This window comes from Oleidesulfovibrio vietnamensis (assembly GCF_055388115.1).
The window spans coordinates 1,858,765-1,971,353 of the sequence record NZ_AP042419.1 but is presented as its reverse complement, the minus strand read 5'-3'; the positions used below and the strand labels follow the sequence as shown (position 1 = coordinate 1,971,353).

Here is a 112,589-nt window from a genome sequence, read left to right as displayed (position 1 = left end):
ACTTTGCGCAGCATCGGGATCAGCTCCCGGAACACAAAGTTGGAGTCCAACTCATCCTCGGGCTGATCGATGACCAACGGCCCACCTTCCTGCGCCAGCAACAGTGCAAGGGCGGCGGTGTTTCGCTGACCGTCAGAGAGGGAACCTTCGGCGATACTGCCTGCAGTCGATCCATCCGCCCGAAACAGTTTCATGTCGACGGTGTCTTGTACCCGAGAGCAGCGCAGTTTTTCCCAACGTTCAAGATTGTCTTGAATGTGCTGGAACAGATCTTGGCTGTTCGACCCGAAATCCGGCCCTGTCGAACCTTGCTCCACAGACAAACGCTCTTCCAGAACTTGCCAGGGCGACTCAGCATCTTCCTGTCCGGTAAACAGCGTATAGAGCGTCTCCCCACAACTTTCCCAATTTTTACCTAGCCGCGTCCGCCCATCAGAGGGCGCAAAGCTCTGCCAGAGCTCCCGGAAATTTTTATAATCTTGCTGGTATTTTGCTGAGACCTCGATAAAACGCTGCCTGCCTTCGTTTAGTACAGCGAGCTCATTGGCTCGTTCGGCGGCTTCAACGCGCTTCTGGAATTGATCTCGCCAGATCTGATGCAACTGCTGCATGAGCAGACCGGTGTCTCCCGCAGCTTCTTTTAGCCGCTGAATTTCAGCCCCGGTTTCATCAATCTCCCGCTGTTTCTTGGTGCGTGATTGATTGATTTCCTGAAGATGGCCAACATCATCCGTTGTCAGACCTTTAGCCGCGCAGGCTTCACTGAACTTGGCGTCGGCCTGATCCAGTTCCTCCCTGATCGCATTCCATGCCGGATCGTTGGTTTTAAGATCCTCGACAGCGGCTTCGAATTGCTCGACGGCATCGCGGATAGTTCGGGCCAACGAATCCTTGGCGGCCTTTACCTTATCGTCGAATTGCCTAAACCAAGCCGCGTGAGTTGAATCTGTAACCTGAAATGCTACGTGCGATGCGGCGATTGTCTCGGCCAGGGAGGCAACGTCGGTGAACTGCTTGCCTGGTGTTCCTGCAAGCCCTTCGAGGTAACGTGCCTCGGCCTTGAGGAGTTGGTGTTGGCGGGCATCCTCTTGAATCTCGCTTCGGGCCTTCCATTGCCGGTCCAGTTCTTGATGCTCTTGCTGGAGCCGCTTGTAATCCTTTTCGAGTGTCTTGGCCTTGCGGAGATTGGAAAAAGCGTCCTGGATTTGCAGCTTGAGCTTGTGCTCCCGATCTGCCAGCTCATCCAGTTCGTTTTTGGTGAATCCGTCGACCAGCTCCAGCAGCCGTTGAGCCTGCCGAACGCTTCCGTCATCGATTTTCGACTCGGTCAGCCGGTTGAGCTGCTGCTGGCTGTAAAAGCGAAGAGGCAAGCTATTGAAAAAGGTTTCAGGATCGGCCAGGTCGCGACCCTGCACGGTTGGGCTGCCGTTTTGCCAAACGATACGATCTTCGACGCCATCCGCGCTGACCCAGCACACTTCGACTTCTGCGCGGGGTTCGTTCAACGTATCGCGTACTCGTTTGATCCGCTCTTTGGTCCCGTAATCAAGATCCTTCGATTTGTCCTTTCCAAGGATGATTCGCAGGTATTCAAGCAGAGTGGATTTCCCGCTGCCTCGGCCCCCAATGACACAGTTCATGTTGGGGGAAAAATGCACCTGCTGATCGGCCAGGAACGCCACGTTCTTGATCGAGATCGACTTGATGGTCGCCTGACGAACACGCTGTGCGGGGTGCGTATCTGTTGTTACATCTTCCGGCAAAATGATGCGGGATTCATGGTCGAGGAACGCCTGGCGGAGCGATTCGATGGAGGGCTCGGACATTTTGAACCATGAGTACCGGTAGCCAATGCTGTTAGGCGTCGGCTTCTGATGCTCATCGAAGTCGACCAGCTTCTTGTTGTCCGAAGACATGAGTGTGGCAATGGGGCGAATGCGCTTCCAGCCTGGCTGACAATCGTCTCCAGAACGCAGAAGCCGCTGATATCCAGCGCTCATCAAGTGAACAGGCTTTGGCACTTCTACCGCAAGCAGATCAGGATTCGTGAATTGATCCTGTTGCAACCATTCCGCTATCGAATCGCTGTCGAAAATGCCGTCGTTACTGGTTGCATGCGGCATGATGACGATTCCGCCATACTTGTCTTGGGTGATGCGCAAAATCTCTTTCAGATTTTTGTCTGATTTTTCGAGCTGTCCTGCCGCATTCACTCTCGGGTAGCTCACACCGCATTCCGTAAGAATCGAGTCCAGCCGAGTCAGGTCCGTTCCTGGTTCGAAAAGACAAAGAACATGAACGCCCCTGCCAACGCCAGCCGCCTCGAACTCAAATCCTGGAAACAAGGTGATCTTGTGGCTGAACTCCCGATCAATCTCATCGAACGCAGTCTGCAGATGTGGAATAAAGTCCTTGCTCAGAAAGTTGTGGTCGGTAATGCCCACCACATCCAGCCCCTTCTCATAACAGGCCTCCGCAAAAGCCTTCGCTGCGGCAGCCTCTTGTCCGGCTTCGAGGCGGTCTCCGGCCCAATGCCTTGCATCTGCAGGCGTCTGCATCTGCAGGTCGCATTTCAACCAGCGCATTCCTTTGTAGCAGAAGGTCATTCGGCGGCCTCCCTTGCGGCGCGTTTTTCGGCCAGGGTCAGGTGGTGGTCGTTGATGCGGTCGCCGTCAAAGACGTGATACCAGGGGGCGGATTCCACGTCCTTGCCCCGGTCTTTGTTCCAGTTGATGTTGGGTTTGTCGCGCAGGACACCCGCGCCTTTCTTGCCGACATCGGGCACGGTGAGGAAGGGGCGGATGTTGAGGCGCACGCCGTCGTTGAGATCCGGGTCCCAGCCGATGGGCTGTTTTTCTAGTGGTTTCCAGCGCACGAAGATGTCGTAGGGTGCTTCGCCTTCGAGGATCAGCTCCAGTTTTTTCTTGAGGGCCTCGGCGGCGGCCAGGCGCTCCTGGGCTCCGTCCACGTGGCTTGCGATGTCCTGCTTCTGACGGCTGATCCAGTCGCCCAGGTAGGTGTAGATCAGGGTCTCCAGCAGCTTGGCGTCGAGCTTGTGGTAGTTGATCAGAGCAGCGAAGCCGTCGCGCAGGCCATCCCAGATATGCCAGATGAAGGGACGATGCTGGAACAGCTTGCAGTGCTGGGTGAAGAACTTCTCCCGTAGCCAGGTCTCCAGTGTCTTGCCCGCGTGATCGGCGCTTTTGAGCAGCGAGGCCAGGGTGTCGTTGGACCAGGCATCACCATAGGCGGCGGCCAGCAGGTTCAGCAGGCGGTCGGAGGCAGAAGCCTCGCCCCGCACCGGCGGGATGCAGACGATGCCGTCATCATCGGCGTAGCCAGCTAAGGCTTCACAACGCTTGACCCATTCGCGCTGCTCGTCGGCCAGTTCCATGCTGGTATCCAGTTCGGCAGGCCAGCGATAGCCGAGAAGGCGGGCAACGGCAACATGCAGCACGCTGTCATCAGTTCGTAGCGGGCCGTGAGCTGTCCACTTTTTCTCCTCATCCCAGACCACCGAGCCACAGGGGTGACCATGGAAGATCCATTGGGTGGGATCGTCGGTGCAGGGCTTGGGCAGGCCGTTAGGGTACTTTTCTTCGGCGACCTTGGTCCAGTGGTCGAGGTCAAAAGGAAGACTTTCAAATACTGAAGTTGCAACACCAAGCTTTTTGTCTAATTGCCTAACCAATGAATTGAAATCCGGATGAGTGCAAAAAGAATAGATTGTTATTAATTCAGTTTCTTTTTGGGGTGTCAAAACAACAGCACTCTTATCAAATAATTTGCCTAAATACGGGGTACTTCTCATATCCCCAACTCTACCTACGATAATCCCTTGTTTTTTCCACGCATAGTGGCCCTGAATTCTAGCAGCTTTGCTCTGCGCTAATTCGCCTTCACCTTTTTCCCAACGAATGAAGGTAGATAGTCCGTCTAAAGCCATGTTTTGTGACGGAGATGCCTGAAAGTAGTCCCAAAACAAACCCTTATTAGCTATTTCCCAAAAACAACAAATATACTTTGCAGAATCACCAGTTGAAAGACCTTCTGTTGATTTAACAGGTACTTTTCCCCCTGATAAATCTAGGTCAAAAGTAAGTCGAAATTGCGGATTATTAAGCTGCTTTGCTTGTGATACTGAAGAAACTTGTGAACAACAAAGGAGTTTAGATTTTTGAAGATGCTCTACTTCCTCAACTGCAACGCTGTGTATTTTATCTTTAACGCGTAGAGATTTTTTTTCAAAAACACCTAAAACAACAGGAAAATCATACATCTGCGTGCTAAAACTTTTATAACCAAGCCTGGCTGCTAGTTTCCAGCTCATATTTTGCAGCTGCTGTTTTCGAAATGAAGAAAACGAACCAAGAAACATCCAGTTTTGCGATGAAACAAAAGCAACGTTGCCATGGTCAATGAGAAGCTCTTCCATTCTTTCTATTAGTGATGTTGCAAGATCATTTGAGGCACTTGAATAGTTTTTATCTAGATACTTCAGCAAGATTTCGTTCATCTTGCCTTTGCCAAGATATGGGACATTAGTCATGGTAAACGCATACTTTTGTGAGAGCAAAACGGACGCTTTTGCAATGCCCTTCGCAACAGCACCCATCTCACTTTTTTCATCATTTTCCTCGCCAGCCAATGCTTTCGTAAGCAACGGTCCGACTTCTTCCCACTTCAATTCAAACAGCGACCCCTTGCCCAAACTTGCTTCCGGATTGATCAGACTGCCAAGTACTGGTGCGTCCTTGAACTGCTTATAAAGCTCATCGAGGGCAAGCCGCAGATTGGTGTTGTCTCCAGCCAGCGCCAACCATTCCTCTTTCTTGGCGCTGATCGACAAACCAGAACAGGCGACATTCAATTCCGGCAACACCCGGTAGCCGCCAGCGCTCGGGTATTTCCACGCGGTCAGGGCAAGGGCAAAAGCGGCCAGCTCCACGCAGCGCTGATCCAGTTCCAGGCCATGGATGTTTTCCCGCAGCACCGCGTCCACCGCCTCTCTGGCGGAAAGACCGTCGCGCTCCATGCGCATGGGTACAAGCATCAGAAAGGCTGCCACTAGGAAGTGACCGGAGCCGCAGCAGGGGTCGAGGGTCTTCAGGTCGGCAAGCTGCTCCGGCCAGCCGTCAAAGGTTCCGGCCGCCGGTGTCCAGCGCTTGTTCCCCGCATCGTCTTCCTGCTGCACAAAGCGCAGATAGTCCAGCGGCACACCGGGTATGGCCGCCTTCCGGCGCAGTTCCTCTTCGCTCTTGGCGTTTTGGAGATCGGCCTCGGTGAGCCGTTTTGCCGCCCACCAGGCTCCGAGGGAGTTGTCGAGCAGGAAGCTGACCATGTAGGGCTCAGTGAAGAGCTGGGTGACGGCAGGCAGCTCCCGTGCGCCGATCTTGACCTCGGAGGCATTAACCTCGTCCTTCTTCTTGGCCTGCCAGAACTGATAGACCCACCCCAAACTGTCGGAGGCGGTGAAGACCGGAAGCTCCAGGTCGGCCACCAGGCGCTCTAATTTCTGCTGATACTCGGGCGGCAGGACCAGATGAAAAACAGGTGAATCGAGCCGGAAGATCTGCGGCAGCATGCGGGCGGCAAACCGGGCGGCCAGCTCCCAACCGTTGGCCGCGCCTTCATCGGCAGCGAGGTCTTCACACTCTTCGAGGGTGACCGCCACCGGATCGTCCGGGTCCGGATACATCAGCAGATTGTTCTCGGCCAAGAAGCGGGCAAACAGCATGCGGTGCCAGTGCTCGTAGGCGACCTCTTCGATCAGCCGGTCCATGGTCTGGATCTTGCCACCGTTCAGGGAGTCACCTAGTTGACGGCCGTGGACGCGCAGCTTGCGGCGCAACTCCCGGTCCTGTTCGCTCAAGTGAGCAAAGGGCGCGGCTTCACCCACACCTAGTTGTTCCAGCGCGGCACGGGCGGCGTCTTCGGCAATATCACGCGCATCCTTGATGGTGCGTTCGAGTCGGTTTCTTAATGTTTTGTCGAGCGGCTGCATGCGTTATTTCCCCTGAAGGCTGCTTATCGAATCACTATCGGCCCGTTTTGCAGGGCGGCCTTGAGTTGTTGTTTCACGTCGTCGACCCAGGCATCGATTTCCTCGTCGGTTTTCAGCGTGCGGCGCGGCACCTGAATGAATTGAGCCTGGGGTTCACACAGTTCGGCGGCCCCGCTGGCGACGTTGTCGAAGCGGGCGGGCATGGCCGCCACGCGGTCGGCAAACATCGACAGGGCGCAGTTGTCCAGAGTGGCCAGCACATCGCTGGTCGATTGCACCTCCACCTTGGGCCGGGCAGATTCGTGCAGGAACTGGGCGGACATGAGCTGGTAGCGCTGTTCCGGTTCCAGTTGCTGCCAGTTACTGTCATCCGCCAGGCGTTTGAGGCCTTCCGCATGACGGGCGGCATATTCGCCATCGAGCTTGTTGAGCTCATCGCGCAGCAGTTGGGTCAGGTTGGCGATCAGCGGCCCGACCAGGTCGGGTTCTTCCAGAAGCTGGCGCTGCTGCTCGATGGTCTTCACCTGGGCCAGTATCGCCTCGGCGTCCTGAAGCCCGGAGGCGTGAGTCATCAGGCGCTTCAATACGCTCCAGTTGGGCCAGCGTTTGGTGATGCGCTCGGCAAGGTCGGTCCAGCTATCGATGTTGCCGCCCAACTCTTCCCGCCGGTTGTAGAGGGCAAGCAATTGCTCATTGCCCGCAGTAAGGCGGATTTCGTCGAGGGGCGTGGTGTCCGGCCGGGCCGGTTTCGGTGCCTCGCCGCCTGCCTGGTCGGCAAGCTCCACCATTTTCTGCAGGAACTGCGGTATATAGGCCAGCTCCTCGCCCTGTTTGGCCGAGAGGCCGACCTTCTGCAACAGCTTGCGGATCTGGATGCGTTGGGCGGTGGTGACGGTGGCGGATTCCACCTTGAACATCACCTTGCCGATGGTTTTGCGCTCCAGCTCCTTGGGGTCGAGGGTTTGCCCACGCTCGTCCTGCGCCCGGATCAGCCCGGCCACCAACAGCACTTGCAGGCCGCCGTCCACGGCGTCAGCGCGACCATCCGTAGGGTGAAGACTCGAACTGAGTGCGGATGTCCGCGCCTTTTTTGCCACCGGCGATGAAGCCGAGAATGGTTTTGCACACCGGATTTTTCGCAGGTTCGCCTTCATCGCCGACGGCCTTGAGCGCATCGGGAGCGCCTTTCTGGGCTTTTTCATAAACCTTGGACCAGCCCACGTGATCGGCGGTATGGAACTGCGGGTAGAGCCGTTGCAGCGCGTTGCCGGAGGCTTCGAGCACCATCTCCTGCAGATCGTTGCCGAGGATTTCATTACCGCCGCCCTGAAAGACGCGGGCTCCGGAGAAGGCTTCTTCGAGCAGTTCGCGGATTTTGCCTTCGGCGGTCTGCTTGGTGGTCTCCATGGCCGCTCGGGCTTCGGTGCCTTCCGGGGTGTTGGGAACACCGCGTTTATCCAACGTGGCGCTGGCGGCCTTGTAATCGATGAGGTGGTGGCGGAGGTCATCGGCCGAACGCTTGGGAATGAACACAAAAACAGTCGGGGATTGATTGCCCGCTTGCCTTGAATCGGCCCGCACCGAGTTTTCGTCAATGCTCCAGCCGTCGCGAACCCAGACGCAAATGCGCTGATCGGCATCGGTGGGAAGCTGGGCGTCGAACACCGGATAGATGTCGCGGGTGACCTTCGAGCTACCCTGGGTCAGGGAGAGCTTGCGCACCATCTCGCCAAAGCGCTTGCGGATGCGGTCGTCGCGTTCGGCCTCGATGCGGTGCGCCTCGTTGGACAAGGCGGAGCGCTGGCTCAGAAACTCATCACTCCAGGCCGCGCTTTCCTCGGTTTGAATGCGATATTCATCACCGACCTTCATCAGCAGTTCGCATTTATCCAGCAGGCTGGGCAACTTGCTGCGTAAACTGCTGCTGCCGCGAGAAAGGTTTTCGACCAGTAGATCGGCGAGGGTATCAATGGTGGCCCGGATGCCGATTTCGTTGTTCTGGCTACCGAGCTTATTGATGAGGAAGACCAGGCCGCAGGCGCGGGCCATGAGCTGTTCTTCTTCCGATCCCTTGTTCCAGCTCATGGTCTTTTCATGGACCTTGCGCGGCAGAATGCGTGACTGGAGCAATTTGTCGGCAGAGTCGAAGTAGAGATAGTCGGCCGGTACAACATGGCCCAGGGGCTCACTCAGGTTGGTCTGAATGACCTTGTGAACCATGCTGAGCTGGTTGCGGAGCTGACTGTCGGTTCCGGTCTGATCCATCACCCGCAGGGTGTTTTCCCAGAAACGACGGCGCACCGGCAGAATGGGATAGTCCTGGGGGAAATGCGGAATGTCGTCCTGCCTGTGACCGATGGTCGTGCCCGCCAGATGCCGGGAGATCTCGCCCAGGTTGGTTTGCATGATCTGCTCAATGGGCGTCTTGGCTTCCGGCTTCTTGGCCAGAATGACCTGACGGATGACCGCGTCGACGTCGGCATCGGAGAGTTCCACGCGGATGGTGAAACGACCTTCGAGTTTCTTCAGGTTGCTGGTGCCGGTCACGGCGGTCTGACCGGTGCCGATGAAGAGCAGTTTGCCGCCAATGTTCTTGCTGCAGGCTTCCACCGCCTCCTGGACGTCGATGGAGCGCTGGCTGTCTTCACCGATGTACTGCTGCACCTCGTCAAGCACCACCAACGTCAGCGGGAATTTGCCGTCCTTCGTCAGCGCCTGGCGAATGGCCTTGAGCATGTCGTCGCTGGAGACGTCCTGAACGTAGGGGTAGAGATTGTTCAGTGTCTCGACGCAGGATGCGGGTGATGAAAAGAGCTTGGGCTTGGCCTGAACCAGGGCATCGTGAAGGCCCTCGGCCACATAGAAGTTGTCCAGCTCTTCGTCCCAGTCGAAGCCATTCTGTTCAACATGAGCGCGAACCTGGTCATAGATGCCTTCGTGCTTGAGCCACATGACGAATCGGGCAACCGGATACTGCTCAGGCAATCCAGCGGATTTGAAGAGGATGCGCAGGAGTGCCAGCCGGACACTGCCGCTCGCACCCGCTCCCAGCGTGCCGGATGCGGCGTGCAAGCCCCCATGGCGCTTGGCCTGGGTGCTCAGTTCCTTGAAATGATCAGTGATGCCTTGAGGCAGGTTGGCAATGCCGCGAGCCGTGGCTCCATCCTCGAAGACCGTGTCGACCCAAAGCGCACGGAGCATTTTGACGAGGTGCGATTTACCTGATCCGTAAAAACCACTGACCCAGACGGCTGGTTGCTGTGCCTGGTCGATGTTTTTGAGGTAGGTCTCAAGGATGTGTGACATCCCTTTCTCGTATTGGCCGTCACAGACGAAGGTCTCCAGCTCGTAACGGAGTACCGCCAGGGCCTGACTGGTCTTCTCGTCGTTGACGCTTGCCACACCCTCGTTGACCAGTTTTCGGGTGGCCGGATCTTTTTGGTAAATATCGCGATTATTCATCATCAACCCCTCGTTCAATATTCCTTGTCCGCAGTGATCGGTACGGCGAGATAGTTCCACCCGTCATAGCCATCCAGCAGCCTGTAGTTGTTGTTTTCATAGCTGCCCGGGAAAAAGACCAGCAGCCGTCCCTTGACCATCGGGGCCAACTTGTCGACGACCTCTTTCACTTTCAGAAATCCGAAAAGCGAACCGACGCCTTTAATTGCCACGACGGAATCGGGTCCGATCTCGTTCTTTTGGAGGAAGGTCTCGAATTCATCGGTGATGAATGCGAGGTATTTCGGCAGTAGCGTGGAGAGCAGATGCGGCTTCTGAAAGTAGCTCTTGGCGTACCTTTGCGAGGCGAGCCAAATGGCAAAAGTATCCGTCAGGTCGAACATGGCCCACTCGTGGCCTGCCTGTCGCGTGACGATTTCGAATTCATCGACCTTGGCCCGCAGCCAGCGTTCCTCCGTTTCGTTGTAAACACAGAAGATCACGCGCTGTGCAGCAGCGGCATCATCGCGCCACGGAACGGAGATGTATTTGCTGTAGGACTGTATCAGCCGCTTAACTCTGCTCACGAAGCCACTCCATTTCTTCTTGATTGATCAGGTTCGGAAACAGAACCTCGATGACGTCACCCACGCGTTTGAACACGATCCAGCCTTTGCGAGAGGCCGATTCGGCAAGTTCAATGGCTTTGTCGAACGTGCAATCGAGCAACTTGGTGTATTCCGTTTGGAAAAGCGCCTGTCCTCTACTGCCTGCGAGATAGCCAAGGAGCAAAGCGTAAGAGACGCTCCCGGCGGTAGGATTAGCGCGGGAGCGCACTTTCCGGGCGCGTCCATAGAGGTGGCCGGACTTGGTCCACGTTGAATTGATGTTTTGCGCCGTTGACTTCAGCGTCGCCTTGCTGAAGCGGCCAGGCTCTTGGGCGTCAATAAACTCCTCAAGAGACTCACGGGTAATCGTTGCGCCTTCAGGAAATTTCAGAATGAACGGTGCTGTAGACCGGAAAATGGAGTCCCGAGCGAATGTACAGAGCAGCGCCAGCAACGGTTGCCCGTCGATGTCGCGATTCCAAAAGTAGAGAAGAGCCCGGAAGAGGACGTTGGTGCGGTCAAGCGAGTAAAGATCAACGAGATGTCGATAGGTGAGTGTGCGGGTCTTGCCAGAGCGCTTGCCCAGGCAGTTCTCATCATCTATCGCCTGGAGGTAATCGCTCTTCTCAGCCTCGGGCCGGTCGACATAGGTCAATAAGGCCCCCAGCTCCTCAAGCATCATGGTGCGAGAAGTATGAGCGCCTCCGCGTTCGAAGCTGAACCCGAACCGGGATAATTGTTTATTCTTTTCCGTCATGCTCACCGCTGGTCTCACTTGCTCCGCCTTTGCGAACCCACTCGTCGATTTCGTCTTTCTTGAATTTCCAGAGACGACCGATTTTGTGGGCAGGCATGGCTTTTTCGCTGATCCACTTGTAGACCGTATCTCGCTTTATGCCGAGATAGGCCCCAATCTCATCTACGGATAGCCATCTGTCTTCCATCGTCTTAACTCCGGGTGCTCGCCGCCATCTCAAACGGTGACAAAGCCAAATGTTTAAGGTTTGGGTGGTCTATACCCGTTCTCATCCGGTTTGGTCGGACTAAAACAGAATAACACTACGTGGCGGGCGAGAAAATGTCAAGGCAATGTTTGCCTTTTTAACCGAGTTTATCCGAATGAAGTCCCTGTCCAGATCCTTTCGGTTCGATTGCCGGATAGACCTGGACGCATCGGTGAACCGTCGTAAATCCAGGCGGCGCAGGGCTTTCTGTTCACCAGCACCGCCACCATCACCCGCTGGTACATGCTGTGCCCGCCGGGCCGAAAGCCTTCCAGCCGGTCGATAGGTGGCAGGTCGCGTTGCGGGTCGGTGAAGGTCACCAGCTCTCCGTGGATCAGATCCCAGTCGCCGGTCGGGCGGCCGAACCGCGGTATGCCGATCTCCTGCTGTCTGCTGGCGTCGGCCAGTGGATCGGCGGTGCCCCGGGCCAGGATCAGACCTTCCGGCACTTCGAGGGCTGGAAAACCGGCATTGAGATGGTAGAGCCTGCCCCAGACCACGGCCGGTTCGACGCTGCGGGCTTGGGCGCAGAAGCGTTGATGGTTCCAGTAGCCCCGTTTCAGGGTGCCGTAGACGAAGAGCCGGAGGATGGTCTCGGGAGTGTCTTCCAGGTTTGTGTTCAGCTTCGCGGTGTCTCCAATGTTCATGCATTCACTCCTTCGGGCAGTGTCCCTTTGCGCTCCTGGGTGATGAAGCGAAATTCGCTGTTTTCGATAGCCCGCACATCCGCGTGGCGGATGGTGAGCATGGTCATTGGCGGCACCTCCAGCTCGCGCCAGCCCTTCTCGTTGTCCACGGCAAAGTCGATGAAGGCGGCCTCCGAGGCGTAAAGCACCACCCGGTGCTGGCGGTGGATGCGCAGGCAGAGCGGCTTGTTGCCTTTGAGCACGGTGATGGTGCCCGGGTCGAGCCGTGAGGCCAGCACGGCGCTCATCTGGCCGCGACAAAGGGCAAGCGCCTTCTTCAGGCCGTCCTGGTCGATGGGGCCTTCGGGCGCGAAGCGGTCGGCCAGGCGGAAGATCAGCTCGCTGTCCACCTCGGCGTAGCGCGGCAGCCCGAGGCGGCGGAACAGGTAATCGGCGTTGTAAATGGTGCCGTTGTGGGTGCCGATGACGATCCCGGCCCGGATGGGATGGTTGTTGCGATTGTTGAACTCGTTGCCCCGGGTGCGCCAGCGGGTGTGGCCCATGAGAACGGTGGTCTCGTTGTCGACCTGCCCGAGCAGCTCTTGGAACGTCTTCTCGTAGACCAGCTCGTGCGCCCGCATCGGCCGCTTGAAGATGCGGTGGCTGCCGTCGGTCTTGAGCCAGGCGAGACCGGAGGCGTGCGGGCCGCGCTCCTCGCTGTGCAGCAGCATGCGGATGAAGAGCTCGCGCAGATAATCCTGCTCGTCGTGCCGTCTGCGCTTGCGGCCGAAGATGATGCCTACTTGTCCGCACATGGAGCCGGGTCCTCCTTGCCGCCGAAGTTCTTGCCGAGCGGTCTCACCCCCTCAAGGACGAAGGCCGCGTATTCGCGCCGGTGGACCGCCAGCCACTCGGCCACCTCCGGGTAGCCCATCTCGGCGGTCAGCCGGGTCACCTCCGGGTGGTCGAGCATGTTGGTGCGCCCGGAGAGCCGCACCGTCTCCAGGGCTTCGAGGAATCGTTCCGGCCAGGGATCGCTGGCCTTGTCGTCAGGCAGAAACTCGATCAGGCCGTGCCGGGCCAGACGGGTGAGAAACTCGGCGGCCGCAGCGGCGGCGTCTTCCGGCAACGGCTGGGTCGGCCCGCCTTCGATGCCGGAGAGCACTTCGGTCATGTAGTCCCGGGGCGCTCGGCTGGCGGTAAATGGCGTCTGGCCGCGCATCAGCTCGACAACTTCGAGGCAGTCGGCGGCCTGCAGGGTTTCCCCGCTGCCGGGGATCGGTTCGCCGTCCAGCGTGGTGGAGCGGATCAGAATCTTCATGGGTCACCTCCTTAAACAGTGAGGCCGGGAACTTGCCCGGCCTCGTTGGTGAGAGTGGTGGTTTCGGGTTCGTCCGGAAGGACGTCCTCCGGTTTGGGCCGTCCGTTCTTGAAGGCGGCATCGCCGGGCATGTTGGCCATCAGATGCTTGCGGGCGGTCTTGAACTCGTCGCCGATCAGGCCGAGGTGGAGCAGGAAGACCCGGAAGTCGTACTTGGCGCTCTGGGGATCGAAGTCCCGCTTGCGGCTGGAGGCGGCCCGGCCGTTGAGCGCCTTGGCTGCGACGGCGAGGCAGAATTGCAGGTAAGCCTTGATCCGCCCCGCGTGAAGGGTCGCCTCGAACCAGCGGAACTCCACCGTGCCCCGGTACCAGACGTTGTGCAGGTTGACCCCGTGATAGCGGCTGTTGTCGTAGTGCTGGGGCTGGCGGTTGTGGTAGCCGTACCAGATGCGGTTGAGCTGGTCCTTGGTGCGGGGTCGATGCTGTTCGATGCGCTGGATCAGCTCGTCGCTGACCGGCCGGGTGTAGCGGTTGAGCCGGTCGCGGCTGATGCCGAGGGCGTGGAGGATCAGCGGCTCCTGCTTGTAGATGATCTTGGCCAGGTTGCCCAGGTGCCTGCCGTCGAAGGGCGCGGCGTCGATATGGATGTGGATGCCGCACTGGCTGTTGATCTTGCCCCCGGCGCGGCGGATGGCCCGGACCACCTCCTGCAGTTGCGGGATGTCGTCGTAGCCGAGCACCGGGCTGACCACCTCGGCCCGCAGATGGGCCGGGACGCTGGTCAGGGAGGCGTCCCCCACTACCTTCCAGACGCGGCCGCGCAGGTCCTCGACCTCCCAGGGGTCGTAGCTGCTGGGGATGCCGACATGGCGGACCGTGCCGCCCACCACCGAGTGAATGGCCCAGGCGATTTGCTCCCGGGTGCGTTTTACGGTCTCGATCTCGATCCCGTAGTGGATCTCTTTCAGGTTCATGCGTGCCTCCGTCGTTCATGGCGCTTCTAAGTCGTTGTCAGGCAAGGCTTTTTAGCCTCCGCTTACACCATGAATGAATGCTTCTTTCCGGACACAAATCAAGTAGAAGAACAGCCGAAGCCGACATTTAACACCTTTATTTTCAATGACTTGAGAACTTGGCTGGATTGGGCGGCGCACAGGCGGCAGAAACCCCGGAACGGGCTGGCCGTATCCGGGGTTTCTGGGTTGGTGGTGGCAGTGAGCCGGTCAGCCGGAAGCGGTATCAGAGGTGATCAGGCTGGCGTGCAGCTCGAGGTTGCGCGACTCGTCGGCCCGCATCCGCGCCAGCAGCGCCGTGAAGGCCTCCGCTTCGGTGGCCGGGAGCTTTGACGCCCGTTCCAGCCGCGCCAGGCGCTGGTGCAGATTCTCCAGCAGGCCCAGGGCGTGGTCGCGGATCAGGCCATCGCGCTTCTCTTGCGGCGTGGGGATGAACTCGGTCAGGCCGCCTTTGCGTCGAACGATCATGGCTGTGCCTCCTTAGCTCAGGGTCGCGCCCAGCGAATGGATGCGCGGGTAGATCAGCGGCGTGCCGGTCATTTCGGCCTTGTAGCGGACCTTGTTGCCGGTGTTGTCGGTGAAGGTGCGCACCAGGGTGTACTCGGTCCAGCTCTCGTCGATGGGCCGGGTGTCCTGGATGGTCATCGCCTCCCAGGTCAGGCCGCCGTCGTTGCTGGCGAACCATTGCAGGGTGGTGCCGCTGGGGATTTGCATCTGCACATAGGCCTTGGTCGACTCCACGCCCTGGGTCAGCTCGTTCTCGCGGGTCAGGTAGGCCCCGGTGGTCTTGTTGAGGTAGCCCACCAGGTTGACATCGCGGAAGTTGATGGCCGGGGTGTCGTTGGAAAGCGAGCTGCTCAGACGCACGCGGATCTGGACCCGGGTGGCGAGGTTGGGCAGCCGCTCCTCCTCTGCGGGAACCATGGCGTCCCAGGTCACGCCGCCGTCGGTGGAGTATTCCCAGTCGAGGCCGGTGCCCTGGGGGATGGCCGAGTATTCGTCGAGGTTGATATCGGAGAACTGCACGCCGGTGATCGGCTGGAAGCGGATCATGCCCTCGGATTGAAAGTTGTAGCCGTAGATCTTCATCGCCAGGTCGGAGCCGTTGAGCGGCGTCCAGGTCTCGGCGTTGGAGCTCTCCAGCAGCACGCCTTCCATGTAGGTCTGCCGGGTGATGATGCCCCAGCGGCCCATCTTGCCAAGAGTGGCGGTGCGGACCTTGTAATTGGTGCTGTTGGTCAGCAGCACGACGGAATAGCTGGTGTTGGCCTCGGCGTAGAACGGGTCGTCGAAGCGAATGCGGGTCTCGCCGCTCAGGCTGATCTCGTTCGGGGCCAGCACCTTCTCGGCGAACACCACGCCGTTGGGCAGACCGGTGGTGACGCCGCGAATCTGCACCGTGACCGGGATGCTCGGGTCCCTGGCGGTGAACTGCAGTCCGATGCTGGAGATCACCTGGTTTTGGGTGAAGCTGAAAGTCTGGGCCAGCGGATCGCGGGGCACGAAGATGGTCTGGGTGCGCCAGACCACCTGCACCACGGGCACGCGGATGATGCGGTTTTCGATGATGCGCTCGATGCGGGTAATGACCAGCGGATCGTTGATCTGCAGGCTGGCCCGGGCCGAGTAGACGCCATCGGCCATCTCCACGATCCGGTTGCCGTTGCGGGCGTTGGTCGGAATGGTGAAGGAGGCGCTGACCCGACCGGCCTCGTCGCTGATCAGGTTGCTGGCCATCACCTGGCCGTCGCAGCGCAGCACGATGCCGGACTTGCTCGGGGTGAAGTTGATGCCGGTGACGGCGATGCCGGTCTGGCCGCGCCGCCCGAGGTTGGGCGTGATCTGCAGCATGGCCGGGGGCTTGTCGAACACGGCGTAGGGGTTGATGTTGCGCTCCTCGGACCAGTCGTTCTGCTCCACCAGGACGGTCTCGTTGCCCGGCAGCAGCGCCAGACTGCCGAAGAAGCTGGCGTTGCTGCCCGCCTGATCGACCGAGAGCACCGTGGAGTGCGGAATGCGGTCCGGCGCGACGAAACGGGCGATCTCGTTGACCCGGGCGTCCCATTCGGCGTGGTAGATGTCCGACTGGGCGGTGTTCGAGAAGTCGTCCGAGTAGATGCCTTTTTTGGTCTGGGCGTCCCGGTTCTGCAGCTCGTTGTTCATCTGGTACTGGGCATCGTTGTACTTCAGGTCCTCGACGTCCTGAATGATGTCGTGGATCTGGTCCATGGTGATGCGGGTCAGGCCGAAGTTGCGGATCTCCATGTCGGTGGAGTTGGGCGGGCAATCGATACTACACAGCCCCAGGGCGTTTTCCGGGACGATGGGCAGCTTCGGGAAATCCGCAGGAGCCCCTTCCAGCCGCTTGATCTCGGTGGTGGTGGCGTAAACGATGTCGCGGCGGCCGAGGTAATAGTCATAGTCCAGGCTGCAGTTGGAGCCGTTCACCGGCTGATCGCCGAGGCTGCCGCGCCCGAAATTGATCACGTTGAGGTTGCCCAGCTCGAGCTGAACCGGCGACATGGTGAGTCCGGCCGTGTTGGTGGCCGGAGGCGAAGCGGTGCCGATCTCCTCGACGCCGTCGTCGACGTAGGAGAGCGCCTCACTGCCCAGCTCCATCAGACGCTTGTAGTCTGTGCGTGCGCCGTTTGTGGAGGCCCGGTAGACGCGATAGCCGGTCGCGCCGCTGACCGGCAGCCAGGAGAGCTTGTTCATCTCCCCGGCTGCGGTGGCCCGGGCAATGACCGCAGCGGCGTTGAAGGCCGTCTCGCCGGTGGCGTTGTAGGCGGTCACCAGATAGAAGTAGTTTCCGGCCGCCGGATGGTTGGCCTGTCCGAACCAGCCGCTGTCCACGTAGTCGGTGCCCTTGATCATCTGCTTGGTGTAGGTCCAGCGCACCGTGTAGGTGGTGCCGATGGCCGGTTCGTTGCCGGAGCCGAGCCAGTCGACATGGTTGCCCGACTGCTGCCAGTCCACGCCTTCCTGGAAGATGGTCGCCCCCTGGCTGACCTCGAGGATGTCCACCACCGGATTGGGGTCGAGCAGGTCTTCGCCGCCGCCCACCGAGCCCCGAGTGACGTTGCGGGTGATCTCGACGATGGCCTCCACCTGGGTCGTCTCCTTGAGCGGCGTGGAGTTGACCGGATAGCGGCGCTTGTTGATGTCGAAGGTCTTCTGCTCGCCGCGCACCGACTTGGTGGCGATGGATTTGGGCACCAGGGTCGAGGTGGGCAGATCGCGCTGATGGCGGAAGCCCTGGATGTAGGCGCGTCCGGCGTTGGTGATCGCCTCCACGCTGTCGTCGTCGACACCGCCGATGAAGGTGTCGAAGCCACGCACCAGATAGCTTCCGGCCTGGTCGAAGGTGCGCTCGGCCAGATTCTGAATCAGGGAATTGAGCCCCTCGGCGGCGGCGAAGGAGAGCTGGTCCTCGGTGATCGAGGAGACGGTGATCCGGCTGCCCGGCAGAGTGCCCAGCAGATCCCGCAGGTAGAGGTTGGACTTCTCCTGCACCGTGGGCGTGACATCGCCGCTCTCGCGGTCGAACTTGTAGATCGGGATCACCCGGCGTTCGGCCACGTTGTTGGGCAGCGTCTGGCCGCTGGTATCCGTCGCCTTGAGGGAGAGTACCCATTTCTCCCGCTCGGCGGTGGGCTCGCCGGTGGCGGGATTGATCAGGGCCGGGTCCTGGGTGTAGCCGTAGTTGTACTTCAGCAGCTCCACGTAAACGTAATCGGCTCCGCTGGTGGTGGCCGGATCATAGGTCAGGGTCGCGCCGCTCACCTGTTCCAGATGGCCGTCGATGTAGACCACGCCCGGGGCCAGGGTCAGGACGTTGGCGGCCGCGCTGACCTCCAGACCCATGATGATGGAGCCTTCCTTGAACAGGAGGTCGGCGATCTTGCGCCGCTCCAGGTTGATGATGTCCTGCTGCTCGTTGAGTTCGGAATCCAGCAGGTCGCGATCCTGATGGTAGCGGATGCGCTTGTAGTTCTTGGTCGGGTCGAATGTCTCGCGTGAGATGCTCATGTTTGAATCCTCCAGTTAGATCTTGATGATCCCGACCAGCTCCACGCGGGTGTCGGAAATCTTGTTGAAGTCGGGAATGTTTTTCACCTCGTACAGGTAGCCCGGGCGCAGCATCTCGCCGGTCGGGTTGGTGTCCTGATGGAACACGCCGCCCATGGAGAGATCCCCGGTGACGCTTTGCACGTACTGCACGTCGCCGCCGAAGAAGCCGTATTCGCGGATGGTGATGCCGTTGGCCTCTGCCTCGTCGAAGCGGAAGAAGATGCCGATGGTGTTGGTCTCCTCGCCGGTTTCCAGGTAGCGCACGCCGTTGACCAGGAGCGCCCCTTCGGCGTCCTCCTTGAGGAAGGTCCGCTTGTAGTAGCGCTTGCGGGCGCGTTCGTTTCTGAGCCCGGTCTGGCCGATGTCCGGCGCGGGCGGATTCTGCGGGTCGGTAAAGCTGGCATCCCCGTCGCCGATGGCGCAGTGAGTGATGCCGTCCACGGCCTGGCCGAGGAGGAGTTTGGCCGTCAGTATCCGGCCGGTTTTGACGATGAGTCCCAGTGCCATTGCTGTTCTCCTTTAGGTCTGAATTTCGTGGTCTTGATCGATGAGCACCGCGAACAGGATCTGGCGCGTGTCGGCCAGCAGCCCGGCCGGGATCGCAATGCGCTGAACGGTGTCGGATCGGCTGATGTGTGCGCCGGATGTCCGGACGCTGGTGTCGATGCTCCGCAGCCAGGGGCGCGTCACCCGCACCGCCGTGTCGGCATCGACGCCCAGACGGCCATGGACGACGAGCCACAGGTCGGCGCTCCGGTTCAGGCGGTTGTGGACTGCTTGGCCGGTGGCGAGCAACTTGGTGACTTCGGCGAGGACGACCGCCTGTGTCAGCGCCATCACTTCAACCGATTGATGGATTCGGCAGGCCGCATCCAACTCAGCTTCGAAAGCGCGAACAACCCGGCTGGCGGTATCCGTATCCACCAGGATCGAGCCCAGGAGCGCCTGACGGGTGTCCAGGTCCCTTGCCCAAGCCCGGGTCACCTTCGCGGAAATGTCGATGTCAACCGTTATGCCAGCCATCTATGCGCCTTTAGAGAATCGGGTTTTCCGTGCCGGTCAGGCGCAGCTTGATGTCGAGTTTGTTTTGCACCGGCGTGCCCGGGAGCACGGTGCAGCGCCGCCAGAAGGACAGCGTCTGCAGGAATGCCTTGTCGCCGAGATTGAGCGGTGCGCCCTGGGTGGCGGTGTCGAGTCCGGCCTGGGTCAGGGCCAGGCGGTACCAGACCGCTTCGTCGGTGCCGGTTTCGTCGATGGGATCGAGCACCAGCCCGGTGTAGTCGTAGCCGGAATAGACGGTCGTTCCGGCGTCGTGCGCGGCCGGAGCGGTGTTGGCAACGCCCCGCTGTACTGTGAGATTGGCGGTGCCGCCGCCGCTTTCGACGAGCATCTGCTCGCCGTCGATGATGATGAGTTCGCCGTCGGTAAAGCGCGGTTCGGCCAGGACGATGGAGGTCTGCGCCGCGTCAATGGCCGAGGTGAGGCTCGTCTGCTCGTTGGCGACGTAGAGCTGCCGATCCTTGATGTCGCCGTCGGTGCCGTTGTAGCTCTCGGCCTCGGGGCGGCTGAAATCCCCCTCGGAAATCTGCTGGGTCAGCGCTTCGTCAAGGTAGAGATGTATAGCCATGGGTTCTCCTTCAGGTGGGCCACTGGGTGGCGCGATAGTTGTTGATGGCGGCCTCGAACCCGGCCTGCGTGGGCGCGTGCAGATCCTGCTGACGGAACAGCCAGAGGTAGGACGGCCGCGACCAGCGGAATCCGGCCTGGTTGAGGCGCATGCGGCTGACGCGCAGGGGTCGGGTCCGATCCACGGAAAGGCGCAGGCCGGTGGTGTTGAGCGGACTTGCGCCCAGCTTCATGGTCTCGACCCGATGGCGCTGGAGAGAGCCCGTGTCCACGTAGACTTCAAGCGAGGCCCGTTCGCCGGTCAGATTCGCATTGCTCAGATACCGGGTGTTCAGGGTGTTCGCGTTGAGCCGGAACACAGGCCCTCTCCGCCGCCATCGGTCGATCCGGTCGACGGCCAGGGTGACGTCCGCGTCGCAGCCAGCGGTGGAGGCGAGCAGCAGATTGCTGATGCCGCCCTGGTTGGCGGTGAGATCGAGACCGGCGTTGAGCCTGGCGCGGCCGAGCTGGAAGCAGAGACGGTGTCGGGATTCCAAGGGCAGGCGCAGGTCGTACTTGGCCTCCGCCCGTTCGACCGGTTCCGCTTGCGTGTCGAAAAAGAAGTCCTTCTGCCGGAAGCAGTAGCGCAGCGCGGTCTCGCCATGGGTCAGCGGCTTGCGGTTGAGATGGCTCTCGCCCAGCCCGAAGCCACTTTCCAGCACATCCCCTTCGAAGTCGCGGCCGGTGTAGATGGGCGTGCAGAAGGAAACCCGATCCTCGCCGACACGGGTGTACGGCAGCCGCCAGTCGTTGAGGGCCTTGTGGTTCAGGCGCATCCGGTTCTGGCGGCCGTGAAAACGGGAGACCTTCACGGCGGCCCGGTCGATTTCCGGGACCATTTCCGTGGTACTGGTGAGCTGCAGCAGCTCCCAGGCCCTCTGCTTGTTGGTCAGGTGACGGCAGGAACCGAGCGAGGAGCGGCCAAGGACGAAGGTCTCGTCGAGAAACGCCAGCACGATCCGTCGCACGGCGTTCGCATGCCCGAAGTCGAGCATTGCGCCGCCTTCGATCCATTCGAGCAGGAACTGGAGCCAGAAACAGCGCGTACCCGCCGGGTGGTGAAACACCAGGGCGTCGCGCAGCCCCTCGGTCTGGTTGAGACACAGCACGCGAAACACTCCGAGGCTGAACACCAGCCCGGGCAGCTTGGCGCTGCTGAGTCTGGAACGGGCATTGAGACGAAGAGCCGAGCGGAAGGTCTCCTGGAGTTCCCCCTGCCAACCGAGCGCATTGAAGTCGCGTTCGATGGCCGGAATGGTGCCCTTGCGGCGATAGATTTCGACCGCCTCCCGCACACGGCGGCGCTGGCAGTCCGGCGAACAGGTGCCGTCCACCTCGAGACCAACCAGTCTCGCCAGCAGCGGCAGAAAGCGCTCGTCGCAGTGATCGACATCGAAAATGGTCGGGAAGTCGTCGATGGCCTGCTTGAGCTCGTCGAGCGTTCCGGCGGGAAGGCTCAGAAAGGTGCGCAGGTCACCGGCCTCGTCGTTGTGCTCGTAAAGCGGCGGCAGCAGGCCGGGCAGATTGTCCTTGAACCAATCAGACATCAACCGGCCCTCCGCAGATCTAGGTTGACGGTGCCGAGAACCGGGATTTCGCTGTGGCGCAGCTCAATGTCCTGCTGGGGCGCGTAGAGATGCATGTGGCTGACGCCGCGCACGCCATCGATCAGGGCCACCAGGTCGGAGAAGTGAATGGTCTGCCCGAAGGAGACCCGGTCGAAAGAAAAAAAATCGGTGAGCGCGGCTTCGATGCGGCTGCGTACGTTTTCCAGCGGTTCACCGGGCCAGATGTAGACCTCGGCGTCGATGGAAACGGGCCGGTAGATCGGGTCGAACAGGTTGATCTCGACCGTGATGACCTTGCGGCGTTCGAGAAACTCGGCGAGGTCCCGTTTGAGCAGCGCCGAGGGCATTCCGCCGCCGTTGGGGGCGATGGCCAGTTGAACGTTGTAATAGCGGATGTTCTGACAGGCATTGGTGTCGAGCACCTTGGCCTTGGCGACGCCGGGGTAGCCTTCGGCGAGGGCCTGGTAATCCTCCAGGGTGACGGCCTTCCAGAGACTGCGCAGCTCCGCCGGTGCCTGTCGGCGGGCGTGTTCGAGTGCTTCCCGCGAAGCGCCACCGGTGGCGGGCACAGGATTGGTGACGGTCAGGGAGACCTGGCCTCCGTCGAGGTAGACCGGGCTCAGCAGTTGGGTGATCCGATTCGGACCGAGATTGCCCTGGTCTCCGATGGTCTGCAGATAGCTGACGGTGATGGCGCTTCCCTGAGCGGGTACAGCGCCGCTTTGCCCGTCGCCGAAAATCAGGGTGGAGATGTCGAGGGCGTCCAGGTCGGCCATGAAATGGCGGCTGTCGGCCAGGCTGTCCTGGAAGTGATCGACATCGCTCCAGGCGTCGTCCCCCACCGTAACGGTGATGGTGCCCTGGGCGATGACGTCGCCGGTCAGGCGGATGCGCTGGAATGGCAGCCCCGTCGAAGTGAAGGTCTCGGTGCGGCGCACGCCTTGCCGACCCGGGATGTCTACCGAGAGTACGCCTCGCGGGATCAAGCCGTCCTCGACCGTCTCGAAATCCGCCTCGCCGTCACTCAGCAAGGCGCGGCAGGCCGTCCCCGCCGGAATGGTCAGATCCTTGCCAAGCGGGGCGGAGAGCCGGAAGCGAAGCGTGGTGGTGGAGGCCACCGGAGAATCCAGCCGGTAGCCGATGAGTTTGCAGAGGTTGATGACGTTCTGGCGCTGGCGGGCCGTGGGCAGAAAGGCCTCCGCCGCCTGGGCATCCAGGTAGTAGGCCAGCATGTCGCCCACGCCGCAGAACAGATCGAGCAGGACGACGCCGAGATCGGAGTGATTGAAATCGGTCCAGCGGTCGGTGAGCTGCGGGATCTTCGCCAGCAGCTCCTGACGGATCGATTCGTAATCCTTGTTGATGTATCCGATGCTTGCGCGGCCCATGGTCTCTCCGGTTTTCGGCGGTTACGCAAGAGCGCCTGATGCTCTCGCCACGCCGGTTACTTACCGGAAGGGGCCTGGATGTGTCGGAGGCGGGATGCCTCAGAGCGGGCCGCGCAGTTGCCAGACGGGATTGGGCTGCCCGGATGTGTTGTTGAGGTAGTGGGATTCCTTCTTGCCTTCGAAATAGAACAGACCGATGCGGCCCGGCTCCAACGTGGTGATCCGGTGAACGGTGCCAGCGGCGTTGTCTTCCGCCTGACTCTGGGTGTCGAAGCCCAGACCGCTCGCGGCCAGATAGAGGGCGTGCTCGGCCTGGGGGGCGTTTGTTTCGGGCGCTCCCTCGAATGTCAGGTAATGGCCGTGGTTGTCACCCGGATCGCTGACGATCCACTTGCCGTTGCGATCCTGAAAGGCTCCCTCGATGTAGGCGACTTCGTATTCTCCGGCTGGCCAGATGAAGGAATCATCTGGATCGGGGCTCAGCTCGGCCGCGTCGAACCAGAGCAGATTGAACAGCGAGCGCACGTCCGGCGACAGGCGCACGCTGCGCACCGGTGGCGGTTCCGGATCGGGTTCCGGCCCAGGTTCCGGCTGGGGATAGCTGGGCGCGGGATTGTTCGGGTCTTCTCTGTAGAAGGGATAGACCAGGTTGCCGTCCACCTGGCTCTGGATCACCCGGTAGGCGATATGCACCAGCAGCAGGTTGCCGTCGATGTTCAGCGGCCGGTCGTCGAAGCGCACCTCCGTGATGATCACTCGCTTTTCCCAGCGCTTGATGGCGTCGATCACGTAATGGCGCAGCAGGCCCTTGAGCACCTCGTCGTTCTGTTCGAACACCAGATCCTTCAGCCGGGAGCCAAACTCCGGATTCATGAACCGTTCGCCGATCCGGGTGCCGAGGATCTGCAGGATGCTTTCGCGAATATGCTCGTGCTCCCGCGAGGTGGCGGTCGAGACCTGGGTGCCGCCGGATAGCGACTGAAACCGGAACGGGTAGCGCAACCCCTTGCCGAGAAAGTCGTAGCTCATCAGGTACGCTCCTCGCAGTCGATGCCGCACTGTCCCGAGCAGCCATTTTCCGAAGTGCCGTCGTCGATAGGTTCTCCCTGGAACCGGACCACCAGATCCAGACCATTTTTCAGACCCAGGTGGATGGTGCCGTCCGCCTCGATCAGCCCGCCGTGGCCGGACTGGCCGCACTGGAATCCCTTGGCTCCGCCGGAGAGCAGACGGACAGCGATGGTTTCGCCGATGCCCTCGATGCGGCCGATGCCGATAATGTCGATAGGTCCGGCCGGGTTGATCAGGGTGATGAACCGCTCTCGGTGATCGACGTCGAGACGGATGCCCTCGGGCAGAACCACCGCGAAGCGTCCCGCGCCCATGGCGGTCGGCTCGATCCCGGCAGGCAGTCCGCTGACACCGGCTGCCTCCTGGGTCGAACGCAGATAGGACTCGATCAGGGTGTAAAGGCGTCCCGGGGAAACCTCGATGGTTGTGCCGGGTCCGGGGGTGACGACCTGCTGTTCTCCTCCGTCGATGACGCAGATTCGCTGGTCGTCAGTGGTCCGAAGAATCATGCCGTCGGGCAAGGTAAAGAGCCGGTTGCCGTCCGGCAGATCCCGGGGCTCGGTGCCCGCTGGCAGTTCGACGAAGGGATAGAAATCGGGCTCCGGCCCGATCTGTACCTGATCCAGGTACTCCTGGGTCCTGGCCTGCTGGGCCTCCAGATAGGCCTGGGCCTGGCCGCGCATCGCCTCCGAGGCGACGTGACCGGCCTCCAGCAGCGTGCGGATGCCGGAAAGCTCCTCACGGATGCCGGACAGGTGATCGCAGAGCGCCCGCAGCACATACTGCTGCTCGCCGGAATCGGTCTGTTCGATGGTGGCCTGCAAGTCGGCGGGTTCTTCGGAAATCATCGACAACCTCCATTACATGCCGACATTGGCGGGTTGGGATTGATAGCTCATGGCGTTGACCGCCGTCACTGTTCCGGTCGCGCCGTCGATTTCGAACACGGTCCAGACCGTGCCGGGGGCGTTGGGAACGTTGAAGGTCTGCTCACGGCCATCGCTCAAGAACACCTTCACCGATGCTCCCGACTGCGCCAGGCCGGTGCTCGGATTGGCGTTGCGGTTGGTGTAGTCGTGGACCGCGTAGCGGTAGACGCCGGGGATGAGCCGATGGATGGTGATGGTCTCCGGCCCGTAGGAACTGGTGTCGTCCACGTCCAATTCCGCCGCCTCGTTTTCGATGGTGTGGGAATAGAACACATGGAACCTGCCGCCGGATGGCGTCGGTCCGGTGAGATGGGAATCGAGGTCCCGGGGATTCAGGCCCCACTGCAACACGATGCGGGCGACCTGGCCGTCGAGCTCGGGCGAGAGAACGATCTGGATGTCGCCGGAGGTGTTGGGGGCGGCATTCACCCAGCCATGCCAGGCGATGTATCCCGGCGCGGTGACCTCCACGTAATAGAACCCCTCGGGTACGGACAGCTCGAACCCGCCATAGGCGTTGGCGAAGGTCTGGTACGCCGCCGGGCCGGTTTCCGAGCGGCGGAATTCGATCAACGCGTTGCCGACGCCGCTGGTGTTGAGGGCGTTGACTACCGTGCCGCTGAGGAAGACCGATGCTCCGCTGGCAAAGTCCGGGTGGTCGGCGAACCAGGACGGATCGCGGACCTCCACCAGAACATGGCGGAGACTGTCCCGGGCCGAGGATCGCCAGACCATGAGCACGGCGTTGCCGATGGTCCAGCCGCAGCGAATGACACCGTCCGGCCCGATCTCCGCGACCTCCGGATTGCTGGAGGAAAAGACCGGGGCGTCCACGTCGCCGCGCAGGGAGAGCGGAATCCGTTGCTCGAACTCGCCAGCGGAGAGGCGGATGGAGCGAGGCTGAACCTCCCAGTGGCTGTAGTCTGGCACGGTATCGGTCATGAAGGAACCTCCACCGGTGCGGAGACGCCGCCGCCATAGACCTCGACTTGGACGTGACGCAGGCTGAGCCGCTCGGGCGAATCCCAGACCAGGATCATGGCCGCTCCGGGAACGAAGCCGCATTCGACATTGCCGTCCTCATCGACACTGGCCACGTCGGGATTGGACGATTCGAACACCGGCGCTTCGGGTAGACCACGGATCGAGAGCGGAATGCGCTGGACGAATGGGGATCGCGAGACCCGGATCAACTTCGGGAAGACATCCCAGTAGTGCGGTTCCTGCGGCTGTTCGAGATTGTTCATCGCGTCCCCCTCAGTTGTCGATGGTGTCGGGACTGCCGGTGACGATGATGGCTCCGCAGGCGGTGATGTCGCCGATGCGGGCGTTGGGCAATCCTTCGGTGATGGTGTCGAAGCTGCCGGTCACAATGGGCGTCACGCCATGCCCAGGGATGGGACAGACGTGCAGATCACCCATGCGGGCCACCGGCATGCCGTTGTCCAGCGTTCGGCTCGCCCCGGTGATGATGACGCCGCCGTGACTGCTGATGTCGCCGAGTCGCGCCTGGGAGCTCATGGGTTCACCTTCAGCAGCAGATGGATCAGAAAGCCGACGAGTCCGCCGATGGTGCTGCCGATGGTCAATACTAGGCCGACGATCTTCCACATGGTCTCGGTCCCCATCTTGGAGCCGACCCGGGCATGTAGCCGGTCGATCTCCTCGGCGTGCCGGTGCAGATCGGAATAGATCGAGCGGACCAGCACCTCGACGTTTTCCTTGTCCGATTTCTTCTCGATTTCACGCTCGATCTTCTCGAGGCGGTCCTGGATTTCCCGGCGGTGGTTTTCGAGGATGCTGCGGAATTCTTCCCGCCAATGATCGAAGGTCCGGGCCAGCAATTCCTCGCTGCCCGAAAGCCCGGAGGGCGTTGTTGTTCTTTCTCCCATGAAATGCTTCCTTCAGGTGTTGATCAAGACGGTGTTCGTCGAGCGAATGAGGATGTTTCCGGACACCCCATCCATGAACACAAGGCTGCCGGACTTGTCGGTGGCGCTGATGCTCTCCTGGCCGGGCGCGGCGTTCATGCGCACCACCTGACCGGCCTTGTCGGTGAGCCGGATCTGTTCGGCGGCGGTGGTGGAATCGACGAGGATTTCCTGAGTGCCGTTGAGCCCCCAGATGTGAACCTTCTCCCGACCCTTGGTGGTATCGATGAGGATCTTCTGCCAGCGGGAGCGGCCCTTGTCGCACGAGAGGATGTGAACCTTCTCCTTGTCCTGCCAGGCTTCGAGGATCACCTGCTGGCGGCAGAGGTCGGTGAGCTGGATGCGGGCGCGGGAGCCGACGATCTGCGAGGCGATGTCGAGCTGGTCGCCTTTCTCGGCGTCCTTCGTGCCGCGCCGCAGGGCGTTGCCGCTCTGCATCTCGGGCTTCACCTTCCCTTCCATGGTGAGGATCTGTCCGGCGCGGTCGATGATGCGCAGCAGCTCGTCGCCGTCGCGGTCATCGGCCAGGATGGTGTGGCCGGTTTCGGTCTTGAGCAGGACCTTCAGGCGCGGGCAGTAATACGGCGGATGGCCGTGGTACTTCTTGTGTTCGAGATCGTCGTGCCGGTTGGCCTGATGCTCGATCTTGTCCTCGCAGTCATGACAGAAGGCATTCGCGCAGGTGCGCTTCGATTCCTCGGGCTGCTCGCCGGGATTGCTCTTGGCCAACCAGACCCCGGTCCAGATCGGATACTGGACAACGCCGCCCTCGAACTCGGCCCAGACCGAGGCACCTTCCTCGGGGACCAGGAACATGCCGGTGTCGTCGTTGCCGCCGTAGGGGAAACAGGGAACGGCCCATTCGGACCAGTTCTCCCGCCCGCAGCCGAGCACGGCTGGGATCTCCAGGCGGACCCGGCCAAGGCGTTCGGGATCGTTGTTGTCGCGCACGAAGGCCCGGTACTTGCCGTACCAGCGGTTGCGGTAGCGCTCCTCGGATTGACGGTCGCGAGTTTCAAGCATGCTCCGTCTCCCGCTTTCGACTGGCATCCCAGGCCAGCCAGCCGCCCAGGCGAACCGCCCAATACATGACCTGGCGTTTCCACAGAGGCACGCCAAGGGCCGCCATCAGTTCGAGAAAGACGCGGTCGGCAGCAAGCCGCGAGACCTTGCCGGTGTGGTAGAGGTAGTCGTGAACGACGGCCGCCGGGGAATATCGTCCCCAAGGCGGCACCACGCGCCAGAACAGGCGCGGCACCGAGGCGAAGTCGGTCTCGAACCCGGCGGGCACTTCGATGATGCGGCCAGCGCCGGTGCGGACACGGAACGGCTGGGTCAGCCTCGCGGTCATTCCATTGGGCAGGATCTCCACCCGAAGCGGTCCGGAGAGACCCAGCGCGGTACCCGAAAACAGGGTCTTGATTTCGGCGCTCATGACCGCCACCTCGCCTTGCCCGACTGGCGCACATCGAGATGGACCCAGGAGGCATAGACGCCGATGCCGCCCTCGCGGAAGAGCGGAATTTCCTCGGCGATGACCGCCAGTTCCTCGGGCGAAACGCCTGCGGGACAGCTCACGTCGGCCGCCATGCCCAGCGTGTGGAAACTCTGCTCCGCGCCACCCACCGCCTTGTTGTGCCGATTGCAACGGAAGCCGCTGGTGATGGACAGCGGCTTGCCGATGTGGTCACGCAACGCCTGCAGGGCGTCGACCAGGTCGGGATGGACCGCAGCCGAATGGCCGCAGCAGTTCTTGCCCTTGCAGGCGAATTCCGAACGGTTGAAATTCTTGCTGAGATCACCCATTGCCGCCTCCTTGTGTGACCGCGCCGGAATCCGCGTTGATGGTCACCATAGCTGGCGGCTCGTTTTGCGGCGTGGGCGGGGCCTCCTTGTCGTTGGGTTTGCCCTGGGACTCGGCGGACTTGTCGCCCGCGCCCTTGCCGAGGGCGTTCTTCTTGAGTTTGAGTTCGCAGAGATAGCCAGCGCCGCTGATGCTGTGGCGGACCGAGTGGCAGTAGTAGATGCCGGAAAACTTCCGTCCCACGCCCTTGATCTCGACGTTCTTCTTGGCACGTAGCTGGGGAATGCCGATGGTGGCCGCATCCGCCTCGACCTGGCGCAGCTCGGCCTCGCGAAATTTGCCTTCGGCGCTGTCCTGGGCGGGCTCCTGGCGCGGCTCTTCGTGAAAGCCTTCGGAACGGTCGAAGCTGGGCACGATCTGCCCCGTCTCCTGTTCCTTGAAGTTGCCTTCGCCGGTGTTGCCGTCGACCAGATAGGTCTGCTTGCCCAGGGCCGTCCGCTCGGGCGTGGTGGCGTTGTTGGCCTTGTGCTCGACCACGTCCTTCTTGCGCGGGTCGACGCCGACCGTCTTGGTCTCGACACCCGCGCCCTTGGCTCCCTGGGATTGGGTGCTGGGACGGAACGAGCGCAGCAGGCCCTTGGTGTCGGTGAAATATTCGAGGGTCAGCAGCGGCGTTTGGTCGAGTTCGCGAGGATGGAAATGGAGTTCGTCATCCTGGATATAGAAGACATAGCCGCTCACGCCGTCGCCATCGCGGTCGCGGGCCTTTTCCGCCAGCTCCTTGAGGAACTGGGCATCCGAGATGTTGCTCTGGGTGACGCGAAGATGTGTTCCCTTGGTGGCCGTGACCACCGGGGTGAGGCCGTTGGCGGCGGCGATCTGTTCGGCGATTTCCGAGTAAAGGATGCCGGGAGCGGGTTTCTGCCAGACCTTCTGGTTCTCCTTGCCCGCGAGCTTGAATCCCTTGTCGTAGGCCTTGATGCGGATGGTCGGATCGCCGTTTTCCGGGAAGTCGTAATCGATGTCCTTGATGACCGCCTTCTTGCGCGGAGAGAGGTTCCCCACATAGCCGAAGCGGGCCACGATCTCGTTGCCTTCCTGGAACAGCGGATCATCGACGAACTGCAGGTTGCGGTCGGTCACCGACAGCTCGAGAACATCCAGCTCCTCCTCGTTGTCGGTGAAGACGAACGAGGTGATCTCCTGGGTGATGTCCTTCGAGAGGTCCTGCCCCTCGATCTGAATCAGAAATGTCGGCTTGAAGGTATCCAGATCCATGCGTCTCTCCGGCGGTTCGCAGTTCCCTGCTTACTTACCGGAAGGCATGGCGAGGTGTCGGACGCTTCAGTCGAGCAGGCGCATCTGGACGTGTTCGCGAGAAGGAATGCGCAGGGCCAGGCCGGGCTCGAGCGCCAACGGGAAAAAGAGGTCGTTGTAATCACAGATGATCCACCAGAGTCTGGCGTCACCCAGATAGCGGTACGCCAGCAGATCCAGACGGTCGCCCTCGACCACGGTGTGCAGGCGGTCGTCGTGTCTGGGGGTGGTGTCGATGCGCTGGCGCATGCCGAGGGAGGTGCCGTCGCTGTCCCGGTAGAGAATGCTGCGGGCGTAGCGGGAATCACGGCCGATCATGAACGTACCTCCGACCAGTTGATGGAACGGTCCACATATTCCTCGAGGACGATGTCCACCTCGGCCCGTTGCGGCAGCAGGCTGTCCCGGTCGAACAGGCCGAAGAACCGCGCCTTCACCTGCCGGACGATGCAGGTCACGCCGGGGTAGAGATCGCCGAAAATGAGCAGTACGCGGTGCGGCGCGTTCTTGAGCATGGTACCGGCGTGTTCCGGATATTGCAGCGAGCGGAGCCAGTCGACCTTCTGTTTGACCGGCCCCTTGAACAGCTCGACCTTGAAGGCGATCCGGCGCGGTTCCCCGGCGACGTACTGGTAGCGCGGGTGGCTCATGCCGGGGATCTTGATCGTCGCGTAGTCGGTCGACTTCTCGTCGCTGATGGAGTTGGGGTTGTACTGGAATTCGAGCCGCTCCCCCGTGTCGGCGTCCACCAGATATCCCTTGATGGGCTGTTGATCCCAGGCCATTGCTTACACCTCGGCGATCTCGATGATTGGCTTGCCCAGTTGTCTGGCCCGGTCGAGTTCCCGCCGCATGCCGCTGGAAATGCCGTTGCCGGTGAACGCCCACACCTCGTCGCAACATTCCATGTAGGCCAGGCCGCAGGCGATGCCAGTCTCCCGCTGATCGGGAACGCTGTCATCGGTAAAGGTTGGATACAACAGGTGCGGCGCGAACGGCGCGTGACCACTTCGCATGATCCGGCGGCAAAGCGCCTCGGCGACCCTGACGTTTCGGGCTATGTCGCCCGCGAACGGGCTGCAGACAAAGATACGTTTCATCGGTCCTCTCAAAGGGTTTCGTAGTTTCTGATCTTCCGCTCCCGAAGATCCTTGTAGACGGCCTCGGCCACCTTCCGGCCATCGATGTTGGTGGTCACGCTCAGTTCCACCGGTCGGTCGGCCAGGCCATCGAGGCGCGAGAGCAGCGATTCCAGCAGCTCACGCAGACCCGGACCGGCTTCCTCTCCGCGCATGGGTGTCGATGGAGCGGTGCGAGCCGGAGCGATCAACCGTTCGGAAGGCACCGTCTCGGCGAGTCCCGATTGCAGGGGCTTCGCTATCGGAGTCGGAGCGGCCGTTATGGGCCGCTCTATCCCGGCCGGAGCCAGAGAGGCGTCTCCCTTTTCCAGTGCCGGTTCCACCGCGAACGGGTGGATATAGCTCTTACTTACCGGCTCGACGGCCGCCGCGACGGTCTGCACGGTGCCGTTCATCGGTTGCGGAGGCGGCGCGGCCGTGGCCATGACCGGCTGGAGCATCAGCATGGCGCTCAGAGCCTTGGGAACCAGGCGTTCGTCCAGACGCGGTACGAGACTCAGCACGCTTTCGATGATGCGTTGCCCAATCGATTCGGCGGGCGGCGCGGCCTTGAGCGGTTCCTTCTGCTCGGCCACCTGCGGAATCGGGGTCCGGGCTCCCAGCATGGCGCGAGCGGAGGAGAGCAAACCGTTGGCGATCCCGGCACTGCGATCCTTGATCGCCTGAATGCCCGCGCTCGCGCCACTGGAAAGCCTCTGCCAGAGGGTTTGCCCCTCGGCACCGGCGTTGGTAAAGATTCGACCGACAGCGCCGGGCACGGCCGACAGCGTGGCAACGATCCGGTCGCGGAGATTGACGGCTCCCGTGGCCAGCGCATCCCAGGCATTGACCTGGGGTGGTTTGAGCGCCAGTACGGGCGTGTCGTCAAACAGGGATTGCTTGAGACCGCCGAAGATGGCACCGGCCTTGGCCGCGACGGTTTGAGCCCCGGAGGTCAACCCATCCCAGAGTTTTCCAGCCATCCGGAAGGGAGCCGAGGCGGCGTCCATGAGGTTGCCGCCCGCCGTTTTGATCTGCTGCCAGGCTCCCGCAGCGGCCGAGAGAATCCCGCGAGCGGCGAAGCCGAACACTTTCGCGGGCAGCGACTGGGTAAGGCTCATGCCGTCGGCGAGGGTCTTTAGCAGCGCGGAACCGGAGGCGGTCAGGCTGGCGAGTGGTCCCTCGCGGGCATCGGAGAACGGCAGCAGATTGCGCAGCTTGCCCAGGGCGTTCTTGAGCATGGTGACGGGATAGGTCACCGCCGACCAGATCCCTTCGCCCAGGGTGATCAGCAGCTTTTTGCCCGCCTCGAAGAAGGTGGTGTCCCCGGCGAAGAAAGAGCGCACGGTGGCAAACAGCTCACGCAGTGTGCTGATGATCGGCAGATTCAGAATCGCCTGGCCGATCTGTCCGGCGGCGTCGGCCACCAGGCGTCCGATGGAGGTAAAGATGCCGGAAATGAAATCCCAGACACCGACCATCACATCCCGCGCCCAGCGGAACGGGGTGGCAAGAAAATCGTAGACCGCACCGCCGATGGCCTTGAGACCATCCAGCAGGGAGATGTCACCGGTCAGCACCTGCCAGACGGAATAGACGATCTTCCCGGCGGCCATGAAGGCCTCGCCGATCATGCGCACGGGCAACAGGAACTTGTAGATGAACTTGGTCGCTCCGATCAGGGACCCGACGATGATCTTGCCGACCCAGACCACGCTGCGCACCACCACCGCCAGGGCTCTGACAATGAGCGACAGGTTCCAGGCCACGATCTTCAGCGCGAATGCCAGCCCCTGCAGAAGCACACCGGCGACGGTGCCGATAACCGTGCCGAAGGTGCGCCAGGACGACCCATCGGTGGCGCTGGCGGCCACGTCGAAGATCTCCACCACCGAAAAAACCGCGCTGGCCAGCGCCGCATAGGCACTCATCAGGGTGCGGACGGTCGGTTCGAGGATGGCGCGGATGCGGCCAAAGGCATGGGAGAACGCGCCCCACAATCCGGCCATGGCCTCACGAACCCGGTAATAGGCCTTGAAGACGGTGACCACGAAGCCCAAAAGCCCGGCGGATTCGAGCTTTTGGGCCAGTTCGGCCGACATCTGCCCGACGCCGCCGCTGAGCGAACCCACCAGCTCCCTGATCCCCTGGAAGACCAGCGAGACCTTGTTCCAGGCCCCGGTGATGACATCCTGGATGCCGCCGAAGTTGGTTTCCCAGGCACGTTTGAGCAGATACACCGAGAGGATCACGCCCGCGATGATCGCGGTGACGGGCAGAAAATAGGTCGCGACCGCCGAACCCACCCCGGCGAGCGCGGCGCTGATGGCCACGAACCCGGCCTTGATGGCGGGAAGCATGAGTCCCACCATGCCTACGGCGGCGGTGACGGCTCCGGCCGTGACCAGAATGGTGCCGAGGGCCATGGACAGCCCCAGGACCACCCGGGTCACGCCCGGCATCGATTTGGCCATGCGCTGCAGGAACAGAATGAAGCGGGAGACCCCGTTGATCACCGGCGTGACCACCGGCAGCAGAGTGCGGCCCAGGATTTCGCTGAGGTTGGTCATCTGCTGGCGCAGAAGCAGGAACTGGGCTCCGATGTCCTGGTTCATGGCTTCGGCCATCTGCTCGGTGACTGCCGTGCCGGTCTTCATGGCCCGGCTCACCGACTGTATATTGCCTTCGAGGCTCTCCATGCCCGCCGACATCTGCAGCAGGAACTTGACCGCCTCGTCGGAGCCGAAGGCCTTCTTCAGCTTCACCTGGGCGGCGGCGTTGGAGAGGTCGGGGAACTGGCGCTTGATCTCCTGCAGGATGGGAACCACGCCCTTGAGGCGGCCGCTGGTGTCGGTGAAGGACAGGCCAAGCTCGTCTCCGGCCTCGGCCGCCTTCATGATGAACGCCTTGTACAGCGTGCCCGCCTCGGAGCCAGGCATGGTCGTCTGAAGTTGGCCAAGCACGGCGAGCTGCTCGTTCAGGGGAATGTTGCTCGCCGCCGCCACCGCGCCGATGTTTTTGATGGCGTCGGCCATCTGGGTGCCGTTGGTCTTGAACGAGGCCACGGTCTGCGCCATGGCTCCGGAAAAGGCGGTCGCCCATTCCATGTCGTTCATGTCGGCCATGATGGGCTTGAAGATCCCGTAGGCCGTGGTGAATGTGCCGACCATCTCCTGGATGGTGGCCTTGGTCGCCTTGGCGGTCATGGCGGCCATGGAAGTGAAGACGCCCACCGCCTCGTCGCTGAGGTTGGACAGGGCCGATTTCACGTCATAGGTGGCGGTGATGAAGGCGGCCTTGTCGGCACCGGACCATTGGTTGGTGAAGGATTCAGCGGCGTCCTCGATGGCGCGGAGATCCTGCACGCCCAAGGACGCCAGCTCTCCCAGGGCCTTCTGGGTCGCGGCGGTGGATGCGACCAAGGCGGCGGGCACTGCCATCAGGGCCAGTCCCGCCCCCAGCATCATGGTGCCTTGCTGGATACGGTCCAGGTTGCTGGTCATCCGCTCGCTGGCATCCGCCACGGTGGAATCGAGGTCCATCATGGAGCCACGGATGCGCTGCGCGTTCTGCGAGAACGCATCCTTCATCGATACCACTATGCCCAGTCCGAGATCGCCGTTCATCTATCGCCGTTCCGTTTGCTCACGTTCAAAATCAAGCTGCCGCTCGAGGGCCTCGACGAACTGACGCCGGACCCTGAGCGGCAGCGAGCGGGTTTCCGACCAGCCCCAGTGCAGTCCGCCGTAAGCGAGAAAGAATGCGTCGCTTACAAGCGAACTCCGGGGAACAAAAAAGCCGGTTCGGCCTCCAGTCGGGTGCGGATCTTGGTGCCGCAGCCATCGCATTCGGTTTCGACCGAGGTATCGATTCCCGCGTCGACCCGCGACATCTCCTGCCGCAGGGCGTTGCGGTCGCGCATCGACATTTCCGCCAGGCTCTTCTTGGAGGGAGCCTTGCCGTCGATGTCGAGGATGCGGATGAGCATGGCCGAGGTGATGTTGGGCTCGCGCAGGCTGGCCAGACGCTTTTCCTTGTGGCCGTCGAGATATCCGAAGCGGACGGTTTTCTTCGAGCCGGGCAGCTTGAAGGCGAACTCCCGCTCCTCGCCGTAGGGAGTGACCTTGAGATCCTCGAGATTGACGGTCACGAAGTTGGTCATGCGGCAGGCGCTGTTCGGGCAGCTCAGCTCCAGCTCCACCTCGTCGCCGAGGGAAATCTGGCGCAGGCGGACCAGGGCGAACAGCCGGTCACCCGAGAGCAGATTCATCACCTCGGAAAGATCGGGGTCGGTCTTCTCGCCCAGCCGGACGAAACAATTGCGGAGCACCTGGTTGATCGCCTCTCCGGAGCGGATCAGGCGCTGGTTGGTGAGCAGTTCTTCCTCGGCCCCGGTCATTTCCCGAAGCTCGAGTTCAGTGCCGCTTGGCAGTTCAAAGCTGTACATGGTCGATCCTCCGGTTTAGGTCCAGTATTGGAAGCAGATGGTGAGCTTCTCGATGGTGTTCTCGGTGTTGCCGCCTTCGAGCTCGTCGTATTCGAGCGCCTTCACCCAGGCCCCGTGCAGGGTCCAGCGGCGGGTCTCGTTGCCGGTGCGGTCGTAGCGGACAACGTCGATGTCGCGCATGTAGTCGGCCGGAAGGCCGCCGGTGACGGCGTTCACGTCCACCTGTTTCTTGATCCATTCGCGGGCCGCCTCGTCGGAGCCGTCCTGAAGGTTTCCCTTTTCGAGGGTGATGTCCTCGAACTTGACCCGCCCCGCCACCTTTTGGTCGAACATCGAACCGGCCGGGGCAAAGGCCACTTCCTCGAATTCTGTTTTGGGCTCCTGTCCCTTGTGGAACAGGGCCACGTCGAAGCCGTTTACCTCGATGGCGAACTGCCAGTTCTGGTAAAGGCTCTTGGGCATGTTTCCGCTTCTCATAGCCGTGTTCTCCCGTTAGATGATTTCTTTGAAGTCCGCGCCGGTGCTGGTCAGGATGAAGTTCAGCTCGATGAACTCCGCCGTCTTGGTCGGCTTGACGAACACGCGGGCCACCATTTCGTTGCGGTCGATGACCGCCGGGGTGTTGGTCTCCTCGTCGCACTGGAAGGCGAAGTCGTAGAGGCCACCCTTGTCCTTGATGTCCTGAAGGAAGGGATTGATCAGGCGGCCGAGGGCACGCCAGGTCTGGGGATGGTTCGGTTCGAACACCACGAAGCGGGAGGATTCCGAGATGGCTTCCTCCATGTACATCATCAGACGGCGCACGTTGATGCGGTCCACGGCCGAGGGCTGGCTTTGCAGCGTCTTCTGGCCCCAGATGTTGATGCCGGTGTCGGGGAACACGGCGATGACGTTGACCCCTTCCGGATAGAGCACATCGCGCTCGCCACGGCTGGTCTTGTAGGCCAGGGAGAGCGTGTTGAAGATGCGGCCACGGTCGATACCGGCGGGCGCGTTCCAGACGTTGGTCTTCTGGTCGCTGCGGGCGATGCAGCCCGCCACCGCGCCGCAGGGCGGCACCAGCTTCTTGCGCGAGTTGACCGGATCGCTGATCTCCAGCCAGGGGTAGTAGAGCGCCGCGTAGGAGGAGTTGAAGGCCGCGTGGCTGTACATCCCTTGTCCCTTGCGGAAGTCGACCGCTTCGAGCGGCTCCAGGTGCATGGGCGTGTCGGCGATGAACAGCAGATCCTTGCGCCCCTCGGCATAGGCGATTCCGGCGTTGATCACCGGCACTGTGGTGACGCCGGGGACCATCAGCAGGTTCAGGGCGTCGATCTCGTCAAAGCCATAGAGGCCGGTATGCTGCGAGGGATCGCCGATGAAGTCCGCATCGGCCAGATCGGTCAGCCCGTTGTCGCCGCCGCTGAGCGTGAACACGCCCAATGCCGGACGGTCGCTGGGCGTTCCCATTGCTGCGGCCAGATCCTGGACCAAGATGAAATCCGAGCGGTCGTTGATCGCCAGCTCCACATGGTTCGGCAGCGTCTCGTCCATGCTCAGATCCTTGAACACCTCGACCACATCGCCTTTGTGCCGGACCACCAGATTGAAATGGTTGGCCGGATCGAGAGAGCCGTCCTCGATGGAGATGGAGAGTCGGTCACCCCAGACGCCTTCGTTCACTGCTTCTATCCGCAGGGTGTCGGCGGGCGTCGCTTCCCGGTTCTGCAGCACGACGGATGACTTCAGCGCCGTCAGGGTGTCCCGGTCGGTGGGGTCGGTGAGATGGGCGATGCGGGTGACATAGAGGACCGATCCGCCGTTGTCGAAAAATGCCCGGGCGGCGTAGGCCAGATAGCTCTCATTGATGTAGGAGTCGAAACGGTTGATGAACTGCTCCCAGCTCGTCACCAGTATGGGCTTGTTGATGGGGCCTTTCTCGGCCACTCCGACCATGGCGGCCGACGAGGTCGAGATCTGCTTCACATAGAAACTGAAGTCCGTTTCTCGGGTGTAAATCCCGGGCGATAGATAGGTCGGCATGGTTATTTCCTCCGCTTGCTGGTGGTCTTGGCCTCATCGTTTCCGGCGTCCTCGGTCGCCGTGGGCTTTTCCGGCTCCGGTTCCGCGCCGCCGGTCAGGTCGGTGATGCGCACCAGGCCGCGTTTTCCGGCGGTCTTGATCTCGGCGGAGAGGTCCTTGCGGGCGATGCTCTTGCGTTCTCGCGGCCCGAGGTGAAGGGTTCCCTGGCCGGAGAGGTTGAACGTCAGGGGTTGGAACTGCAGGTTTCTGATCTCGATCACGATTGTTCTCCTTTACGGTTGAATGGTTCGTTGCTCTGTCACGTCGCCGTGAAACTGGAAGGTCCGGTCCCGGATCAGCCGACCGTCGCGCAGGTCGCCGTCGTACACCGGGCAGGATTCGATGCGGATGCGTCCGGAGCTCTGCCGGAGATTGGAGAGGTTCACCCGGGCCAGGCCGCCCAGAGGAACCAGTTCGGTAAGGTTCAGGCTGCCCTGGTCGGCGATGGCGATCTCCGGGTAAAGCTGGAGGAACCGCGACACCGATTCGTGAAAACCAAGCAGTTCGGCCTCCCGGTCCACGGTCACCACCAGGTCGAAATCGAGGTGATAGAGACGGGGAAACCGGCACTCCTCGAAACTCAGCTCCGCGACATTCTTCTCGAACAGGCGGCTCTGGCTGCGGCGGAAACGGTCTTCCGCCAGCTTCGGCCCCTGGAGGATGACGCTGGGGGTACGCTGGACCTCGAACAGGTCATCCGGGAACACCAGCACGGTGTCCGGGTGGATGGCCTGTTTGGCCAGGCGGATCAGGATTTCTGTGACGGTCTGTATCGTGCTCAAGGGACGCCTCCGTTTTCTGCCTGGTTACTTACCGGAAGCGCTGGCGATGTGTCGGAGGCTCAAAGCGCGGAGCGGATCGCCTCGCGATAGTTCTGGAGGATCTGCTCGCGGTACTTCTCCATCACCGGATGCAGAAAGGGTCTGGCGGGGATGATGATGGTCGCGCCGTTCGGATGTTTGATGGTGGCCCCGTACTCCATGACGGCACCGATGTTCACCATGTCTTCCCCGTCCTTGTTGACGGTGCCGCGCAGCAGGCCGACGAACGCCTTGTCGGCCATGATCTTCTGGGTGATGGCGTTGACGAGAAAGCCGGTGTCGATGAGCGCCTTGCTGGAGCCTTTGCGCTCGATGGTGCTCTCGGCGAGTTTGACAAAGGCCTGTCCGCCCGGGGCCTGGGAGCGAATCCCCCGCTGAATCTCGCGTACCAGAAAAAGGGCGTTGCGGATCGTGGCCTGACGCAGTGCCGTGGCCAGGCGCGGCCCCATGCCGGAGGTCAGTTTGGCGCGGGCCTTGTCCCAGTCACCGGTTCGCCTAACGCCCATTGAGTTTCACCAGTTGCAGGTTCTTGTGGGTGATGGTGCCGAAGAAGTGTTCCTCTTCCACGCTCTGTATGCGGTAGGTTTCCCTGCCGGTGGCCAGGCGGTCTTCACCCTGGACGTCGGCATCCGGAAGGACACAGGCAAGCGCGTCGATCTTGCCGCTCAGCTCCTCCGGCGGGGTTTCGTTCAGTTCGAGGGGGATGACGGAGATCTCCGCGTATTCGGCATCGTCGGTGCCGTAGAGCCGTTCGCCGGGAACCACGCGCAGAACCCGTGCGGTCTGACCCGAGGAGAGGATCAGCCGGGCGACGTCGGCCACGGCTTCGGCGCGTTCCCGGTCATTCAACAACATCGAGATCGATCCCTTGTTCGTAGATGACCGGCGTAAGGCCGCTCGGGGTCAGGATGTAGGCTTCCTGATCGAGCTGGGTGGCCGGACGCAGCTCGGTGAGCCGCTGCCGGTAGTCGGCGAGCAGATCGGCCTCGAGCTTGGCCCAGTGGCCGGGCTGGCCGGTTTTGTCCACCCGCTTGTCACCGCTGGAAAAGGAGAAGGCGTTGGCGGTGGCCGAACGCATGACCTGGCAGGCGTGGATCTGCGCCATGATCACCAGGAGCTCGCGGACCTCGCCGGTGGGATCGGGGGTGATCTCTCCGGCCGTGATCGTCAGCGATTGGTCGAGGTCGCGGCCGACCCGGAAAACGGCTTTCCGGACGCATCTCTCCAGAGTCTGGTCCTCGAAGAGAGATGCGCCCGGATCGGACAGGTCGAGCCGCAGGTCGGCGATCAGGTCACTCAGCAGCACCTTGCAGGCCCTCCAGACGGCTCTTGAGCGCGTCGATCACCGTGCGGCGTTTTTCGGTTTCCATGTAGCCTTTGAGGGTCTCCGGATTGGCCTCCTCGTTGACCCTGGAGATGGCGTCGGTGGCGGAGAGCTTGCTCAGGTCCACCGGTTCCGCGTCCTGGTCGGGCTCTGGAGGGGCGAGCGGTTCCTGCTTCGGTTTGTCGGCCATGGCCAGGCGGCCATTCTTGAGCGCCGCCTGGATCTGCTTGGTGAGGCGTTCCACCTCGACCACCTGGCCGGGCTTGAGTTTCAGCCCGGCGTCGGGGATCACCAGAACGCCGGGACGGATGTTCTTGATTCGATTCATCTCACGTCACCTCCTAAGATTACGGAACCAGTTTGACCTTGGCCATGATGTCAGGGCGGGTAATGCCCTGGCCGATTTCGGACCACACCAGCCAGCCGGTCTTGAAGCGGGTCTTCTGATCGATGGACTCCGTCTTCAGGTTTTCGCGCACCGGCATCTTTCCGACCTCTTCATCCGGGACGATGATGATCTCGTCCAGCGGCATGGAGGCGGTCAGCAGAATGCCGCCGGTTCCGTAGTTCTTGATGACACCCTTCTGGCGCAGCTCGAGCTTGGTCTGGGGATCGAGGTTCCAGCCGCGCATGTCGTTGAACCGGCGGCCGCGCATGACGATGTACTTCACCGACAGCTCCAGGTCCTCGATGATCGAGATGGCTTCGTTCAGCGCCTCTTCGGTGAGCAGGTCGCCGGTGACCTCGATGGTGTTGGTCGCCGGGATGGCCGAGGAGAGCACCGAGATGGTGCGGCGGTCCATCTCCTTGCGGATGGCGTCGGCGGCGCTGGTCTGGATGTCCATCAGCGTGCCGATGTTGCCGTTCTTGAGGACGGAAACGTCCACCATCGGATTGGAGTGGATGCGGTTGGTGGGGAACTCGACCTCGTCCTTGCCCACCTCCTGCTCCTGTGCGTCGCCGTCCTTGCTGATCCAGTGAGCCTTGACGGTCGGTTTCTTCTGGTAGACCGGACGTTCGCCCTTGGGCAGCGTGTGCTTGGTGAGCAGCAGCGAGGAAATCTCCTTGCGCTTGATCTCCTGTTCGATGGGCGCGGCAATGGCGGCGGCAAGTGCCCGCATGCCTTCGGGCGACTCGAGAGCCTCGCTCATGAGCCGCGCCATGGTTTCCATGTACTCCTGGGAGTGGATCTTCAACTGATTGGTTTTCATGTGCGTTGGCTCCTTGGGTTAGACGAGCAGGCGGAATTTGAGGACGCCGCTCTGTACGGAAATGGCGTGGGCGACGACATGCTCTCCGGCCGCGACGCCGTTGGTCAGGCGACCGCCCGCCGAAACTTTCAGGTCGTCTCCGGCGACGACGGTCCCTTCGAAGGAGTCGGTCTCGTAGACGCCGCCGTCGCAGTAGATGCCGGGCATTTCGCCACCGGCGTAGTCCTTGATCAGGATGCCGAAGGAGCGCTTGGTGGGATCGGTGTTGACGGCGAACAGGTCGTTGCCGACTACGCGGACCATCTGACCGAGCTGCCCGTCGCCCTGGATGTGGCCATCGCCGTAGGCGAGGCTGCGGTGACACGGATTAATGAATGACATGGTGTTTCCTCCTTATGCGTTGTGTTCCGAGTGTTCGGGAGAGTCCTCGCCGACACGGTTGCGGTAAGCGGCCATGAACCCGTCGCGCAGGCGGTCCTCGAGCGACACCTTGCGGTCGTCCACATCGTGGGGCCGGACACCGGCGTCGCTGCGCAGCGGGGTTTCCGTCGATGCCTTGACGGCGGGCTTGCCGCCCTGATCGCTGTCGGCGGGTTTCTCTTCCTTGTCCTTGTCCGCTTTGGCCGACTTGGGCAGGCGTTCGTAAGCAGCCTCGGTGGCGGCGAAGGCTTCGTCGGACAGTTCGGCCAGGCGTTTCAGTTCGGCTTCCCGGTCCTCCTCGGAAGCGAAGGAGAGTCCCTGCTTCTCCAGACGGGTGAGCAGCTTCTTGGCCCGGGAGCGGCAGGCGGCCGCCTTTTGTTCGGCTTCCAGTTCCTGGACGCGTTTCTGCAGCTCGGCGACCTGGGCCTTGAGCTGCCGGTTTTCCTTTTCCAGGTCGGTAACGCGGGCAGGATCGGCTTCCTGCTGGGCCGGTTTCTTCTTGGCCGCGTCTGATTCGGTCTTGGCGGCCTGGTCATCGGTGGGTTTGGTTTTGTCTTCCATCGTGGAATCTCCTTCGGGTTGGGATTGGTCGGGCTGGCTCTGAAGGGACGCCACCTGCAGAATCCTGGCGTTCTCGTCCGCGCCTTTGCGGTCGAGCAGTCCCAGTCCGGTGAAAGTGACGCCGTGCAGAATCTCGAAAACGGGTTGGCCGCCCACATCACGGCCCTTGAATTTGCGCAGGTGTGTGCAGTAGTCGGCCTTGTTCTGGAAGCGCTTGTGGCAGACCGAGCATTCGCCTTCCTGGTAGTCGCACTCCATGGAGACCTGGGAGATGATCCCGCGTTTCATCAGCTTGTAGGCCAGCCGGGCAGCCGGGGTGTCGTGGACGTACAGCTCGCCGACGCATTCCACGCGGCCGCCGTTGTCGTCCTCCAGGTAGTCGGCGGCGACGATGCCACCGACGATGTCGTTGAACTCCTGCGAATGCTGCAGATCGACCTTCTTGTTCACGGCCGTCATGTGCCGACCGGACAACTCCTCGGCGGTGAAGTGGTCGCCGTTCTTGTTGGTCCCTGTGCGGCAGAGAACGAAGCTGAACTGGGGGTCGCCCGCCGAACCGACATCCATGGCCTCGGTCGCGAGGCGTTCACCATCGCCCAGCCGGATGTCCACGGGGATGCTGGTGTGGAAGTTCGCGGCGGCGGCCATCGGAACGGGTTTCTCCTCCCGTTCGGCGCTGGCCTTGGCCCCGGGAGCGCAGACGAACAGACGTTCTTTGGCGTTGGAAGCCTCGCCGTGCTTGGAGGTGATGGCGTAGTGGTGATCCTTGGACTTCATCCGGCTCTGCTTGCCGAAGGAGCCGATGATCCGCTTCATCTCCTGCTCGTTGGGATAGGCGTGATCGCGGTAGGAAATCAGCCAGTGCGGAATGTGTTTGGCATTGCCGAGAAAGGTCTGGAAGAATTCGCTGGCGTTGGCCTTGGTGACGGTCTTGTGGTCGGTCTCGTAATACTTGACCTTGGTGTCGGACTTGATTTCGAGCCCTTCCCAATAGGTCATGAGCCCCTCCACGAAGTGGTAGGCCCGCTCGTAGTTGGTGGTCGAGAACTCGGTGGCGTAGGGCGGATCGAAGTAGGCCAGATCCGCCTTGGCTTTCGGCAGCAGGTCGTTGATGTCCTGCCGGTATGCCTTGTTCTCCTTGTCGTTGTCGAAGACCAGGGCGTTGATACGCTGCAGGTTCTTGCGCAAACGATCCTTGAACTCGTCTGGAGTGTCCTGGCGGCGGCCATAGTCGGTGGAGGACGAGAAGTGGCCGAAACCGCCCTTGCCGCTCATGCAGGTTTTGCCGAGGCCGAACAGGGCGATGTCTTTCTTGAAGCCGGAGAGCTTGTCGCAGTTGGCGCGGATGGTGTCGATCAGCGCATGGACGCCCTTGGCGAAGAAGATGCCCTTGAAGTTGTCCTGAACGAAGCTGCCCGCCTTGGCGTTGTCGGCCAGGAGTGCTTCGATCTCGTCCTCGCTCAGGCGAACCGAGTTGTTCTCGATGATCGCCTTGGCGGCGTGGTGGCAGTAGCGGAGCCGGTCGTTGGCGATGACCTGGAGGCCCTTGGTCTTGTACATGTAGGCCACGACCGCAGACCCCGAAAAGGCGTCGAGCACGGTGCCAACGCCTTCCGGGGTATGCTTCCAGATCCAGTCGACGAGCTTCTGCTTACTGCCGATGTAGTTGGTGATGTACTTGGGGCGTTTCTCGGGAGGGAGCTCTTCAGGAGCGGACTGTTCGGCGGCCTCGGTCCCGAGCGTGTCGGGATCGAGAGTCAGCGCCGCATCGGCCTCCAGTAGAAACGCCAGCCTTTCCAGGTCTGTGGCGAACAGTTCCATCAACGTCTCCGGTCAGTTTGCTGTGCTCTCCGCGACCTGCGGGGAGCGTTCAGCGGTTACTTACCGGAAGCGTCGGCGATGTGTCGGAGGGTGACGGCGAATTTCAGCGGGCAGGGTTCAGCCGGGAATTTCCTCGAAGTTTCCGAGATTTGGCTTGAAAATATGCCTGTCATTCGTTATTTTATGTTATTATTTGTTGCTAAGAATTTAGATGAGCGGTGACTAACATGGAATCACAAGACAAATGGCTGACCATCGAGGAGCTTTCCGGCTATCTGAAAATGAGCCGCAGCAAGCTCTATCAGATGGCCCAAAAAGGCGAGCTGCCCGGTTCCAAGATCGGAACCCAGTGGAGGTTTGACCGGGACGAGATTGACGTCTGGGTTAAAAGTAAGAAATTTAAGGAATTTCAATGACTAAAATAACTGACGACACCTCACAGGTTGAGAATTCGGGATTTTATATCCAATGGCATTTTCTGGAATCATGCAACTTGAGGTGTCGGCATTGCTACCAAGAAGATTATAAGGCTCAACCTGTGCCTGTTGCCCAGCTTGATGTAATATATGCTGAATTATCGAAGGCCATTTCAACATGGAAAAAAAATGGAAGGATTTCACTTACAGGAGGTGAGCCCTTTCTTGAATTTGAAAAGCTATTGCATCTCCTTAATAAGATCGAGAAGGATAAGGCTTTCTACTGGGCTGGGATCTTATCTAATGGAACTCTCATAGATGACAAGAAAATTGCCAAGCTCACAAAATTTAAGAAGCTGAAAGAGGTGCAGATCTCCATTGATGGTGGAACTGAACAGGTTCACGACCTTATGAGGGGGAAAGGGAGTTTCAGCAAAGCAATTAATGGTCTAGAAAAACTTATCTCGGTCGGCATTCCCACTGCCGTAATGTTCACTCTGAATCAAGAAAATGCAGGATCTGTAGCGGACATCATTGATCTGGCAGACAGAATGGGGATAGATGCGTTAACAATTGAGCGCTACACTCCCTTAGGGAATTCTGATTCTGATCAATTGAAGCTGTCCGCAGACAGATTAAAAGAAATTTATGAGCAGATTAAACAGAAGAAAAAACAGATCGAGAGCAGCGGGAGAAAACTTAAGATCAGAACATCTCGACCGTTGTGGCATCTGATTGATGAATCTCTCGGAGGATTCTGCCCAGTCGGTTATTCAAGTTTATGCATTATGCATGATGGAACGGCATATCCTTGCAGGCGGCTACCTATCCCCATAGGCAACGTACTTAACGATGGTATTTTTAAGATTTGGTACAAGTCAGATATTCTGTGGAATATAAGACGAAAAAATCGAATGACATCCTCATGTGGCACATGTGAAGACTTGGGCCGCTGCGGAGGTTGCAGGGCTGCTGCTTATGCAGAGAACGGGGATTATTTAGCGCAAGATCCATTATGCTGGAAATATAAAACAGGAGAATCACAATGAACCTTGATGACATAATGCACAAATTCTTTATTCTCTCCGATGACTATATGTTGCACCGGGGTAATGATGGAGAAAAGGACTTTTTCCTTTTTAATGTTTCAACAGGGAAAATATTCAAGCTCAACGAAACGTCCTTTACCATTCTGGAAAGTTTCTCCGAGAACGTATCCTTCTCTGCCGTCGTAGACAACCTGACAAAAAAGTTCTCGGTTGAGAAAGGCATCTTAATCAATGATCTTTCTGGTCTTATGGAAAAATGGACAGAGAGTGGCGTTCTTGTTGAAAATGAGTAAGCAGCAGTTTACAGGGTTGGTAGAGCCTAATGGTTAGGTTCGCCTTTGTAAAACATCCTAATGCAAGGAGGTTATAATGGTCACTTATGAAGCACCCGTGTTTGAAGAGCTCGATGGCATGACTTTTCCCGAAGAGATTTGGGCTGAGTTCTGTCAGGGTAAGTGGTGTTTTGGTTGCACTAACTGTAACTGCAACTAAAACCAACAACAACCAGCCTCATTGCACAAGGAGGCTGGTTGTTAACATTTAAGGATATGCAATGCTTTTATTTGATTCCCATGTTCATATAGGCGTAGCGAAAATTAAAAATATTGAAGAAGGGCACAGCTCGCTTCCGGCCTACAATAATGCTACAGCCAATACTTTTAGCAACTACCTTAGGGTCAGTAGTGCGAAGGGAGTTACAAAGTGCCTTGCATTCCCATTCCCTTTTAACGAAGTAAAAAGGGCATCAGCCAATAAGTATATACTCGAATGTACACAAAAGGAACCGACATTAATTTTACCATTGTTGTTGCCTGATGACATAAGAAGTATAGAGGCCAACATTACCGACATATATGGGATAAAGGAACACTTCTACCTCGAAAACTCCAATGACGTAATGTTTCCCATTTATGATCTCCTTCAGAAAACAGGAAAAGTTTTACTTATTCATGCCCATAGGAACGAATGGCGAAAAAAGATATCTGAAATTTCATCTAACTTTCCAGAGCTTAAGGTGATCATAGCCCATTGTGCACGGAAACAACCATTCTCAGATGAAGGCTTAGTTGACAATGTTAAAGATATTCTCGCAGCAAGCAATAATCGGAGCAATCTCTACTTTGAGACGTCTACAATCAGAACGAACGGAGCAAGTCTTGCGGAGTTAATAAATCTCGTGGGAGATGAGCATGTTCTTTGGGGATCGGATTTCCCGTTTTACAAAGACAAGGATGAAGATGTTTACAAACTCGAGTGTGAATTCATCTCATCTTCCAAACTCTCAGACGACTCAAGAAAGAAGATCCTTAGTGAAAATTTTCGGCATCTTTTTCAGGCAGATAATATTTGGATACGACGCGCATGTGACCATGACTCCGACACTCTCATTAACATGCTCGAAGGCATATCAGAGCCTGAAAGGAAATTGCTTGCCATAAGTGCGAAGTCATCGTTCTTAAAGCAGATGCTCCGCAAGCCAAAACACGTTTTTGTAGCAGAGAACAGCAAAGGACAGATCCTTGGATTCCTGAGAAAAAGTGACAGGCCAGAGAATGGTGCTCTCATTGAAGAAGTCTACGTGCCAGCCAATTCCCGTGGCAGTGGAATCGGACGACTACTGATTGAGTCGGTCACAAAGGCCTTGAGTTATGCTGAAATGAAAACGTACTCGTCCAATGACCCGATGGTCAATATTGCAAAAAAGTTAGGCTTCACGCCAACGTTCACTCCTAAAAAGACGATGATAAACTGGAGATTGGGGTGAAAAACGAATCATTCATATCCGGCATGGTCACAGACATTAAATGTTTGGGGAAGATAACTTTTATAACAGTTTCTCATGGGGCCGAAACATTCAATATTGTCGCGACACACGACCAAGCAGTTGGCTACGATAAGCTTAAAAACTTAAAAATAAACGACTACATAACAATAAATACAAATCAGCAAAATGGTGAGATTCATGCCAAAGAATTAGTTGGCTCAGTGAAAAGCAACAAGGGCGTTATTCCTGAATCAGCAAATGTAAAAAACTATGCGATATTGCTGAATCAAATAAGAAACTATTTTTATGACAACAACTTTTTTGAAGTCAGGTTGCCCAGCATTCATCCCGGCAATAATAAAGGTGATATTTTTGAGATTGACTTCTTTGGAAAGAAAGCCCGGTTGTCATCCAGCAATGCTTTATATTCTACGGTAATGGCTGCCAATATGGGAAAAGTTTATTCTATACAGAGATGTTACAGGGCAGAACCATCAAAAACCTCCAAGCACCTTTCTGAATTTGACATGCTGGAAGTGTCATTTGTAGGCCATTGCTTTGAAGATCTGATTTGTGAATTATCGAAATTTATCTCAGACATTTTTAATAGAGTAAGTAAACTAATTCCTGATCAAATAAAGGCGTTGCCATTTGAAGAAATACCTATCGTTTCATATGCCGATTTGAATTGCAAGTACGGCCTTCTAAATAAAGGACTTGGAAAGCATGAACGTGAAATTTCAAAAAACGGCCCTACTACGGTTATCCATTTTCCTTCGAAAATTTCTACTTGGTCTGCATTACCAATTGACGACAACTACACTTATTCATTGAATTTTTTGGCACCTGGTGTGGGTGAAGTTGCAGAAGGATGCCTACGAGATACAAGAGAATCTTTTTTGCGCTGCAAGTTTGAAAAACTTGATTTGTGCGACCAACTAAATTGGTATGTAGACCTCAATCCATTGCCAAACATAAAGATCTTATCATTTGGACTCGGAATTGAGCGATTAGCAATGTGGCTTTTTGGCATAACAAATATCCGAGTCATTAATTGTTTTTATAGAGACAAAAACATTAGCGAGACCATGAAATATGGGAAATAAACTACCAAATTTATCCGTGTTAAAGGCTACTACTTCTTTGCGAGCTATGCTCAAGGAAATGTTGGCCAAAGAGTTAGAGTTACGACGAATTACCAAGACCGCCAGCCTGTTATTAATGTCTGGACTTTCACCCAGTAGTATACCCAAGAGGATTATTGATCGTTGCAAGAATGAACAGAATGAAGATGGTGGTTGGGTTGCTATCACAGACACTACCTGGAACGTCGTTTTCCTATCTCTTTATGATAAAAATACACATCAAGAGATTATTGATAATGGAATAAATTATCTGGAAGCAAACACGAACAAAAGTGGTTTATGGGGACGGTCTTCCAGGGATATGTCAAGGATTCCGGTATCGGGGCTTTTATTGGATATGATCCCCCAACTTCAAAAACAATGTTATTTGCAAAAATTAGAAGAGTTATGGAAATCAGAAATAAACTCGCTTACATACAAAGCTGCTTACACTTTAATGGCTTTCTCTTCCAGTGAATATGTTCCGCAGGACAGCAAAATAATAAGCGATACAGTCTCATGGCTTTCCATGAATCAAAGACAAGATGGAAGCTTTGCTCCTTGGAAAGAACACCCAGTCGCAAGCGATGTTTTTTGTACGTCGATCGCCATCTTGGGATTGTTGCGACATAAAGACATGGTCCCAGTTGATCTATTCAAAAACACACTTAAATGGCTGGAAGACAATCAATTGAAGAATGGGATATGGGCATTTCATGAAATTGAGGACGGTGCTTCTTGGGGCTTATATGCATTAAAAAGGCTCAATGAATACCTTGGAACTGTAAATGAATAAATCAATCCTTCTTGTTTATCCCGAACCCGATTTTGATAAAGACCATCGGTTTGGCTACTCACTGCAGCTTTTATACCTATCCTCTTCACTTAAGGAGCTGGATTTTAAGGTAAAATTTGTTGACTATTCTGTTGAGAAATTTGACGAGCAAAAATTTCATGAAAGTATCGACAATATTGATTGTGTAATTGTTGAGCTTGATGCTTTTCCTTTAAAAAGATCCGCAAATGTATCCAACGGCTTCCAGATTGCTCAATTAACAAAAGAGTACAGAGATGAGGTTTTAACCGTTGCAATAGGAAAACATTGTACTCTTGTTAATGAATCTATTCCGGGTTTTGATCTCACGGTTTCCGGTGAGCCAGAAGTTGAACTTCCAAGAATCATCAATGGATTTCTCGCAGGAGGTGAAATAAAGAATAATTTTATCAGCCTGGGAACAATAGCTGATTTATCAAGAGTACCTTTTGCAGACAGGCAACTATTGGATGAGGAACAAATAAAGGGTAAGCGATTAAACAAAAAAGCACACTTAGCCCCTTCTGCATTACTGGAAACAAGTAGAGGCTGCCCTGGAAGCTGTTCTTTTTGCCAACGTAAAGGGTGGGACAAAAAGCTTAGGTTTTTTAGTGAAGAAAAGATTTACACTGATTTTCAGGAATTAATTTCCTCTGGGATAAATAATATCTGGATCACTGATGAAAACTTCACTGCGAACCTTGGACGAGCAAAAAGAATCTTGAACAAATTTGCCGAATTGAAGGGAACTCATCGCTTGAAAATTGCGATTAGTTCTTGGGCAAAAATCGACAAGGAGTTCATATCTGTAGCACAAAAAGCCGGGGTCTCAGTCATCAGCTTTGGCGTAGAATCCAAGAATAGAAGCATCTTAGACTATTATAAAAAAAGTATTGATTTTAAATTGTTGGATGAAATTTTAGAAGAAGCCGACCGAGTGGGTGTATTTACAATCGGTAATTTCATTGTAGGTGCACCTGATGACGATGAAGAGACGATTCAAGAATCACTTAATTATGCAATCCATAGTCGTTTTGATGATGTAAATGTTAAGTTACTGGATTACATGATAGGCTCGGAACTATATGAAGGATTGCCGGACAAAGTGAAAGAAGGGAAAATTCACCTATTTTCTTGCTCTGAAAACGGGTTATCCAAGTATTCAAAAAGTGAACTCACGGCATTTAAGAGTGATTTCGTTTCAAAATTTCAAAAATTAAAAAGAATTAAAATGCTGCGTAAAATTAAGGATAACGGAACTCCTTATTTCCTGAGCAGTCAAATCCCCCAATAATCATGGCTTGTATATTTGCAGGGAATTATTCCGTGCAAGGTATGGAACACCATTAATACAAAACATCTAATGGCGACTTTCATGTTTGCAATCAAGTGGTTTTTGTAATTCATAGCCTTTCCTCATTATGGTTTCAGCGATTACTTACCGGAAGGCTTTGAAATGTGTCGGAATGGCGTCTCAAATATTTTTCAGTTTGATATAACTCAACACAGGAAGGTTGATGCACCTGCAGAATGGGTGTGCCGGTTGCCCCGGGAATTTATCAATTGGAAAGGTTTTACCATTGAGCGGACCACATACCGGACAGGTTCGCTCGTCCCCCATGGTCATCCACTCCAGCTTCTCAATTCCGACATGCTGGTGGAACTTTATTCGCCCCATGTTGTGTGCCCGCAACACCTCAGTCCGGGCGATCATTTCCATTCGGTACTGCGCTTTGCTGAAGACTTTTGTTCCGGCCTGTTTGAAAGAGTCTTTGTAAATGACAACCCGTCCGAGGTCCCGGACAATATCATCCGTTCCTTTTCCTTCTATTATTCCCTGCATGATGACGCGCTTTATTCCGTCGGCCAGTTCCCGGTTTACGTCACCGGCGAGTGTGAGGTTGTATTGCGCTGTAAAGCCCCTGAATTGTTGGACGCTGTTTTGCACAAAATTCACGCCGCCTCCGCCAGGGGCATGTATCCGGCACGAACCTTGGCCGGAGTGGCATAGCCATGTCGCTGAAGCAGCCAATGCTGGTTGAACCGTTCTTTGAACTCAAGCAGCGCTTGGCGGAGCTCCTCGACGGTATCGAAGGTTCGCACCCACAGCAGCTGCTCCTTCAAGGTTCGGATAAACCGCTCAGCCACGCCGTTGCCCTCTGGTGCCCGAACGAAGCTGGGACTCGATTCAATGCCGAGAAACCGAAGCTCCTGCTGGAAGGCATGACTCATGTACTGCGCACCATGGTCGTGACGCAGCACCAAGCCCTTGGCAATGCCTCCTGCCAAAGGACCATAGAGATCCCGAACGCCTTGGTGGATCGGCTCCAAGGCCTCGAAACGTGTGCCAGGACGCGCGGCATGGATGCCGACCACATCACCCACAAAGTGATCTACAGCCACAAAAACTGTCGCCGTTCCCTCTCGACGGGTATGGATCTGAGTGGCATCGGTGCCCCACATCCGGTTAGGGCCATCGGGGATGATTGAACCGTCGTGCGCTCTGGGACCTCGGTCGGAACCCATCCTGTGTGGCGCCTGCAGGCCGTGCTGACGCATCAGGCGCCGAACCCGCTCCTTTGAAACCGGGATGCCATGGTGCCTCAGCCGTGCCCATACCTTGCGATAGCCCTCGCCCCGAAACCCCAAGGACTCAGCATCGGCCAGCATCTCGCGAACCTTCTCTAGCAGGACATCGTCAGCAACCATGGGCCGGCGTCCCCGACGGTGGAACTTGGCTGGCTGCTGCGCGCGTACCCGGCGCGCATAGTCGGTGGAGCGGGGTACTCCCCACAACCGGCACACCCGGGCCCTGCCATACGTACGCCGTGCGGAGACCGAGCAGGCCCTGCTCACAGATTCGATCTCCGCTTGGGAAAAGGGAGCTCGCCCTCATGCCGGGCAATCCGCATCTCCAGCAGCTCCTTGTCCATCATCAGCTCTCCCACCAGGCGCTTGGCTCGCCTGAGCTCTTTCTCCAGCGCATTGACTTTCGGGTCATCCGTACGTCGCTTCAAAGCCGCCATACCGCCTTCAAGGAACTCCTCTCGCCACCGGGACAACACCGATGCCGGCTGCCCTGTCTCCCGGCTCAGCGTATCCAGGCCTTCACCTCGCAGAAGCCTCAAAACCACTTCCTGCTTACGCTTTGCCGACCAACGTTTCACCGACTTCTCACTCATGGACACCTCCTGTCACTCTCTCTGCAACCAAATGTGTGTCCAATTTATTCGAGGGGCAACCCAGCGCCATGAAGTCGAGGGCATTGGTGTCGACGATGGTGAACACCTTGGTGGCCAACTTGTCGATGCCATCTGGCTTCAGGTCCGCGTAGAACGGCAGCGCCGCGTCGGCGAGCTCTCCGATTCCCTGCTGGATGCCGTGCTTGAAGGAGTCCTTGGTCGTCTTGCGAAAGACCAGGGTCTGCTCCCGCTTGAGCCGTTTCATGGTGTCGTCGAGTTCGAGCTGGAGCTTTTCCAGCCCCTTGAGCGCGGCGAGCTTGTTGTCCGGCAGGGAACCGAGGGAGCGGTACTGGAGAATGGCGCGGGCGACCTCGTCTTCGGCCTGTTTTAGCGCCTGGGTGAGTTGGGCCGTGACCTGGTCGTTGTAGCGGTTGCGGGCCGTCAGGCTTTTCAGGGTGGCCGCCTGGATGCGCTGCTTGAGGTCCGAAGGCATCAGCGGGGCTCCCGGCGGTCGATGAAACGACAGGCCGGGGCGTCGAAGGTGCGCTCGCTGTTGTGGACCCGGCAGTGGTTGGTGTCAGCAATGAAGTGGCTGCACTCGTCGCACACGGCAGCAATGCCAGTGGACTCCAGGTCGCCCGACCAGACCAATGCCGCCTCCGCCGTGGGCTCATCGTCCTCGGCCGGAATCCCGAGCATCTTCCGGGCGCGAGGCACGCTGAGAATACCGGAGACGACCATATCCACCACCGGCTTCACCTGTTTCTCGTCCATCAGGTCGATCTGTTTGCGTTCGGTCTCGCGGTTGGCGGCCTCGATGTCCGGGTCCAGGTCCATCTTGAGCTGGAGGCTGGAGCGGCTGATGAGTTTGCGGTCGTAGAGTTCGATGAGTAGCTTCTTGAAATCGACCGCGTCGCTGGGGTCGAGGTCGTTGAAGATGAACTGGATGCTCTTGTCGCCGTGGCCATTCAGCTCCATCCAGTCGTCGAACACCCAGTCGAGGAGCTTGCGAGCGGCCTGTTTGATCTCGCGGATCATGACCATCATCTTCTGCATGCTCACCGAGGCGGTGGCGAAGTTCGGACCGTCGCCGGTCACCAGCGAGCGTGACAGACCCAGGGCCACCACGATGTCTTCCTTCACCTCCTTGACCTTGTCCTCGACGTTGAGGACCTGGCCGTCGGTGCCGTGGGTTTCGACATTGACGTAGAACGGGACCACCAAGCCGCTTTTCATGTCCATCTTGTTGACCATGTCGCGGACCTGTTCGAGCATCCGCTGGTCCGGCATCACCATCTTCTGGCCGAACGCGCCGCCCACCTTGAGCAGGCGAAAGGGCGTGGCCCAGCGCTTGGCGATGGCCTGTTCGGCCCGGCGGTAGTCGCGCAGCAGTTCGATGGCTTGAAAAGCGGGAAGCACGAGGGAGTTGCCCCGGGGCGAGAAGGCCGGTGCGTCCCATTTGAGGTGGACCACCTGCTCGACGGGCAGTGGAATGGATTCCCCGCCGCCGGGTGTGTCCTCGGGAAATTGCCGGGCCTCGATCAGTTCACCCTGGGCGTATTTGACCTTGACCGAAACCGGGTTGACGCAGACCAGCTCCTCGATGTCCTGGCCGGACTTGGTGAAGCGCTTGAAGCCGATGGCGTCGCCTTTCACCAGGAGCTGAAGAACCATGTCCTTGATGAACTGCGAGATGTTCAGCCGCCAGGCGGCTTCCAGGGCCTGCTCCTTGAGGTTCTCGTCGTCGCTGGTGATCTTGATCTCGTCGCCCACGGCGAAGGTGCGCCAGGAGTTGACGCAGTTCTTCACCAACGGCTCCTCGACGTAGTATTCCCAGGCCTTGCGGGCGCGTTCTTCCCAGGTGGCCGGAATCGCTTCGGTGGCGTTGACCTTGCTGAAGGCGGCCGAGTCGAGCGCTGCCGCTGCGGCCAGCGGCGCGATGACAAAGCCGGTGGTGTCCAGGCTTTCGGGTTGGTCGTCCTGATGGGCAGTGCTTTCCACGTGATCCTCTCGGTAGTTTCGGCCATGACAGCCGCACATCCGGCCCGTGTGGGCCGAACCCGGCTCGATGCCGGTTACTTACCGGAGCGGGGTGAAAAGCGTCGGAGGATGCGATCAGATGAAGACCGGATTGGTGAGTACGGGCTTGAGCGAGACCACTTCTTCGCCGACCGGGTCGAGGTTGCCTTCCTCCCGGATCAGCATGGCGCAGCGCACTGCGTCGATGATGTGGTCGTTGCCCTTGGAATAGATGATCTTGCCGTCCCGCAGTGTGTAGGTGTGGGTGGTGAACTGGTCTTCCACCTCCAGGTCGTCCGAGGGGAAAATGACCTGCTTGCGCTGCAGTGCTCCGTTGATGAGGCTGGTCATCAGCTCCTTGGTCCGCTTCTTGATTTCCTTTCCGTCCCGCACCGCCAGCCGGGTCATGCCGCCGAAGTCGTATCCCTTGAGTCTGCCTTCCAGTTCCAGCCCCTTGTACTTGTCCAGGGTGAGCAGTTCCTGAACCACGGCCAGGCCGTTGCCGCCGTTGTCCACGCCGATGCCCGCCGGGGTGTAGTAACGCTCCAGCAACGCGATGATCTGGGCGATGTGCGGATAGGAAACGTGTTCAAGATGCACGCGCAGGATCATCTTCAGCAGCGTCCGCTCGCCGATCTCCATCTCCTGGAATACGACAATCTCGGTGGGGTCGTTGGTGTAGCCCAGGTCGCCGCCAACCCAGAACTGTCCGCTGCGGGGCGTGAGGTTGAGCAGCATCTCCAGCCGGTCATGGGCCGCTTCCTCGGTGTCGCAGTCGCGCAGCTCGGAATCGGTGATGACGATTTTCTGGTACTCCAGCAGATCCTGCCGACAGAGGTTGAACTGTTCGACATTGAAAGCCCCATAGGAGGGCTTGCCGTGTTCACCGGCCACCTCGTGCTGCCAGCCGGAGCTGTCGCGGCCGCCGTAGAACTCCAGCAGTTCGGCTTCGCGATCTTCGGTCCACAGGGGATTGAGCCAGGACGGCCAGCGGAACACATGGAACTGATCCGACGAGGTGAGCCGGTAATAGGTGGTGTCGCGCAGGCCGTTGGGCGTGGAGTAGATGCGCAAGGTTCCCCCGGCCTTGAGGCACTGGCGCAGCGCTTTCCAGGCACGCTCGGTCAGCCAGGCTCCTTCATCGACCCAGACGCGGCCCACGTGCAGGGAGCGGAAGGCGTCGCCATAGGCTCCGGCCGGGCGGAAATAGAGCACCGAACCGTTGGTGAACTCCAGCCGGAAGTAGGGTTTGCGGTGGATCTTGGGCTTGCCGTACTTGGTCAGAGCGATGCTGTTCATCAGATCCGGGTTGCTGTCGAGCTGGAACTCGATCTCCTCGATGATGGTGTCGAGGTGCCCCTGGTGCGGAGCCGCGACGAGGCCCTGGCCACCTCGGGTGGTGAAGGCGTAATGGAGCGCGTCGGTCGAGAGCACGATGGACTTGCCCACGTCCCGGCCGTCGAGGTGGATGATGTTCTTGGCCGGGCAGCGCAGGTCCTCCACCTGGTGCGGCCAGTAGTCGCGGCCTGAGCCATCCCGGTTGTAGAGGTAGGCTTGCCCCCACAACACGGGATCGCTCAGGGTCGCCGCGAGTTTGCGCTCCTTGTCGGTTACCGCCATCAGTGCATTCCTGTCCTCAAGGCGTTGCCGAGGATGGTGCCCACCAGTTCCGTCAGGATCTGCTGCACGGCCAGGGTGTTCTTCCGGTCGTGGACAGCTTCCTGAATGTCGATGATGGCCTGGTCCAACTCCGCCCAGGCCTGGTACTGCTGCTGGGCCGCTTCCAGACGACCGAGGGCGTTCTCGATCCGTCCCGCCGCCAGTTCGGTGCCGATTTCGACAAGGGCCTCACCGGCCTGGCGAACGGCATCGCTGTTTTCCTGAAGGATTTCTTTCATTGGCCTTCCTCCCGGTTCGAGCCGTTGGCCCACTGGTCAAGGGCGTCCACGGCGGTCTGCAGGCGCAGACCGACTCCGGTCAGGCGCTCGGCGTCCGGGTGGCCGATCTCGCGCAGGGCCTTATTGGCCTCGGTCACGTACTCGGGCGTGTGGCGGTTGACGGTGGCCACCGCCGACTGGATCTGGGCCGGAGGCCGGTAGGTGGCGCAGCCGGTCATGATCCCGGCCAGGGCCAGCGGGATGGTCCATTCGATGGTCTTCTTCAACATGTTGATCTCCTTTGGTTATGGGTTTGGGGTACATGCAGAAACATCTCTACAAACACTTGATTTCCAACGAAATAGAAGCGTCATTGGATGTGACGCGGGATGGTCCCGCATCCACGAAAACCGGAACCGGAGGCAGGCCATGACCTACGACAGAAACCGCCAGCAGGCACTCAAGGCGTACCGAGAAAAGCAAGAGAACATCACCCGGCTGATCGAGAGCATTCGCGGCAAGCTCGAAGCGGACGCGAAGCAGCCGGACATCACCTGGGCGAGCGTCGGCTCCCTCGGCCACGTCGAGGAACTGCTGCGGGAGCTGGACGAGTTCCTGTCCTGAACACACCGGGCCACCGACAAAGGAGACATCGACATGACCGAATGCACCGTGCATAAAGCCGCCGAGGCTTTCATCGGCCACCTGCGGGAATCCGGAAAGAAAGAGCGGACCCTCTACACCTACCGGAAGGACCTCGACGTGGTTGAGTCCTTCTTCGGCGCGGATCGCCAGCTCGTCGAGATCCGGCTTCCCCAGGTCGGCAAGTTCTACAAATCCGATCTGCTGCTCAAACTCCCCGACGGCAGGGAGCGGGCCGAGCGCACCGTCGCCAAGACCGTCCGGGTGTTCCGCATGATGATGGTCTGGGCCAGGGAGTCGGGGCGCATCGAGGAGCTGCCTCTGCCCAAGAGCACACCCATGGGCCACAGCCGGGTGAAGGAGTCCAGCGATGAGCAACCGAACGGCTGACCTCGATCTGACGGGCGCGACAGAGGCGTTCTGTGCCCGCCTGTCGGCCGAAGGACGCTCCCCGGCGACCATAGCCGCATACCGCCGGGACCTCGCCCTGGTGGCCCGCGTGGCCGGGGAGCTGACGCCGGGTATCGTCTGCCGGGCGGTCACGGCCGGGCTCCTCGACCAGGTGTTCTCCGCCGGGGCGGTTATCGAGAGTGAGCGAGGCCCTCGCTCGGCAGCTTCGCTCCATCGGATGAAGGCTGCGGTGCGGGCCTTTTTCGCCTGGGCTGTCGAGGCGGGCGTGGTCAATGACAATCCGGCCCGGTCAATCCGCATGCATCGGCTGCCGAGAAAGCTGCCGGTGTTCCTGACCGCCGCTGAAAAGAAACGGCTCCTCAAAGAGCTCAAGGGACGGACCGATTTCTCCACGCTGCGCGACCGCGCCATGATCGAGGTGCTGCTGGGCACCGGGATCAGGCTTGGCGAGCTGGCCGCGCTCGACATGGATGACATCGACCTCGACGCCAAGCATCTGCGGGTGCGGGCCAAGGGGAATGTGCCGCAGGTCAAGTTCATCAAGACCGACCTCCGCACATTGCTTCGCCGTTACCTGGCCGAGCGACGTCGACATGGCCGCCCGGAAATGGAAGCCCTGTTCCTGTCGAACCGGGACGGCAGACTCTGCCAGCGGCAGATTGCCAACCGGCTCGCCCATTGGCTGCGGAAAGCCGGGATCGAAAAGGATCTGACGCCGCACGGGCTGCGGCACACCTTCGCCACCCACCTCTACGGCGCGACCAATGACTTGCTCGTGGTGCAGCGGGCCTTGGGGCATCGCGACGTGTCCACCACCCAGATCTATACCCACCTCGTGGACGGTCAGCTCGAGGAAGCCCTCGAACGCCTCTGATCCTTCCGGACCCGACGATGGGAGCGGCCTCGGCTGCTCCTGTTTTCGTTGGCCGAGACAGTGTCGAAGACAGTGAATGACAGTGCCCGCAGAAGAACACATCCGCCGATGATGAATGATCATGACGGAGGGTCTCTTCCTCCCGGGCGGAGCGGGAAATATCGATTGACCGTAATTTCTCCTTCGCTGTCTGTCGGCCGCACATGGCTATAACTGCTTGGCTTGTGCGCTCCAGGCGCGGAACACACATGGCAATATCTGCTTGGCTTATGTGAGGGCCGCTGCCGAAGGAATGGCTGTTTGCGGGGCCTGGCCGGTTCTGCCTGGGGCTCGACATGCCAATATTTACTTGGGTTGTGTGAGAGAACTCCGGCGCGAACATGCCAATATCTACTTGGGTTATGCGGCTCGGCTTATGCGCACACATGCCAAGCGGATATCGAGAGCTGCAGGAAGAAATCGAGGAGTGGAAATGATGATCGGCAGCCGGAGAATGCCGATTCCGAAAGTGCAAGGAACACGTCTTATCCGCAATTCCTGGTGAAGCTGTCTGCCGCAAGTCGCCGTGTGCCGGGGTCATCGGAAAAGCCCTCCATGGTGTTATCCGCAATTCTTTCCGCGTTTTTTGCGGCCGGAGGGTTTCGTGGCCGGGGCGTTGGCGGCCTCGGCCACCTTCTCGAGCAGCGCCGCCGCCCATTCCGCCGGAGAGGTCTGCGGGCCTTTCGGCTCCTCACCCTCGCGGGCGATCTTGGTGGTCTTGAGATCCTTCATGTGGCAGCGGATCATCCGGTCGAGCTTTTCGGCGGCGTCCGTGTTCCCTTCGATCTGGGCGCGGACCAGCTTCACCGAGTAGACGCCCACCAGCTCCACCTGCAGGAAGTCGCTGGACTTGTTGAACTCGAAGTCCTGGTTGAGGCGGTCGATGATGGCGTCGAACATGACCTTCTCTTCCGGCGTCAGACAGCGGTCGGCGAAGATGCCGTGGCGCAGCCGGTTCTGGTTACCCTCGGGCGCACCAGGACCGCGCCGGGGCGGTTCGGTCTTGCCCTCGTTGCGGTGCCAGCGGTCCAGCGTCTCTTTGTCCGGTTTGTTCAGTGCCACGTGGAAATCCTGCCGAATATTGTTTTCCCAAGCCGGGATGCGGGGCGGGAGGCCGATTTAGCCTCCAAACGCGCTCCCGCCGGTTCAGGGGTTACTTACCGGAAGCGACGGCCAACTGTCGGTCCCGATCCTGATTTCGTTCGGCGGCGATGATCTGATTGACCCGGCGGGTGGTCACTCCGGCGAGGTTGGAGATCTCCTGGCTGCTGATCCCCTGCAGATGAAGGGCAAGCACCAGGTCACGGCGTTCCTGGTAGAAGCGGCTTGGTGCAGGGACCCAGAGAATTCCGGTGTAGTGCTTCTGAACCTGCTCGAAGAGTTCCTCGGGCAGGACATCCTTGGCGTTGGCGTAGCGTTTCTTTTTCTTCACGTCTCAATCCTCCACTTTCTTCATCCACGGCTGCGGTACGTCCGGGTTGTAGAACCGCAGCGTGCAGGGACGCCCGGACTTCGGCCCATGGACAATTTCGATAGAACGCTCGGTGACCTCGCCAATCTCCTGATCGCCATCGACGAAACAGACCAGGCCGTAGTCCTCGCCGCAGGGAAACCGAAACCGGCCCTGGTTCTGATAGAGGCGTGCCTCGGACCAGCCCTTGGCCATGGCCTCCTCACGGATGGCGTCGACCTTGGCGACTGCCTGGGAAGTCACCGGCTGCTTACATTTCCAAGCTTGGTTCCCGGGATAAATCCAGTCCTTACTGGGAACTTCGACGGGTTTCTCCTGGGGCTCGGGACGAAGCGCGGGTGGTTGATAGTTCTTCGGGGAAAAAGAGTGCAGGACCTCCTGCAGGCTTTCCTTGCCGAACTCCCGGATGGCCAGCTCCTGCAGGGCGTTGAATCGCTGCCGCAGCGTGTTCCAGGCATCCTCGGGGAGTTTTCCGGCCTTGTGCGCGGCTTGGGCGGTGACCATGCGGGAACGTAGCCAGGCGAAGTATTCAGGCGACAGACGGCGACACAGCGTGCCGTCGATCTCCCGGTCTTCAGGCCAGTCGCGGGCGTCCTCGACCTCGTGAACGTCGATTCCGGTGGAGACATAGATGGCAGGCTGCGGTGGTTGCGGTGGTAATGATGGGACTTCACATCCGGCCGAGGCTTCCTGCCCTCCGGCGGTGTGCTTGATCATGGTTTTTAGAAGGCTCATGGCTTCGGGCTCCAGAAATACGGGTTAATCGCTTTTCCCGTTACTTACCGGAGCTGCCCTGAAACCGTCGGTGACCACCCGCTGCGGTGGATATTTGCGGTGGTTGCGGTGGTCGTGCGGTGGAAGGTTTTCTTGTCCCACCGCAGGGGATGGCGCTTTGTTTGTTATTTGTTTTTAGATAGTTATGAAGAAAGAGAAGATAGAGTGCGGTGGTTGCGGTGGTATTTGGGGAATGTCTCTCACGCTGGGCCGGAATTTGCCTGGCGTGGGATGTCGGGTTGGTAGGTAGAAAAAATATTTCAACCCATAGGGGGTGAGACCTCTGGATTTACCACCGCAACCACCGCAAAAGGCATGAAAGCCTTATCTGGCAAGGGTTTGGCGTGCGGTGGTTATCCACCGCAAAGGCTTCAGCCATCCACCGCACCACCGCAAAAATAAAGGACGCCCGAGAGCGTCCTGAATGATTTTCCGGTTCCCAACTGGGACTGCCCGTGGCGTTTCAGATTGACAGTTGACCTGTTTTAGGACTATATTTGGTCATGAAAGGAGGATGGTTATGAAACTATCGAGTCAGATCAAACCGATCAGTTACCTGAAGGCCCATGCCGCAGAAATCGTGCGCAACATGTCGGGGCAAGGTGAACCCCTGGTCATCACCCAGAATGGCGAAGCCAAGGTCGTGATGCAGGACATCGAAAGCTATGAGCAAACCCAGGAGACCATGGCCCTTCTGAAGATCCTCGCGCTCGGCTCGCGCCAGATCGAGGAAGGCAAGGTCCAGCCCGCCGGTGATGTCATTCAGCGGCTTCGCGACCGGAGCAAGAGTCGCTGATGGCCTTTCAGATATTTCTGACCGACGATGCGTCACGGGATTTGGAGGAGCTGTACGACTACATTGCATCCCACGACGCGCCGGGAAAAGCGGATTACGTTCTCGATCAAATAGAGAAGGCCTTTTCGAGCCTCTCCGAGAACCCGGAGCGAGGAGCCTATCCGAAGGAACTGCTGGCCGTCGGGCTTCGCGAGTACCGAGAGATATTTTTCAAACCCTACCGCATCATCTATCGAGTCATGGCCGAAAATGTTTATGTCATGGTGATTGCCGACGGCCGCCGTGATATGCAGACCTTGCTGCAACGTCGTCTCTTACAGGCATAGCCCTCCAGTTCTCCATCATTTCCCCCTGTTCGCTCTGATCCGATACTCGAAGTTCTTAGTGTGGGCGTTGCGCTGCCGGTCGATGTCGAACCCGGCGTCCCGGATGACGTCCAGGTCGTTGCTGATGCGCCGACCGAGCTGGGCGGGCTTCTTGTATTCGAACTCGAGGTTGAATTCCCGGCCGACCCTGCGTAGCGCCGCGAGCAGCCGTCCCGCCGATACCGGCTCCATGGTGTTCTCGTTCTCGAACCTCACCTGGTAGCGTTCGATGAACCCCACTACATGGTTTGCCCGGTCGTCCTCGCCGTAGCGGGCCTTCTCGTCCAGCTCCACCGCGTTCCGGTAGGCATGGAAGAGCGACGCCAGCGCCGTTGCGATGGGGTTCGACTCCCGCGCCATCTCCTGGCTGGTGTCGTTGATGGAATGGATCTGCTCGATGAACAGCGGGCTCAAATCCTCGAGTCCGGTGGTCACCTCGTGTTCCTCGGACCCGGCCAGCATCATCAGGTACATCAGGCTCAGATAGTCGTTGCACCGGCGCTTGCCATGGGTCGGCATGGTTCGGTGCAGCAGGCGCATGACCTGTTTCTGGGCTCCGTCCCGGATCATCGCCAACACATGGCTGGTCCGCTTCATAATGGCCGAGATGATCAGGTCCCGGTTCTGCTGGATGGCGGAGATGACCTCCGATTCCAGAAAGCAGTCGCTGGCCTGGTTGGCCAGGTCGAAGTTGATGACGAAGGACCTCGACAGGATCTCCGAAAGCTCTCCGCACAGCGGCTCGATGCCGGTGGTGTTCAGCAGGCACTTTGTCCGCTCGGTGATAGTCTCGCTGTCGGTGCCGCTCTTGCGTTTCTCCTTGGCGATCCCGGTGATGCTGGTCAGCATGAAGGTGGTCAGATCCTCGGTCATCTGCTTGACCTCGATGTTGTCGAGGACGATGAGCGGGTTCTGCGAGCCGTCTGTGTAGTTCGCCGCGTCGGTGGCCTTCTTGTGCTGGGGCTCGCCGTAAAGCAGCGTCGACGTGATCTTGCTGGCAGTGGTCTTGCCCGATCCGGCCGAGCCCTCGAAGCGGGTCATGGGCCGCGTCCCGGCGAAGTCGATCAGCAAGAAACAGGAGAGCCAGGAAAGGATGAGAAAGCGATCTCCCTGCGGACAGGTCATGTTGCCCACCAGCAGATCGACCAGGAGCCGGTCCGCCTCTTCGAGGTCGGCGTCGGGCAGGAATTTCAGCGGCTTCATCTTCCGCGAGCCGTCCAGGATGATGCCATCCTCGTTGCCGCCGTTTTTCATGATCTGAATCTCGTCCGGGGTGATCTTGGCGATCTCGTGCTCCGGATTGTTCAGGTTGAAATAGACGGTGTAGGAAGCCACGTCCGTGTGCAGCCAGGAAAAATGGTCGCGCACCTGGCCACGGATCATCGCCAGGCTGGGCAGTACCTCGAAAAATGTCCGTCCGCCGCCCGTGGTCGGCACCATGCCCGTGTGCTTGTAGAGCATGGCCGCGTAATGGCGCTTGCGGCCCCGGTCCGGTGAATCCATCCAGTAGATGGCGTTGTCGAAATACATGAACGGCTCGCCCTGCAGGGTGTGAAAGAACTGGGCACCGTTGGCGTTGAACCAGTCGTAGGCAGCCTCGGCGGCCAGGGTGTAGTCGGGAGCGCCGTTCTCCAGTTCCGTGTCGATCAGCACCTCGTCGACCCTGGCGCGGCACGATCCGGGCATCGCGCCGGACATCCGCTTGGCCTTTTTCTTTTCGTTACGGAACTCGACCTTGCGGTCCTTCTGAATGGCGCGGATCTGCTCTTTGAGGGTGGCCATCGATACGCCACCGCCGATGCGCTCCTGCACCAGCTTCAGCAGGCGGGCCTGTTCCAGGGGAGACTGCTCGGAGATCTCCCCCAGGATCGGTTCGAGCAGGCGGTTGCGTTCCTCCTCTTCAGCGCCCTCGGGCAGCGAGCGCACGCCGAACTCGATGGGCGTGCTGGCTTCAGCGAGCAGACGTTCGAAATCCTCCCGGGTATGCCCGGCGGCAATGTAATCGTTGACGTCGATCTTGGCGGTGGCGAGAAGCGCCTCGGCCGCCTGGATTTCCTCGGCTGGACGTCCCGCCAGCAGCTTGGCCAGCTCCTTCGGCCCCACGCTCGCCGTCAGGCCGAAGCGTTCGGTCAGCTCCTGCCGGGCCGAGATCTGTGTTTCCGACAAGGGCAGCGTCACCAGGCGGGTGTCGATCTTGTGTTCGGCCAGGGTGCGGGCGGTTTGCAGCGCCCCCTTGAGACCGGCCTGGGAGAGTTCGTTGTCCTGGCAGATATAGACGGTTTCGACGCCGCGCAGCTTGGGGATCAGGCGCTCCCAATCGGCGGCCCGGATGCGGACGGTGACCGGCGACACGGTGGGCAGGCCCAGTTGCATCAGAGCCAGGCAATCGGTCACCCCCTCGGTGATGATTACCTTGCCGGGTCTGGCCAGCAGGCAGTCCTCGTTGAACAGCAGCGCGTTGTTGATGAAATCGGCGACGTAAGGCCGCTGGTGCTCGTCGTGAACCGGCAGCTTCTTGTATTTCCCTTGCTCCCAGCCCACGTCCGGGGTCCACGGCGTCTTGCGGCCGATCATGAACACCACCCGGCCACGGCTCCAGTACGGAAAGACGATCCGGCGCTCGAAGAATGGCGTCAGGCCGTCCTGGCTGGTGGGACGGAAAGCACCGGTGGCGGCGAGCTCCCGCTTGGAGAAGCCGTCTTCACCCCCGGTCAGTTGGGCGACCGCGCCGGACGCGTTGTCCGCGTAGCCGATCAGGAGATCGTCGATGGTCTCCTCGCTCAGGGCGTATTTGGATTTCAGCCAGTCGAGGACCTCCGGCGACTCCTTGAGTCTGGCGTGGTAAAGCTTGGCCAGCGCGGTCAGCGCATCCTTGACCCGCAGTTCGAAGGCACGGTCGGCCTCCGTCTGGGCCAGACGCTCCTGGCTCAGACCATAGCGCGACAGCGGCGGCAAGCCCGCCTTCTTGGCGAGATAGTCCCGGGCCTGGCGGTGGCTGTCCGGCATCGGGCCGGATTGCCCGGCGGTGACCGAGCCCGTCTGAATGAACTCCACGAGCTGCAGCACGTCACCGCCGACTCCGCAACCGAAGCAGTACCAGCCCTGTTTGTCGAGCATCACGTGCAGCGACAGGCGCGACTGGCTCTGATGGTTGGGGCAGTCGCACATCAAGCGCTGGCCGGTCTCCTGGGTGATCCGCCCCGGCAGGAGTTCCCGGGCCACGTCACCGATGTCCATCTCGGTGACGAGCCGGTAATACTCCCTGACGTTATCCGTTCCGCCCATGCTCATTCGGCCTCCGCGACACGGGCGGAATCGGCATCCGCGTGCTGGGCGGCGTCCAGAAACAGGGGCAGGAAGGTCCGGCGGTCATCCACCTGGCACCGCTTGGCGCAGTTCTGGATGCCCCAGTGATCACCCAGGACAATGGCGGTGCGCCGGGCGCGGGTCACCCCGGTGTAGAGCAGATTGCGGTGGTGCATGAAGGAATGTGCCTTGTGGACCACCACCACGGCGCAGGGGAACTCGGAACCCTGGGTTTTGTGAATGGTGAGCGCATAGGCGAGCTGCAGGTCTTGAAGGTCGGGCGACCCTTTCTCCAGCTCCACCGGCATGCCGTCGAAGTCGATGACCAGGGTGCCGTTCGCGAGGACATCGACCACATAGCCGATGGCACCGTTCATCACATTCAGGTCGTAATTGTTCCGGGTCTGGATGACCTTGTCGTGCTTGAGAAACGGAGCGCGGCGGCCCATAGCGACCGGCGGTACCTCGGCGTTCCAGAGCTTGCGCTGGATGAGCCGCTGCAGTTCCTCGTTCAGTTCCTTGGTGCCGAGCGGCCCCTTGTGGGTCGGCGTCAGCACCTGCACGTCCTTGATGATGTCGAAACCCAGGGCGTCGAGCCGCTCCTGAAACAGCTCCAGCAGGAACGAGCGTGCCGCCATCGGGTCGGTGAACTGATCCACCAGATACCAATCCCGGCATCCGCCCACCGACGCCTCGCTGGTCTTGCGCACCTCGCCCTTGAGAACGGCGGTGCAGTTCTCCTTGAGGACGCCAGCCTGACGCACGACCTTGTCGAGGATGACTGAGGGGATGGCGCGTGTCTGGATCAGATCGCGTAGGATGTTTCCGGGTCCCACCGGCGGAAGTTGGTTGTGATCGCCGACCAGCAGCACCGTGGTCCGCGACAGGTCGACCGCCTCGAACAGGTGCCAGGCCAGCGGCACGTCCACCATCGAAAACTCGTCGACCACCAAGACGTCGGCATCGATGGGGTTCTCCTTGCTGCGCGAGAAACCCTTGCCGTCATAGCCGAGCAGGCGGTGAATGGTGGTGCCGCTGCGACCACTGACTTCCTCCAGACGCTTTGCCGCCTTGCCGGTCGGCGCGGCAAGCACGACCTCCAGATCGCTCTCCTCACAAATCGTGTTGATGACCGAGATGGTGTAGCTCTTGCCAGAACCGGCTCCACCCGAGATCAGGCTGATGCTGTGCTTTAGGGCTGAGCGGACCGCGTCGAGCTGCTTCTCGTTCAGCGTGGCGGCGCAGCGCCAAATCAGGGCATCGAGTTTCTTGACGGACTGGAAATGCGGGTTGGGTGCTTCGGCCTGGCCGAACAGCGCGGCCAGCTCCCGCTCCATGCGGACGATCTCCGGCAGAGCGACCACGAAGCGTCCGCCGTGTGAATCGCAGGCAAGCGCCTGTTCTTCGATGAGCGCATCGAGGGCGCTTTCGATACGAACCCGGCTGTCCAGAGCATCCATGACCAGCAGCAGATTGGCCTGGTCCACCAGATCCTCGTATTCGATCCAGCAGTGGCCATTGTCCAGGGCTTCACGGACGCAGAAATTCAATCCGGCCCGGATACGAGGGGTATGGTCCTTGGGGGTTCCCAGCTTGCGGGCAATCTTGTCGACCTTCTTGAAGCCGAATCCCCGGATCTCCCGAATGAGGATGTACGGGTCTTCCTTCAGAATATCGAGGCAGTTGCCGCCAAGCCTTTCGACCAGGGTGGTGACCTGATGATGGGTCAGGCCGAATGCCGACAGCCAGGCCATGACGGTGTTGACGCTGCGGTTCTTCAACCACTCGTCACGCAGCCGCCGGGCCGCGTCCAGCGGCAGCCGAGCCTTGAGCGCGATGCGTTCGGGATCATTCAGAAGGGTTTCTTCAAAGGCGTCGCCGAAGCTCTCGACGATCAATCTGGCCTTGGCCGGACCAATGCCCTTGATCTCCGGATGGTTGGCCAGATAGTGGATCAGCCCCTCCGGATCGAGTTCGAGGTCGTGCTCCATCCCGTCGACCTTGAACTGACGGCCGTATTTGGGATGGGTGGACCACGACCCGAGCAGGACCACAGGCTGATTTTCCCGGGCGAACAAATTGCCCGCGAACTGGACTTCCTCACCGGTCGGGGTAAGCAGTCGCCCTGCGGAGAACTTGGGTCCGGCATAGTAAACGCGCTCTATTCTTCCCCGGAGTCGCGCCGGGTTACTCTCATTTCTTTTTGGCATCTCGCGATCCTCCGGTGAAAACGTGTCAGGTACTCCTCGACAAAACGGCAGGCGGCCTGCCGGTCCGAGCAGAAGTAGACGGGGACACCGAAGTCGACGACGATGGAGGCGACCGTTCCGATCAGCGCGTGCGGGTGGGCATCGCTTCGGTAGCGGCCATCGACCAGATCGCGAAAGTTGCATTCGACAACCACACAGGCGGATTCGTAGGCGGATAGCTTTTCCAGCTCGCGGTGGAACCGCTTTCGCCCCCGGATGACGGTGGAGACGAAATCCGTCAGGGATTTGCGCTCCACCGCCACCCGTTCCTCGAGGCCGACCAGTGAGTAATCACCGGCGGGCAGCGCCTTGCGAACCGTCGAAACCTTGTCTGTATCGAAGCTGTAGGGCTCCTGTTCGCGTGTATCGACGACAACGGTGATCCGGTCCATCATCAGAACGGGATCATGTCGTCCATCGCCGCGCCGGGAGCTCCGGCATCGTCGGCCATGACAATGCGACGGTTGAAGTAGATATTCTCGTTTTCACCGCGAGTGCGTTTGGTCACCTCCAGCTTGATGTTGAGAAGCTGCTCGAGGTGGCCCGGCAGGTCGGAGAGCTTCTGAAGCTGTAGCCCGCAGGTGTAGAGGTCCTGCTTGAGCCACTTGATGTTCTCGTTGCTGGCCATGACGTTGTTGCGCCAGAGCAGACGGCCCTTGTGGGTCGGCGCGAGAATGCGCAGGGTCCACTTGAGCATGGGGTTGCCCGAGGTCTGGGCGCGGGTCAGTTCGACCCGGTCGACGTTGACCTGGTACTTGCCGTCGGGGACGGCCTCGAACTCGCGTTCCTCGACTTCGGCGGTTTCAAAGGCGTCGTCGAACTGCGCCAGGTCGAGGTTGCTGCTGGATTGGTTTTCGTAGTGTTCCATGGTCGGATCTCCTTACTGTTGGGGTTTCGCCGCCGCACTCGCGGTCGGCTCCGGCTTCGGCCGGGCGGCACTCGCCGCAGCTCCGGCTGCCGTGTTGTTGAACGCTTTCATGAAGCTCGAAAAATCGAGGGGGATGACTTCGGGGAGTCGGCCGGTGCGGTCACCGGCGTCGTAGTTGGGACTGGGCTTGGTGCGCATCACGCGCTGCCAGACCGGCTTGCCGTCCTCGCCGGTTTTCATGTCCAGGTCGCAGAACAGGATCAGGTCCACCAGCCCGGTAACCAGCTTCCGCGCCTTTTCCGGCAGCGTCGGCACGATGCGGGTGTGTTTGCCGGCCCGGGTCTCGATGTCCCGTTCCTGGGAGTGGGAGATCAGGATCAACCCATAGGGCAGGAAGGCGAGTTTGTTGATGACGCGCTGGAACTCGTTGTTGATCAGCGCGTAGCCCTTGCCGTAGCCCAGGTCGGACTCGTGCTCGATCTTGAATTTCTTGCAGACGTAGTCCGAGCACATCTTGTAGGCGTTATCCACCGTGTCGACGACGATGGTCTTGAACTCGTGCTTGCCCTCGGCGATTTCCGCGCAGGCCTGCAGAAGATCGTCCCAGCAGGTGATCGGGGTCTGAAACACCTCCAGGGCGTTCAGGCCCGGCTCGGTCGCCAGGAACAGTGCATCATCGGCCTTGGAGCACCAGGTGCTCTTGCCGATCTTGCTCGGGCCGTACACCAGAACGGTGAGGTCCGAGAGCGTGTGTTTGGGTTTGCTTTTGGTCTTGGGAAGCATGGCTTCGTCTCCTTATGGTTGGGATTTCAAAACACCGGAGCGGCGTCTTCACCGGCTCCGTCCCGCAGCTCTTCGTGCGGGGCGATCCGTTGGAAATGGTTTTCGATGACGTTGGGGTTGCCGCCCGAGCGGCAGAGCTGGAAGTAGGCGCAGGGCCTTCCGTACTGGAAGCAGTAGCTGGTGTTGCGGTAGAAGGTGTCGCGCCGACGGGCGTCGAGCATGGCCTTGGAGAGTTCCCACAGCTCCGCCCGCAGTTCCTCGAACTGGTCGCGGGAGATGTAGAGCACCTCGCGATGGAACATTCCCGGCTCGAGGTACTTCTCCTGGAGCCGTTGCTGGAAGGTGTCGTCGTCCTCCGGCAGCTTGCGCTTGGCGCTGCTCTTGCCGGTTTTCGACTTGGCGATCAGCTCCGCCCGGCGGGCCTCGAACTCGGCTTCGGTCTCACCCTTGCCCTGGCGCAACTTGGCCTTGACCAGGACGTTGTAGATGATGCCGCTGACCGTGATGCCGAGGGTCTGCTCCAGGTACCAGGCGTAGAGGATGATCTGGAAATCGGTCCACAGCCGCTCCAGGTAGCTGGCGTCGATCTGCGAGGCGGTTTTGTGTTCCAGCAGGAAATACTGGCCATCCTGGCGGACGATGCCGTCCACCTTCCCGGCGAGGATGAAACTGCGCGAGGTCGCCCCGGTCGCCGGGTTGACGATGGGGCCTTCGAAGGTCTTCTCGAGTGCGACGACCTCGAACTCTTCGGCCGGGTAGTGTTCCGCATAGGCGCTCATCATGGCCCTGGCGAGATGCCAGTCGGCCTGTTGATGATCGTCCTGCGCCCGGTTCGGATAGGTCCGGTCGATGTGGTCGAGGACCTTGGCCAGATCCCGCTCACCGTGCCAGCACTCCAGGCAGTCGTGAATGACCGAGCCGAAGGCCAGATTGGGGTCGCGCTCGAGCGGCACCAGCTCGTTGATGTAGCGCCACTTGCAGGCCATGCGGCAGTTGCGGAACAGCCGCCACATGGAATAGGTGGTGGTCATCAGCTCGCTCATACCGCCACCCCCGCTGTAGCAGCGGCGGGCGCTGCGCGATGCTTGGAGGCGCAGGCACAGCCCGACGGCTGGGTTCGTTCGATCAGGACCGAGCGTTCGCCGTACTCCTTGGTGGCGAAGCCGGTAAAGATGCGGGCGAGATCACTGCCGACATCGGTGGAGGCGTCGATCACGCAGGTACGGCGGGCCTTGTCCAGATTGAACCGGCTCTCCATCCGCACACGGGAACGGCCATGCAGGCTTTCGACGGCCAGCATCGCCAGCATGAAAGTGTCTTCCAGTTCCTGGGCCGGGACCGACTCGTCAAAACGGTACTTGTAGGTGTCGTGAGTCATGGTTGAACTCCTCTTTGTTGATGCTCGCCGTCCTGGCTCGCCCCCTACGGGCGGCCTGACGGCCGTCCAAACCGGCTGTCCTGCCGGTTTGTCAGGTTCTGATTTCCGAGGCCCCGGATAGCCGCACCATGCGGCACGGTGCTTACTTACCGGAGGCGGAGCCGATGCGTCGGAGATCACAGGTAGTCCTCGAGCCCGGCCTCGCGGAACGCCTCCCGCAGCTTGCTCAGCCGGTCGTAGAGGGTGGTTCTGGGAATGCCCATCTCCCGGGCGACTTCGGCCATGGTGCTGTCGTGCAGGCGCAAGCACAGATCCCGGAGCTCTTCCGGCAGCGAGGCGATGGCCCGGTCGAGATCCATGCGGATCTCATGGGCGAGGCGCTCTCTTGTTTCGCGGGTGCCGCCCCCCAGAGAGCCTTCGCTATCCAGGAAGTTGATCCGCTCGGTGGTGTCGCCTTCGCCGTTGTCGAGGGGTTCGTTGAGTGAGGTCTGGCAGAGCCGCCAGTCCCGGCATTGGGCGAACCGGGCCTCCAGAATGGTGGAGATGTGACGTTCGACGATCCGGGCCATGAAGGTGGTCTTCTTGGCCTTTGCGGGATTGAAATGCCGCATCCGCTGCAGCAGATCGATCATCAGTTCCTGTTCGAGGTCGGGTCTGTCGTCCTCGGTGAATCCGGCCTTGCCTACGAGTTGACGTGCTTTGTGCCGAATGAGGTCGGCGGCATACTTGTCGATGCCGTCGTAAGAATTCTGAGAAACCATCGGGGCCTCCTCGGAGCGAGGAGGAGGTCCGCGTGGGTGTCGGCACGGGCCAGATCACAGGACAAAGCTGTCGCGTGGGCGAAGGGGTCGCAGGTACGCCGCCAATTGCCGTATTCGGCTCGGCGACACCCACAACAGCCTCCGCCATGCGTCCAGCTTGTTGTCCAGTGTCTAAGGGTTCAGGTCGTTACGTGTTCAGGCTGCCCGTTCCTCGATGCGAATCAGGAACGGGAGACCGTGCTTGATTTCGAGCAGGCAGACTTTTCCACTGCCCATCTGCGCGAGGTGCTCCAGCAGCGCCACGACCTCTTGCTTGAGGATGAAGTCATCCTGGTCGCGCTCGGGCCGGGGACCGCTCTGTCCGCCCAGTTTGATCTCGCGCTCGATGACCGTGTCAGGAGTGAGTTCCGGCTCGCCGTCGCGGACCGGAATGTTGGTGATGCGGCCGAAGTTGATGTCCTGCATCAACTCGATGAGTCGCCGCTTCGGTGGGGTGAGGTGTGCTTTGTTGATTTGTGCCACTGCCAGTCTCCTTGTTCGGAAGTTCTGGCACGCCCGGTGGTCACCCTGTGCTGACCAATAAAAAACGCCGGATCGCGCCTTCATTGGGGAAGGCGCTACATCCGGCGTCGCAATGGCTACATTTGGCGTAGCGGAAATTTTTTTTAGTTTTTTCTTCCTGGGTGGTCCCGGGTCACTCGTTGACTATCGGGCGGACCTCCCAAACGATCTCCTCTTCGGTCCGGTAGACCGGTTCGTTGCCGCACTTGATGGACTCCTTCAGGTGGGCGGCCAGCGGCTTGTCATACTTTTCCAGATACGTGATGGCCCGGTTCACGGCACTCCGGAAGGCGTCGCGGATGTTCTTCCGCTTGTCGTTGGATTTCCGGAGTTTGCCACCCAGACCAACCGCCTCGTTGATTGCGGCGGTGATCTGGGTCATTTCGTTCTCAAGCCGCTGGATTTCGGCATCGTTGTTTTCTGCCCGGGCTTCTTCAATTTCCCGAAGAAGCTCGTGAGCCGTCTCCCGGTATTGCTCGACGGCCTTGCGGTCGGCAACGAAGCCGGTATCACCCAACGGAACCCCCTGGGTGACCTGAAAACCTTCGTCGGTCTCATTGGAGTTCAGGACCGCGTTGCAGCTATCGATGGCAAACCCGCAGACGATCTCGTAGACCGAGGTTTCCTTGTTGGGCCTCGCTAGGAGGAAGTTGATGTACTCGGCTCCTTTGTCGACACCCGTCACGAGCACCTCGGCGTTGCCGTTAAAGCGTGCGGCCCAGACACCCCCACGCTTCCTGAAGTAGTTGTCTGGCTGCTTCTGCTCGACCGGAATAGCTGGGACAGAGATCACCGATCCCGATTCATAGACCGTCCTGAGCAGGCAGTCTCCCGGCAAGGTGCGCTGACGGATGGCCGTGATGTTGCGGGCGACCATGGTGTCCATCGCTTCGCAGACCTCCTTGGCGTGGCGTTTGTAAAGGTCATAGACCTTTTGGGCCACGCTTCCTGGGTTCCCATTCAAGTAGCGGAAGACCCGACTCACCTCGCTGAATCGAGCGATAAACTGGGTGATGTCATCCTGATCACGGACCTGGTTGGCACGCTCCAGGTACGCGGCAGCCATAATCTTGTCCTCGTCCTTGCTTCGGCTTTGGGTGAAGATGTCGGCCTTGTAGGCTTCAACCGGGTCATACTGATCGGCCTTTGCCGCAAGCATGGCAAAACGCCTGTCGATGCACTGCGAACACGTCCCACAGTGGGTATGGTGATTGGTCATCTCCCAGGTGTGCGTGCAGGTAGTCGACGCCGCGATCATGTCCTGGCATCCAGCCTTGGTGATCACCTGGATGACATCGGCCTTGGTTTTCCAGATGTAGGGATTCTCAATCGTGAACGGTTCGCCAGCCACCAGGCTGATGATTTCCTGAAAACCTCGAATCACCCTGGGATGGGTGGTGCGTGTTGCCCGGCCGCCGACTACCTGAGCGCAGACCGGCAGATTCAAACTGATGACCCCGTTTTCGTAAAAACGGACGCTTTTCAGATTGAGCATTTTTGCGATGGTCGCCCCGATAGACACATAGAGGAAGGATCGGCTGCGCTGGGTGTACTCGTAGTTCAGCCCCTTGTTCTTGTTGACCCGGACGCCGATGTGTAGCGGGGCGTTTTCCCCAGCCTTGTCGGCAATCATCTTTTCCAGTCGCCGGTGGCGCGTGTTGAGCTTCGGTGTCGACTTGTGGGTAACAAGGACGACCTTGTGTTTTTCATTCAGAACTTCATCGATGGCTCCCGCCAGCGAGTCCAGCCCACCTGAAAACATCACTACCTGTTCCGGATAGCCGAAGAGCCGTCCGTCATCATCAAATTTCAGATATCCCTGGAATGCCTGAGCCTCTTTCAGTTTGACGAACTCGAAGTGATAGTTGTCGTCAGACAAGAAACCAAGCGTGGAGCGCAGCGCCTGGTGGATATCGTCTCCGTTCCAAAAATCTGGCTTCCGCACCGGGATGATGAAGTGCAGATCCCTGCGCCAGCCATGGCCAAAAGAATCGACGTCGTCGGCCCCTCGTGGGATGGCCTGATCGGCACTGTAAACGTAGGTGGCGATTTCGAGCAGGTCCTGGAAAGAATCAGGCACGTCCTTGCTCATCTTTTTGTGGATGTCTTCAATGCGTAGGGTGATCTTGTCCGGCCCATCCTTGCCCCACAGGCGCAGGCGCAGATCACGGTCAGGATTTTCTTCAATCCCATCGGTCGGTGCGTTCCCACAGATGATATATCGTTTATCTTGCATCGGCTCGCGCTCCTTCTTTTAGCTCGTCCTTCATCTTTTTCAGCGCGTAAGAGGCGAAGCCATTGGAAGACTCCCTGGAGATGTCACCACCTTCTTCGTACCTGTGCTTCGAAAACCAATCTGCTGAAAACTGCTCGACGATCAGGGACGCCTCTTTACAGTGCGTGTTCAGAGCCTTCTCGAATTGTCCCATTTCATTCATGGTGGCAAAGCGCTGGCCCTCGCCCAGATGGGTAGCCAGCGTTTTTGAGAGGAAGTAGTTCATGCTCTCGTTGGTCAGCTTGGCGAAGAAAGTCCGCGACAGCTCTCCGAACTCCCGCTTTTTCCCGAGCGCTGCCAGTGCGGCCCGAACATCATCTGGCCCGGGGGCGAAGAGAGACGGCAGTTTTGGTGAGATGTGCTCTACCAGGGCTCCGACCAATGCACGCTGAGACATTTCACCGAGGTCAGATCGGCCACCGTTGGACTCCAATTTGTTATCCAGGGCCTCGGAGACTGCGGCTGCAAGATCGGGAAGAGATGTATCCTGCGGCAGGTTGACACCGAGGGATTGGAGATGCTCGCCGAGGTTCTCCTTTTTTGCGGCAATGGCGAGTTGCGTCATCAACCAGACCGCCTCGGTGAACCCCTTATCGTTGAGCACGAAGGTGAATGCTTTATCGGCTGCCCGGATTGTTGCGTTTGCGATTTGGGACACGTCGGCACCGGCCGTGATCAGGCCGACCACCTCTTTCCATGCCCTCGACCTCGGAAGGCTTCCAAGTCTGACGTGCCCCATGTCGATCTCCTTATTTTTCGCGACCCAGCATCGTTATTCGGGCCTCCTGATGACGACGATGCTTCGGGCCTTACGAGCTTCTTTCTTCAGATAGCCTTTCCGTACCAGTTGAGCGATTTGCTCGTGGGCGCTCGCGTGGCTGATACCAAGGACTTCCGACAATTCTTTCACCGTTGGCGGCAACCCCTTTTCATCGATGATTTGGCAAATGACCCTCAGCGTGTTTGCTTGTGGGTCGGTTATTTCCGATACCTTTTTCTTTCCCATGGCGATTGCTCCGTGTCGTAGCCACTGAGCGGATTAAGCCCAATTTATGACCACAAAATATACGACCTGATGAACATCAGGTCAATCAAAAAAACAGGACTTCTCGTCTGATTCCGTCATCTTGCACGTCCCTCCGGTAGGTAACGAACGCAAGTCCGGTTCAAGCCGGATGTAACCAGATAACCGACCAGAGGCGGAGCTGAGGCGGTTGTGGGTGCCATAGAACGCGCATCCCGACCGCCGCCGTTTTCTGGCATCCACGCCATCCAGCCCCCCGGTCCAACCGGAGGTGTTCGATGTTGGATGTCCAGGAAATGAATGATGGGCCGGGGACGGATGACCTTGGCAAAAACGGCAAACCCGGCCGCTTGTCGGGTGAGGCGAGGCTCCAGTCAGCCGCCTCCATTCTGGCCACGGCGGTCCTGCGCCGAAAGGCAAAAAACGCATGTGTGGGCAATGAGTTAGAGGTTTTTGAAGATTCTTCCCCTGTGCTCGGAGAAGGACTTGATTCATTGCCGGAACAGAGCATTCATTCATGACAACTCGTCCGGAAACCAAAATAAGGAGTTGAAAATGAATGAGTTACAGAACGCCGCCACCGGCGGCAAGAATCAGGACCGAACCCGAAACTCAGTCCTTCGGCAGATGGCCCTGCTGCAATCCATGTCCCTGGAACAGCTCCGGGAAAAATGGCTCGACCTCTACGGAGAAGAGCCGCCCCAGTACAAAAAGCAATTCCTCATCAAGCGGCTGGCTTATCGCATCCAGGAGCTTTTCTACGGCGGGCTGTCCGAGCTGGCCAAGGTCCATCTTCAGCAGGCCGCCAAGGAGGACCCGGTAGCCACTGTCAATCGACGAATCCCAGAAGAGCGGAAATCGAACGAGGCGATCCTGCCCGGGACCAGACTGGTGCGGATCTGGAACGACCGGCGCTATGAGGTGATCGTCCTTGCCGATGGCTACGAGTTCGAAGGTCGCACCTTCCGGTCGCTCAGCGCGGTGGCCAGGGAGATCACCGGGACGCGCTGGAACGGCAAAGTCTTTTTCGGGCTGAAGAAGGTTTACGGCAGAAAAGCCGAGGGAGGTTCGGATGCTTGATAACAGCAATGTCGCACCGGGCAAGAACAAGACCCTGCGCTGCGCTATTTACACACGCAAGAGTCATGAAGAAGGACTCGAACAGGAGTTCAACTCGTTGGATGCGCAACGGGAATCGGCGGAACACTATATCGAGAGCCAGCGGATGCGGGGCTGGACGGCTCTGCCGGATCGCTATGACGATGGTGGTTTCTCGGGCGGGAACATGGAGCGTCCGGGGCTACGCCGCTTGCTGGCGGATATCGACGCTGGGAAGATTGACGTGATCGTGGTCTACAAGGTCGACCGCCTGTCCCGCTCGTTGCTGGACTTCATGAAGATGATCGACCTCTTCAACGAGAAGGGTGTCAGCTTCGTCTCGGTCACCCAGCACTTCAGCACCACCGACCCCACCGGCCGGATGTTTCTCGGTATTCTGATCACCTTCGCCCAGTACGAGCGGGAGGTCATCGCCGAACGTATCCGGGACAAGGTGGCGGCAGCCAAGCGCCGGGGGAAATACTGCGGTGGCGTGCCCATCCTCGGATACGACGTCGACCGGGACAACAAGAAGCTGCTGGTCAACCCGGATGAAGCCAGGACGGTGCAATACATTTTCCGCCGCTTCATCCAGATCGGCTCGGCCAAGAAGCTGGGCCAGGAATTGAACGAACAGGGATACCGCACCAAGGCCTGGACCACCAAGAAAGGCAAGGTGCGTGAGGGCTCCGAATGGAACACCGCCCACATCTACCGGCTGCTCAATAACCGGATCTATATCGGCGAGATCGCCCACAAGGACCGCAGCTACCCCGGTGAGCACGAAGGGATCATCGACCGGGCGACCTGGGACAAGGTTCAGGCCATCCTGGAGGACAACAAACCGGTCAAGGTTTCCATGGCCAGAACCAAAATGGTCGCCCCACTGAAAGGCGTCATTCGCTGCGGCCACTGCGGATGCGCGATGGGACCGACCTACGCCCGCAAGAACGGCCGCCACTACACCTATTACATCTGCCAGAAGGACAGCAAGCGGACCTTGAGCCGGTGTCCGCTCAAACGGATTCCCGCCGGGGACATCGAGCAGGCGGTGATCGAGCAGTTGAGCGCGGTGTTCCGCACACCGACGCTGGTGGCCAAAACCTACTTCGCGGCCCGGGACATCGAGCAGGTGGAGCGGGAGCGGCTGTTCAAGCAGAAAGCCCAACTCGAGATGGAGCTGTCGCAGGCGCGGGAGCAGGCACTCGAACTGATGAAGCCCGGCAGCGATCAGCCGGGCAAGGCAGAGATGCTGACGACCGTCAACCGCCAGGCGGTCGAGCTCTCGAAACAACTGACGCACGTGAGCGAGCGATGCAGAGCCTACCGGGGGAACAGCATCACGGAACAGGATGTATCGGAGGCCTTCCAGAATGTCGAAGGCTTCTGGGAAGACCTTTTCCCGGTGGAGCGAAACCGGCTCATCCGCCTCCTGGTGGATAAGGTCGAGATCCGCGAGACCGGGATCGACATGGAGCTGCGCACCAACGGGCTGACAACGCTCATCGCCGAGCTGGCCGGTCTGGCATGCGAAGTCACCGAACGGAGGGCAAGCCGATGAAAATGAAGCCGACCATTACCGTTGCGGACAACGGCAACCTGCAGATCCACATCCCGATGCTGATCCGGCGCATGCGTGGCCGCAAGACGGTCATCGCTCCCCAGGCCCTGGATGGAGAAATCACCGGAGCGCAGGAACCGGTGCAGTCCGCCGTCCTCCAGGCGCTGGGCAGGGCCTTTTCCTGGGCCGACATCCTCGAATCCGGCCAGATCAGGTCCATCAGCGAGCTTGCCCGTACCCTCGACGTCGATGGCTCGTATGTGGCCCGCATTCTCAAGCTGACGACCCTGGCCCCCGACATCGTCGAAGCCCTGATCAACGGCGAGGAACCCAACGGGCTCTCGCTGGCCAAACTGACCCAGACCTTCCCGGAGGACTGGGCCGAGCAGCGCCGCCAGTTCGGCTTTGCCACCGACTGACGACCGGACCGGAGACCGCCCCAGAGAGCCGACCATCAGCGTCGGCTTTTCTTCTTTAGGGGGCAGGAAGCCGGAGTTGACCGCGCTTCTTTTCATGGCCGAGGCGGGCGATTTCGAAAAAAACGTCCGGTTGCGGCATCGAACGATGACATAAGACAACCGCCCAAAATGGCAATCAGCCGCAAACCCATATCAATCAAGGATGTAGCTTTCCGGACGCGCTTCGGACTTCGTCCGGAGAAAACAGAGAATCAGGGGCCAAACAGAGAAAGAAAGGCTGGAAGATGGGGAGAATCGATGGTGCGGAGAGGTGCTTTGGAAAGATGTGAAACGGGCGCAAACCCTTTAGAAACAAGGGGAAAAAGAAAACCCGTCACCCCGGAGAATGACCCCAGAGAGACGGGTTTGTCTTTTCTAAATGGTGGAGGCGGCGGGAATCGAACCCGCGTCCGAGAACAGTCCACTCGAAGCTTCTACAGGTTTAGATCAGGTATTCAAGCTCGCCATCCGGTGATGCCCCTGATCGGGCTACCGGCGGCAAGTCTGTCTTAAAAAATCTTACACCCGCTGCGACAGACGGCTTTGGGTGCCAGTCGGATAAGTTTGTCACTGGTCGGCGTATCTGACGTCAGCCAATCAGTGCGGCAAGCCTAATTAGGCTGCCATTGCGTATTCGTAATCGTTGTTGGCAATTACATTTGTGCCGCTTTTAACGAGGCCAGCGGCGCCTCGACCTGCCACTCCGGCTTCTTTATCCCCGTCGAAACCAGTGCGCCCCCTTCATAAACAAAATATTACCGGCCACAGAAGGGATTCTGTCCGGCTGCACACACCATGTAGCCATTAACAGAGCGGCTGGCAAGGGGGAAAACGTTAACCGGCAAAATAGAAGTGAGACATGGATCCCCTGAGGCTCACCCGGAAGTCTCTTCCGCCCAAAGATGACTGAGCAAGATACCTCTCGTGTCTGCCGCTGGCGTTGACAGCAGCCTGTATGCTGTTCAAATCCCGCACCAGTTCGGCCTGCGCCTTGATTTCAGTAAAAGACTCTTTAAGTTCCGGAACGGCGGCAACAGCCATGTCCAGCTTGTGCTTGTCCGGATGGCCGCCCAGCACGGCAAGCTCTCCGTCCTGCAGCTGCAAAGTTACCTTTTCATCAACGCTCAGACCTGCACTGGTCAAAGCACTGCGCAACCCATCAATAAAGGCATCCTGCAGCTGAGATATGTTGTTTTCCAGCACCGGAGCAAGACTCCCCCCCTGTTCTGCTATGGCCTCCAGTTGCCGGCGCACTGCAGGGTCCACAGCCGAAAGACTGATTCTGTCCGTCAGACGGGCCAGACTTTCGGCCGGACGGGCAGGAGGCGCATTATCGTCTGCACCGGCAGAATGCGCCCTTTCGCTGTGCGAAATGTGCATCATTCTGGCTAACGGGTTAAAAGCGCCATCTATAGGCACGGAAGCTACCTCCTGACCGACACTGCATGTATTTCCCCCTCAGGGCATTCCGCAGGGAAGTAGCAAAATGGATGCCAGAACAGGCATTCAGCAGGGAAGCAAAAAGGGAAGAACCACGCTGAAGGTGCTGCCCACACCTTCTTTGCTGACAAAGCTGATTTCCCCGCCATCACGCTCTGCCAGCTGTCTGGCCACAGCCAGCCCCAGACCGGCCCCGCCCAAACGCTTTGTAAGAAAATGCTCCGCTATGGAAAAAGGAGCAAAGATATCACCCCCTTTGGCTTCCGGAATACCGCTGCCTGTATCACGCACATCAAAACGCAACCAGACAGCTTTCCGGTTGTCGGCTGTGCAGATATTTTCGCACGTCCAGAGAGCAACATGCAGATCCACAGTCCCGACAGAGGTGTAGTTGCATGCGTTATCAAGCAGATTGTGCAGAATCTGGATCAAAGCCCCGCGGTCTCCGGCAAGCGTGCGGGGAACACCATCCTGCACTGTGTGCGTGAACAGAATATTTTTTTTATCCGCCACAGCACCAAAGTGCCTTATCAGCGGAGCCAGAGCTTCCTTCAGAACAAAATTATCTTGGGAAGGACGAAGCATTCCTGCTTCAAGGCTCGAGTGTTCAAGGATGTCGGAAACCAGCGACCCCAGCCTGCCCGCCGACTGCTTCAGGCTGGCAAGAAGGTACCGCTGTTCACCGCTCATGGAAGTGGAGGAGAGCAGTTGTGCCATCCCCAGCACTCCGTTAAGCGGAGTGCGCAGTTCATGGCTGACGTTAGCCAGAAAAACGGTTTTGGCTCTGTTGGCTTCTTCAGCTTTTTCTTTTGCACGTTCCAGAGCTCTTGTCCGCTCTCTGACTGTCTTTTCAAGAATGCGCTGAGTGCGGTATATCACCAGATGCGCTCTTACCCGTGCACGGATGACAAGCTGAGAAAAAGGCTTCTGGACGTAATCCACAGCCCCCAGGCTGAACCCTTTTTCCTCATTGCCCTCATCATCCAGTGATGTCACGAATATAACCGGAATGGCCGCAGTAGCCGGTATTTTTTTTAACGTCCGGCAAACCTGATACCCGTCCATACCAGGCATCACCACATCCAGCAGGATAAGATCCGGCGGAGAGTCTCCCGTTGCGATTTCCAGTGCATCGTGCCCGTTGGTAGCCGTAAGCACAATGTATTCGTCGCGCAGGATACCATCAAGAACGGCAAGATTGGCCGGCATATCATCCACACAAAGCACGGAAAAGCGTTCTGCGGTATGTATCATATGGCACCGCCCTGAACGGTCATCTCCTCAATGCCTCACGCTCTTCTTCCAGATCTGCGTCTGCGATGGCTATGGCGCGGATTTCTTCCTGATGTCGTTCAAACAGTTCACACAACACAGGATCAAAATGATTGCCGCTGCCCTCCAGCACTATCTGCACGGCAGTGGAATGGGGAAGGGGATCTTTATACACTCTTTTGCTGATAAGTGCGTCATACACATCGGCAACAGCCATAATCCTGCCCGAAACGGGAATAGCATCGCCGGCAAGTCCTTCAGGGTAGCCACGGCCGTCCCACCGCTCGTGATGCGAATAAGCTATTTCTTTGGCAACGCTCAGAAAAGACTTGTACTGCAGCAACGACTCCGCTCGCTCCAGAGAGTCCCTGCCATACACCGTATGCAGCTTCATGATGGCAAATTCTTCTTCTGTAAGCTTGCCCGGCTTCAGCAGAATATTGTCGGGTACGCCAACCTTGCCCACGTCATGCAGGGGGGCAGACTTGTGCAACATACTTACAGAAATCTGACGCCAATATTCCTTATAGGCACCTTTGGCCTTGGCGGCGGAAGCAAGCAGGCGGACATAGTTCTGCGTCCGCTTAAAATGCCCACCAAGTTCGTTGTCACGCATTTCGGCAAGGCAGGCCAATGAAAAAATAGTCACATCCTGAGTCAGCTGCAGCTCACGGGTTCTGTCCCGCACCAGATCTTCCAGCTGATCCTGATGCGTCTTCAGTTGCAGATGATTCCTTACCCGCGCAAGCACTATGGAAGGGCGTACCGGCTTGACTATGTAATCCACAGCCCCCAGAGCAAGACCGGCAGCCTCATCCTCTTCTTCTCCCTGTGTAGTTACAAAAAGAACAGGAATATCGCGCGTCTCGTCATTTTCCTTTAATCTGCGGCACACTTCGTACCCGTCCATTTCAGGCATCAGCACATCCAGCAGAATAATGTCGGGCTTCATCGGCCCCGAGGCCAGTTCAAGAGCCTCGTATCCGTTTACAGCAGCAAACACCTGATGCTCCTGTTCCAGAATCTGCTTAAGGATAAGAATATTCACATGGTTGTCATCAACTATGAGAATCCGGTTGGTTCTTTTCATCATTGCACCATCCCGTTCTCTTCGGTTTGCAGATGTATACGGTCAAGAAGCTTCAGCGCAGCCTTAAAGTCGAACTTATTCAGCGCGCGGACAAGATCATCGTATATATCCGGCTGACTGCCCTGCAGAACGCTTTTCAAGCCTTCAACAGATTCAAGTGCACGCGTATCATGCACTTTAAGAAGTGCACGCAGCTTTTCAACCTGTTCCGCAAGCCCTTCTGAAGATACATGACCGGATTCAGGGGCATGTTCCGCTTCAAGTGTTTCCAGATAATGCTCTATCTCGCGGAGCGTCATAAGCATGCTGCTGCCCAGTTCCGTCACCAGAGGCGCGCACTCAAGCAGCTGTTCCTTAAGGCAGTCACTGATTTCAATTGAGATATTGTACAGGCGCTTGGCGCCGATATTACCGGCAACACCGCGCAGGGCATGATTAACCCGTCTTGCCTCATCTGGCATATCCTGCCCGATATACTGCCTTATGGTTTGCGGATAAGTTGCAAACTCATCCGCAAACTCTCGCAACAGCCCGTTGTACAGTTTTCTGTTCCCTTTGATCCGCTTCAGCCCCGATTCAAAATCGAGCAGGGGAGCATCTGCATACCTTGAAGAATACGGCTGATCCGCATCATCACCAGCGTCATCAGGCTGCGGCAGTTCCATCTCGGCAGAAGACGCAATGCCGTCCGCACCTTCTGGGGCATGGTTCCGTTTTATCCAGTTTGCCAGCGCAGCATACAGCTCATCAGGGTCTATCGGCTTGGTTATATGATCATTCATACCTGCACGCAGGCTGGTCTCTCTGTCGCCGGCCAGAGCATGCGCCGTCATGGCTACGACCGGGGGCTGCTTTTTGTGCTGCAACTGCCTGATACGCCGGCAGGCTTCAAGCCCGTCCATTCTGGGCATCTGGATATCCATAAAAATCAGGTCAAAGTCATAGTTTTCCACAAGAGCCAAAGCCTCAAGCCCATCACCCGCCAATGTGACGCGCACACCGACACCTTCCAGCAGTTCCTTGGCGATCTGTCTGTTGATTTTATTGTCCTCAACAACCAGCACGCTGGTATCTGCCAGCTCCTGCCGTAACTGAGCCGTATCTATCTGGATAATGCGGCTTTCCTGCTCGGGGCGGCTGCTGTATTCCGGAAGGGCATCAAGGATGGTATTCAACAGCAGAGATCTGGCAACAGGCTTGAGCAACACCCCGTCAATAATCTCTGAAGGAATTTCACCCAGAACCTCTTCACGTCCGTAAGCGGTAATAATAAGAATGGTGGGGCGCACCGGCAGATCAAGCTGCCTGATATGCCGTGCACACGCCAGACCGTCCAGACCGGGCATCCGCCAGTCAAGCAGCACTACCTTGAAGGGTTCGGCTGTTTTCTGAACAAGATCGACCGCCTCTTCACCTGATTCTGCAAGAGTCACATCAAAGCGGAGGGACTCCAGAACCTCTTTAAGAATGGCGCGCGATGTAAAGTTGTCGTCGGCCACAAGCACCCGAGTGCCTTCAAGACCGGTAAATGAAAGGTGCTCTGCGGCGGAATCTGTTCTGTGCCGTTCAAACTCCAGCTCAAAAGAAAAAATGCTGCCGCGGCCGGGCTCACTTTCAACATGCATCTCGCCGCCCATCAGCTGGACAAGCTTGTTACTGATACTCAGCCCGAGCCCCGTTCCGCCGTACTTTCGGGTAATCGAGCCATCGGCCTGAGAAAACGGGTTGAACAGCTTTGCCAGATCAGAGCTGCTGATGCCTATGCCGCTGTCTTTGACGGCAAAACGGATGCGGGACTTTTCACCAGAGCCTTTAACAAGCTTGACAGAAACAATGACCTCTCCACTGGATGTAAATTTGATGGCATTGCTTACCAGATTAGTCAGTACCTGCCCCAGCCTCAGCGGGTCTCCCACAAGATCAAGGGGGACGTCTTTGCCCATATCAAGCAGAAACTCCAGACCTTTATCTGATGCCGCAATGGAATTGACACTGGCCACATTTGTCAAAGTGGTTTCCAGGTTAAACCGCACGCGCTCCATATCCAGTTTGCCGGCCTCGATTTTTGAAAAATCAAGGACATCATTAATGACCCCGAGCAACGAATTGGCGGAAGACTGTATTTTTGTAAGATAATCAAATTGCTTAGGCGTAAGTGCTGTTTTCAGCGCCAGATGGCACATGCCGATGACGGCATTCATGGGGGTGCGGATTTCATGACTCATACGGGCCAGAAACTCTCCTTTGGCCCGGCTGGCATTTTCAGCCTCTTTACGCGCCGTTTCCAGCTGGGAAAGAACAATCTTCTTTTCCGTAACGTCCCGAGCAATGCCCCTGAAGCCCAGCAGTTCTCCGGAATCACCTTCCATGGGCACCATGTTCGATTCCAGCACCACCCGCAGGCCGGCCTTGTGCTGAAAAGCGTTTTCGTGGTGTTCAACGGCGGCGGCGTTTTCCACTGCTTTCATAAAATGCCCCCATGCGGTGCGGGCATCATTGTAGGACATAAGGTCAAAAATACGCTTTCCGTATGCCTCTTCCACACTGTATCCCAGTATTTCCCGTATGCGCGGGCTTGAATAGGTAATCCACCCGCTCAGATCCATCTCCCATATCCAGTCGTGCGAAGTTTCGACAATCCCTCTGAAACGTTCTTCGCTTTTCCGCAAAGCAAGCACCGCCTCTTTGCGCTCCTGCAGAAAACCGGCCCGCATGAATGTCCCGACCATGCTCAGCAGACATACAAGAAAAAAAGCCATGGAGTAGGGCAGTCCTTCTGCCCACAGAAACTCCGTCATGGACGGAAAAGGCATGTAGGAAACAATGAACCAGTCGCGCAGATACTTATCCGGCACATGTATCTGCTTGTAGGAATAGATGGTGTGGCCCGCCGGAGAGGCCGCGACGGCTGCATACGTAAACACCCCGTCAGAGGTGGCGATCTGCCCGGAGCCCGTCTGCAGCATCTGCTGCCAGACCCCCGGATGCCGCTGGGCAAAATTAATACCCAGCGTATCACCGAACATGAACCCCCAGTGCTGCGAAGGGGTATCCGACTGCAACCAGTATCCCTCATGATCCAGCAGCATCAGCACACCCTGATCGGAGCTGCGCAACATCCAGGCGCCGTTCAGCATATTATCCGCAAGGTAATTAAAAACCATGATACCCAGAAGTTTGCCGCTTCTGTCCAGCAGCTTTGTCCCGATACGGATGATAGGCTTGTAGGGGACTTCAACCACACCGTTTTCAATATTAAGGTCCAAGCGTGATATGTAGATATTGTCAGGAGCCAGCTCCATAATATCTTTATAATAATAGCGCCTTGATTTATCAGCCAGATTCTCTTCGGGGACCAGAACCGGCCCGCTGTCACTCCGGTTGATGCGCAGCAGTTCCATGCCTGCGGGATCAAGCATACGAATCTGGTCAAACTGATTGTTATCCAGTGCAAAGGAGTACATGTCAGAGACCAGACGTGCAAAATTTTCAGAGGAGGGAACCGCGGCGTATTCCTTCAAAGACCCTCTGTTAAGCGCATTCAGTATACTCTGAAAAACGATATTCAGTTCCATGGAAATACCGTCATATGCGCTGCTCACGCTGGCGGATTCCTGCCTTTTTTCCAGATCGATCCGGTGCTGCATATCCGCATAGAGAAAAAGCGCGATGGCCAGAGCAGACAGAAACACCGCAGGAATGAACAGCGTGAGAAAGGCTGTGAACACGCCTGAGGAATTTCTGCTTTTCTTTAAAAAAAACGGCTTGAAATCAGGAGCAATCATGCCATCAATATAGATAGCTGACAGCAGGGCGGAAATGATATTCCGGCATAAAACAACTGAGGGTAAATAACGTAAGGACAAGACGGCGCGGAAGCGGACGGCAGCTGAGAACGGACAAAAAGAAAAAAGCCCCGTGAAAGGGGCTTTGATAAACATGGTAGCGAGGGAGGGAATTGAACCCCCGACACTGCGGATATGAGCCGCATGCTCTAACCAACTGAGCTACCTCGCCATGTGTGCAGGACTGTTCCTGCGGGAGTTGGTTTGTGGCCTTTTTTATGTCGAATGTCAATGCCTGTTGCAGACAAATTCGCCCTTTAAAGCCTGATCGCCGCTAACCCGCTGTATTACGGACTCTACCGGCTGATACGTGGTAGCGAGGGAGGGAATTGAACCCCCGACACTGCGGATATGAGCCGCATGCTCTTACCAACTGAGCTACCTCGCCACGTATGTATTGCTGCGACGGAGGCAGTGTTTATACAAGAACACCAAGCTTTGCAAGCAGTTTTTCGACGTCAGCTCCAAAAAAGAAGCACGACGGGGGCAAGCGCAAGCCGGTACCAGGCAAAAGGACGGAATGTGACCCGCCCCACAAGATGGATAAAGCCTTTGACCGCCGCCCATGCCGAAGCAAAAGACACCAGCAGCCCCACAGCCCAGAAAGGAATGTCCGCAGGAGAGAAGAGAGAATAAGATTTGTACATATCGTACCCTGTGGCGGCAAACATGATGGGTACAGCGGCGACAAACGAATACTCCGCAGCAAGCCGGCGCCGGCTGCCCAGCAGCAGAGCCCCCATGATGGTTGCCGCCGACCGTGAGAACCCCGGCCACAAAGCAAGGCACTGGAACATGCCTATTCCCAGAGCCAGCGCGGGAGAAACATCATCCAGCGTTTCGTAACGGGTTCCTTCACCTTTGTGCTCAACAGCCAGAATGTACAGCGCCCCTGCAGCCAGCGCCCATGCTACAGTGACCGGCCCGAAAAGATGCTCCTTGATAAAGCTGTGTGTCAAAAGGCCCAGCACACTGGCCGGGGCAGAGGTAAGAGCAAGCAGGTACCACCCCCGCAATCCGGAAAACCGCCCGTGACCGGTACCGAAGCGAAACAGGGCGGCAAAGCGTTCTTTATAAAGAAACACGACGGCCAGAATGGCTCCAAGCTGTATGGCGACCTGAAACGATTCCGCCTTGGGGCCGGTATATTCGAGCAGGTAGCCCGTAATGATCAGGTGCCCCGTTGAAGATACTGGCAAAAATTCTGTCAGACCCTCCACAAGTCCCAGCACGGCAGCCGTAAGCAGATCAGTCATTAAACAACATCCGGTCGGAAGAGGTGAATAAAGAAGAAAACATCATCAGAGCACGCGAATAGCCTATGCCATGACCGGTTGCAAGCAGCATGGTGATGATGTAGAAAGCGGCATTCACCTGACGGGCGCAATGTGTGCCTGCCGCCAGCCTGCTTTTTCGGAGAGTTATCATGACTACCATTATGCCGAACAGCGAACTTGTGCGCAAAGCCGTCGAATACATTTTTCAGTCGGACAAGCAGAATTCTTCTGTGGAAGAACAGGTCGAGCAGGCGGGTATGCGCTTTAACCTGAGCCCGCGGGAATGTGAAATGCTGGAGCATTTCCTGAAGAAAAACATTGTGGGCGACACCCCGCAGGAATAGTGGAGGGGACTCTGTTCCGTTTTCATATAACGCTGTTGCAGAAGCAGCTGTTCAAAGAGCTTGTCTCTCTTTTCGGCCTCTGCCTCGGCTCACTTCTTTCTCTGATTCTTATCGGCAGAATGCTGCAGTTGCGCGAGCTGTTTCTGGGTCTCGACCTGAATGCGCTCGATATGGCGACACTTTTCGTATACCTGAGTCCGCTTTTTCTCACCCTGATAATACCCATTGCCTGCATGCTCAGCGTGTTTCTGGCTTTTCTGCGTATGAGTACCGACAGAGAGCTTGTGGCGCTCAAGGCCGGCGGGCTGAGCCTGTTTCAACTGCTTCCGGCGCCGCTGCTTTTCTGTCTGCTGTGCGGCCTGCTCAACCTGTATATTTCTCTCAGCGGTGTCGCCTGGGGAATGGGCAATTTTCGCCACACCATAATGGAAATAGCCAACACCCGTGCGAAGATAGTTCTCCAGCCGGGCGTGTTCAATCAGACTGTTCCCGGGCTTACGGTTTTTGCCCGCACGGTGGACAACAGTTCGGGCAAACTTGGGCATGTACTGGTTGAAGATAACAGCAGAGACGAAACAAGTATTCTCATTCTGGCACCCCGGGGACAGCTGCGCTCGGATGAACAGCGGGGCGAACTGGTTTTTATACTCCACAACGGAAAAATATACCGCCAGCAGGAAGACAGCGTAAGCGTGCTCGACTTTAATGACTACACTGTCCGCCTTGACCTCGGCCAGATTTTCAAAGGGGTGAGTCTGGGAAAAGTAAAACCCAAAGAGCTTTCATGGAGCGAGCTGCGCAGCATCGGTCCGGACCACCCGGAAGCCCGAAGGGACAGTAATTTTCTGCGCAAAGTTCATGTAGAGCTTCAAAAACGCTGGGTACTGCCCATGGCATGCCTTGTTCTGGGGCTTTTCGCCATGCCGCTTGCATGCGCTTTTCAGGGACTGGACAAACAATTCGGCATTCTGCTGGCTCTGGGGATGTTTCTGATTTACTACACGCTGCTTTCAGTAGGCCTTTCCACCGGAGAATCCGGCACCGTTCCTCCTGCCGTGGGATTATGGATGCCTAACCTCATATTCCTTGCCGTAGGGCTTTTCTGGCTGGACAGGGCGGAAAGAGAGCGCTCGCTCAATATCATGAGTTTTATTCTGCATGCGAACCTGTTCCGCAAAAAGAGGGCACAGTGAGCATCCTCTCCCGCTATCTGCTCAGAACAAACCTGTTTCTGACCATGCTGACACTGACCATCGGCACCGGTATCTATCTGCTTTCCGACCTGTTTGACAGGCTGGATGATTTTCTGGGAGCCGGGCTGGGCCTCAAAGTTATCCTGACGTACTTTGCGGTCAAAATACCGCTGATCATTTCTCAGATCCTGCCCGCCGTATTTCTGCTGTCGGCAGTCATCCAGCTGTGTGTCATGGCGCGGGACAGAGAGCTGGTAGCCCTTCAGGCGGGCGGCATCTCCTTCCTGCGCCTCGCGCGTTTCTTTATAATTTATGCACTCATCTGGTCAGCTGTTCAGCTGGGTTTTTCGCAGGTGCTGGGCATATACGGAGAACGGGAAGCCAGCAGAATCTGGAAGGAACAAGTCCGTAACCGGGAAATAGACGACGTGCAGCTTACCAACCTGTGGTTCACCGAGCATGGTCGCATCATCCATCTGGAAACGCTGCACCCTGCGGCCCAGAAAGGCTCCGGCATAACGGTCTACGAGCTCACGCCCGACGAGCTTTCCGTGCAGCGGGTGATCCGGGGCAAAAGTTTTCGTGCCGACTCTTCCGGCTGGACTCTTGACGGCTGCGACATTCTTATTCCGGGCAGTTACGAGGTGGCCACCTCCGAATCGATTGTCCTGCCCATTGAACAGGACGTCAAAGCGTTTTCCATTGTCGATCCGAGAGGCGACCCTTCGCGTCTGCCCCTGTGGCAGCTGCAGGACGCCATAGCCCGCCTTACCGAAAGCGGCTCCAATGTTGAAGCCTTACGCACGGCATGGCACATGAAGCTCTCCTATGCATTTTCGCTGGTAACCATGGCTCTGCTGGCACTGGCACTTATAACATGGCGAGACAGCATATACATAAACGTGGGAACATCACTGCTGCTGGTATTTGTCTTTTACACGCTATTCACCGTAGGGGGTTCTCTGGGCGAGAACGGCATAGTCCCCCCATTGTTTGCCGCATGGACAGCCAACGCGTTTTTCAGCCTTTCAGCCATCGCCAGACTGATTTATGTATCCAGAGCCCGCGCCGCCTGACAAAAAGCCCCGCAGACATCGTCTGCGGGGCTTTTTGTGATCACTCAGCGCGTTCGCTTGCCGCTTCCGGCTCATCAGCCGGTTCCGGCGCCCCGTCTGACGGTGTGTCAAAAGCCATATCCGGAAAAGCCAGCCGGTGCAGTTCCTGCCACAATTTATCTTTCCCCATACCCGTCTTGCTGGAAAAGAGCAGGGGCACCTCACCACCCAGAATGGTCCGCCATTCCCGCTGACGCAGCGACCGTTCCTGCTGTTTGCATTTGTCGGCTTTGGTCAGCACTGGCAGCAGCGGCAGCCCGGCCTGCCGTGCAAATGCAGCCAGTTCCACATCAAGCTTCTGAGGTGAAAGACGGCAGTCGAGCAGAATGGCTATGGCACACACGGCAGGCGTTTCCACAAGGTAGCGACGGATGAGCTTTGCCCACTTTTCGCGTTCTGCCTTGCTGCAGCGTGCGTACCCGTAACCGGGCAGGTCGACAACATAATAGCCGTCGGGATCAACCTTGTAAAAATTGATACTTCTGGTCTTGCCCGGCGTGGAGCTGGTTCTTGCCAGCCCTTTACGTCCGGCAAGAGTATTCACAAGCGACGATTTACCGACATTGGAACGGCCCGCAAGAGCTATCTGGGGGGCGTTGAATGATACGAGCTGTTCCAGTGTGTAGATGGTATTTTCAAGTACTAGCTTTGGTTGCATAATATATGGTTCGTTAAAGGTGGTCGGAAAATGGCGGATAACGTGGTGCTTGACAAGATAATGACCTTGGGAAAAAATACTCCGCTTTTCGCAGGGCACCTTCTGTCAATGAATGCTAGCAGAACCGGCTTGCAAAAACAAAGAGGTTTTTTGCCGTGAACCGTTTCAGAATTCTCGTGATGAATGGGCCGAACCTCGGCCATCTGGGTCAGAGACAGCCGGAAATCTATGGCAGCACGGGCATGGACGCTCTTCCCGGTATGTTAAAGCGCCTGATGGGCGAGCAGGCAGAAGCGCTGGAACTGGAATATTTTCACAGTAACAGCGAAGGGGCTCTTATAGACAGGCTCGAACGGGCACGGCAGGACGGAACAGCCGGAGTTGTTCTGAACGCAGGAGCTTATACACACACAAGCCTTGCGCTGGCAGACTGTCTGGCATGGATAAACCTGCCGTGCGTGGAAGTGCACATAAGCAATGTTCTGGCACGGGCAGAGCAGCTGCGTCACCGCAGCCTCATCGGCCGTCATGTCATCGGCGTTGTGGCCGGTTTTGGCATGGCAAGCTATGCCCTGGGCGTGCAGGCGCTTGTAACGCACCTGCAGGACACTCAACAGTAAACTGGCATCACAGGCCTGCGGGCTTTATATCAACTTTTTCGGAGGCATCCCATGTATTCCACTACCGATTTCAGACGCGGCCTGCGTATCGAAATTGACGGCACCCCTTTTGAAATTGTCGACTTCCAGCACTTCAAGCCCGGCAAAGGCGGGGCCATTGTGCGTACCAAAATGCGCAACCTGCTCACCGGCCGCATTATGGACAACAACTTCCGTTCCGGCGAAAAAGTAGGCCGTCCCGACATGGAAAACCGCGACATGCAGTTTCTGTATCGTGAAGACGCCAATCTTGTTTTCATGGACATGACGACCTATGAGCAGATTTACATGCCGGAAGAAACCACGGAAGGCAAAGCAGGATTCCTCAAGGAAGGGCAAACCATCCGCGTACTGCTGTTCAACGGCACGCCGCTGGCCATCGAACTGCCTGCAGCGCTGGTGCTCGAAGTGACCGAAACAGAACCCGGTGCAAAAGGCGACACCGTCTCCAACGTGACCAAGCCGGCAACCCTTGAAACCGGTATCGTCATTCAGGTTCCTATTTTTGTGAACCAGGGAGACAAGGTTAAAGTAAACACGGACACCCGTGAATACATGGGACGGGAATAGCCCCCGGCGTCCTGTCCCGCCGGCGTTATTGCCCGCGGCTATGGACGCAGCATTTTGATTACGGTAAGGGATATGGCTGAAGAGGCTGTATCCCTTCTTTCTTTAACCTTTGATCTCTTTTTTCCGGAGGCCGACCATTTCAAAAGGCAACAGACTGGCGCGTGAAATTTTCGCGCTGTTTCTCGTCTTTTGCGGGGCAGTCCTGCTACTGAGTCTCATCTCATACAGTCAGGCAGACCCAAGCTTCAACCATGCCGTCAGCGGACGTTCCGGCTTTGACAACTGGGCAGGGCTCGCAGGTGCATATCTTTCCGGCCTGCTGGTCGACATTTTCGGCCTGTCCGCCTTTCTCTTTCCTGTCGCGGTATTCGTTTCCGCGGCACGCCATTATCTGAAAGCCGGCGACATTCTATGGTGGCGATGGGTGGGGCTTACCCTGCTGGGTATGTGCATAGCCTCCTTCACGTCGGCCATCCATATCGGCATAGGCGATATCACCGGCGGCGGGCTTATCGGACACGAGCTTTCGCGGCTGGGTCAGCGGTATCTTGGGACAGCCGGCGCTGTTATTCTGTGGATTTTCGCCTTTCTTGTGTCTATACAGCTTGCCGTGGGATTCACATGGGTTGCACTCTTCGCAGTGCTGACAGAAGCCGCAGGCTCATTTTCCCTTCCTGAAGGCTTAAAAAAGCGCAGTTTCCGTTCTGCACGCAGCAAGGCTCTGCCGCAAGCCGACCTGATTGTCATGGCGCAAAAAGAGCCCGAAGAGCGCCCCCGAGGCGTTGCAATCGCGCGCACCCGGCGTGCTGCGGCGGCCTTACGAAACTTCTGGCATATATTCTTTCCTGTCGAAAAACAGAGCCGGCCAGAAGCCCGGACGGCTTTTGCGCGGCTCGAATCTGACACGGAAGATGATTCGCCGTCGGAAAGCTCAGCCTCTGCCTCTCCGCTGCCGGCGGAAAACAGCGGGGCAGAAATATCAGCCGACGGCAATTCCGCGCAGTTCTACATCGGCCCTGAAAAAGACGAACCCGCCCCTCTGGCCGAGTTGCAACCGGAAACCGCACCTTCACAAGGCACGGCGGGCCGGACATCCTGCGGTGCAGGGCAGCGGCCCAGACGCAAGGTCAAACTGCCGTCCGCATCCATGCTGGAAACACCTAAAGGTATTGATAAAAAAACGCCCAAGGCAGTACTGGAAAGTAAAGGTCAGACACTTGTCTCTTGCCTTGCGGACTTCGGTATACAGGGAGAACTTGTCCGCATCACCCCCGGCCCCGTGGTCACCATGTTTGAAATCAGACCCGCTGCCGGTGTCAAAGTAAGCCGTATAGCCAACCTGAGCGACGATCTGGCTCTGGCACTCAAGGCCATTGCGGTCCGTATACAGGCCCCGATCCCCGGCAAAGACACCGTCGGTGTGGAAATTCCCAACGAGGATCGCGAAACAGTAAGCCTTAAAGAACTGCTGGGGTCAGAGCCTTTCGGCAAAGCGGAATCCTATCTGACCATGGCCATCGGCAAGGACATTTCCGGCATTCCCACTGTGGCAGACCTTGCCAAAATGCCCCATCTTCTGGTGGCCGGTGCCACTGGTGCCGGTAAAAGTGTATGCATCAACTCCATACTTATGAGCTTTCTGTTCAAAGCGCGACCGGAAGAAGTACAGCTGCTGCTGGTGGACCCCAAGCGCATCGAACTGGCGGTTTATGCAGACCTGCCGCATCTTGTCCATCCTGTGGTCACCGACATGGCGCACGCTAAAAATGCTCTGGACTGGGCTGTGCATGAAATGGACAAACGATACGAAGCCATGGCCCGGCTGGGAGTTCGCAACGTCACCGGATACAATCAGAAAATCGAAAGCTTCGGCGATGCCGTACCTGCTGAATTCTGCGACCTTGAAAAGCTTCCTTATCTGGTCATCATCATTGACGAGCTTGCAGACCTGATGCTCACCGCGGCCAAGGAGGTCGAAACAAGCATCGTCAGGCTGGCACAGCTTGCCCGTGCAGCCGGAATCCACATGATTCTGGCCACACAGCGCCCCAGCGTGGACGTTGTAACAGGGCTTATCAAAGCGAACTTCCCCTGCCGCATATCTTTTCAGGTCACCTCCAAACACGATTCGCGGACCATTCTCGATACCGTGGGAGCAGAACATCTGCTGGGACGGGGCGACATGCTATTTAAACCGGGAGGAGGGCGTCTGCAGCGCATGCACGGTGCCTTTGTCTCCGACGAGGATGTGGCAGCCGTGGTTGAATACTGGAAAGAGCGTCAGGCCCCCAGCTACAGGGTAGACTTTTCGGAATGGGGCAGTCCGTCTGCCGACGATTCCGGCATAAACGGGGGCGCCGGGGACAGTCTGGGCGACGACCCGGTGTACGCCGAGGCAGTGCAGTTTGTCATGAGTCAGGGCAAGGCCTCGATATCTCTCATCCAGCGGCGGTTCCGGATTGGCTTCAACAGAGCCGCCCGCTATGTGGAGCAGATGGAGCAGGACGGTATCATAGGCCCGGCTGATGGCAGCAAGCCCAGAACAGTCATCGGGGCCAGAGAGAATTAATTACCGGAGAATTCCATGCACAAACAACATATTTTGACAATTGTCTTTTTTATCGCAGCGCTGGCTCTCACCGGTCAGGCCGCAGCAGCCCCTGACGCGGTAGCAGCGCTGGAAAAAAAAGTACGCAGCTATACTTCTTTTAAAGCAGATTTTGTACAAACACTCACCCACAGACAAAGCGGCACCACAGAAACAAGGCAGGGAAGCATCATCTTCCGCAAGCCGGATTCGCTGCGCTGGGAAACCGTACATCCTTCGCGCGAACTTATTGTTGTTACAGACTCGGCGGTGTGGAATTACATTCCCGACGAAGAGGTCGCCTACAAATATCCTCTTGATATTCTGAAAGATTCTGACACCATCATGCGCTTTATCACAGGCAGAACGAATCTTGATTCAGACTTTGAAATAGAAGTCGAAGAAGAGCAGGGCAGTACCAGAATCCATCTGTATCCTTATCATCCGCAGCAGACTCTCACGGAGGCTGTTCTCTGGGTGGACACACAAAGCGGTGAATTGAAAAAAGTGGCCGTTACAGACTTTTACGGCAATGAAAACATGCTTGAATTTTCGGACATGCAGTTTGACATCGAGTCTGGAACAGACAGTTTCCGTTTTTCGCCGCCCGCCGGAACAGATATTGAAGACAGGACCTCGGACAAGGTGATGGAAAAAAAACTTTTTCAGTAAAAAATGCTGACAGGTTATTCAGTAAAAAGGCCCTCTGGTGGACGCTGTCCACCAGAGGGCCTTTTTTATGCACAGCTAGGTTGCTGGCCACGCTGCAAGAGATATAAGAGGAATAAGCCAGAAGGGTACAGGCAGCCCTCCCGACTGACAAGAAAATCCACGCCAATCTCTTACAAATCCACAGAAGCCTTCAGCGCCGCAATTTCACTGTCAGTCAATTCCCGTACTTCACCCGTACGCAGTTCTCCCAGCGACAGCGGTCCCTGCCTGACTCTGTGCAAAGAAAGCACTGTCAGACCGGCATCCCTGCACATCCTGCGAATCTGCCGGTTGATACCCTGAAAAAGAGTCATCTCCAACAGCAGCCAGTCATGATGCCGGCTCAGCACCTCTACCTCCACGGGGGCAAGCTTTTCCCCCTCGGCAAGCGTCATCCCTTTTCGCATAGCCTGCAGATCGTTGTCCTGCACCACGCCTCTGACCTTTACCAGGTATGTCTTGGGCAGATGCCAGGAAGGGTGAGTAAGTCTGTGGGTTAGCACGCCGTCATCTGTCAGCAAAAGCAGGCCCTCTGAAAAAAAATCCAGTCTTCCTACAGGAAAAAGTCTTTTTTTACGATGTAATGGGGGCAGAATATCAATGACAGTCCTGCGCCCTTCAGGATCACTGACGGTAGTGACCACTTCCACAGGCTTGTGCATCATCAAATAGGTATGGCTACGAGAGGAAGAAGACTTCAAGAAAATCTTTTTACCACGAACGCAGAGCTCATCCCTGTCCGGAACAACTTTCACGCCGGGGGTATCCACCACAACCCCGTTAACCGTTACAACCCCCTGAGCCACAAGTTCATCGGCTGCACGGCGCGAACAGACTCCGGCATCGGCCAGTGCCTTGTTAATCCGCACAGACTGTTCCGCCTCATGTCCGGCAGGAGCATTGCGTTGTGCCAGTGCACCGGAACGGGCCGTACGCGGGGCGGAAAGGCCGCTGCGTGCAGGCTTTTGTCGTGCCCGCGCTTTATTTACGAGATCATTTTTTTTAGTCATATATTCTTCAAGTTAAACTTTAAGGCACAATTATATGCCCGCCCAGAACCGACCGGAAGCCGTCAGGGACGGATAACTTTTGTAGCCAATTGCAGACTTGTCACAACATCCAGCATGTTGGTCGTCTGTCCGGCCGCTTTGCGTTCCAGCAGACCGAAAAAGTCAAGGCACGTTCCGCAGACCAGAATGTCCACCCCGGCAGACTCAAGCTTCTGCAGTTCAGGAAGTGCTTCGTGGCCGTCCGAAGCGAGCTTTACTCCGCCGTTAAGCAAAACAACCCGCCACAAGGTACTGCCCAGCTCGGGCAGCGTTGCCAGAAAGTTTTTCATCAGCCTTGTTCCGAGTGTATCATCTCCGCTCCCCAGCACTTCAGTGGTAATCAGAACAACCGTTTTTTCATCCAGAGCACGCAGTTCTTCAGACGAAAGCACTTCGCACTGTTCGCAACCGCTCTGAGCCCCGACAGAAGATTCAAGTACAGCTTGAAGTTTCCATGCCCCCTGCGGAGTTTCCGTTGCCGTCACCGCATACCCGCGGGTACCCAGAAAACGCGTTACATTCTCTTTTGCCGCAGCGTTATCCACAATGACAGCCATCTGTGCGGGAGACCGGGTATCAATACAATCCTTGCACTTCAGCACAGGCTGGGGGCAGGGAAGGTTCTGGCAGTTCAGTTCAATTTCTGGCATTATGCGACTCCTGTTTTGGACGGGTACAAAAATAAGTCCGGCGCACAACGTCCGGCAGAGCCTGATATTGACGGCATTAACCGCAAAAAGCAACGGCCGCACGCCGTAACGGATATCGATGTCTACAGCACAGCGAGAGCAGCACACAAAAAAATCGGAAGGGCGCATACTCTTCCGCCGGATACTCGGTTACTTCAGTTCCTACAAGCTTCATATAACCATTGCCACGCTGGGCATGCTTTCAGTGGCTGCGTGCACCGGTGCTGCCGCGTATCTGGTCAAACCGGCGCTGGACGACATATTCATCAGCAAAAACGAAACCATGCTGCTGCTTGTGCCCTTCGCCTATATTGTCATCATAACCATCAAGGGCCTGGGGCGCTATGTTCAGAACTATTTCATGCGCTACTGCGGGCTCATGGTGCTTGAACGCCTGCGTAACGAACTGTACCGGAAAATAATCTGCCTTCCGACCCGCTTTTACGAAGAAAATCAGGTCGGCATGCTGATGTCCAGAATAATAAACGATGTCATGCTGATACGGGCAAGCCTGCCGTCTGTCGTCATGATTGTACGACAGGTGATCACCATGTGCTGCCTCATCGGGGTGGTGTTCTATCAGGACTGGTTTCTTGCCATATGGGCTGTGCTGGTACTGCCGCTTGCGGCCTTTCCGTTCATCTACTTCGGCCGTAAACTGCGTAAGCTGAGCCGGCGCAACCAGAACAAACTTTCCGACATCTCTATCTTTCTGCAGGAAATTTTCAGCGGCATCCGGGTAGTCAAAGCCTTTGCCACCGAAGACAAGGAAGCTGCGCGCTTCAAGCAGGAAAACAACCGCCTTGTCAAAATAGCCATTAAAGAAACCGTCTTCAGCGAACTGTCTTCGCCTGTGATGGAACTGATAGGTGCGGTGGGGATAGGACTTGTCATCTGGTACGGCGGCAAACAAGTGATAGACGGCGTTTCCACACCGGGAACGTTTTTCTCGTTCGTTGCCGGACTGGTCATGTTATACGACCCTGTAAAAAGCCTGAACTCGGCAAACATGGACATCCAGCGGGCTCTGGCCGGTGCTGAAAGGGTATTTGAAATCCTTGATTCCAAAGATATTGTTGTAGAAAAAGACGGCACCGTACCTTTTTCCGGCAGCTTTGAAGAAATTCGGTTTGAAAACCTGACGTTTCACTACGAAGGCTGTCCCGCCCCCGTGCTAGACAACATAAACCTGACCGTCAGACAAGGAGAACGGGTTGCCATTGTTGGCCCCAGCGGGGCCGGAAAAACGACCTTTGTCAACCTGATACCGCGTTTTTATGAACAGACAGAGGGCCGGATTCTGCTGAACGGAACAGATATCAGAGAATACACCCTGGCCACACTGCGTCGTAACGTGGCCATGGTGTCGCAGGATTCTTTCCTTTTTAATATTCCTGTAATGGAAAACATTGCCTACGGCATGGAAAGCACCTCGGAAGAAGCAGTTTACGAAGCAGCCCGTGCGGCATACGCACACGATTTCATCCTGCAGCTTAAAGACGGGTACCAGACCGTCATCGGCGAAAGAGGCGTAAAGCTTTCCGGCGGGCAGAAACAGCGGCTTACCATCGCACGGGCGATTCTTAAGGACGCTCCGCTGCTGATTCTGGATGAAGCAACCAGCGCACTTGATTCCGAGTCGGAACGCATTGTCCAGAAAGCACTGGAAAATCTGATGGCACACCGGACGAGCATAGTCATTGCGCATCGTCTTTCCACCATTCTCGGAGCAGACAGAATTCTGGTGATGGAGAAGGGCAGGATAGTGTCGCAGGGACGTCATGAAGACCTGCTGGGATCGTGCCCGCTGTACACACGTCTGTACAATATGCAGTTTCAGACAGAGCACACAACCGAAGACAACGGTTGTGCACTGCCGCAGGCATAAAAAGGCGCAGTATGAAAATAAGTCCTTCTCTGGTCTGTCCGCCCTTGTACACGCTATACAAGTTATGGTGTTCCACACTCCGGTATTCCGAAACCGGCCGGGAAGCAGTGGACGCGCTGTGGAATCAGCGGACTCCCATGGTCTTTGCTCTGTGGCATGACGAGCTGTTTCCGCTCATGCACATCAAACGCCAGCTGGACATTGTAACGGTTGTCAGCCAGAGCAGAGACGGCGAGTATCTGGCCGGAGTACTGCGCAGACTGGGGCTGCGCACCGCGCGGGGCTCAAGCTCGCGAGGAGGAGTTAAAGCTCTGCTTCAGGCATCACGCATGATGCGCAATGAAGGCATCTGCGGCTGTGTGACCGTAGACGGCCCGCGCGGACCACGCCATGTGGTGAAAGAAGGGGCGCTGTTTCTTGCGGCCAGAACGCCCGCGCAGGTGGTTCCTGTGCGCATATTCATGCAACGGCGCAAGGTATTTGAAAAAGCGTGGGACCAGTTTCAGCTGCCTGTACCGTTCAGCAGCGTCCATATTGTCTTTGGTGAGCCGTATGCACCGCAGGCAACGGCTACAGACCAGAACATGCTGGCAAGTGCAGCGGCGCAACTGCAGACAAAACTCAATTCCCTGAAGAACCCGTACCATGTTTGATTTCGCCTCAGAAAGTGCACTCTTTATCGGTAACAGAATAGGCTTTTCCACGGTTCGCAGATGCGGAAGGGGGCTGGGAACGCTGCTGTGGCACATTCTTCCGGACAGACGAAAGCTGGCCGTAGAATCTATACAAAAACGTCTGGGAGCCGGCAGACGGCAAGCAGAAGCAATCGCCAGAGAAAGCTTTAAAAGCAATTGTCAGTCGTTTGCCGAAATCCTGCTCAACCCCCGCCTGAAAGATTCTCTGCCCCCGCTGACCGACATTGACGATGCAGAGCAGCTGGCGGGCGTTCTGGCGCTGCCGCGCCCCATAGTGGGCATTACCGCACATCTGGGCGCATGGGAAATGCTGACCGGCTGCCTGTCCCAACACGCACACTGCGGCAAAGAGCAGCTTGTGGTCACGCGCAGGCAAAAAAACATGTTTTTTCAAAAGGCTATTGTCGCTCTCCGCAGCGCAAACAATCTGCGTATAGTAGATCATAGAAATGCTGCGAGGCCCGTGCTCAAGGCGCTGAAAAACAACGCCATTGCCTGCTTTCTGGCAGACCACAACTGCAGCGAAGCCGAGGCATTGTTCCTGCCCTTTCTCGGCAAAACCGCAGCAGTCAACAGAGGCCCTGCCATTCTTGCTGTAAGAGCAAAAGCCCTTGTGCTACCAGCATTTATGATAAGAGCTCCAAACGGCAGATTCCGTTTTCATCACTTGCCGCCACTGGACACCACGGAGCTTGAGGGTACAGCCGACGAGCGTGTCGAGGCCGTAACGCGTTACTATAACAGTGCCATAGAGTCGATGGTCAAAAAATACCCAGAACAGTGGTTCTGGATGCACAAACGCTGGAAAACCCAGCCATCCGGGTCCCGCCGAGTCCAGACGGAGAAGAATCAGGGGACAGAATAAATGAATGCCGTAAAGGGATCTGCGGAGCTCTGCAGTCCCGGGCATCCATACCTCAAACAATCTGAAAATCCGGCGACGGAGCTGCCATTCCACAATTATAACAGGGTCCTGCGATGCGGAACGCTTATGATTACAGCATGTCCCGCTTGAAAGACTCCCGTTGAGCGATACAAAAAAAGTGCTGCAACCACGCCATGATCCCCAAAGCCTGACATCAAACTCCGGCATGTTCTGACACAGAACCATGCCATACACCTGAAAAAAGCCACTGGACCCCATCTTTTAAAACACAAAAGAGATGGGGTCGTTTAATTGTCTCCTCGAAAAGTGAATGCAGGGCAGTTGTGTAAATTGCCCGGCTACGCTGCCCCACAGAATGCCCCCCAAAGCGGATAACAGCTGGTAAATCTTTAAAAATAATCACATTAAGCCTGCAGTCCGCAAACAGCAGCCGAAGCAGAGTCCCGACCGTAATAGCGCGGCTACAAGGCTTTATTTCAGGAAAAAATTAAAGAAATTGCCGGCAGAGAAACCTTCCAGATTTTTAGGGCAATTTACTCAAGAACGCCATCCCTCCCGTAACTCAGCAGTCTCGTATCCATACGGTGGCTCAGAAGCTTGCAACCGCGACGGGGGCAAATCAACAGGAGCAACAGGGGGGCATGGCAGGGCAGACCCGGAAGCAGATCCGCGATAGACAGACCTCGAAGGGTACGGACACATGGATTGTGAGCCGTATCCGGCCATTGCAGGCGCCAAAAACACGCAGACGCAAGATTATACACAATGACAAAAAAAAGGCCTTAGAAAGACATTTAAGCAGCCTTTTTCAAACACGACCAAATCCTTCAAGCGGGCACTTTAAATACATCACTTACCGATTGTTTCACAAAAAGCATTAAAAACATACTTGCTCTAAATAATTCAACATCTCATTACTTAAAGTTAACATAATTTACATTATGAGACATTAATAAAGGGAAAGTTCAAGTCATTATCCCGCTTTTCTGTCAGCCTCCGCCGGTGTTTTTCCCTGCCCATCTTCAGACCTCATCTGAAAATCTCTTCGGCAGCCAGCCCAAGACCAAGGCACTTGCCTACGGGTTCCCCCCAAACCGGAAGACGCCGGAAGACGACAAATCCGGCAGCCAGCTAAGCCCCCCTATGAGCGCCGTCCGGCTCCGGCGGCATGAGCAATCGGGCTACCTCCGCCTGTCAGGGCTCTCGGCCACTATCTTGAAGAATTCACACGTATCCCGCACAATGCGCTTCCTGCAGTTCCCTGATGTCAGCGATCTTCTTTTGCCATATGCCTCACTCAGTCTTCACTATCTATCTGTTTCTTCACTCTAATCTTCCAAACCACAGTTATTGGGCCTACTAGCGGTACTTGGCGGTATATGGATGCCAATGGCCTGCACTTGCCAGGACAAACGCTGCCAGAGCGCGCGGTCTCCGCATGATTCTGCTTAATACTCCAAACTGCCGTTTCCGAGCCCACCATATACAAAAAAGCCCGCGACAGTTACTGCCGCGGGCTGGAAAGGCCTTCTCTGCATCTGCAGATTGCCAAATGTGCCGGTTTTTATTCCGGTTCTTTTTCTGTCTGAGCTGTGGCCGGAATCTCTCTTCCGCCCCCTTTCAACTGCTCAAGAAATTTGTCACGGCATTCATAGCTGCAAAAGCGGTGAACAGTTTCGCCGTCGCGGACACTTATGCCCCCGTCACTTTCAACATATGCCCCACAAACCGGATCTTTCACCATTTCTCCGGCTGCGTACATACGTTCTTTTTCCTTGTCACCATCCTGCGATTTACGCTTCTGGTCATTGGTCAGCATACGGAAAAGCAGGTAGCCGGCGACAGCGATAATCAACCACTTGAGCATGAACGATCCCTCTCCTTGTGCAGTTTATTGCCAGATACAGTCTCTTTCTACGCGGAACTGCAGCTGAGCAAGACGGCTGCGGATAGCTCCGGCAGAAAACAGGCTGTTTTGCCTGTCTGCCGAGACCGATGTAACATCTTCCGGTTCCTCATAAACCTCAAGAAGCGGAACCAGAACAAACGCTCTCTGCCACATACGCGGATGGGGAAGCGTCACCAGAGAAGAAGAGCTTTCCACATCTGCAAACAGCAGCAGATCAATATCTATCACCCGCGGACCAAATCTGTCAGCCGGGTCCGCCACATCACGCACCCGGCCCAAAGCCGTCTCGCAGTCCAGCAAAGACTGCATAAGTGCTGCCGGAGTCCATCCGGAACAACGGCACCTCAGCACCTGATTGGCAAACCACGGCTGATTCTTTTTTTCCTGCGGCTCTGTGCGGTAAACAGAAGACCTTTTTTCCACCGTAAGGCCGGACAGGGCTGCAATGGCAGCCACTGCCCTTTCCAGATTTGCATCTGTATCGCCTTGATTGGAGCCAAGGCAGATATAAACGGTTACAGGCTGGCGATTCGGGATACGGCCTCCTCAAGTCGCTCGTCATTGACTGTAAGAGAAATACGGAAATACCCTTCGCCTGCCGCACCAAAACCGTTGCCGGGTGTCATCACCACGCCGGTCTCCTGCAACACGCGGGTCACAAAGTCCGAAGAGGTATAACCTTCGGGCACTCTGGCCCAAACATAAAGTGAGGCTTCGGGCACACGGCAGGTAATGCCGATTTTATTCAATGCGGCAATAACGGTATCGCGACGCTTGCGGTAAATGTCACGGATTTCTGCAAGAAAAGCGTCACCGTCGCGCAAGGCCACGATGGCGGCCTCCTGAACGGCCTGAAAAGCGCCCGAGTCCATGTTTTCCTTGACTTTGCCCAGACCGGCCACCAGAGAGGCATTACCCACTGCCATGGCGATGCGCCAGCCCGTCATGTTGTAGGGCTTGGAAAGCGAGTTGAACTCTATGGCCACATCCATGGCACCGGGAATTTCCATAATGGAAAGAGGCCGGTTGTTCTCGTTGTAATACATCTCGGTGTAAGCGGCATCGTGCACCACAATAACATTATGCTTTCTGGCAATGCCGATCAGCTTTTCAAAAAAGCTGCGCGGTGCCATAGCTGCAGTGGGGTTATTGGGATAGTTCACAAAAATGCAGCGGGCTTTTTCCCATGTGGCTTCATCAACGGCATCGAGATCGGGCAGGAAATCATTTTCTTCCAACAGCGGAAGTTCCTGCACCACCCCACCCATAAAGCGGGAAGCAATGGCGTACACGGGGTAGCAAGGCGGGCACACCAGTACCAGATCCCCCGGATTGACAAAGGCTGTGGGAAAATGCGCAATGCCTTCCTTGGAACCGATAAGCGTCAGCACTTCGGTTTTCGGGTCAAGTTCCACCGCATACCGCCGCTTGTACCAGTTGGCCACTTCCTGACGGAAAGCCAGCATACCGGTATACGAGGGGTACTGATGATTTGCCGGTTTTTCAGCCGCCTTCTTCAGGGCTTCGATGACGAAGTCCGGTGTGGGCATATCGGGATCGCCTATGCCAAGGCTGATGATATCCACGCCCCGGGCGGCAACTTCCGCTTTAACCTTGTCTATCTGTGCGAAAAGATAGGGAGGAAGCGTCGCAAGCCGGTCAGCGAGTGTAAACTGGGTCATTCGTGTTGTCTCCTTGGGATTTTCATCCCCGCCGGTATCTCAAGGCTCTGCCATAAGCCCTGTTTTCTGTTCATGCCGTAACTGTCCGGGCGTTCCGGCTGAGTCTGACAAAGTAACTGTTGTCGTAACCGGAGTCAATTTTTAGCTCTTGTTCCGAATTACAGCCCTGTGTAGTATCCTGAAAACATACCCTGATCAATAGACCCAGATATAGAATACCATGCTGAAAAACTCTCAGAAAAATGAAGCTGCCGCCCCGCCCCACCCCATTGTTGACAGCTTTCTGCAGCATCTGCTTATTTCACGCGGACTTTCTGAAAACACGCTGTCGTCATACGGCACGGACCTTCAGAGCTTTCTCGATTTTCTGCACCATAAAAAAAGCCGGCTTGAGGATGTGACGGACCAGAGCCTGCTTTTATATATCATGCACCTGCGGCGCAGAGGGCTATCAAGCAAGTCGCTTGCCCGCCAGCTTGCCGCGCTTCGCGGACTGTTCCGCTACGGCACAGAACAGAATCTGCTGAGTGAAAATCCTTGCAGATTTCTTGAAAATCCGAAAATTCCCAAGTCATTGCCCGAGTACCTCTCGCAGCAGGAAATTGCCGAAGTCCTCGCACAGCCCGACCTTAAAGAAAAGCTGGGCTTCCGCGACAGAACCATGCTGGAGCTTCTGTACGCTGCGGGACTGCGGGTATCAGAACTTATCACTCTCAAGCCCCTCGATTTCGATCCGCTTACAGGGCTTGTCCGTGTTTTCGGAAAAGGGGCCAAAGAGCGCACGGTGCCGGTCCATGCAACCGCGGCCCGTTTTCTTGGCGCATACCTGCGCGACTGGCGCCCGGCTTTCAAACCCGTGGAAGATATTCTTTTCCTCAACCGCTCCGGCAAGGGGCTGACCAGACAGGCAGTCTGGAAGATTGTCAGGCGGCATGTGGCAGATGCAGGCATACACAGGCAGATATCACCGCACACTTTCCGGCACTCATTTGCCACCCATCTGCTGGAAGGCGGCGCCGATCTGCGTACGGTCCAGCTGCTGCTGGGCCATGCCGATATCGCCGCCACCGAAATTTACACCCACGTAGAAACAGAACGCCTGCGCAGGATACACAAACAGTTCCATCCGCGCTCCAAAATCAAAATCTAGCGACGGTCAGAAACGTATGACGACTTCACCCCCTCTTATAGCCGCCCCCGTGGTTGTGACCGCCCATGCCAATGCCGATTTTGACGCGCTGGCTTCCATTGTCGCCGCAGGCAGACTATACCCCGGTGCCACACTGCTTTTCCCCGGCAGCCAGGAACGCACCCTGAGACACTTCTTCATCAAAAGCGCCACCTATCTTTTCAACTTCCGGCAGGCAAAGGACATTGATGTAACCAGCGTTGAAAAGCTGGTCATAGTCGACACCCGCCAGCACTCAAGGGTGCCTCATGTTCATGCTATACTTGAACGTCCGGAAGTTGAAGTACACCTTTATGACCACCACCCCGACACGGACGAGGACATACAGGGAAGCCTTGTGACGGTCCGCCAGTGGGGAGCCACAGCCACCATCCTGACCACCGAAATACAACAGGCCGGACTCGCGCTTACTCCGGATGAAGCCACCATCATCGGGCTGGGTATTTTTGAGGATACCGGCTCCTTCACCTTCGCCTCAACCACCGAACATGACTTTGCCGCCGCAGGCTGGCTGAAAACGCAGGGAATGGACCTGAACACCATTTCTGAACTGCTTACCCGTGATCTGACCAGCGAACAGATATCCGCCCTTAATGAACTGCTTGAAACAGCGCACACGCACGACATCAACGGTGTTCCCGTTGTGATAGCCGAAGCCAGCATGGATGAATACATGGGCGACTTTGCCCTGCTGGCCCACAAGCTGATGGATATGGAAAACATCAGCGTGCTCTTTGCTTTGGGACGCATGGAAGACAGGGTACAGATAGTGGCCCGCGCACGCTCTTCAGACGTTGATGTGGGAGCCATATGCTCCGGTTTCGGCGGTGGCGGACACACATACGCAGCTTCAGCATCCGTCAAATTCAAAACACTTTCTCAAGTAAAGGATGAACTTTTTACGCTTCTCTATTCCGCGGTCAACAAACAGCTGACTGTCGCCTCCATCATGTCTGCGCCGGTCATTGCCGAACCGGAAACGGCAACCATTGCCAAAGCGGCGGAAACCATGCAGCGCTTCGGCCTGAAGGCCGTGCCGGTGGTGATGCCGGGTACCGCACGCTGTACGGGCTACATAGAATACCAGACCGCCACCCGCGCAGTCGCTCACGGGCTGGGCGCAGCCCCCGTGACCGACTACATGAACCGCCATGTGCATACTGCATCGCCCGAAGACGACCTGCACACCATGATGGAAATAATAGTAGGTCAGCGTCAGCGTCTGGTGCCCGTGGTGGACGAAAACGGCAACGCCATCGGAGTGATCACCCGGACGGATCTCATCAATACAATAATTGAAGAGCCCGCCCGGATTCCAGAAACGCTTCAGCCCGACAGAAAGCGTGACCGGAACATCCGTTCGCTGATACGTGAACGGCTGCCCCGCATGCACTGCGGCTGGCTGGAAGCCGCAGGAAAGCTGGGGGATGTTTCAGGGGTCGCGGTATACGCTGTTGGCGGCTTTATACGCGACCTGCTGCTGGGCAGGCCCAATCTGGACCTTGATCTGGTTGTTGAAGGAGACGGGATAACATTTGCCCGCAGACTGGCAAAACAACTGAACGGACGCATACGCGAGCACCAGAAGTTCAAAACCGCAGTTGTAATCTTTGATGACGAAAACGGTGTAGAAAGCCGGATAGATGTGGCTACGGCCAGACTGGAATATTATGAATACCCTGCGGCCCTGCCCACTGTAGAGCTATCTTCCATCAAGATGGATCTCTTCCGGCGGGATTTCACCATTAACGCTCTGGCAGTTCAGCTCAATGAAAGCAGTTTCGGCAGACTGGTGGACTTTTTCGGCTCGCAGCAGGATATCAAAGACAAGCGTATCCGGGTACTCCATTCGCTGAGCTTCGTGGAAGACCCCACCAGGATTCTTAGAGCCATCCGCTTTGAAAAACGATACAATTTTGCTATAGGCCCGCAGACTTCACGGCTCATCAAAAACGCTCTCGGTCTCGGACTCATGGAAAAGTTGTCCGGTTCACGCCTGTTCCACGAACTGCGCCTTATCACTGAAGAGGCCTCCCCGCTCGCCTGCTTTAAAAGGATGGAAGAGTTCGACCTGTTGCGCAGTGTGCACCCGGTGCTGGCACTGAGCTATGGCAAAGAACAAATTATCGCCGACGTGGAAAAGGTGCTCGGCTGGCACAGGCTGCTGTATCAGGACCCTGCGGCGGAAGCATGGACTGTGCATCTGCTTGCCTTGTGCCACAATGCCAAATATGCCGACGTGCGCGATCTGCTTAAAAGACTGTATCTGCCGCGTAAGCAGAGCCGTGATTTTATGCTGCTGCGTGAAAACACCCGCGAAGCGGCGGCCCTGCTTTCCACATGGCTGAAAAAAGACCGTTCCATGAGCGGACTTTACAACATCCTGCATTCTTTGCCGCCCGAAGGCCTTCTTTACATCATGGCAAGAACACGTGTGGATGAAATCCGCAAATTCGTCTCGCATTACCTTACCAAGCTGCGGGATATCCGGACAGACATCAGCGGCGAAGACCTGCAGGCCATGGGCGGGCACCCCGGCCCTTGCTTCGGCAAGGTGCTGAACCATGTGCTGGCAGCCAAACTGGACGGAGCAGCCCACAGCCGTAAAGAACAGCTGGAGCTGGCCCACAGCATGCTGCGACGCTATAATTACGGCCGCGACGAACAGCAATAGCAGCGCGGCACCGGGCACTAATCACTGCAAGGATTTGATTGCGTTCAACGTATTGACTGTGTAGGTAGTTTCAACACCGGTATCATACGGCACAGGCGGCGTTTGCCGCGCTTGCCGCCCGTTTCAGGCGCTTATCATGCAGACGGCCTTGCGGGAAATCAGACGGAGAAAATATGAAAACACTATGGGCACCATGGCGCCTTGAGTACATCCTCGGCCCCAAACCGGACACCTGCGTTTTCTGTCTTCCCGAACACACGCAGGAAGATGAGGAAAGGCTTATTCTGTATCGGGGCAAGTTCAACTTTGTCATCATGAATAAATTTCCGTATAATAATGGTCACCTCATGGTAACCCCTTATCGCCATGTGATGAATCTGGCGGAACTTTCAGTGGATGAGGCGCATGAGAACATGGATCTGATTCAGGCATGCGTCCGCATCCTCAATGAGCGTTTTTCTCCGCAGGGCATCAACGTGGGGCTGAATCTGGGAGAAGCTGCCGGGGCCGGAATCCGTGAGCATCTGCATTTCCATCTTGTGCCCCGCTGGAACGGAGACTCTTCGTTCATGGCGGTGATGGACGAAACGCGCGTCATACCCGAGCATCTTAATGCCACCTATGCCGCACTGAAACCGTATTTTGAAAGGCTGCCCGCGGGCGAACAACTTTAGGAGGAGATATATGCGTTTCATTAAAGTATTAGGACTGGTGCTGCTGTTTTTTGTATCCATGCTGTTCTTTGTTCAGAACACGCAGGTGCTTTCACAGCCCATCACGCTCCGGTTCGATCTTTTCATGGGGGCCTGGCAAACCATTCCCCTGCCCTTCTATTTCCTGCTGCTGCTCGGCTTTCTGGCCGGTTCGCTTGCAACGCTGGTGTATTTCATCGCCGAGCGTATCCGTCTGGGTGCGGCCCTGCGCCGTGCACGCAAGCAGATAGGCCGTCTGGAAAAAGAAGTTAACTCGCTGCGCACCCTTCCGCTTGAAGAGTCCGCTCAGCTGCCTGCCGCCGAAGAAATGCCTGCACAGCCCGCAGCAGAAAAAACGTCCGCCAACGCTTAACCACAGCGGAGAATGATGTGTCATTTCTGTCACGCTTCAAACTGCCCCGCATAAAGCTTCCGGATTTTCTGTCTTCCCCCGGCGACAGAAACATCCTGACGCCGCCTCAGGGAGAAGACCCCGGAGAGCGTGACAGACGCGCGGCCATCAGTGCGCTCAGCCGGGCAGTCCGCAACGACCCCGATTCCGTTGAGATTTATCTCGCCCTGGGCAACCTTTACCGTGCCCAGGGCGACATAGAGCGCGCAGTCCAGTTGCGCAGCACGCTGATTGCGCGCCCCAGCCTTGAAGACCGCCTGAAGGCCAGAGTGTACTTTGAGCTGGGACACGACTACAAGCGCGGCGGATTCATCGACCGGGCGCTGCAGGCTTTTGAGCAGGCCAGAAGGTTGAGCGGTGAATCTGACGAAATAACCCGTGATACGGCAAGGCTCCACGCGGAAAGCGGAAACTTTCTGCAGGCGGCCACACTGTTCGGCAGGCTGGGAATGCGTATCCCGCAGGCACACTATCTGGTGCGTCACGCGCAGGAGGTCATGCAGTCTCATGGCGAAGCCGAAGCCCGAAAATTTTTGTCTAAAGCCCTGAAAGCCAATCAGAGCAGCATTGAAGCCCGTCAGGAATTGATAGGCCTGGCCGCGCGCAATGAGGACTGGCGGGCAACACGCAAGCGGCTGGATGAGGCGCTGAAAACTGTTCCTGCCGACCTGCGCTTTCTTCTGCTGGAAAATCTGCTGCAGCTTTCGCCTTCCGGCAGCAGCACCGCCACGCGGACCGAAGATTTCCGCGTTCAGCTGTGCAAAGCAGTACTGCCCGTGCTTGAGGCACAGTCGCCGGATCTTTTGCTGCAATATTACGGCGCGCTGTACCTGCTGCGCTGCAACGATACAGAAACGGCCAATGCGTGGCTGGCCAAAACCATGGTGCTCAGCCCGGACTTTTGGGCGGCCCGCCTTGCGCTGCTTGATATTGCCATGAAAGAGCAGCAGCTTTCGCCTGTCTTCAAAAGCCAGCTTGAATTTTTCATTGAGCAGGCACACCATGTGAAAAAGTTTGTGTGCCGTGCGTGCGGCCTGCACCGCAAAACCACATTCTACCGGTGCCCGCGCTGCCGCAGCTGGCACTCCATTGCGTTCAGGACCTCGCTGCAGGACTGATTTCCCGCATGCGCAAAGCATTGTTCATCAACAATATATTTTAAATTAAATAAAATACATACGATTGTTCATCTGAATAAATGACTAGCCATTCTCCAAAGCTGACCCCGATGTTCGAACAATACATGAACATCAAGGCCGAATATCCTGACGCCCTGCTCTTTTACCGTATGGGCGACTTTTACGAGCTGTTCTTTGAGGACGCGGAAGTCGCTGCCCGCGAGCTGCAGATAGCCCTGACATGCCGCAACCCCAATGCCGAAAACAAAGTGCCCATGTGCGGTGTGCCCCATCACTCCGCACGCAGCTACATCAGCCAGCTGGTGGATAAAGGCTACAAAGTCGCCATCTGCGAACAGATGGAAGACCCGCGAGAAGCCAAGGGGCTGGTGAAGCGGGGAGTCATAAGAGTTTTGACCTCCGGCACTGCGCTGGAGGACGAAAACCTTTCCCCCAAGGCTCACACCTATCTCGGGGCATTGTGCTGGGACAAGTCGGAAGGAGCCGGCGGATTTGCATGGGTGGACTTTTCCACAGGCGAGTGGTCCGGTCTGCAAAGCCGGAAAGAACAGGAACTCTGGCAATGGGTTCAGAAAATGGCGCCCCGCGAATTGCTGCTGGCCGACACGCTGACACCGCCTGCATCGCTGGAACTGACCGAAACCCAGTTCAGCAAAGTGCCGGAACGCGCTTATTTTGATTACAAACGCTCGGCGGAAAAGATCATGTCTGCCCAGCAGGTTGCCGAACTCGGCGCACTGGGGCTGGAAAACCGCAAAGAACTCGTCCGGGCCTGCGGGGCGCTGCTCACATATCTTTCCCAGACACAGAAGCAGGACCTTAACCACCTTTGCCAGTTCAAGCCGCTGAACCTGAACCGACATCTGCTGCTTGACGAAATAACCGAGAGGAATCTCGAGCTTTTCAGACGGCTGGACGGTCGCAAGGGCAAAGGCACCCTGTGGCATGTTCTGGACCATACGGTCACCCCCATGGGCGGAAGACTGCTGCAGGAACGCCTGAAACACCCGTGGCGCGAACAGGCCCCCATTGACGAAACGCAGGAAGCCGTTTCGCACTTTTTTGCCCACAACACACTGCGCAGACAGCTCAGAGAAGCACTTGATACGGTTTATGACATCGAGCGGCTGAGCACCCGGATTTTTCTGAACCGGGCAACCCCAAGGGATTACGTGGCGCTGCGGCAGAGCCTGAAAGCACTGCCGGCAGTAAGAGAACTGCTGGAGGCCCCGCAGACAGGAGACGGCAGATACGCCACTCCGGAAGAACAGCTGGGGGCCGCCCTGCCGCCCTTTCTGCACAGAATGCTCAAAAGCTGGGATGACCTTGCCGACTACCACGATCTTCTGGAAAAAGCGCTGGTAGACAACCCGCCCCACGTCATCACGGAAGGCGGACTGTTCCGTCAGGGATTCCACCCTGCTCTGGACGAGCTGATGGATCTCTCCGAACACGGAGCCTCGAAATTGCATGACCTGCTTGCAGAGGTACAGCAGACCACAGGCATCAGCAAAATAAAACTCGGCAATAACAGAGTGTTCGGTTATTATTTTGAAGTACCGAAGTCTGTTTCGGAAGAACTGCCCGACACCTTTGTTCGCCGTCAGACGCTGGCCAACGCAGAACGGTATACATCAGAGCGCCTCAAGGAGCTGGAAGAAAAGCTGTTTTCAGCAGCCGACAAGCGCAAGACCATGGAACTGAAGCTGTTTCAGCAACTGCGCGAGCATGTGGCCCAGGCCCGACCGAGAGTGCTTTTCATGGCGGATCTGCTGGCCACCCTTGACCACTGGCAGGGACTGGCGGAAGCCGCCCGGCACTGGAACTGGGTGCGCCCGGTTCTGCATGACGGGCAGGATATTGTCATCCGCGAAGGACGCCATCCTGTGGTGGAAGCCGTACAGGGACCTGCGGGATTCATCCCCAACGATCTGCGCATAGATGACCAGCGCCGCCTGCTGCTGATTACCGGCCCCAACATGGCCGGCAAGTCCACAGTCCTGAGACAGGCTGCGATTATCTGCATTCTTGCCCAGATAGGTTCTTTTGTTCCTGCACGGGAGGCGCGCATAGGGCTGTGCGACCGTATTTTTTCGCGTGTGGGGGCTTCGGACAATCTGGCGCAGGGGCAGTCCACATTCATGGTTGAAATGATGGAGACAGCCCGTATTCTGCGGCAGGCCACCAGGCGCAGTCTGGTCATACTTGATGAAATCGGCCGCGGCACATCAACCTTTGACGGACTGGCTCTGGCGTGGGCTGTAGTTGAAGAACTTATGAAAAAACAGCAGGCCGGCATACGCACGCTGTTTGCCACCCATTACCACGAGCTGACGTCGCTGGAGGGAACCATTCCCGGCGTGCACAACATGAACATCGCCATAAAGGAATGGGGAGGCGAGATTGTCTTTCTGCGCCGGCTGGTGCCCGGTCCTTCCGACCGCAGCTATGGTGTAGAGGTGGCAAAGCTGGCCGGAGTACCGCAAAACGTGGTGCAACGTGCCCGACAGATTCTGGAGTTGCTGGAGCAGAAAAGCAAAGCTGACGGAACCAGACGCCCGGCATCATACCACGAAGCCCAGCCGCTGCTGCCGGGTATGCCCGAACCGCCATCAACAGCAAGTGCAGAACCACCTCAGACCGTCACGCCGCCTGAGCCTCCCGTGCTTACCGCCCTGCGTGACCTTGACACGGACAACCTGACACCACTGGAAGCCCTTACCGTCCTGACGGAATGGAAAACTTTATGGGGAGCCGGAAAAAATGAATGCTGAACGCAGAACCACACACGCACGGACTGTGTGCAGAAGGCTGCTCTGCCTTTGCGCCCTGCTGACCCTTGCCTTTTCGGCCACCGGTTGCGGCAAAAAAGGGCCGCCGCTGCCTATGGACAAGCCCGGCACATTCACATGGGTTACCGCACAGGCTGTTCCCGCAGGGGACGGTTGCATAGGTTTTTCCGGCTCACTGCAGGGTGACATGCTGCAGCTTGATTCCGTGGTTATAGAACTGGAAGCTGTTGCGGAAGATGCAAACTGCCCCAGTTGTCCTTTCAAGCCCACCATGCGCCGGACATACTCTGCCGGTATGCTGGGCCTGCAGGGCGAATCCACAGAGTTCATGCAGACTATCTGCGTTGAAGATGACGCGGCAAGCTACCGCTGGAGATTTGTGGCCAGAAGCACCCACCGCAACGCCCCGTACGGGCTGAGCACCATCAAGATGATGACTTTGCGCTAGCCGCAGATCAAAAGGAGTTTCCATGCATCATTTCACATACCGCGACAATGAACTCTTTGTGGAAAATGTAGCTGTTCAGGAACTTGTGGCCACATACGGAACTCCTTTGTACATATACTCCAAAGCGACTTTTCAGCGCCATTTCACAGCGTTTGATTCAGCATTCGGTGCGCTGCCCCACCTCACCTGCTATTCGGTG

The 112,589-nt window shown here is 57.7% G+C and carries 110 protein-coding genes, 2 tRNA genes, 1 other RNA gene and 2 pseudogenes (2 of these 115 only partly in view); 34 read left to right on the top strand and 81 right to left on the bottom strand.

The genetic code is table 11. From position 1 onward, the window contains the following. The 44 genes and pseudogenes from ACZ5D1_RS08900 to ACZ5D1_RS08685 all read right to left on the bottom strand — a co-directional run. Positions 1-2,606: the 5' portion of a TrlF family AAA-like ATPase gene (locus ACZ5D1_RS08900; protein ID WP_320361787.1), read on the bottom strand. The gene continues 217 nt to the left of window position 1, outside the view; the window shows 2,606 of its 2,823 coding nt (coding positions 1-2,606); it begins with the start codon at positions 2,604-2,606; its stop codon lies beyond the left edge, outside the window. Next, on the bottom strand, positions 2,603-6,004 hold the full coding sequence (locus ACZ5D1_RS08895) for an Eco57I restriction-modification methylase domain-containing protein (RefSeq protein ID WP_464554643.1): 3,402 nt from the start codon (positions 6,002-6,004) through the stop codon (positions 2,603-2,605). The genes ACZ5D1_RS08900 and ACZ5D1_RS08895 overlap by 4 nt, the downstream gene beginning before the upstream one ends. A gap of 23 nt (positions 6,005-6,027) precedes the next feature. After that, a complete protein-coding gene (locus ACZ5D1_RS08890; protein ID WP_464554641.1) occupies positions 6,028-7,032 on the bottom strand; it encodes a hypothetical protein in 1,005 nt (334 codons plus the stop codon). A 4-nt stretch (positions 7,033-7,036) separates the two neighbouring features. Then, positions 7,037-9,469 (bottom strand): BREX system P-loop protein BrxC, encoded by a 2,433-nt coding sequence (gene brxC, locus ACZ5D1_RS08885; protein WP_464554639.1) that lies wholly within the window; start codon positions 9,467-9,469, stop codon positions 7,037-7,039. Positions 9,470-9,480: 11 nt separating this feature from the next. Then, positions 9,481-10,032 (bottom strand): BREX protein BrxB domain-containing protein, encoded by a 552-nt coding sequence (locus ACZ5D1_RS08880; RefSeq protein WP_119516651.1) that lies wholly within the window; start codon positions 10,030-10,032, stop codon positions 9,481-9,483. Further along, a complete protein-coding gene (locus ACZ5D1_RS08875; protein ID WP_273192728.1) occupies positions 10,019-10,810 on the bottom strand; it encodes a hypothetical protein in 792 nt (263 codons plus the stop codon). Before ACZ5D1_RS08875 ends, ACZ5D1_RS08880 begins: the two co-directional genes overlap by 14 nt. Then, the gene (mads1, locus tag ACZ5D1_RS08870) at positions 10,794-10,997 is read right to left on the bottom strand and encodes a methylation-associated defense system helix-turn-helix domain-containing protein MAD1 (protein ID WP_305858040.1); all 204 of its coding nucleotides are present in this window, start codon (positions 10,995-10,997) and stop codon (positions 10,794-10,796) included. Before mads1 ends, ACZ5D1_RS08875 begins: the two co-directional genes overlap by 17 nt. A 167-nt stretch (positions 10,998-11,164) precedes the next feature. Continuing rightward, a complete protein-coding gene (locus tag ACZ5D1_RS08865) occupies positions 11,165-11,704 on the bottom strand; it encodes a gamma-glutamylcyclotransferase family protein (RefSeq protein WP_464554637.1) in 540 nt (179 codons plus the stop codon). Further along, positions 11,701-12,498, bottom strand: coding sequence for a glucosamine 6-phosphate synthetase (locus tag ACZ5D1_RS08860; protein WP_464554635.1), 798 nt, complete (start codon positions 12,496-12,498; stop codon positions 11,701-11,703). Before ACZ5D1_RS08860 ends, ACZ5D1_RS08865 begins: the two co-directional genes overlap by 4 nt. After that, on the bottom strand, positions 12,483-13,004 hold the full coding sequence (locus ACZ5D1_RS08855; protein WP_464554634.1) for a DUF5049 domain-containing protein: 522 nt from the start codon (positions 13,002-13,004) through the stop codon (positions 12,483-12,485). The genes ACZ5D1_RS08860 and ACZ5D1_RS08855 overlap by 16 nt, the downstream gene beginning before the upstream one ends. 11 nt (positions 13,005-13,015) lie before the next feature. Further along, positions 13,016-13,978 (bottom strand): amidoligase family protein, encoded by a 963-nt coding sequence (locus tag ACZ5D1_RS08850; protein WP_464554632.1) that lies wholly within the window; start codon positions 13,976-13,978, stop codon positions 13,016-13,018. A 249-nt stretch (positions 13,979-14,227) separates the two neighbouring features. Continuing rightward, positions 14,228-14,485 carry a VrlD gene (locus ACZ5D1_RS08845; RefSeq protein WP_092193064.1) on the bottom strand — a complete coding sequence of 86 codons (258 nt, stop codon included), beginning with the start codon at positions 14,483-14,485 and terminating at the stop codon, positions 14,228-14,230. 12 nt (positions 14,486-14,497) lie between these two features. After that, the gene (locus ACZ5D1_RS08840) at positions 14,498-18,046 is read right to left on the bottom strand and encodes a DUF4815 domain-containing protein (protein ID WP_464554630.1); all 3,549 of its coding nucleotides are present in this window, start codon (positions 18,044-18,046) and stop codon (positions 14,498-14,500) included. 15 nt (positions 18,047-18,061) lie between these two features. Then, a complete protein-coding gene (locus ACZ5D1_RS08835; RefSeq protein ID WP_464554629.1) occupies positions 18,062-18,595 on the bottom strand; it encodes a hypothetical protein in 534 nt (177 codons plus the stop codon). A gap of 12 nt (positions 18,596-18,607) precedes the next feature. Beyond that, complete coding sequence (locus ACZ5D1_RS08830) at positions 18,608-19,111, bottom strand: hypothetical protein (RefSeq protein ID WP_464554627.1); 504 nt, start codon at positions 19,109-19,111, stop codon at positions 18,608-18,610. Between the two features lie 10 nt (positions 19,112-19,121). Further along, positions 19,122-19,715 carry a hypothetical protein gene (locus tag ACZ5D1_RS08825; protein ID WP_464554626.1) on the bottom strand — a complete coding sequence of 198 codons (594 nt, stop codon included), beginning with the start codon at positions 19,713-19,715 and terminating at the stop codon, positions 19,122-19,124. A 10-nt stretch (positions 19,716-19,725) separates the two neighbouring features. After that, positions 19,726-21,300, bottom strand: coding sequence for a phage tail protein (locus tag ACZ5D1_RS08820; RefSeq protein ID WP_464554624.1), 1,575 nt, complete (start codon positions 21,298-21,300; stop codon positions 19,726-19,728). After that, entirely contained in the window at positions 21,300-22,709 is a 1,410-nt protein-coding gene (locus ACZ5D1_RS08815) for a baseplate J/gp47 family protein (protein ID WP_464554623.1), read from the bottom strand. The genes ACZ5D1_RS08820 and ACZ5D1_RS08815 overlap by 1 nt, the downstream gene beginning before the upstream one ends. A gap of 99 nt (positions 22,710-22,808) precedes the next feature. Beyond that, positions 22,809-23,738, bottom strand: coding sequence for a GPW/gp25 family protein (locus tag ACZ5D1_RS08810; RefSeq protein ID WP_464554622.1), 930 nt, complete (start codon positions 23,736-23,738; stop codon positions 22,809-22,811). Continuing rightward, positions 23,738-24,628 carry a hypothetical protein gene (locus tag ACZ5D1_RS08805; RefSeq protein ID WP_302413066.1) on the bottom strand — a complete coding sequence of 297 codons (891 nt, stop codon included), beginning with the start codon at positions 24,626-24,628 and terminating at the stop codon, positions 23,738-23,740. Before ACZ5D1_RS08805 ends, ACZ5D1_RS08810 begins: the two co-directional genes overlap by 1 nt. Before the next feature lie 12 nt (positions 24,629-24,640). After that, positions 24,641-25,651 carry a carboxypeptidase regulatory-like domain-containing protein gene (locus ACZ5D1_RS08800; protein WP_302413067.1) on the bottom strand — a complete coding sequence of 337 codons (1,011 nt, stop codon included), beginning with the start codon at positions 25,649-25,651 and terminating at the stop codon, positions 24,641-24,643. Then, positions 25,648-25,956, bottom strand: coding sequence for a hypothetical protein (locus tag ACZ5D1_RS08795; protein WP_020886740.1), 309 nt, complete (start codon positions 25,954-25,956; stop codon positions 25,648-25,650). The genes ACZ5D1_RS08800 and ACZ5D1_RS08795 overlap by 4 nt, the downstream gene beginning before the upstream one ends. A gap of 10 nt (positions 25,957-25,966) precedes the next feature. Then, on the bottom strand, positions 25,967-26,230 hold the full coding sequence (locus ACZ5D1_RS08790; RefSeq protein ID WP_011366988.1) for a PAAR domain-containing protein: 264 nt from the start codon (positions 26,228-26,230) through the stop codon (positions 25,967-25,969). Continuing rightward, positions 26,227-26,601, bottom strand: coding sequence for a hypothetical protein (locus tag ACZ5D1_RS08785; protein WP_281791787.1), 375 nt, complete (start codon positions 26,599-26,601; stop codon positions 26,227-26,229). Before ACZ5D1_RS08785 ends, ACZ5D1_RS08790 begins: the two co-directional genes overlap by 4 nt. Before the next feature lie 12 nt (positions 26,602-26,613). Further along, on the bottom strand, positions 26,614-27,663 hold the full coding sequence (locus ACZ5D1_RS08780) for a phage baseplate assembly protein V (protein WP_281791786.1): 1,050 nt from the start codon (positions 27,661-27,663) through the stop codon (positions 26,614-26,616). Further along, positions 27,656-28,075, bottom strand: coding sequence for a DUF1353 domain-containing protein (locus tag ACZ5D1_RS08775; protein WP_281791785.1), 420 nt, complete (start codon positions 28,073-28,075; stop codon positions 27,656-27,658). The genes ACZ5D1_RS08780 and ACZ5D1_RS08775 overlap by 8 nt, the downstream gene beginning before the upstream one ends. Then, positions 28,072-28,446, bottom strand: a complete 375-nt coding sequence (locus ACZ5D1_RS08770) for a YcbK family protein (protein WP_028577505.1) — start codon at positions 28,444-28,446, stop codon at positions 28,072-28,074. The genes ACZ5D1_RS08775 and ACZ5D1_RS08770 overlap by 4 nt, the downstream gene beginning before the upstream one ends. After that, positions 28,439-29,722, bottom strand: coding sequence for a phage late control D family protein (locus tag ACZ5D1_RS08765; protein WP_302413068.1), 1,284 nt, complete (start codon positions 29,720-29,722; stop codon positions 28,439-28,441). The genes ACZ5D1_RS08770 and ACZ5D1_RS08765 overlap by 8 nt, the downstream gene beginning before the upstream one ends. A 66-nt stretch (positions 29,723-29,788) precedes the next feature. Next, positions 29,789-30,079, bottom strand: coding sequence for a LysM peptidoglycan-binding domain-containing protein (locus ACZ5D1_RS08760; protein ID WP_464554618.1), 291 nt, complete (start codon positions 30,077-30,079; stop codon positions 29,789-29,791). Next, positions 30,076-30,546, bottom strand: a complete 471-nt coding sequence (locus ACZ5D1_RS08755; RefSeq protein WP_199263733.1) for a CIS tube protein — start codon at positions 30,544-30,546, stop codon at positions 30,076-30,078. The genes ACZ5D1_RS08760 and ACZ5D1_RS08755 overlap by 4 nt, the downstream gene beginning before the upstream one ends. 3 nt (positions 30,547-30,549) lie before the next feature. Further along, positions 30,550-30,861, bottom strand: a complete 312-nt coding sequence (locus ACZ5D1_RS08750) for a DUF7768 domain-containing protein (RefSeq protein ID WP_464554617.1) — start codon at positions 30,859-30,861, stop codon at positions 30,550-30,552. A gap of 2,444 nt (positions 30,862-33,305) precedes the next feature. After that, positions 33,306-34,319: pseudogene (locus ACZ5D1_RS08745) on the bottom strand (phage tail tape measure protein); the annotation flags it as partial. A gap of 329 nt (positions 34,320-34,648) precedes the next feature. Beyond that, entirely contained in the window at positions 34,649-35,326 is a 678-nt protein-coding gene (locus tag ACZ5D1_RS08740; protein ID WP_464554615.1) for a T4 family baseplate hub assembly chaperone, read from the bottom strand. A 15-nt stretch (positions 35,327-35,341) separates the two neighbouring features. Then, complete coding sequence (locus ACZ5D1_RS08735) at positions 35,342-35,788, bottom strand: phage tail protein (protein WP_225940361.1); 447 nt, start codon at positions 35,786-35,788, stop codon at positions 35,342-35,344. A 30-nt stretch (positions 35,789-35,818) separates the two neighbouring features. Continuing rightward, on the bottom strand, positions 35,819-37,348 hold the full coding sequence (locus ACZ5D1_RS08730) for a phage tail sheath C-terminal domain-containing protein (RefSeq protein WP_464554614.1): 1,530 nt from the start codon (positions 37,346-37,348) through the stop codon (positions 35,819-35,821). A 2-nt stretch (positions 37,349-37,350) separates the two neighbouring features. After that, positions 37,351-37,608 (bottom strand): hypothetical protein, encoded by a 258-nt coding sequence (locus ACZ5D1_RS08725; RefSeq protein ID WP_040200610.1) that lies wholly within the window; start codon positions 37,606-37,608, stop codon positions 37,351-37,353. Positions 37,609-37,620: 12 nt separating this feature from the next. Then, complete coding sequence (locus ACZ5D1_RS08720; protein WP_039644722.1) at positions 37,621-38,169, bottom strand: hypothetical protein; 549 nt, start codon at positions 38,167-38,169, stop codon at positions 37,621-37,623. A 59-nt stretch (positions 38,170-38,228) separates the two neighbouring features. After that, the gene (locus tag ACZ5D1_RS08715) at positions 38,229-38,714 is read right to left on the bottom strand and encodes a phage virion morphogenesis protein (protein WP_464554612.1); all 486 of its coding nucleotides are present in this window, start codon (positions 38,712-38,714) and stop codon (positions 38,229-38,231) included. Further along, positions 38,704-39,063 (bottom strand): hypothetical protein, encoded by a 360-nt coding sequence (locus ACZ5D1_RS08710; protein ID WP_464554610.1) that lies wholly within the window; start codon positions 39,061-39,063, stop codon positions 38,704-38,706. Before ACZ5D1_RS08710 ends, ACZ5D1_RS08715 begins: the two co-directional genes overlap by 11 nt. After that, positions 39,050-39,514, bottom strand: a complete 465-nt coding sequence (locus tag ACZ5D1_RS08705) for a hypothetical protein (protein WP_015721246.1) — start codon at positions 39,512-39,514, stop codon at positions 39,050-39,052. The genes ACZ5D1_RS08710 and ACZ5D1_RS08705 overlap by 14 nt, the downstream gene beginning before the upstream one ends. Continuing rightward, on the bottom strand, positions 39,501-39,860 hold the full coding sequence (locus ACZ5D1_RS08700) for a hypothetical protein (RefSeq protein ID WP_192905213.1): 360 nt from the start codon (positions 39,858-39,860) through the stop codon (positions 39,501-39,503). Before ACZ5D1_RS08700 ends, ACZ5D1_RS08705 begins: the two co-directional genes overlap by 14 nt. A gap of 19 nt (positions 39,861-39,879) precedes the next feature. Beyond that, positions 39,880-40,743: an HK97-fold major capsid protein gene (locus ACZ5D1_RS08695; protein ID WP_011366969.1), complete on the bottom strand. Its 864-nt coding sequence runs from the start codon at positions 40,741-40,743 to the stop codon at positions 39,880-39,882. Positions 40,744-40,761: 18 nt separating this feature from the next. Continuing rightward, the gene (locus ACZ5D1_RS08690) at positions 40,762-41,124 is read right to left on the bottom strand and encodes a hypothetical protein (RefSeq protein ID WP_464554608.1); all 363 of its coding nucleotides are present in this window, start codon (positions 41,122-41,124) and stop codon (positions 40,762-40,764) included. A 12-nt stretch (positions 41,125-41,136) separates the two neighbouring features. After that, complete coding sequence (locus tag ACZ5D1_RS08685; RefSeq protein ID WP_464554607.1) at positions 41,137-43,545, bottom strand: DNA adenine methylase; 2,409 nt, start codon at positions 43,543-43,545, stop codon at positions 41,137-41,139. A 227-nt stretch (positions 43,546-43,772) separates the two neighbouring features. On the opposite strand from ACZ5D1_RS08685, the gene ACZ5D1_RS08680 reads away from it, so the two are divergent. The 7 genes from ACZ5D1_RS08680 to ACZ5D1_RS08650 all read left to right on the top strand — a co-directional run bounded on the left by ACZ5D1_RS08680 (position 43,773) and on the right by ACZ5D1_RS08650 (position 50,007). Further along, a complete protein-coding gene (locus tag ACZ5D1_RS08680) occupies positions 43,773-43,961 on the top strand; it encodes a helix-turn-helix domain-containing protein (RefSeq protein ID WP_013514548.1) in 189 nt (62 codons plus the stop codon). Further along, a complete protein-coding gene (locus ACZ5D1_RS08675) occupies positions 43,958-45,010 on the top strand; it encodes a radical SAM protein (RefSeq protein ID WP_464554605.1) in 1,053 nt (350 codons plus the stop codon). The genes ACZ5D1_RS08680 and ACZ5D1_RS08675 overlap by 4 nt, the downstream gene beginning before the upstream one ends. Then, positions 45,007-45,303: a PqqD family protein gene (locus ACZ5D1_RS08670; RefSeq protein WP_013514546.1), complete on the top strand. Its 297-nt coding sequence runs from the start codon at positions 45,007-45,009 to the stop codon at positions 45,301-45,303. The genes ACZ5D1_RS08675 and ACZ5D1_RS08670 overlap by 4 nt, the downstream gene beginning before the upstream one ends. Positions 45,304-45,563: 260 nt before the next feature. After that, the gene (locus tag ACZ5D1_RS08665) at positions 45,564-46,775 is read left to right on the top strand and encodes a GNAT family N-acetyltransferase (protein ID WP_464554603.1); all 1,212 of its coding nucleotides are present in this window, start codon (positions 45,564-45,566) and stop codon (positions 46,773-46,775) included. After that, positions 46,772-47,881 (top strand): amino acid--tRNA ligase-related protein, encoded by a 1,110-nt coding sequence (locus ACZ5D1_RS08660; RefSeq protein ID WP_464554602.1) that lies wholly within the window; start codon positions 46,772-46,774, stop codon positions 47,879-47,881. The genes ACZ5D1_RS08665 and ACZ5D1_RS08660 overlap by 4 nt, the downstream gene beginning before the upstream one ends. Then, entirely contained in the window at positions 47,871-48,695 is an 825-nt protein-coding gene (locus tag ACZ5D1_RS08655) for a prenyltransferase/squalene oxidase repeat-containing protein (protein WP_464554601.1), read from the top strand. Before ACZ5D1_RS08660 ends, ACZ5D1_RS08655 begins: the two co-directional genes overlap by 11 nt. Further along, positions 48,688-50,007, top strand: coding sequence for a B12-binding domain-containing radical SAM protein (locus ACZ5D1_RS08650; RefSeq protein WP_464554599.1), 1,320 nt, complete (start codon positions 48,688-48,690; stop codon positions 50,005-50,007). Before ACZ5D1_RS08655 ends, ACZ5D1_RS08650 begins: the two co-directional genes overlap by 8 nt. Before the next feature lie 180 nt (positions 50,008-50,187). On the opposite strand, the gene ACZ5D1_RS08645 is transcribed toward ACZ5D1_RS08650, so the two are convergent. The 7 genes and pseudogenes from ACZ5D1_RS08645 to ACZ5D1_RS08615 form a co-directional block, all read right to left on the bottom strand. Then, positions 50,188-50,670, bottom strand: a complete 483-nt coding sequence (locus ACZ5D1_RS08645; RefSeq protein WP_464554598.1) for a phage head morphogenesis protein — start codon at positions 50,668-50,670, stop codon at positions 50,188-50,190. Then, positions 50,667-51,895 (bottom strand): annotated as a pseudogene (locus tag ACZ5D1_RS08640) (IS3 family transposase). Before ACZ5D1_RS08640 ends, ACZ5D1_RS08645 begins: the two are co-directional and overlap by 4 nt. Next, positions 51,888-52,388, bottom strand: coding sequence for a hypothetical protein (locus ACZ5D1_RS08635; RefSeq protein WP_464554596.1), 501 nt, complete (start codon positions 52,386-52,388; stop codon positions 51,888-51,890). The pseudogene ACZ5D1_RS08640 and the gene ACZ5D1_RS08635 overlap by 8 nt, the downstream one beginning before the upstream one ends. Beyond that, entirely contained in the window at positions 52,388-53,896 is a 1,509-nt protein-coding gene (locus tag ACZ5D1_RS08630) for a phage portal protein family protein (RefSeq protein ID WP_464554595.1), read from the bottom strand. The genes ACZ5D1_RS08635 and ACZ5D1_RS08630 overlap by 1 nt, the downstream gene beginning before the upstream one ends. 114 nt (positions 53,897-54,010) lie before the next feature. Then, positions 54,011-55,534, bottom strand: coding sequence for a terminase large subunit domain-containing protein (locus tag ACZ5D1_RS08625; RefSeq protein WP_464554594.1), 1,524 nt, complete (start codon positions 55,532-55,534; stop codon positions 54,011-54,013). Then, on the bottom strand, positions 55,534-55,812 hold the full coding sequence (locus ACZ5D1_RS08620) for a hypothetical protein (protein ID WP_464554592.1): 279 nt from the start codon (positions 55,810-55,812) through the stop codon (positions 55,534-55,536). The genes ACZ5D1_RS08625 and ACZ5D1_RS08620 overlap by 1 nt, the downstream gene beginning before the upstream one ends. Continuing rightward, entirely contained in the window at positions 55,809-56,081 is a 273-nt protein-coding gene (locus ACZ5D1_RS08615) for a hypothetical protein (RefSeq protein WP_464554591.1), read from the bottom strand. The genes ACZ5D1_RS08620 and ACZ5D1_RS08615 overlap by 4 nt, the downstream gene beginning before the upstream one ends. A gap of 139 nt (positions 56,082-56,220) precedes the next feature. On the opposite strand from ACZ5D1_RS08615, the gene ACZ5D1_RS08610 reads away from it, so the two are divergent. Genes ACZ5D1_RS08610 through ACZ5D1_RS08600 form a run of 3 tightly spaced genes read left to right on the top strand, consistent with a single transcriptional unit; the run spans position 56,221 to position 57,718 of the window. After that, the gene (locus ACZ5D1_RS08610; RefSeq protein ID WP_464554590.1) at positions 56,221-56,415 is read left to right on the top strand and encodes a hypothetical protein; all 195 of its coding nucleotides are present in this window, start codon (positions 56,221-56,223) and stop codon (positions 56,413-56,415) included. A 33-nt stretch (positions 56,416-56,448) separates the two neighbouring features. After that, a complete protein-coding gene (locus ACZ5D1_RS08605) occupies positions 56,449-56,823 on the top strand; it encodes a hypothetical protein (protein ID WP_464554588.1) in 375 nt (124 codons plus the stop codon). Then, the gene (locus ACZ5D1_RS08600) at positions 56,804-57,718 is read left to right on the top strand and encodes a tyrosine-type recombinase/integrase (RefSeq protein ID WP_464554587.1); all 915 of its coding nucleotides are present in this window, start codon (positions 56,804-56,806) and stop codon (positions 57,716-57,718) included. Before ACZ5D1_RS08605 ends, ACZ5D1_RS08600 begins: the two co-directional genes overlap by 20 nt. 600 nt (positions 57,719-58,318) lie before the next feature. Here the strand turns inward: ACZ5D1_RS08600 and ACZ5D1_RS08595 are convergent. The 3 genes from ACZ5D1_RS08595 to ACZ5D1_RS08585 all read right to left on the bottom strand — a co-directional run bounded on the left by ACZ5D1_RS08595 (position 58,319) and on the right by ACZ5D1_RS08585 (position 59,963). Then, the gene (locus tag ACZ5D1_RS08595; RefSeq protein WP_200174575.1) at positions 58,319-58,819 is read right to left on the bottom strand and encodes a hypothetical protein; all 501 of its coding nucleotides are present in this window, start codon (positions 58,817-58,819) and stop codon (positions 58,319-58,321) included. Between the two features lie 91 nt (positions 58,820-58,910). Further along, on the bottom strand, positions 58,911-59,189 hold the full coding sequence (locus ACZ5D1_RS08590; RefSeq protein WP_200174576.1) for a hypothetical protein: 279 nt from the start codon (positions 59,187-59,189) through the stop codon (positions 58,911-58,913). Between the two features lie 3 nt (positions 59,190-59,192). Then, a complete protein-coding gene (locus ACZ5D1_RS08585; protein ID WP_200174578.1) occupies positions 59,193-59,963 on the bottom strand; it encodes a hypothetical protein in 771 nt (256 codons plus the stop codon). Positions 59,964-60,522: 559 nt separating this feature from the next. Between ACZ5D1_RS08585 and ACZ5D1_RS08580 the strand changes: the two genes are divergently transcribed. Both ACZ5D1_RS08580 and ACZ5D1_RS08575 read left to right on the top strand, forming a co-directional pair. Continuing rightward, a complete protein-coding gene (locus tag ACZ5D1_RS08580) occupies positions 60,523-60,798 on the top strand; it encodes a type II toxin-antitoxin system Phd/YefM family antitoxin (RefSeq protein WP_020886703.1) in 276 nt (91 codons plus the stop codon). Further along, positions 60,798-61,124 carry a type II toxin-antitoxin system RelE/ParE family toxin gene (locus tag ACZ5D1_RS08575; RefSeq protein ID WP_027182215.1) on the top strand — a complete coding sequence of 109 codons (327 nt, stop codon included), beginning with the start codon at positions 60,798-60,800 and terminating at the stop codon, positions 61,122-61,124. The genes ACZ5D1_RS08580 and ACZ5D1_RS08575 overlap by 1 nt, the downstream gene beginning before the upstream one ends. 15 nt (positions 61,125-61,139) lie before the next feature. On the opposite strand, the gene ACZ5D1_RS08570 is transcribed toward ACZ5D1_RS08575, so the two are convergent. The 12 genes from ACZ5D1_RS08570 to ACZ5D1_RS08515 all read right to left on the bottom strand — a co-directional run bounded on the left by ACZ5D1_RS08570 (position 61,140) and on the right by ACZ5D1_RS08515 (position 74,350). After that, complete coding sequence (locus ACZ5D1_RS08570; RefSeq protein ID WP_464554585.1) at positions 61,140-64,454, bottom strand: CHC2 zinc finger domain-containing protein; 3,315 nt, start codon at positions 64,452-64,454, stop codon at positions 61,140-61,142. Further along, complete coding sequence (gene recD2 / locus ACZ5D1_RS08565; RefSeq protein ID WP_464554583.1) at positions 64,451-66,679, bottom strand: SF1B family DNA helicase RecD2; 2,229 nt, start codon at positions 66,677-66,679, stop codon at positions 64,451-64,453. The genes ACZ5D1_RS08570 and recD2 overlap by 4 nt, the downstream gene beginning before the upstream one ends. Beyond that, a complete protein-coding gene (locus tag ACZ5D1_RS08560; protein WP_200174586.1) occupies positions 66,631-67,113 on the bottom strand; it encodes an ERCC4 domain-containing protein in 483 nt (160 codons plus the stop codon). Before ACZ5D1_RS08560 ends, recD2 begins: the two co-directional genes overlap by 49 nt. Then, complete coding sequence (locus ACZ5D1_RS08555; RefSeq protein ID WP_013219083.1) at positions 67,113-67,586, bottom strand: DUF669 domain-containing protein; 474 nt, start codon at positions 67,584-67,586, stop codon at positions 67,113-67,115. The genes ACZ5D1_RS08560 and ACZ5D1_RS08555 overlap by 1 nt, the downstream gene beginning before the upstream one ends. Positions 67,587-67,598: 12 nt before the next feature. Next, entirely contained in the window at positions 67,599-68,369 is a 771-nt protein-coding gene (locus ACZ5D1_RS08550; protein ID WP_200174587.1) for an ATP-binding protein, read from the bottom strand. Positions 68,370-68,395: 26 nt separating this feature from the next. After that, entirely contained in the window at positions 68,396-69,412 is a 1,017-nt protein-coding gene (locus ACZ5D1_RS08545) for a PD-(D/E)XK nuclease family protein (protein WP_200174595.1), read from the bottom strand. After that, positions 69,409-69,747, bottom strand: coding sequence for a hypothetical protein (locus tag ACZ5D1_RS08540; protein ID WP_013258642.1), 339 nt, complete (start codon positions 69,745-69,747; stop codon positions 69,409-69,411). The genes ACZ5D1_RS08545 and ACZ5D1_RS08540 overlap by 4 nt, the downstream gene beginning before the upstream one ends. Positions 69,748-69,923: 176 nt before the next feature. Further along, positions 69,924-70,508 carry a sigma-70 family RNA polymerase sigma factor gene (locus ACZ5D1_RS08535; RefSeq protein ID WP_464554581.1) on the bottom strand — a complete coding sequence of 195 codons (585 nt, stop codon included), beginning with the start codon at positions 70,506-70,508 and terminating at the stop codon, positions 69,924-69,926. Positions 70,509-70,703: 195 nt separating this feature from the next. Continuing rightward, positions 70,704-71,030: a hypothetical protein gene (locus ACZ5D1_RS08530; protein WP_464554580.1), complete on the bottom strand. Its 327-nt coding sequence runs from the start codon at positions 71,028-71,030 to the stop codon at positions 70,704-70,706. Positions 71,031-71,202: 172 nt separating this feature from the next. Continuing rightward, a complete protein-coding gene (locus ACZ5D1_RS08525; RefSeq protein WP_464554578.1) occupies positions 71,203-73,305 on the bottom strand; it encodes a 7-cyano-7-deazaguanine synthase in 2,103 nt (700 codons plus the stop codon). After that, complete coding sequence (locus ACZ5D1_RS08520) at positions 73,295-74,083, bottom strand: hypothetical protein (protein WP_028588108.1); 789 nt, start codon at positions 74,081-74,083, stop codon at positions 73,295-73,297. The genes ACZ5D1_RS08525 and ACZ5D1_RS08520 overlap by 11 nt, the downstream gene beginning before the upstream one ends. A gap of 33 nt (positions 74,084-74,116) precedes the next feature. Further along, on the bottom strand, positions 74,117-74,350 hold the full coding sequence (locus tag ACZ5D1_RS08515; RefSeq protein WP_009379056.1) for a LexA family protein: 234 nt from the start codon (positions 74,348-74,350) through the stop codon (positions 74,117-74,119). Between the two features lie 296 nt (positions 74,351-74,646). On the opposite strand from ACZ5D1_RS08515, the gene ACZ5D1_RS08510 reads away from it, so the two are divergent. Genes ACZ5D1_RS08510 through ACZ5D1_RS08495 form a run of 4 tightly spaced genes read left to right on the top strand, consistent with a single transcriptional unit; the run spans position 74,647 to position 77,446 of the window. Then, entirely contained in the window at positions 74,647-74,889 is a 243-nt protein-coding gene (locus ACZ5D1_RS08510; RefSeq protein ID WP_464554576.1) for a hypothetical protein, read from the top strand. Between the two features lie 34 nt (positions 74,890-74,923). Further along, the gene (locus tag ACZ5D1_RS08505) at positions 74,924-75,448 is read left to right on the top strand and encodes a DUF2924 domain-containing protein (RefSeq protein WP_464554575.1); all 525 of its coding nucleotides are present in this window, start codon (positions 74,924-74,926) and stop codon (positions 75,446-75,448) included. Then, entirely contained in the window at positions 75,441-77,027 is a 1,587-nt protein-coding gene (locus ACZ5D1_RS08500; protein WP_464554574.1) for a recombinase family protein, read from the top strand. The genes ACZ5D1_RS08505 and ACZ5D1_RS08500 overlap by 8 nt, the downstream gene beginning before the upstream one ends. Then, a complete protein-coding gene (locus ACZ5D1_RS08495; RefSeq protein WP_027370645.1) occupies positions 77,024-77,446 on the top strand; it encodes a hypothetical protein in 423 nt (140 codons plus the stop codon). Before ACZ5D1_RS08500 ends, ACZ5D1_RS08495 begins: the two co-directional genes overlap by 4 nt. A gap of 419 nt (positions 77,447-77,865) precedes the next feature. Here ACZ5D1_RS08495 and ssrA read toward each other — a convergent pair. The 9 genes from ssrA to ACZ5D1_RS08450 all read right to left on the bottom strand — a co-directional run bounded on the left by ssrA (position 77,866) and on the right by ACZ5D1_RS08450 (position 86,560). Further along, positions 77,866-78,225, bottom strand: a transfer-messenger RNA (tmRNA) gene (gene ssrA, locus ACZ5D1_RS08490). 94 nt (positions 78,226-78,319) lie between these two features. After that, positions 78,320-78,904, bottom strand: coding sequence for a hypothetical protein (locus ACZ5D1_RS08485; RefSeq protein WP_027181943.1), 585 nt, complete (start codon positions 78,902-78,904; stop codon positions 78,320-78,322). 87 nt (positions 78,905-78,991) lie between these two features. Beyond that, positions 78,992-80,179, bottom strand: a complete 1,188-nt coding sequence (locus ACZ5D1_RS08480; protein WP_011367859.1) for an ATP-binding response regulator — start codon at positions 80,177-80,179, stop codon at positions 78,992-78,994. Between the two features lie 19 nt (positions 80,180-80,198). Beyond that, entirely contained in the window at positions 80,199-81,290 is a 1,092-nt protein-coding gene (locus tag ACZ5D1_RS08475) for a response regulator (RefSeq protein ID WP_011367860.1), read from the bottom strand. Beyond that, positions 81,287-85,015: a response regulator gene (locus ACZ5D1_RS08470; protein WP_273195730.1), complete on the bottom strand. Its 3,729-nt coding sequence runs from the start codon at positions 85,013-85,015 to the stop codon at positions 81,287-81,289. The genes ACZ5D1_RS08475 and ACZ5D1_RS08470 overlap by 4 nt, the downstream gene beginning before the upstream one ends. A 212-nt stretch (positions 85,016-85,227) precedes the next feature. Next, a tRNA-Met gene (locus ACZ5D1_RS08465) sits at positions 85,228-85,304 on the bottom strand. Between the two features lie 139 nt (positions 85,305-85,443). Continuing rightward, a tRNA-Met gene (locus tag ACZ5D1_RS08460) sits at positions 85,444-85,520 on the bottom strand. A 70-nt stretch (positions 85,521-85,590) separates the two neighbouring features. Continuing rightward, a complete protein-coding gene (locus tag ACZ5D1_RS08455) occupies positions 85,591-86,388 on the bottom strand; it encodes an undecaprenyl-diphosphate phosphatase (RefSeq protein ID WP_011367861.1) in 798 nt (265 codons plus the stop codon). Further along, positions 86,381-86,560: a hypothetical protein gene (locus ACZ5D1_RS08450; protein ID WP_027182031.1), complete on the bottom strand. Its 180-nt coding sequence runs from the start codon at positions 86,558-86,560 to the stop codon at positions 86,381-86,383. The genes ACZ5D1_RS08455 and ACZ5D1_RS08450 overlap by 8 nt, the downstream gene beginning before the upstream one ends. On the opposite strand from ACZ5D1_RS08450, the gene ACZ5D1_RS08445 reads away from it, so the two are divergent. Genes ACZ5D1_RS08445 through lptG form a run of 3 tightly spaced genes read left to right on the top strand, consistent with a single transcriptional unit; the run spans position 86,559 to position 89,022 of the window. Beyond that, positions 86,559-86,753: a hypothetical protein gene (locus ACZ5D1_RS08445; protein WP_011367862.1), complete on the top strand. Its 195-nt coding sequence runs from the start codon at positions 86,559-86,561 to the stop codon at positions 86,751-86,753. The two genes, ACZ5D1_RS08450 and ACZ5D1_RS08445, sit on opposite strands and share 2 nt — an antisense overlap. Continuing rightward, positions 86,753-87,946, top strand: coding sequence for an LPS export ABC transporter permease LptF (gene lptF / locus ACZ5D1_RS08440; RefSeq protein WP_455697171.1), 1,194 nt, complete (start codon positions 86,753-86,755; stop codon positions 87,944-87,946). The genes ACZ5D1_RS08445 and lptF overlap by 1 nt, the downstream gene beginning before the upstream one ends. Further along, a complete protein-coding gene (gene lptG, locus ACZ5D1_RS08435) occupies positions 87,943-89,022 on the top strand; it encodes an LPS export ABC transporter permease LptG (RefSeq protein ID WP_464554571.1) in 1,080 nt (359 codons plus the stop codon). Before lptF ends, lptG begins: the two co-directional genes overlap by 4 nt. A 40-nt stretch (positions 89,023-89,062) precedes the next feature. Here the strand turns inward: lptG and yihA are convergent, their stop codons facing one another. Beyond that, complete coding sequence (gene yihA, locus ACZ5D1_RS08430) at positions 89,063-89,719, bottom strand: ribosome biogenesis GTP-binding protein YihA/YsxC (RefSeq protein WP_464554569.1); 657 nt, start codon at positions 89,717-89,719, stop codon at positions 89,063-89,065. Positions 89,720-89,874: 155 nt separating this feature from the next. Here yihA and ACZ5D1_RS08425 point away from each other — a divergent pair, with 155 nt between their 5' ends. The 4 genes from ACZ5D1_RS08425 to lolA all read left to right on the top strand — a co-directional run bounded on the left by ACZ5D1_RS08425 (position 89,875) and on the right by lolA (position 94,207). Continuing rightward, on the top strand, positions 89,875-90,339 hold the full coding sequence (locus tag ACZ5D1_RS08425) for a type II 3-dehydroquinate dehydratase (protein WP_027182036.1): 465 nt from the start codon (positions 89,875-89,877) through the stop codon (positions 90,337-90,339). 51 nt (positions 90,340-90,390) lie between these two features. Then, the gene (efp, locus tag ACZ5D1_RS08420; protein ID WP_011367867.1) at positions 90,391-90,948 is read left to right on the top strand and encodes an elongation factor P; all 558 of its coding nucleotides are present in this window, start codon (positions 90,391-90,393) and stop codon (positions 90,946-90,948) included. Positions 90,949-91,057: 109 nt separating this feature from the next. Beyond that, positions 91,058-93,517 carry a DNA translocase FtsK gene (locus ACZ5D1_RS08415; RefSeq protein WP_464554568.1) on the top strand — a complete coding sequence of 820 codons (2,460 nt, stop codon included), beginning with the start codon at positions 91,058-91,060 and terminating at the stop codon, positions 93,515-93,517. Positions 93,518-93,532: 15 nt separating this feature from the next. Next, positions 93,533-94,207, top strand: coding sequence for an outer membrane lipoprotein periplasmic chaperone LolA (gene lolA / locus ACZ5D1_RS08410; RefSeq protein WP_464554566.1), 675 nt, complete (start codon positions 93,533-93,535; stop codon positions 94,205-94,207). A gap of 170 nt (positions 94,208-94,377) precedes the next feature. Here the strand turns inward: lolA and ACZ5D1_RS08405 are convergent, their stop codons facing one another. Both ACZ5D1_RS08405 and yedF read right to left on the bottom strand, forming a co-directional pair. Then, positions 94,378-95,256, bottom strand: coding sequence for a pseudouridine synthase (locus ACZ5D1_RS08405; protein WP_081701831.1), 879 nt, complete (start codon positions 95,254-95,256; stop codon positions 94,378-94,380). A 62-nt stretch (positions 95,257-95,318) separates the two neighbouring features. Continuing rightward, positions 95,319-95,945, bottom strand: a complete 627-nt coding sequence (gene yedF / locus ACZ5D1_RS08400; RefSeq protein WP_011367871.1) for a sulfurtransferase-like selenium metabolism protein YedF — start codon at positions 95,943-95,945, stop codon at positions 95,319-95,321. A 118-nt stretch (positions 95,946-96,063) separates the two neighbouring features. On the opposite strand from yedF, the gene msbA reads away from it, so the two are divergent. The 3 genes from msbA (at position 96,064) to ACZ5D1_RS08385 (ending at position 99,432) form a co-directional block, all read left to right on the top strand. Continuing rightward, positions 96,064-97,872 (top strand): lipid A export permease/ATP-binding protein MsbA, encoded by a 1,809-nt coding sequence (gene msbA / locus ACZ5D1_RS08395; RefSeq protein WP_011367872.1) that lies wholly within the window; start codon positions 96,064-96,066, stop codon positions 97,870-97,872. 137 nt (positions 97,873-98,009) lie between these two features. Next, positions 98,010-98,525, top strand: a complete 516-nt coding sequence (locus tag ACZ5D1_RS08390) for a lysophospholipid acyltransferase family protein (RefSeq protein WP_455697178.1) — start codon at positions 98,010-98,012, stop codon at positions 98,523-98,525. Further along, on the top strand, positions 98,518-99,432 hold the full coding sequence (locus ACZ5D1_RS08385; RefSeq protein WP_464554564.1) for a lysophospholipid acyltransferase family protein: 915 nt from the start codon (positions 98,518-98,520) through the stop codon (positions 99,430-99,432). Before ACZ5D1_RS08390 ends, ACZ5D1_RS08385 begins: the two co-directional genes overlap by 8 nt. A 1,585-nt stretch (positions 99,433-101,017) precedes the next feature. Here ACZ5D1_RS08385 and ACZ5D1_RS08380 read toward each other — a convergent pair. From ACZ5D1_RS08380 to ACZ5D1_RS08370, 3 genes are read right to left on the bottom strand one after another with little or no spacing between them, the layout of a single operon-like run. Continuing rightward, complete coding sequence (locus ACZ5D1_RS08380; protein WP_011367875.1) at positions 101,018-101,320, bottom strand: TRASH domain-containing protein; 303 nt, start codon at positions 101,318-101,320, stop codon at positions 101,018-101,020. Between the two features lie 24 nt (positions 101,321-101,344). After that, positions 101,345-101,869 carry a 2-amino-4-hydroxy-6-hydroxymethyldihydropteridine diphosphokinase gene (folK, locus tag ACZ5D1_RS08375; protein WP_081428116.1) on the bottom strand — a complete coding sequence of 175 codons (525 nt, stop codon included), beginning with the start codon at positions 101,867-101,869 and terminating at the stop codon, positions 101,345-101,347. 8 nt (positions 101,870-101,877) lie between these two features. Beyond that, on the bottom strand, positions 101,878-103,044 hold the full coding sequence (locus ACZ5D1_RS08370; RefSeq protein WP_011367877.1) for an LL-diaminopimelate aminotransferase: 1,167 nt from the start codon (positions 103,042-103,044) through the stop codon (positions 101,878-101,880). A gap of 220 nt (positions 103,045-103,264) precedes the next feature. Between ACZ5D1_RS08370 and xerD the strand changes: the two genes are divergently transcribed. The 8 genes from xerD to lysA all read left to right on the top strand — a co-directional run. Beyond that, on the top strand, positions 103,265-104,194 hold the full coding sequence (gene xerD / locus ACZ5D1_RS08365; protein ID WP_273194459.1) for a site-specific tyrosine recombinase XerD: 930 nt from the start codon (positions 103,265-103,267) through the stop codon (positions 104,192-104,194). A gap of 16 nt (positions 104,195-104,210) precedes the next feature. Next, complete coding sequence (locus tag ACZ5D1_RS08360) at positions 104,211-106,907, top strand: CBS domain-containing protein (RefSeq protein ID WP_464554561.1); 2,697 nt, start codon at positions 104,211-104,213, stop codon at positions 106,905-106,907. Positions 106,908-107,080: 173 nt separating this feature from the next. After that, positions 107,081-107,581, top strand: a complete 501-nt coding sequence (locus ACZ5D1_RS08355) for an HIT family protein (protein ID WP_011367880.1) — start codon at positions 107,081-107,083, stop codon at positions 107,579-107,581. Between the two features lie 10 nt (positions 107,582-107,591). Beyond that, positions 107,592-107,972: a lipopolysaccharide assembly protein LapA domain-containing protein gene (locus tag ACZ5D1_RS08350; protein WP_011367881.1), complete on the top strand. Its 381-nt coding sequence runs from the start codon at positions 107,592-107,594 to the stop codon at positions 107,970-107,972. A 17-nt stretch (positions 107,973-107,989) separates the two neighbouring features. Beyond that, a complete protein-coding gene (locus ACZ5D1_RS08345; RefSeq protein WP_034619153.1) occupies positions 107,990-109,129 on the top strand; it encodes a tetratricopeptide repeat protein in 1,140 nt (379 codons plus the stop codon). An 80-nt stretch (positions 109,130-109,209) separates the two neighbouring features. After that, on the top strand, positions 109,210-111,924 hold the full coding sequence (mutS, locus tag ACZ5D1_RS08340) for a DNA mismatch repair protein MutS (protein WP_011367883.1): 2,715 nt from the start codon (positions 109,210-109,212) through the stop codon (positions 111,922-111,924). Further along, a complete protein-coding gene (locus tag ACZ5D1_RS08335; protein WP_464554558.1) occupies positions 111,914-112,390 on the top strand; it encodes a hypothetical protein in 477 nt (158 codons plus the stop codon). The genes mutS and ACZ5D1_RS08335 overlap by 11 nt, the downstream gene beginning before the upstream one ends. 22 nt (positions 112,391-112,412) lie before the next feature. Next, positions 112,413-112,589 carry the beginning of a diaminopimelate decarboxylase gene (gene lysA / locus ACZ5D1_RS08330; protein ID WP_011367885.1) on the top strand. Its footprint extends 1,071 nt past the window's final position, so only the first 177 of its 1,248 coding nucleotides appear in the window; it begins with the start codon at positions 112,413-112,415; its stop codon lies beyond the right edge, outside the window.

Bases quoted from the DNA above. Each gene is read 5' to 3' on its own strand.
- ACZ5D1_RS08830 (WP_464554627.1), bottom strand. From the start codon at position 19,111: ATGGCTGGCATAACGGTTGACATCGACATTTCCGCGAAGGTGACCCGG.
- ACZ5D1_RS08775 (WP_281791785.1), bottom strand. From the start codon at position 28,075: ATGAGCGCCGAAATCAAGACCCTGTTTTCGGGTACCGCGCTGGGTCTC.
- ACZ5D1_RS08455 (WP_011367861.1), bottom strand. From the start codon at position 86,388: ATGACTGATCTGCTTACGGCTGCCGTGCTGGGACTTGTGGAGGGTCTG.
- ACZ5D1_RS08610 (WP_464554590.1), top strand. From the start codon at position 56,221: ATGACCTACGACAGAAACCGCCAGCAGGCACTCAAGGCGTACCGAGAA.
- ACZ5D1_RS08370 (WP_011367877.1), bottom strand. From the start codon at position 103,044: ATGACCCAGTTTACACTCGCTGACCGGCTTGCGACGCTTCCTCCCTAT.
- ACZ5D1_RS08850 (WP_464554632.1), bottom strand. From the start codon at position 13,978: ATGAACCTGAAAGAGATCCACTACGGGATCGAGATCGAGACCGTAAAA.
- ACZ5D1_RS08875 (WP_273192728.1), bottom strand. From the start codon at position 10,810: ATGACGGAAAAGAATAAACAATTATCCCGGTTCGGGTTCAGCTTCGAA.
- ACZ5D1_RS08825 (WP_464554626.1), bottom strand. From the start codon at position 19,715: ATGGCTATACATCTCTACCTTGACGAAGCGCTGACCCAGCAGATTTCC.
- ACZ5D1_RS08760 (WP_464554618.1), bottom strand. From the start codon at position 30,079: ATGATCGGCCGTGATTCCCGCTACGCCCGCAGCATTCTCTACCGGGAC.
- ACZ5D1_RS08505 (WP_464554575.1), top strand. From the start codon at position 74,924: ATGAATGAGTTACAGAACGCCGCCACCGGCGGCAAGAATCAGGACCGA.
- ACZ5D1_RS08585 (WP_200174578.1), bottom strand. From the start codon at position 59,963: ATGAGCCTTCTAAAAACCATGATCAAGCACACCGCCGGAGGGCAGGAA.
- ACZ5D1_RS08480 (WP_011367859.1), bottom strand. From the start codon at position 80,179: ATGATACATACCGCAGAACGCTTTTCCGTGCTTTGTGTGGATGATATG.
- ACZ5D1_RS08350 (WP_011367881.1), top strand. From the start codon at position 107,592: ATGCGTTTCATTAAAGTATTAGGACTGGTGCTGCTGTTTTTTGTATCC.
- ACZ5D1_RS08780 (WP_281791786.1), bottom strand. From the start codon at position 27,663: ATGCTTGAAACTCGCGACCGTCAATCCGAGGAGCGCTACCGCAACCGC.
- ACZ5D1_RS08525 (WP_464554578.1), bottom strand. From the start codon at position 73,305: ATGCAAGATAAACGATATATCATCTGTGGGAACGCACCGACCGATGGG.
- ACZ5D1_RS08805 (WP_302413066.1), bottom strand. From the start codon at position 24,628: ATGATTTCCGAAGAACCCGCCGACTTGCAGGCCACCATCGAACAGACC.
- ACZ5D1_RS08475 (WP_011367860.1), bottom strand. From the start codon at position 81,290: ATGATGAAAAGAACCAACCGGATTCTCATAGTTGATGACAACCATGTG.
- ACZ5D1_RS08385 (WP_464554564.1), top strand. From the start codon at position 98,518: ATGTTTGATTTCGCCTCAGAAAGTGCACTCTTTATCGGTAACAGAATA.
- ACZ5D1_RS08680 (WP_013514548.1), top strand. From the start codon at position 43,773: ATGGAATCACAAGACAAATGGCTGACCATCGAGGAGCTTTCCGGCTAT.
- ACZ5D1_RS08665 (WP_464554603.1), top strand. From the start codon at position 45,564: ATGCTTTTATTTGATTCCCATGTTCATATAGGCGTAGCGAAAATTAAA.
- ACZ5D1_RS08690 (WP_464554608.1), bottom strand. From the start codon at position 41,124: ATGTCATTCATTAATCCGTGTCACCGCAGCCTCGCCTACGGCGATGGC.
- ACZ5D1_RS08700 (WP_192905213.1), bottom strand. From the start codon at position 39,860: ATGAATCGAATCAAGAACATCCGTCCCGGCGTTCTGGTGATCCCCGAC.
- ACZ5D1_RS08600 (WP_464554587.1), top strand. From the start codon at position 56,804: ATGAGCAACCGAACGGCTGACCTCGATCTGACGGGCGCGACAGAGGCG.
- ACZ5D1_RS08335 (WP_464554558.1), top strand. From the start codon at position 111,914: ATGAATGCTGAACGCAGAACCACACACGCACGGACTGTGTGCAGAAGG.
- ACZ5D1_RS08765 (WP_302413068.1), bottom strand. From the start codon at position 29,722: ATGGATCTGGATACCTTCAAGCCGACATTTCTGATTCAGATCGAGGGG.
- recD2 (WP_464554583.1), bottom strand. From the start codon at position 66,679: ATGCCAAAAAGAAATGAGAGTAACCCGGCGCGACTCCGGGGAAGAATA.
- ACZ5D1_RS08510 (WP_464554576.1), top strand. From the start codon at position 74,647: ATGTTGGATGTCCAGGAAATGAATGATGGGCCGGGGACGGATGACCTT.
- ACZ5D1_RS08520 (WP_028588108.1), bottom strand. From the start codon at position 74,083: ATGGGGCACGTCAGACTTGGAAGCCTTCCGAGGTCGAGGGCATGGAAA.
- yihA (WP_464554569.1), bottom strand. From the start codon at position 89,719: ATGCAACCAAAGCTAGTACTTGAAAATACCATCTACACACTGGAACAG.
- ACZ5D1_RS08715 (WP_464554612.1), bottom strand. From the start codon at position 38,714: ATGGGCGTTAGGCGAACCGGTGACTGGGACAAGGCCCGCGCCAAACTG.
- ACZ5D1_RS08710 (WP_464554610.1), bottom strand. From the start codon at position 39,063: ATGTTGTTGAATGACCGGGAACGCGCCGAAGCCGTGGCCGACGTCGCC.
- ACZ5D1_RS08815 (WP_464554623.1), bottom strand. From the start codon at position 22,709: ATGGGCCGCGCAAGCATCGGATACATCAACAAGGATTACGAATCGATC.
- ACZ5D1_RS08865 (WP_464554637.1), bottom strand. From the start codon at position 11,704: ATGAACATTGGAGACACCGCGAAGCTGAACACAAACCTGGAAGACACT.
- mutS (WP_011367883.1), top strand. From the start codon at position 109,210: ATGACTAGCCATTCTCCAAAGCTGACCCCGATGTTCGAACAATACATG.
- ACZ5D1_RS08800 (WP_302413067.1), bottom strand. From the start codon at position 25,651: ATGACCGATACCGTGCCAGACTACAGCCACTGGGAGGTTCAGCCTCGC.
- xerD (WP_273194459.1), top strand. From the start codon at position 103,265: ATGCTGAAAAACTCTCAGAAAAATGAAGCTGCCGCCCCGCCCCACCCC.
- yedF (WP_011367871.1), bottom strand. From the start codon at position 95,945: ATGCCAGAAATTGAACTGAACTGCCAGAACCTTCCCTGCCCCCAGCCT.
- ACZ5D1_RS08840 (WP_464554630.1), bottom strand. From the start codon at position 18,046: ATGAGCATCTCACGCGAGACATTCGACCCGACCAAGAACTACAAGCGC.
- ACZ5D1_RS08790 (WP_011366988.1), bottom strand. From the start codon at position 26,230: ATGAGCTCCCAGGCGCGACTCGGCGACATCAGCAGTCACGGCGGCGTC.
- ACZ5D1_RS08605 (WP_464554588.1), top strand. From the start codon at position 56,449: ATGACCGAATGCACCGTGCATAAAGCCGCCGAGGCTTTCATCGGCCAC.
- ACZ5D1_RS08835 (WP_464554629.1), bottom strand. From the start codon at position 18,595: ATGGCACTGGGACTCATCGTCAAAACCGGCCGGATACTGACGGCCAAA.
- ACZ5D1_RS08445 (WP_011367862.1), top strand. From the start codon at position 86,559: ATGACTACCATTATGCCGAACAGCGAACTTGTGCGCAAAGCCGTCGAA.
- ACZ5D1_RS08675 (WP_464554605.1), top strand. From the start codon at position 43,958: ATGACTAAAATAACTGACGACACCTCACAGGTTGAGAATTCGGGATTT.
- ACZ5D1_RS08785 (WP_281791787.1), bottom strand. From the start codon at position 26,601: ATGGGAGAAAGAACAACAACGCCCTCCGGGCTTTCGGGCAGCGAGGAA.
- ACZ5D1_RS08450 (WP_027182031.1), bottom strand. From the start codon at position 86,560: ATGATAACTCTCCGAAAAAGCAGGCTGGCGGCAGGCACACATTGCGCC.
- ACZ5D1_RS08515 (WP_009379056.1), bottom strand. From the start codon at position 74,350: ATGGGAAAGAAAAAGGTATCGGAAATAACCGACCCACAAGCAAACACG.
- brxC (WP_464554639.1), bottom strand. From the start codon at position 9,469: ATGATGAATAATCGCGATATTTACCAAAAAGATCCGGCCACCCGAAAA.
- ACZ5D1_RS08735 (WP_225940361.1), bottom strand. From the start codon at position 35,788: ATGCCCAAGAGCCTTTACCAGAACTGGCAGTTCGCCATCGAGGTAAAC.
- ACZ5D1_RS08650 (WP_464554599.1), top strand. From the start codon at position 48,688: ATGAATAAATCAATCCTTCTTGTTTATCCCGAACCCGATTTTGATAAA.
- ACZ5D1_RS08360 (WP_464554561.1), top strand. From the start codon at position 104,211: ATGACGACTTCACCCCCTCTTATAGCCGCCCCCGTGGTTGTGACCGCC.
- ACZ5D1_RS08570 (WP_464554585.1), bottom strand. From the start codon at position 64,454: ATGAGCATGGGCGGAACGGATAACGTCAGGGAGTATTACCGGCTCGTC.
- ACZ5D1_RS08555 (WP_013219083.1), bottom strand. From the start codon at position 67,586: ATGGAACACTACGAAAACCAATCCAGCAGCAACCTCGACCTGGCGCAG.
- ACZ5D1_RS08500 (WP_464554574.1), top strand. From the start codon at position 75,441: ATGCTTGATAACAGCAATGTCGCACCGGGCAAGAACAAGACCCTGCGC.
- ACZ5D1_RS08625 (WP_464554594.1), bottom strand. From the start codon at position 55,534: ATGGCGGTAACCGACAAGGAGCGCAAACTCGCGGCGACCCTGAGCGAT.
- ACZ5D1_RS08860 (WP_464554635.1), bottom strand. From the start codon at position 12,498: ATGTGCGGACAAGTAGGCATCATCTTCGGCCGCAAGCGCAGACGGCAC.
- ACZ5D1_RS08405 (WP_081701831.1), bottom strand. From the start codon at position 95,256: ATGACTAAAAAAAATGATCTCGTAAATAAAGCGCGGGCACGACAAAAG.
- ACZ5D1_RS08575 (WP_027182215.1), top strand. From the start codon at position 60,798: ATGGCCTTTCAGATATTTCTGACCGACGATGCGTCACGGGATTTGGAG.
- efp (WP_011367867.1), top strand. From the start codon at position 90,391: ATGTATTCCACTACCGATTTCAGACGCGGCCTGCGTATCGAAATTGAC.
- ACZ5D1_RS08670 (WP_013514546.1), top strand. From the start codon at position 45,007: ATGAACCTTGATGACATAATGCACAAATTCTTTATTCTCTCCGATGAC.
- ACZ5D1_RS08895 (WP_464554643.1), bottom strand. From the start codon at position 6,004: ATGCAGCCGCTCGACAAAACATTAAGAAACCGACTCGAACGCACCATC.
- ACZ5D1_RS08635 (WP_464554596.1), bottom strand. From the start codon at position 52,388: ATGCCTTCGGACCTCAAGCAGCGCATCCAGGCGGCCACCCTGAAAAGC.
- ACZ5D1_RS08545 (WP_200174595.1), bottom strand. From the start codon at position 69,412: ATGAGCGAGCTGATGACCACCACCTATTCCATGTGGCGGCTGTTCCGC.
- ACZ5D1_RS08845 (WP_092193064.1), bottom strand. From the start codon at position 14,485: ATGATCGTTCGACGCAAAGGCGGCCTGACCGAGTTCATCCCCACGCCG.
- lolA (WP_464554566.1), top strand. From the start codon at position 93,533: ATGCACAAACAACATATTTTGACAATTGTCTTTTTTATCGCAGCGCTG.
- ACZ5D1_RS08615 (WP_464554591.1), bottom strand. From the start codon at position 56,081: ATGTTGAAGAAGACCATCGAATGGACCATCCCGCTGGCCCTGGCCGGG.
- ACZ5D1_RS08820 (WP_464554624.1), bottom strand. From the start codon at position 21,300: ATGTCTGATTGGTTCAAGGACAATCTGCCCGGCCTGCTGCCGCCGCTT.
- msbA (WP_011367872.1), top strand. From the start codon at position 96,064: ATGTCTACAGCACAGCGAGAGCAGCACACAAAAAAATCGGAAGGGCGC.
- ACZ5D1_RS08740 (WP_464554615.1), bottom strand. From the start codon at position 35,326: ATGTACAGCTTTGAACTGCCAAGCGGCACTGAACTCGAGCTTCGGGAA.
- ACZ5D1_RS08535 (WP_464554581.1), bottom strand. From the start codon at position 70,508: ATGGTTTCTCAGAATTCTTACGACGGCATCGACAAGTATGCCGCCGAC.
- ACZ5D1_RS08770 (WP_028577505.1), bottom strand. From the start codon at position 28,446: ATGGGTGATCTCAGCAAGAATTTCAACCGTTCGGAATTCGCCTGCAAG.
- ACZ5D1_RS08550 (WP_200174587.1), bottom strand. From the start codon at position 68,369: ATGCTTCCCAAGACCAAAAGCAAACCCAAACACACGCTCTCGGACCTC.
- mads1 (WP_305858040.1), bottom strand. From the start codon at position 10,997: ATGGAAGACAGATGGCTATCCGTAGATGAGATTGGGGCCTATCTCGGC.
- ACZ5D1_RS08495 (WP_027370645.1), top strand. From the start codon at position 77,024: ATGAAAATGAAGCCGACCATTACCGTTGCGGACAACGGCAACCTGCAG.
- ACZ5D1_RS08755 (WP_199263733.1), bottom strand. From the start codon at position 30,546: ATGGCCTGGGATCAACAGCCCATCAAGGGATATCTGGTGGACGCCGAC.
- ACZ5D1_RS08750 (WP_464554617.1), bottom strand. From the start codon at position 30,861: ATGAAACGTATCTTTGTCTGCAGCCCGTTCGCGGGCGACATAGCCCGA.
- ACZ5D1_RS08355 (WP_011367880.1), top strand. From the start codon at position 107,081: ATGAAAACACTATGGGCACCATGGCGCCTTGAGTACATCCTCGGCCCC.
- ACZ5D1_RS08580 (WP_020886703.1), top strand. From the start codon at position 60,523: ATGAAACTATCGAGTCAGATCAAACCGATCAGTTACCTGAAGGCCCAT.
- ACZ5D1_RS08855 (WP_464554634.1), bottom strand. From the start codon at position 13,004: ATGAAGATTCTGATCCGCTCCACCACGCTGGACGGCGAACCGATCCCC.
- ACZ5D1_RS08730 (WP_464554614.1), bottom strand. From the start codon at position 37,348: ATGCCGACCTATCTATCGCCCGGGATTTACACCCGAGAAACGGACTTC.
- ACZ5D1_RS08620 (WP_464554592.1), bottom strand. From the start codon at position 55,812: ATGAAAGAAATCCTTCAGGAAAACAGCGATGCCGTTCGCCAGGCCGGT.
- ACZ5D1_RS08560 (WP_200174586.1), bottom strand. From the start codon at position 67,113: ATGATGGACCGGATCACCGTTGTCGTCGATACACGCGAACAGGAGCCC.
- ACZ5D1_RS08390 (WP_455697178.1), top strand. From the start codon at position 98,010: ATGGTCTTTGCTCTGTGGCATGACGAGCTGTTTCCGCTCATGCACATC.
- ACZ5D1_RS08655 (WP_464554601.1), top strand. From the start codon at position 47,871: ATGGGAAATAAACTACCAAATTTATCCGTGTTAAAGGCTACTACTTCT.
- ACZ5D1_RS08810 (WP_464554622.1), bottom strand. From the start codon at position 23,738: ATGAGCTACGACTTTCTCGGCAAGGGGTTGCGCTACCCGTTCCGGTTT.
- ACZ5D1_RS08695 (WP_011366969.1), bottom strand. From the start codon at position 40,743: ATGAAAACCAATCAGTTGAAGATCCACTCCCAGGAGTACATGGAAACC.
- ACZ5D1_RS08380 (WP_011367875.1), bottom strand. From the start codon at position 101,320: ATGCTCAAGTGGTTGATTATCGCTGTCGCCGGCTACCTGCTTTTCCGT.
- ACZ5D1_RS08685 (WP_464554607.1), bottom strand. From the start codon at position 43,545: ATGGAACTGTTCGCCACAGACCTGGAAAGGCTGGCGTTTCTACTGGAG.
- ACZ5D1_RS08540 (WP_013258642.1), bottom strand. From the start codon at position 69,747: ATGACTCACGACACCTACAAGTACCGTTTTGACGAGTCGGTCCCGGCC.
- ACZ5D1_RS08795 (WP_020886740.1), bottom strand. From the start codon at position 25,956: ATGAACAATCTCGAACAGCCGCAGGAACCGCACTACTGGGATGTCTTC.